The organism is Bacillus cereus group sp. TH152-1LC, from assembly GCF_027710505.1.
Lineage (GTDB): Bacteria > Bacillota > Bacilli > Bacillales > Bacillaceae_G > Bacillus_A > Bacillus_A mobilis.
The window spans coordinates 1-115,343 of the sequence record NZ_JAQFNK010000006.1 but is presented as its reverse complement, the minus strand read 5'-3'; the positions used below and the strand labels follow the sequence as shown (position 1 = coordinate 115,343).

The following is a 115,343-nucleotide window of genomic DNA, read 5'->3' as shown; positions in this document are numbered from 1 at the left end:
GGGGCCAATTATTAATCCTGTTAAATCGGTCAATAGAACAGTTGCAGGAGTTGGAGATATTCTTACCTACACAATTACAGTTCCTAATACAGGTACGGGAAGTGCAGAAAATGTCATATTACAAGACAGTATTCCGAACGGAACGACGTTTGTTACAGGTAGTGTAACAGTAGGTGGAGTAACACAGCCGAATGCGAACCCTGCTAATGGAATTAATTTAGGTACAATTCCAAATAACACGCAAAGAGTTGTTACATTTCAAGTGCGAATAACATCGTTCCCAAACCCAAATCCTATTTCAAATCGTGCAATGGTGTCATATCAATTCCGTCCTTTTGTCGGTAGTCCACCTATTACTAGTATGTCTTCTTCAAATACAGTACAAACGACAGTGAATCAAGCAACTATAAGTATGCAAAAATCTGTAGATTTACAGACAGCAACACTTAATGATGTATTAACATACACGGTTAATGTGACGAATAATGGAAATATCACTGCCAATAATGTTGTTTTTGTCGATAGTATCCCTGGTGGAACAACATTTGTTCCAAATAGTGTTACGGTGAATGGAGTAGCACGTCCAGGAGCGAATCCAGCAAGTAGTATTAATCTAGGAAGTATTAATGCTTCGCAAACGACTGTGGTGCGTTTTCAAGTTCGAGTAACATCTAATCCACTTGTCAATCCAATTCCGAACCGTGCGAGTGCAACATTTAACTTTACTCCAGTACCTGGTCAACAACCAGTTTCAGGGCAAGCGACAAGTAATACTGTAGTTACTACTATTAATATAGCTGATATAAGAACGAGAAAAATAGTGGATAAAGCTTTTGCAACGGTTAACGATATTCTTACGTACACTATTACAATTGAGAATATAGGAAATGTACTTGCGACAAATGTTATTTTTCAAGATCCAATCCCAATTGGAACGACTTTTATAGCAAATAGTGTAACTGTAGATGGGGTTTCACAGCCTGGAGCAAATCCTTCGACTGGGTTTACGGTAGCAAATATTTCTCCAGGCGGAAGTAGGACGGTTACATTTCAAGTCCGGGTGACATCTACGCCATCAGGAGGTACGATTGCGAATCGCGGAAATGTATCTGCTAATTTCGTTGTTATTCCGAATCAGCCACCGATAACGATTAATAGACAAACGAATACCGTTGTGACACAAGTGAATACAGGTGGTTTAAATGTAATAAAAGAAGTGAATACAACGCAAGCAGCGGTAGGGGACACTTTAACGTACACGATTGCCGTCCAAAATACAGGAAACGTTCCGTTAACAAATGTATTTTTTCAAGACCCTATTCCTTCTGCTGTTTCATTTGTTGCAAATTCTATAACAATTAATGGAGTACCACAAAGTGGATTGAATCCAAATACAGGATTCTCTATTCCGAATATTCCTGCGGCTCAAACAGTTGTAGTCACATTTGACGTATTAATTGTACAGGATCCAGAAAACGAAGATATTTTAAATCAAGCCAATGTAACAGCGAGTTTTCAAGTGAATCCGAGTGAACCACCAGTAACAATCAATGTTCCGAGTAATGTTGTGAATACAACAGTACAATCAGGGAACTTTGAAGTTGTGAAATCAGTGAATACGAATGTCGCAACGGTAGGGGATGTTTTAGTATATACAATCGAAATTATAAATGCAGGTAGTGTATCAGCTACAAATGTATTTTTTCAAGATTCAATTCCACAAGGGACATTATTTATTGAAAATAGTGTAGTTGTTAATGGTGTTTTACAAGAAGGGGCAGATCCAGAACTTGGATTCCAAATAAATAATTTGCCTACTGGGGCGAGTGCAATTGTTACGTTTGAAGTATTAATTGATGAAATTCCCCAAGGAAATAATGTCGTAAATAATGCGAATGTAACTGGAGATTTCCTTGTAAATCCAACAGAGCCACCGATTACTATAACAGTACCAAGTAATACTGTTATGACAGTGGTGAATTCTTCAGGGGTAAATGTAATGAAGAGTGTAAGCGCTACTGAAGCAGGAGTAGGAGATACGTTAACGTATACAGTTCGTATACAAAATAGTGGAACGGTAGCAGCGACAAATGTGTCATTCCTTGATCCAATTCCATCTGGAACAACGTTTGTAGCGAATAGTGTAACAATAAACGGGATATCTCAACCCGGTTTAAACCCAACAACTGGATTTCCACTTGCTAATATTCCAGTAGGAGGGATGGTAACAGTTACTTTTCAAGTGACGATCACGAGTGTACCACCAAATAGAGTTCTTCCGAATAATGCGAATGTAACTGCGGATTTCCAAGTAAGTCCTCTCCAGCCGCCAATTACAATTGTAACGATTAGTAATATTGTTGTGACGCGAGTGAATGTGGGATCACTTAATGTAATGAAGAGTGTAAATACAACACAAGCAGGAGTAGGAGATACGTTAACGTATACGATTCTTATTCAAAATACAGGAACTGTTCCTGCAACGAATATTATTTTTCAAGATCCAATTCCGTCGGGTACTGCGTTTGTAGCAAATAGTGTGACGATAAATGGATTTGTTCAACAAGGCGCGAATCCTATGGCTGGTTTCCCAGTACCAAATATTCCGGTCGGACAAACGGCTACGATTACGTTCCAAGTTACAGTGACAAGTGTTCCGAGCGGTGGAAATATAAGAAACCAATCGAACGTTACTGCAAGTTTTCTTATAAATCCTGCAAACCCTCCAATAACGACTGTTACGAATAGTAACTTTGTAGTGACGCAAGTAAATACAGCTCGATTAAATATACAAAAATCTTCATCTGTACAACAAGCTGCACTTGGAGAAACTTACACGTATTCCGTAGTCATTAGAAATAATGGAACGGTAACAGCGACGAATGTTTCCTTCATTGATCCAATTGCTCCAGAAACAACATTTGTAGCAAATAGTGTAACGATAAATGGAACGCCTCAACCTGGATTTGATCCAAATATAGGTTTTACGCTTCCTAATATCGCTGCTGGAACAGCATTGACTGTAACATTCCAAGTAACAGTAGTTGCACCATCCACGCGCGGAGCCGTACTAAACACGGCATCTGCTACAGCCACTTTTTTATTAAATCCTTTACAGCCCCCTGTAACAACGACAAATTCAAGTAATACGACAGTAGTTACGATACCGTTACCGCCTCCTGGTGAAGTAACAGCAACAAAAACAGTAAATGTTGCCGCTGGTGCTGTTGGAGATGTATTAACTTATACAGTGTTAATAACAAATGTAGGAATTATCCCTGTTACAGATGTGCTCTTCCAAGATGTCATTCCAGAAGGGACGACGTTTGTTGACAATAGTGTAACGATAGGTGGAATGCAGCAACTCGGTTTAAATCCAGAAATAGGCTTTACAGTTAGTCCATTATTAAATGCTGGAACGAGTATTTCTGTGACGTTCCAAGTGACGATTACGGAAATTCCAGATAATGAAGTTATATTAAATGATGCTGACGTTACATTTACTTCACAACCGAATCCGCAGGAACCACCAATTACGGAAACGATATTAACGAATTTAGTCGTTACGACAATTAATATAGCTTCGATTTTCCCATTAAAACTAGTAGATAAAGAAGTAGCGACTGTAGGAGAAATATTAACGTATGATGTATTAATCTTTAATTTCGGTACAGTGCCAGCGACGAATGTTGAATTTATAGATACAACTTCCGCCGGTGTAGCATTTGTACCGGGAAGTGTGAGCATAAACGGTGTGCCGGCACCAGGATTAGATCCTTTCATTGGTTTTACAGTTCCAGATATCCCTGTAGATGATTTTGTACTTGTCACATATCAGGAAGTGGTTACGAGCATACCTGAGGGTGGAACGATTGTTAACTTTGTAGACGTTACAGCTACATTTGCTGTAAGTGAAACAGAGCCGCCAATTACAGAAACAACGACAAGTAATACGACATTAACAGAAATTAATGAACCTGGTTTAAATGTTTTAAAATCAGTAAGTCAGCCGGTTGTTGCAGTAGGCGATACAATCACATATACAACAGTAGTTCAAAATACAGGTACAGTAGTAGCGACAAATGTTCAATATAGTGATGTATTACCGTCCTCGATCACATTTGTACCAGATAGTGTAACGATAGATGGTGTGCTACAACCTGGATTCAATCCTAATAATGGATTCTCGCTTCCAGATATAAATCCAGGGGGAAGTGTAGAAGTCACATTCCAAGTAATCGTTGTTAGTGTTCCGTCAAACGGAACAATTGCCAATACGGCAAATGTAACAGGAAGCTTTGTATTAGTACCAGGAGAACCACCAGTTATAGTGAATCAGCCAAGTAACACAACACTTACAACAGTAAATAGAGGACGATTTACAGTTATTAAACAAGTAAATAGGGCTGCTACTCTTGTTGGAGATGTATTAACGTATACGGTTCAAATAACGAATACAGGAACAGTTACAGCTAGCAATGTTCAATTTATTGATACGATTTCAGCAGGAGCGTCATTTGTACCAAGTAGTGTAACGATAAATGGAATCCTACAACCAAATTTAAATCCGATCACTGGCTTTGGAGTTGGAGATATACTCGTTGGTGAAACGGTTATCGTGACGTTTCAGGCGACAGTTACAAACATTCCGTCATCAGGAACAATTACGAACGTTGCAAATATAACAGGAAGCTTTACTTTAGTACCAGGAGAGCCACCGGTTGTAGTAACAGAACCGAGTAATACGACGATAACTAGGGTAAATAGAGGACGGTTCAGTGTTATAAAATCTGTAAATAAAGAAGCGACACGTTTAGGAGATACGTTAACGTATAGTGTGCAAGTTACAAATACAGGAACGGTAGCTGCGACAAATGTTCAGTTTATTGATATTCCATCGCCTGATTTAGAATTTGTTCCAGGAAGTGTACAAATAAATGGGATTCCGCAAGTAGGTTTAGATCCTTTTGTAGGTTTTTCATTACCGGATCTTGCAGTAGGGGATAGTATATTAATTACATTTGAAGTAAATGTAATCGCAGTTCCACCTTCTAATAGTATTATGAATACAGCGAGAGTAACGGGTGATTTCGAATTGATTCCAGGAGAACCTCCGTTTACAATTACGAATTCAAGTAATACGACAGTCACACCAGTAAATAGAGGTAGTTTAGATATGCTGAAAGAAGTAGATCATCCAATTGTTGGAGTAGGAGAAACAGTAACGTATACAGTTCGTATATTAAATACCGGTACTGCTGATGCGATGAATGTTCAATTTATAGATGTGTTATCTCAGGAAGCTGATTTCGTCCCAAATAGTGTAACGATAAATGGAGTTTCACAGCCAGGGTTAAATCCACAGGCTGGATTTACGATACCAGACATTCCAGTCGGTGAGACGGCACTCGTAACATATGAAGCTACAATTACAAGTTTTCCAGATGGTGGTACAGTAGTAAACGTTGCTGGAGCGTTAGCTGAGTATATTTTAGTACCAGGAGAGCCGCCAGTTACAGTAATGGACACGAGTAATACTGTGATTGTAACGGTAAATACTGCAATTTTATTTGTTGCAAAAGGAGCAAACTTTGAAGTAGCGATGGTAGGAGATGTTGTCACTTACGGAATTGCTGTTATTAATGATAGTACAGTTCCAGTGACGAATATTGTTTTAACAGATATCATTGATCCGAATACGTTATTTATAAATGGCACAGTAACAGTAAACGATGTACCTTTTCCATTTGCTAATCCGAATACTGGTATTCCGTTAGGTAATTTTCAGCCAAATGATGCAGCAATTATTAATTTCCAAGTTGTAATAACAGGGGGGCAAATCAATAATTTAGTTACAAATACTGCTACAGCGAATGGATTTGCAACTGTGAATCCAAATGAACCGCCTGTAGTAGTTGAGGGCGATAGTAATACAGTTGTTATCCCGTTTATTCCTCAAAATGTCTCAACGACAGTCGTAAAAACGGCGGATCATCAAACAGCAACAATTGGAGATGTTATTACATTTACGACAGTTATTACAAATACAGGGGATACAGCGATACAAAATATTCGTTTTCAAGATATGTTAGATAGTAGTGTTCGATTTATTCCTGGAAGCGTAAGAGTAGATCTTGTTCCATCGCCAAATGTGAGCCCAGTGCAAGGATTTTTGATAGGAAGTTTAAATCCAGGTGAAGCACGCACAGTCTCGTTCCAAGTAGCAGTGGAGAGTGCACCAAGTGGTTCAGGAAATTATATAAATCAAGCGAGTATTCGCTTCGAACATCAAGTAGGTACAGTATTGCCGCCTGTTACACAAATAATAGAAAGTAATATTGTGGTCATACCGTTCGTTCCAACGATTGAACAAATTTGTGAAACGAACTTTAATTGTTTAGATAAAATTCCATTTCAATGTTCTCCGTGTAATCAGTTGCACGGACATAAGAAATAAAAACAAAAAGAGCATCCTAAAAGAATAGGATGCTCTTTTTATGTGTATTGATCATATAGATTCATTTTCGGACGAGGTAAAAAACTCGTTGATTTTGTTGGAAAGTAGAAATGGAATGGCCCCTTTTATAACAGAAATATCCCAATCCCACCATGCGAGATTCTCTAGTTTTTCAATCGTTTCTTGCGGGAAACGATATCGAACAAATTTTGCAGGATTACCAGCTACAATTGCATATGGTGGTACATCTTTTGTAACAACACTCTTTGCACCAATAATGGCCCCGTTACCAATTGTAACACCAGATAAAATGCAGGATTGATAACCAATCCATACATCATTGCCGACTACGATATCACCTTTTGAAGAAGGGTGACCAGTAATATGTGCTCCTTCATCAAAAAGTGCGTTAAATGGATAAGTCGTTATCCAGTCCGCGCGATGTTCACCACCAAGTATGAAAACGACTTCTTCTCCTAATGAGCAAAACTTACCTATTTTTAATTTTGTTTCATCATTCCAAGAAAAAATAGTTGGCCCTACTTTACTATAAGTATAATCACCAATATCATATTTATTATATTCAGGTTTTTGATTTAAATATAACATAACGAATTTAGCATCCTCTCTAAAGCAAGTAATGGATATGGAACATTATATGCAATATGGAATAAGTCGAACTGTGTTGTATGAATTGGTAATGCACAAAATTAGTACGCGCAAGGAATAAAAAAGGAGTGGAATAAATGATATACGAAATGGGGTTATATAATAAACCTTTTCAGTCAATTCAATCAGGAAAAAAAGTATATGAAATACGCCTATACGATACAAAACGTCAACCCATAAAACGAGGCGATCATATTGTATTTACGAACCTTACGACGACAGCGACTCTTACTGTAAAAGTAACGGAAATAAAACGATACGAAAGCTTTAAATCAATGTACGAACAAATTGATAAAAAATTATTGGATTGTGAAAATGATAGTTTAGAGGAAATGCTAGAAAGTACATACAAAATATATACGAAAGAACAAGAAAAAAAGTGGGGAACAGTTGCGATTGGTATTGAGGTAATAAAATGATAAGAAATCGCGGCGCGGCTATCATTGTGCAGGAAGGGAAAATTGCTCTTATAAAACGTATTCGAGAAGATAAAGTGTACTATGTTTTTCCGGGCGGAGGAATTGAGGAAGATGAAACAGTTGAAGAGGCAACGAAGCGAGAGGTTTATGAAGAATTAGGAGTACATATAGAAGTGGGGCATCTTATTGCAAAGGTGGAGTATAAGGGTACGGAGTATTATTTTAATGCCCATATTATAGGTGGGATTTTCGGAAGTGGTAAAGCTGAAGAATTCAAACTGAAAGATAGAGGGATTTATATTCCTTTATGGCTGCCGATACACGAGTTGGAAAAAGTGAATATAAAACCGTATGACGTGATCGAAAGTATATTCAATCATTATAAAAAGTAAGGTCTGACAACATACAAAAAAACCATTGACATAGCCTTCTGATTTAAGTATTGTATTCGAGTATGTTTATAATCAGGAGGTTTATATGAGCAATCAAACAACTACACATCATGTGAAAATGACAACAGCGGATCCATCTGGAATTGGCCTATTTGGATTAGCGATGGTAACACTTGTAGCATCATCTCAAAAGCTAGGCTTAACAGATGGCGTTTCTCTTGTATTACCATGGGCAATCTTTTTAGGAGGATTTGCACAAATCTTTGCCTGCATTCACGATGCAAAGCATAACAATACATTCGGTACAACAGCATTCGGTGCATACGGCCTATTTTGGTTAGGTGTTGGAATGACTTGGTTAATTCAACTTGGAGTATTTGGCGAGAAATTAGCACAAGCTGCAGATTCAAAACAGCTTGGGATAGCCTTTATCGGATATTTGATTTTCACAATCTTTATGACAATTGGTGCAATGGAAACACATAAAGTATTATTTATGATTTTCGTCCTTATTGATTTCTTATTTATAGGTCTTTCATTAAGTACTTTAGGTGTTATGCCGCATGCAATGCATAATTTAGCAGCATATTCAGAACTTCTTATTTCATTATTATCTTTCTATGGTTCAGCAGCAGCAGTGTTAAATACACACTTCGGAAAAGTTGTTTTACCAGTTGGAAAGCCGTTTGGTATTTTTAAAAAGTAAAAAAAAGCACAGATGATTGTATAGTCATCTGTGCTTTTTTTTGTATGAAGTAAACGGAAATAATAAAAAATATAATTGAAATTGATTCTCATTATTAATATAATGAGAATGAGAATCATTTATTGTAAGAGGGGGATGCCGAAGTGGCGAAAATTTTAATAGCTTATGCAAGTATGTCAGGAAATACAGAGAGTATTGCTGATTTAATTAAAGTTAGTTTAGATGCTTTTGATCATGAAGTAGTATTACAAGAAATGGAAGGCATGGATGCAGAAGAATTATTAGTCTATGATGGAATTATTTTAGGATCTTATACGTGGGGCGATGGTGAGCTACCATTTGAAGCGGAAGATTTCCATGATGACTTAGATAATATAGATTTATCAGGGAAAAAAGTAGCGGTATTCGGATCAGGAGATACGGCGTATGAACTGTTTTGTGAAGCGGTAACGATATTTGAAGAGAAACTTGTAGAACGCGGTGCAGAGCTTGTACAAGAAGGGTTGAAAATTGAATTAGCTCCAGAAGATGAAGAGGATGTTGAAAAATGCAGTAATTTTGCAATTGCATTTGCTGAGAAGTTCTAAGAATGGGAGTGTCAACGTGGAGAAGATGTTAAGTGCTACCGCTATTACAAAATTAAGAGATGGAAAACTTATGTTAGCTACTACATATAATGGCTTGTTTATTGAACAAGACGGAGAATGGAAACAAATTTTAAATGGTTTTCAAAAACGAATTAGGGATTTACATAGCGAAGATAATGTAGTGTATGGTGTAGGGGACGAAGGGATTTTTATTCGTAGTATGAATGGTGGAGAGAACTGGACGGTGCAGCGTTTTCCAACAAAAGCAACGAGTTGGAATGTGTGTAGTAATGTACAAGGAACTGTCATTGCTCATGGAGATAAAACGTTGTATCATTCGAATGATTTTGGTTCGACATGGGAAACCATTCATCCATTTCTTGAGTATGGTGGCGGGGCACCATCTATTCGATCGTTATTTTTATATAAACATTACTTATTTATCGGTACGAAAATACATGCTAAATATGGTGGTGTTTGGCTCTTTAATTTGGAGACACGTAAATTAAAGAGGATTAAGATTGTGATGAATCAGATGATCTCAGCGTTGACTTTACACAATTCTTACATAGTAGCAGCCAGTGGATCGTGCAAGGGGATTAGCGGGAATATTTCTTTTTGTAAAATAGATGAAAGTATTGAGAGTGAAAAAACATATTGGCACACATGTCAAAGTGAGCAGAAAGCAAGTAGCTATTTAGCCTTAAGTGTAGATCAACATGTGCTATATACAACATCAACGCAAAATAAGGCAGGGATTAGTACGGTTTGTCGTGTGCTTCTAGAAGAAGGAATTGTTACAGTATGTGACTCAGTTAAAGGGCATGGCTGGCGCATTGTTAACCAAAAAGAGGGCTATGTTGTAGCTGGATCAGGTGAATCAAAAGCGATGCAGCGGAAGAAAAAAGTTATATAGAAAAAAACTTTGCTTTTATTATAGTGATATGATATATTATATCTAAACCATTTTACTTTTAATAATATAGAGATTTAAATGAGCTGTAACTTCCGAGGAGGATAGCAATGTTAAATCTCCTCTGGGGTTGCAGTTTTTTAATGTCTGAAGTATTATTGTAAAGTGGTTGAAAATGAATATGTACATATAGGTACATTGTAGGAGGATTTTTTAAATGCAAAACGGTAAAGTAAAATGGTTTAACTCAGAAAAAGGTTTCGGTTTCATCGAAGTTGAAGGCGGAGAAGACGTATTCGTTCATTTCTCAGCTATCCAAGGCGACGGCTTCAAAACTTTAGAAGAAGGTCAAGAAGTTACTTTCGAAGTAGAACAAGGTAACCGTGGACCTCAAGCTACAAACGTTAACAAGAAGTAATTATGGAAAAAAGAAGGGCTTGCCCTTCTTTTTTTTTGCATTTTTTATTGAATAGCCTCCCATGTACATAGCATAATGAGATTGAATTTTCGTTTTTTAGACGAAGTATTTCATGTATAAAGTGCATGAATGAATAAATAAATACTGAAAATAGAGTATGTGTGTGAAAAGGAATGTAGAAAGAGGTAAAAAAATTGGAAAACGCTACACATTTTATTGTGTTTGATATAGAGAGAAATTTTAGGCCGTATAAATCAGACGATCCGTCAGAGATAGTTGATATCGGGGCTGTAAAAATAGAAGCAAGTACAATGAAGGTAATTGGAGAATTTTCAGAGTTAGTAAAACCGAGTGCACGCCTTACTCGGCATACGACAAAATTAACGGGAATTACAAAGGAAGATTTAATTGGTGTGGAGAAATTCCCGCAAATTATAGAGAAATTTATTCAGTTTATCGGAGAAGACTCTCTATTTGTTTCATGGGGAAGAGAAGATTATCGTTTTCTATCTCATGATTGTACGTTACACGGTGTAGAATGCCCATGTATGGAAAAAGAGAGGAAATTTGATTTACAGAAATTTGTTTTCCAAGCGTATGAAGAACTATTTGAGCATACACCAAGTTTACAATTTGCAGTAGAACAGCTCGGTTTAACGTGGGAAGGGAAGCAACACCGAGCTTTAGCAGATGCTGAGAATACAGCAAAGATACTTCTTAAAGTATATAGCGAGAGAGATATTCATAAACGGTACAAAAGACACGGTGAACTTGAACTTGTAGAGAACGGAAAACTAACAGAAAAAGCGAAAAAAAAGATGCGAAAATGGGTATTTAAAGAAATGAGAAAAAATACAGAGCGTCCTTTCGTTTGGAGTGCATTTGAAAGTAGTGACACGTGGGGAAATATAACGGAAAGATACTATATAAGTGAATCTACAATAGAACTATTGAAAAAGCATTTTCCTACGGCGGTTAGAAAGGCGGAAAGGCAGATTAGGCATTTGGCTGAGATGGAGGAGAATGTAGAGGTTAAATGACATTCTCCTCTACTTCTATCTACATAAATTTTACGTCATTGTGTTGAGGGATAAATAAAGTATTCATATTAAATAGGAATGGATTTGTAGTGATTGGGCCGTTATAATTGCTTTGAAAATTAAGATGTGGTAAAAAATTTAAAAATATATTAATAAGAGCCCATAGTAATGAAAGAGGGTAGAGTTAAACGGAAGCGATCTTTAACATTTTAACTGTCTTAGTTTTTGGGCTAATATTTACTACACTATTAGCACTAATTACACTTCCTTTTATAGCAAAGAAGAAGAACTGGAAAAAGCTTAATATATCTTTAAAACGTGGTGTATTAAAGATTAAAATCGAAGAGTAAAATATGAGTTTTATACAAGGGAGGTGTGCTAGTGATAGACTTGGATATTAAAGATGTCGCCGTACAGATGGAATTAAATGGAGTCTTTTGGAATGAGGATGAAATTGCTGAAATGACAGTGACTACAAAAGAAGGGCATTCTCTTCTCCTTCATCTAGTAGTTGACTTAGAAAGTAAAACTATTAGGGCGACGAGTGCCGAAATAGTGAATGGATTCTGTCCTCTGTGCAAACAGAAAAGGGACGAATGTAGTGAACTGAATGACTTACAAAACAAAATGGATATTTTAGAAGAAGCTTACGATTGGGTAAGAGAGCATCCAGAATATCGTTTTCAATTATCTTTTTACGAGTACAATAAATTTGAGGTAGTAAAGTGAAATTTTCATTTTAACAACATACATAGTGACTACTCTAATGGAAATACCCTTGTACAACAAGGAAGGAATCTACTTAATCCTGCAACAAATGTCATCTTAAATCAAAAATAAACATATTTTGTTATCTAAAAAAACGATTCTTGGTAGAATCGTTTTTTTTAGATAACTGTCAACTATGTCCCAAATAAAAGAGCGCTTGTTAACAGCGCTCGGTAAAAGTAGTTATATGGAAGGGTTTATTCAATCCCGTTCGGATCATAAGAATACTGCTGCTTATTCTCAATCCGCTCAATCACATCTTGCAACTCGTCCGGCTTCAGAAACTCAATTGGAGAGAAGCCTTTCTCAAACGTAAGTGTATCAGCCTCAATCATTAATACGTATCGGTCATTTACCTTTGCGATATGTATTTGATCCCCGAAATCAGCAAGCAGGGCCTTTACAGAGATATGGTCTGCTTTTAGCTTTAGTTCCACTTCAGGGGCGTGCTCGACGATTTGAGCGGTAGCTTCCATTACTTCTTCGGTTGAAAATTGTTCCATAATTTCGCGTTTCGGACTAGCAGCCCATACTTCCATTGCTTGGTCGAATTGTTCGCGTTCTTCCGTACCTTCTTCAAATACATCTTCAATTTGGTCATATACCATGTCCATTACTTGTGTTTTCATAATTTCAGGCATAGAGCGTTCGTACTCGACGAATTTTAAGAAGTCTTCAAAGTAGCGGGCGTGTGATGCTTGGTGAATTTTTAATTCGCCCACTTCCACCATACCTTCTTCAGGCATGTACGGATATTGGATAGATTTCATGTTTTTTGTTGTGATGGCCATTTCAACGTTACGAATGAGTGTAGATTCATCTGAAATTGAAGCAACTTTCGGTTCAAAGTCACATTTCATAACGAAAACGAATGGATCATCAAAGTATTTGCGTAGTTTTGCTTGCGCAATTAAAAATACACCACCGCGTACAGCACTTGTGTCAAGATATGTATAAACGAGAGGTTCGCTCATATCTTTGAAGTTTTCCTTAGTTTCTGCAAAGCGAATGCGATTAAATAGGTTGTAATGAGGGTTTGAATCAAGTTCGTGTCCTTCTTCTACAATGAAGCGACCAATCTTTGTCGGAGCTTGTTCTGTTTTCGCATGACGTTCTACTTTTCGCTTTGAAATTTTTAATAATTCACCATTCAAAAATTCTTTTAAGGAGCTATCTTCATATTCTTCAGCATCTAATGTTTGAAAATGTTTGTAGCGTTTATCAACAGCTTCGCCTTTTCCTTCTACTTGTACAACATAAAAGGAAAGATAATTTATTTCAAAATCCATATTTATCACCTTGTTTCATTTCATTAACTCTTATCAGTATAGAGATGGAAAAAACTTTCGTCAATTTATATAAAGGAAGGGGGAGCCCCTTCCTTATATATTTTTTATTTTCGAAATTAAAATCCGTCTTCTAATGCTGAAAATGGAATGTTTAGTCTGTTTTCTATTGTACGTAAACGCTGGTTTAAGCGATTTAATCTACGTGTATGACGCTCAACCGTGTTTTCTAATTGACGTACTCTTTGTTCAAGTTCATTTACTCGTCTTTCTAATTGACGGTTTCCAGCACCAGGAAAAGAGATTGGAAGTTGGAATTGTCGGTTTTGATCATATGGATTAACTTGTTCTGCTGGATCTATATATTGTTGGTATTGTGCTTGTAAATCATATTGAGGCTGATAACCATTTTGGTTATATGGATCGTATGGATTGTAGGGGTACATAAAAACATCCTCCATTTCTTTAAAATAGGTTAATTCACCATAATGTATGTGCAAAAGCGGAGTGTGGCACGGCAAATACCTATTTATGTTTACAGGATGTTTCTTTATAAATAAGAATATGGAGGTTTTACATTTGTACTCTGTTTGTTTTATGGTATATACTGGATAATAGGGAGAGGTTACATAAAGGTTACAATTCTATCAAACTCAAACTTTTAAATAAATATGTATAGACATTTGGAAAAGAAAAGGGTAATTTATATAGAGTAAAAAATAACTTGTAACAATTTATAAATATATTGTAAAATGATTGTAACAAAACATACATAAAAATGAAATAATACATAAAAGTAATGTTTGGAAAAAGGGGAGAGTATATTGTTCCGTAAAGTAAAGGGTATATTAGTTGGGGTGTTATGTGTAGCTGTAGTGAGTGGTTGTGGCACAAAAGTAAGTGATGTTGCATTAGTAAGTGACATTGGTGGTCACACAGTAGAGGCTAAAGCAGAAGTACAGGATTCTATTAGTTTAGTTGATGGTCGAACTGGTACGGAAGTGAAAAAGTTAGATTTATCGAGTCTAGGCTATTTTGAAGATGAAGCGAAATTTAAAAAATCGGTAGAGAAGGTTGCTAAGGAAGTTGGTAAAAACGTTGACAAAAAGATGGTTCCTTCACGTTTAGCACCTGACGGAAGTTGGCAAGAAGGAAAGCCTTCTTTTGAATTAATGGAAAAAGAGTTAGTAAATAAATTATTAAACGTTGGTATGTGGGATTCTTCATATCAATTACCTATTGTTGAGAAAAAGCCTATCGCAACATTAAGTGATGCGCAAGGAAGTGGTACGGTAATTGGTAGATATGAAACGAATTTAGGTGGCTCAGCAGGTGGCCGTATTGAGAATATTCGTTTGTCAGCAGCGAGCATAAATGGAGTTGTGTTAGCAAAAGGAGACAGTTTCTCTTTCAATGCATTAATTGGTGATACAACGCCAGATAAAGGATATCAACTAGGAAAAGAAATTGTAGATGGTAAATTAGTAGATGGATACGGCGGTGGTGTTTGTCAAACATCATCAACATTATACAATGCAGCAGATCAAGCGGGTTTGAAAATGGTAGAAAGAACGACACATTCTAAAACGGTTGGTTACGTTCCACAAGGAAGAGATGCTACAATTGCATATCCATACTTAGACTTAGTGTTTGAAAACACGAATGATGCACCTGTGAAGCTTTATATGGGCATTCAGGGCGGAAAGTTAGTTGCTGAAGTACATAAAATGAAATAAGAATTATAAAGTCACCTTTTCTGAAAGTTAGAAGAGGTGACTTTTTTATTATGAAAATAAAAATGTGTATAAATTCTGACTTTTCTTATTTACATAGGATGATTTTAGTTGTATCCTTCAAAGTAACGGTAATATGTAATGGGAAAATATTGGGATAAGGAGATGGAGTTATTCATGGTACAAATTCATCCGAAAACACGTATTGGTCATGTTGAATTTAAAGTGCAAGATTTAGAGCGCCAAATTGCTTTTTATGAGAATGTAGTAGGCTTAGAAGTAATTAAACAAGAGGCGAATAAAGCATATTTATCAGGAAAAGGTGGAAAGAACACGTTACTTGTTCTTGAAAAGTTAGAGGACGGGGTACTGCAAGAGCCGCGTACGACTGGTATATATCATGTAGCCTTTTTAGTTCCGACTCGTGAAGCTTTTGCTTCGGCATTATTTGGGGTGATTCGTAATAAGAATGTAATTGATAGCCCAGCTGAACAAGAAGGGCGTTATACATATTCTAATGAAATTTTACCAATTTCAAGGTTTAATAGTGCAAGTGATCATACGTATAGCGAAGCGTTTTATTTACAAGATTTAGAGGGAAATGGTATTGAAATTTACGCAGACCGTCCGCGTGATCAATGGGGAGAAGGACCAGGAGGAAGTACGCCGCTAGATTTAAAAGAATTGGCAACACTCGTTGATTATGAGGCTGATGGATTACCTGCTAATACTGTTGTTGGGCACGTACATTTACGAATAGCTGATGTAGAGAAGTCACATGAGTTTTATGTAGAGACAGTAGGGTTTGAAGTGCAACAACGCGAAGATGACTGCTTATTCATTTCTGCAGGAGGATATCATCACCATATAGGTGCGAATACGTGGAACGGCGTAAATAATCCACACCCACCTGCACATGCAACTGGACTTAAAGTGTATACAATTGTATTACCGCATAAAGAAGCGTTAGATGAAGTGAAAGAAAGATTAATAGAAAAACAACATAAAGTAAACGAAAGTACAAACGGATTTACAGTAGTAGATCCTAGTGGTATTACAGTGCAGTTTGAAATAGAAACAGTATAAAAGAAGTCGGAAGGTGTATAATCACTTTCCGGCTTCTTTTTGATACGTAATCCAAGTAGCACAAGGATTGAAAGGAAAGGATTTTAATATTTCCATTGCATATATACTCGTTGAATCGAATTCACCTTGAATGAAAGAATAACCGTGTTTACTTGCATACATAGCTTGTTTGAAAACGAGAAGTTTCAGTAAGGGTAAATTTTCTGTAGTGTGGGTCCCGCCCCATCCTAGTTCTACTGTATTAGCCTTTTCTGATGTATGGAGGAAAGAGTAACCAATAATTTCATTCTCTTCATCTATCATTACAAAGCTCCCATCTAGTAATGCGTCATCAGCTAAGATCTGTTCTTTCCAAGTTTCGAGCGAGAATGAGGCAACCGGATTTGCTAAGTGAGTATCCTCATAATTCGTTTTTACTAAGTGAGCTAGTTTTTCAAAGAAGCTATTATTGGACAAGATATTTGATAAGCTTTGTACATCATAATCCGAATGAAGCATTGTATCGATAGGGATGATTTTTCGTACGTCTAATATTGGCATATAAGTTCTTCGGATTTCCGTAAAATTATGTTCTTCATAATAGGCTTTTAAATGAGCCGATGTTTCCCATATAGAGGTTTGTAATGGTAATTTGAAGTTTTCTCGTTTTAGAATCTCATTTAATAAAAATTGTTCTATGTGTAGCTCTGAATAGAAAGGGTTCGTATATATTCGAAAGTATGTGCAGTATGGATGGAAGCTACTGTTCCAGGTAAAAAAGATGCCTACTACATCTTTTTTATAGCAGGCAACATACGCACATTTTGTTTTACTATCTCGTAATAAGTTAAATAGATAAGAGTCTTCATTATATAAATCAATAAATTGTTTTACTTTTAGCTCGTTACTTCTACTATATTTCTCTATAATAAGATTACTTTCATTGGATGACTTCTTCATAGCTCAATCCAAAACCTTCTTACTACATTTCCATCTTCTTCAGTAAAATCATCATCACGAAGCCCACCGTTATGTAAAATTGTTTTTTCAGAAGCAGTATTCACTTCGTCGCAAACGACAAGTACTTTCTCGATGTTTAATTCCTTCGTTTTTTCTAGCGATAATTCTAATAACTTCGTAGCATAACCTTTTCTTCTTTCAGAAGGGCGAATGCCATAACCAATATGACCTCCAGCGTTAAACAAATGTTCGGTTAAACTATGACGTATATTAACAGCCCCTACAATTTTATTTTCATCTGTGACGAGCCAATATGTAGAGTCTGGTACCCAAGATTCAGGAAGATTTATGCCGTTATGCGCATCGTGAAGTTCTTGAATCATTGCCGTGAAATTAGATGGATCTTTTGAGATAACCCATGGAATCATCGTTTCACCGCTATCTTTCCATTCTTTATAAAAATCTAAGTATTCTTCTTGTAAATCGGTAGTAGGTGTTAGCAAAGAGACGTTCATTGTTGGTAATCCCCTTTATTTATGTAGTATTTTTTAAAAAATATGATACAAAATGAAAGCGTTTTCTAAACTTTCTCAACCTCATTTTATGCAATCCATATCTCGTTTTTAAATGGAAAGTACAGTTTATGATTTTTCGTATAAAAAGTAGGTTGAATTCAATTTATGTTAATATTAAAAATATTAACATAAATCACCTCGGATATTAAGTGTATTTTAATGAAATGCTTTTATATCGATAAATAGATGTGTGTGATAATTTTTGTTTTATCTATCTATAATGAACGAAAGGGGGAGGGACTCGTGAGTGTAGATGTTGATCTAATTATACGAATCGGTGTTGCGGGTTTGTTAGGAGCAATAATTGGTATTGAAAGGGAAATTCGATCAAAAGAGGCGGGATTAAAAACACATTTCCTAGTAGCGGTAGGAAGTGCTTTAATAATGGTCGTTTCAAAATATGCCTTTTCAGATATTATGAATGAGGAACATATGGCTCTTGATCCGAGCCGTATTGCAGCGCAAGTTGTAAGTGGTGTAGGGTTTTTAGGTGCAGGTACAATTATTATACAAAAGCAGGCGGTGAAAGGATTAACGACAGCAGCTGGTTTATGGGCTACAGCCGGAATTGGATTAGCAATTGGTGCTGGCATGTATGTAGTAGGGATTGGAGCGACGATTCTCGTTTTAATTGGTTTAGAGATTGTGAGTCGTATTTTTAAGGTGCAATTTTTATTTCCGCAAAATATAACAGTGCAGATGTGTATAAATAAACATGAAGCGGTAAAACAAATAGTAGAAACGCTACAAGTGAAAGGTATTCCAATACTTTCATATGAAGTAGAAGCTTTACAGCAAGGTACAGAAATAGTTTATAAGGTAGGGATGCAGCTGAAAAATATATCGTCAGAAGAAAAGAATGAATTTATTCAGCATATGCAAACATTACCGGAAGTTACGTTTATAAAGTTAAAATCATAGCGTTGAAAACGAAGATAGATGTAGCAGGAATTTCGCTATTATCTATCTTTTTTTGATATAAAATTCACATAAAGTCAAGTGTTAATTTTGCTAGGCATGGATACATGTGTGAACGTTCCCTTATTTTTTCTCGATATAGAATAAAAAGTAAGAATAGTAAAATAATGGTGCGGGACACTAAAAAATGTAAGGTAGGGGAGAGCATGAAAGGCTATTCAAAAAAAGTGTTAGTAGGGGTAAGTTTTGCTAGTTTAATGTTAGGGAGTTTCCAAGGGAGCACATTGGCAGAAAGTACAAAGGGAGAGCAAGTTTCTTATCGGAATGTGCTCAAAATGGAGCCAGTTGGTGTACAATTACCAGTGCAAGAATTAGCCCATTCATCAAAAGTGCTGGAAAATAAGTCTTTTGAGAAAAGGCTACAATTTGCTGATTTGTCGCAAAGACCGCCTGAAGTGAAAAAAGAAAGTAAGCAATTAGCTGCAGCGAAAACTTATACAATCGCTGAATTAAATCAATTAAGCAATCAGCAGTTAGTAGATTTACTTGTAACAATTGATTGGGAGCAAATTACGGGTCTATTTCAATTTAATAAGGATAGCCTTGCATTCTATCAAAATGATAGTAGGATGCAGGCAATTATTGATAAATTGAAGCAGCAAGGACAAGCTTATACGAAGGATGATTCAAAAGGGATTGAAACTTTAGTAGAGGTATTACGATCAGGATTTTACTTAGGATTTTATCATACAGAATTAAGTAAACTAAATGAGCGGATCTATCATGATAAATGCTTACCTGCATTAAAAACGATTGCGAATAACCCGAATTTCAAACTCGGTACGTTAGAACAAAATAGAGTTGTATCATCATACGGAAAATTAATAGGAAATGCTTCGAGTGATGTGGAAACGATAACATCAGCTGCAAAGATTTTTAAACAATATAACGATGATTTTTCTACATTGGTAGACAATCTATCAGCTGGAAATGCAATTTACGATATTATGCAAGGTGTGGATTACGACATTCAATCGTATTTATATGATACGAGAAAAGCACCGAAAGATACAGTATGGTACCAAAAAATTGATAGCTATATTAATGAATTAAGTCGTTTTGCCTTAATTGGAACGGTGACGGCGAAGAATGGTTGGTTAATTAATAATGGTATTTATTATACAGGTAGACTTGGTACGTTCCATAGTACAGGAACGAAAGGATTACAAGTTGTAACAGACGCGATGAAAATGTATCCGTATTTAGGAGAGCAATATTTCGTAGCGGCTGAGCAAATCGCGACGAATTATGGCGGGAAAGATGCAAATGGAAATATTGTTAATTTAGATCAAATACGAGAAGATGGGAAGAAAAAGTATTTGCCGAAAACGTATACGTTTGATGATGGTGCAATTGTTTTAAAAGCTGGAGATAAAGTGACAGAAGAAAAAGTAAAACGTCTATATTGGGCAGCAAAAGAAGTGAAGGCACAATTCCATCGTACGGTTGAAAGTGATCAACCTTTAGAAAAAGGAAATCCTGATGATGTATTAACGATGGTTATTTATAATAGTCCAGCTGAGTATCAATTTAATCGTCAATTATACGGATATGAAACGAATAACGGTGGTCTTTATATAGAAGGAACAGGAACGTTCTTTACTTATGAGCGTACGCCAGAAGAAAGTATTTATAGTTTAGAAGAATTGTTCCGACATGAATTCACGCATTACTTGCAAGGTAGATATGAAGTGCCAGGGCTTTGGGGACAAGGTAAGATGTATGAGAATGAGAGATTATCTTGGTTTGAAGAAGGAAATGCTGAGTTTTTTGCAGGTGCAACGAGAACAGATAATGTTGTACCGAGAAAGAGTATTATAGGAGGAATATCTTCAAATCCAGCAGAACGTTATACGGCAGAGCGAACGTTAAATGCAAAGTATGGAACGTGGGATTTCTATAATTATTCCTTCGCTTTACAATCATACATGTACAATCATACATGTACAATAAGAGATATGATATGTTTGACAAAATTCACGATCTTATTAGAAAAAATGATGTAACAGCATATGATGCATACCGTTCTGCTTTAAGTAAAGATGCGAATTTAAATAAAGAGTATCAAGATTATATGCAAATGTTAGTCGATAACCGTGAGAAATTTAATGTTCCATTAGTATCAAATGATTATTTAGCAACTCACGCACCAAAACCAGTTTCAGATATTGCGGCAGAAATTACAGCAGAAGCAAAATTAAGTAATGTATCAGTTAAGAAAAATAAATCACAGTTCTTTAATACATTTACACTACAAGGAACGTATACAGGTACTACTGCAAAAGGGGAATATGAAGACTGGAAAACAATTACACAAAACGTGAATGATACGTTAAAACGTTTAAGTGCAAAAGAATGGACAGGCTATAAAACAGTAACAGCGTATTTTGTAAATTATCGTGTAAATGCATCAGGACAATTTGAATATGATGTTGTATTCCACGGTATTAATACAGAAGAAGGTACTGTGAATAAAGCACCAGTTGCGGTTATAAATGGTCCATATAGCGGAAATATAAATGAAGCAATTTCGTTTAAAAGCGATGGATCAAAAGATGAAGATGGAAAAATTGTTGCTTATAAATGGGAGTTTGGTGATGGTACTGTAAGTAATGAACAAAATCCGACTCACGTGTATACAAAAGAAGGAACATATACGGCAAAATTAACAGTAACAGATGACAAAGGATTAACGAATACGGTTACAACGAATGTAACTGTTCAAAAGAAAGAAGATAACAGTGTAGAAAAAGAGCCAAATAACTCATTCCAGACAGCGAATAAACTGCAATTAAATCAAGTTTTACGTGCTAGTTTAGGAAATGGTGACACGAGTGATTACTTTGAAATTAATATAGAAACGGCGAAAAACCTACAAATTAATGTAACGAAGGAAAGTAATATAGGAGTAAACTGGGTTCTTTATTCAGAAGCAGATTTAAATAATTATGTTACGTATGCTCAGCAAGAAGGAAATAAGTTAGTAGGAAGTTACTACACGTATCCAGGGAAATATTATTTACATGTGTATCAGTATGGTGGGGGAACAGGGAATTATACGGTAGAAGTGAAATAGAAAAAAGGTCGCCGTGATTGGCGACCTTTTTGTTACGCATTATAGAAAAATTAAATGAAATTTATAAAAGTCTGATAGGCGATACCAAGGGAAAATGCGGTAGCTACCATATGTGCAGTCCATTTAGGCATATTTAAATTCAATACGACATTATACAAGATTCCATATACGATACAAATGATTAATATACATGCAATGAATTGAAGAACTAGAAAAAATAGTGGTTGTTCTAAAGGATTAAAATCATGTTGTTCCATTTATTCTCACTTCCTTTATTTAATATATTAATATAATTTATTTGCAAGTGGAAGTATTATTTCTATAAAGTTCCAAAAATGTGATATGTAATCTATGTTGGTAATCACAAAAATTGATACAAACTATAATGTAACTCAAAACTATTAGTATAACGCGTAAAAAAGGTCGCCATGAATGGCGACCTTTTTTACGCGTTATACCCGAACAATTTTAAATCTTCACCTGAGTCTGAAATTATCTTTTCGAACTGCAATCCTACTTTTTCTAAAAGCTTTCCTGAATTGATGTTATCAATAGTAGTAATTGCTACAATTCGTTTCATACCTAGGTTCTGTACACCGTAGTCTATTACAGCAGAAGCGGATTCAAAGCCATACCCCTTTGAACGGAATTTCTCTAAAAAGGCAAAGCCGATATCGACATCTTCTAATGAATCTCTTTTAATAAGACCGCACATACCAAGTGGAGTAAGATCTTCTTTTCGTTCAACTAAGTAAAGACCAAAGCCCATTTTATTATACATATCAACGGGTCCGTTTAAGATGTATTTTTTTGCATCGTCTAAGTTTTTAATCCTTTTATCACCAATAAACTGAATCCATGCAGGATCGTTTACTAATTCAAGAATAAATGGAGCGTCTTTTATATCAAACCAGCGAAGAATGAGTCGTTCAGTTTCAAGAACTATCAATCTATTGCACCACCTTTAATCGTTATAACAATTAGTATGGGTTGCGAAATACAAAAGTGCAACATATTTTAATTATGCTCTACTTGTTCACATAAAGTTCGTTTGTTTTGTATAGAGAGATATTTTATAATTAGGATTGATTGTAAAGAGTGAGATACTTATACAATGACTCCTAGGTAACTAGGAGTTTTTACTATATAACTATCATTATTACTAAATATGACACACTACACATTCTGCTCAAGGAGGTACATAATGAAAAAATTATATAATGCATCGTTTACGTATTTGATTATCGGCTTATTATCAGGGATTTTCGCTAGGGAGTATGGAAAGTATAAGGGGATTGTAGGATCTACTTTGTTAAATCTTTTGCATACACATACACTTGTACTCGGTTTTTTCTTCTTTTTAATTGCTTTAGGATTAGCAAAAGTATTTGCGTTTCATGAAGCGAAAAGTTTTAATAAGTGGTTTGTTTTCCATAACATTGCATTAACTTTAATGTTAGGTTCGCTAGCAGCGAGAGGGCTTCTTCAGCTCAATGGGGCGGACTTTAAAGGGTTAACGTATATTGTAGGGTTTTCCCATTCGTTGATGGCAGTTACTTTAATTTGGTTTATGTTGTTAATAAAGAAGTCATCTAAAATATAGTTTTATAGAAAAGAACTTGCAATATTTATTGCGAGTTCTTTTTATTTATTCGACAGTATGAAACGAATTACATATATGTAAAACTTGAATTATTTAATTTTTCGGATTATTATGTATAAAATGGTTAACATATTTTGTAATTCGAATTTATAGAAAGTAGGAGAGTGTACGATGGAGATAACGGTAGAGCGTTTAGTAAATGAATTAAAGGGTGTACTTCCCGAAGATCGAGTAGTTGTGAATACGACAGTAAGAGAGTTACATAGTAAAGATGAATCTTATCATACTAGTAGTTTACCTGATGTAGTAGTTTTTCCGAAAACGACTGAAGAGGTTAGTAGATTAATGAAAGTAGCGAGTGAGCATAAAAAACCTGTCGTTCCTTTTGGCGTAGGTTCTAGTTTAGAAGGACATGTCATTCCATATGAAAAAGGAATTACAATGGACTTTTCGCTCATGAATAAAATACTTGAAATAAGAGAGAAAGATTTTCTTGTGAGAGTACAGCCGGGAGTGACTCGCTCTCAGCTGAATAAAGAATTGAAAAAGTATGGATTGTTTTTTAGTGTAGATCCAGGAGCAGATGCAACGTTAGGTGGAATGGCTGCTACAAATGCGAGCGGAACGACAGCAGTTAAGTATGGGGTAATGCGTGATCAAGTTCGTGATTTAGAAGTCGTTCTTGCTGATGGGGAAGTAATACATACTGGAAATTTAGCAGCGAAGTCATCATCAGGTTACCATTTAAATGGTGTTTTCGTAGGGTCAGAAGGTACTCTTGGATGCTTTACAGAGTTAACATTAAAAGTATACGGCATACCAGAACATGTTATGGCTGCGAGAGCATCGTTTCCAACTATAAATGATGCAGTAGAAGCTGTGATTAATATACTACAAGCGGGTATTCCAATTGCGAGAATTGAACTTGTAGATGAATTATCTATGAAACAAGTAAATCATTATAATGAAACAAGTTACAGAGAAGAACCTACACTGTTTTTAGAATTTCATGGCAACGAAGCAGGGCTAAAGCAAGATATTGAATTCACGAAGGAAATTGTTTTTGATCATAAATGTAAAGAAGTTGCTTTTGAAACGGAAACTGCGGCGAGAAATAAATTATGGGATGCACGGCATAATCTAGCATATTCATACGTTCATAGCTATCCTGGTAAAAAGCTTATGAGTACAGACGTATGTGTACCAATTTCAGAATTAGCTGGTGCAATCCAACATGCGAAAGAGACGTTAGATAAAGTAGGTCTTGTTGGTGGTATTCTTGGCCATGTAGGAGACGGGAATTTCCACGTGCTCTTAATGATTGATCCGAACGATAAAGAAGAAGTGGAAAAGGGTGACGAAATAAATGAAAGTATCGTTTTATATGCGCTTAAACGAGGGGGAACGTGTACGGGAGAACATGGCGTTGGAATCGGGAAACGGAAGTATCAAGAAGAAGAACATGGGGCGGCATTACTCGTAATGGAAAAAATAAAGAAAGCTCTTGATCCGCAAAATATTTTGAATCCGAATAAAGTTTTTCAATTGAAGGATAGGGGATGATGGGGTGAAAGTACTAGAAGCGATAAGTAATATAGCTGGAAAATATTTTGCATTTTGGGTTATTTGTATTGCAGCTATTGCATATTTCATTCCTGGACCATTTCTAGGGTTAACTAGTTACATAACGATTTTACTTGGAATTGTCATGTTTGGAATGGGATTAACATTAAAGGCTGTTGATTTTAAAATCATTGCTACAAAACCATTGCCAGTTATTATCGGTGTATGTGCTCAGTTTATTATTATGCCACTTGTCGCATACGTACTAGCCTACGTTATGAATCTGCCAGCTGAATTAGCAGCTGGATTAGTGTTACTCGGTTCGGTACCGGGTGGCACTGCATCAAATGTTATGGTTTATTTGGCAAAAGGGAACTTAGCGTTGTCTATTGCAATGACTTCATTATCAACATTACTAGCACCGATTGCTACACCTCTTATTTTATTATTACTTGCGGGACAATGGATGCCAGTGAATGCTATGTCTATGTTTCTTTCTATCGTACAAGTCATTATCCTACCTATTATTTTAGGGTTAGTAGTGAAGAAGTTTTTCCCTACAACTGTTACGAAAGGAATGACTGTTATTCCTTTAATATCAGTTGTAGCAATTATCATTATAGTTTCAGCGGTGGTTTCAGCGAATGTAAGTAGCATTACTTCTTCAGGTCTTCTTATCTTTATCGCAGTTATGCTTCATAATGCATTTGGTTTTTTACTCGGATATATAACAGCGTTCGTACTTGGACTAGACGAAGGGACAAGAAGAGCTATTTCAATAGAAGTAGGAATGCAAAATTCAGGCTTAGGTGTTGCGCTGGCAACAGCACATTTTGGACCAGCCGCTGCACTCCCAAGTGTATTAGCGGCAGTATGGCATAACATTGCAGGGCCGATTTTAGCAACCATCTGGTCAAAAAATGCAAAGAATACTTTCAGTGATGAAAATTTATCGGTAAATATAGAAAAATAGGGATGGTAAAGAATGCAAAAGCGTATTTTACATTTTGAAGGGTTAGTTGTTTTCGTAGCCACGATTTATGCGTATTCGATATATGAATTTAGTTGGATTATATTTTTGATATTTCTTTTAGCTCCGGATATATCAATGTTGGCGTATGGGATAAATAATCATGTAGGTGCTAAAATTTATAATATTTTTCACACATATATTATATCGATAGTAATAGCTATAATAGGTGTATATTTTAAGGTAGATACCATTATAATGATTGGCTTAATTTGGACAGCGCATATTGGGATGGATCGAATGTGTGGATACGGATTGAAAGATGAGACGAATTTTAAGGATACTCATATTCAAAGGTTATAAATTATTTTGGGAGAGGGATACATTGAAACAAAGAATTACTATCGAAGAATATAACATCGAATGGGAAAATGAATTTTATAAATTACAATTGCTTATTAATAATGTAATAAAAGAATTTGTTTTGTCCATTGAGCATGTTGGGAGTACATCTGTTAAAGGACTGGTAGCAAAACCAATATTAGATATTGATATAGTAATAGAAGAGTACGAAATTTTTCCTGAAGTAGTAAAAAGACTTGAAACGATAGGGTATTACTATCAAGCGGACTGGAGCTTCAAAGGGAGAGAGGCGTTTGGTAGAAAGGATGCTTTCGTTCCATGGAACGGGGAAAGTACAGTTTGGATGGAACATCATTTGTATGTGTGTGACAAAAATAGCGAAGAGTTAAGAAGACATATAGCGTTTCGAGATTACCTTCGTGAACATGAAGATGTTGCTGTTGAATATGGAGGTTTAAAGGAAGCGTTAGCAAGAGAGTCGAAACATCGATCCAGTTATAGTGAAGGTAAGACGGCATTTATTACAAATATATTAGGGAAAATAAACTAAGGTCGTGTTAAGTATATGCGGCCTATTCTTTTTTATTGAAATTTGCCACTATAAAATAATGACAAACTGTCCCTGTTGATTGATGCGATTACTAAATATAATTAGGAAATAAATTTGAAAATATCGGAAAAGAGTGAGTTTATGTACATACCAAAACATTTTGCAATAGAAGATGAAGAGATGAAGTACGAAATAATAGAACAAAATAGCTTTGCGACATTATTTTCTCAACATAACGGGGAACCATATGCAACGCATTTGCCTTTGTTATTAAATAGGGAGACTCTAACTTTACATGGTCATTTCGCACGTCCGAATGAACAGTGGAAAGATAGTGGGAATCAACATGTACTTGCTATATTCCAAGGACCCCACAGCTATATATCGCCGTCGTGGTATGAAACAAACAATGCAGTACCAACATGGAATTACGTTGCAGTGCATGTATATGGTGAATTAGAAATTGTTGAGGATGAACAGGAAAGAATAGATTCTCTTCAAGAGTTAGTACATAAATATGAAGATCCAGAGAGCACCTACTCGCTAAATGAGGTAGATTCGAATTATATGGCAGGATTAAGTAAAGGGATAGTTGGTTTTAAAATTAGGATTAGTAAAATAGAAGGGAAAGCGAAGTTAAGTCAAAATCATTCTGTAGAAAGAAGAAAATTAGTTGTGGAAGAACTTGAGAAAGTTGGTAGTGAGGGGAGTAGGGGGATTGCGGAGTTGATGAGAAAATAAAGTTTACTTGAAAGGGAACCATTCTAAATAAGTGTATTTAAAAAGACCTTCTTAATTGAAGGTCTTTCATTTTTTAAAGTGTTTTTTCAGCTGTTGTTGTTGGGGTGTAGTCTTTACTTGTGTCAACGGATTGAACAAAGTCAGGTCTTTGTGGTGCCGGGAAATCTGCATGGCCTGCTTGATATGTAAATGAACTATTTAGGCCAATAGATACAATACCTAGTACAGATAATCCTAAAACGATAGAACTAATTTTCTTTATCATTTTAATGCCCCTTTCTCAAACGTTTTTTCTTTTGCTTGTAATGCTTTATGAAAATACTCACTGGCTTTTATATGGTTATTTTCATCGTAAAGTTTAATGGCTAACTTTTCTGAATATTCCTGAGTGTAGTTATATAAAGATTCTTTGTCGAAATACGTAATTCCTTCAAGAATAATTTTTTCTAAGTCTTCAGTTGATTCATTATTGTTAAGGGACTCTAAAATTTTAAAGTGAAGCATATATTCTTCATTGTTAAGTTCTGTACAAATTTTTAATCCTTTTTTAATAAATTCTGAAGCGATATTTATTTCACCAAGTTTAGAATGTTCCCTTGCTTGTAAGAAAATTGCTTTAAAATGTGTAGGCATTTTTGTTGTCACTTCAGATAGATGACGAATAGCTAATATTGATAAGTTTTGATTAGCATATAGCCAACCTAAGTTATTACGCACTCTTAACAGTAATGATTCTTCACCCTGTTTCTGTAAAATATTGATTGCTGAATTATATTTTTCCTCTGCTTGCTCGTATTGTTTTAAATATACAAATGCTGCACCTAATACGCTTTCACAAGAGGCGACATTCTTTTCATACCCTACAGCTTTTATGAAGAATTCTTTTGCTTTGGTTGCATATTCAATAGCCTCAATTGGCTGGTAAAAATGATAATAGAAAATAGCCATTCGATAATTAAATTCCCCTTTTTCTAGATCATCAGTGGCATTTACCAGTAGTCTCTCAGCTTTTTCATAATGTTCACTTGCTAAATTATAATTTGTTGTTAAAGTAGCATGAATTGCTTTAAATAAATGATAATAGTAAGAAAGTTGGTGATTAGGTGAAATCGAGTAAGAATCTATTTTATTGAAACTGTCTTTTGTGATACTTAAACCATCAGTTAAAACTTTGAAACGAAAATCTAGTAGAGAATAGTATAATGCTAAATCTTCATCTTCTTCAAAGTTTAGTTCCTTTTCCTCAATTCCATGCTTTAAGTTTGTCGCCTGGGACACATCTTGTTTAAGCATAGCTAAATACCAATCATTAAATAATTTCGTAATTTGTTCATTACCTTGTAGTTGAACGTTCATGAAATCCCCTCGCTTTTTGAATATTCTTATAAAATATAGTATCAAAAATAACAATATTTAGAAATATAATTTTTATTTCTCAATATTTGTTTAACAAGCTCATGAGTAAGTCTATTGGAATAGTTACGTTTTTGTTTTGGAGTAAAGAAAAGGAATCGGAGGAAGTGCATTTTAAAGTTCTAGTTGAGAGGGGAGAATATAAAAAAGTGTGTTCACATAATTTGTATGAACACACTTTTTTTATATTAAACAATCAAGTCCCACAAAAAGTACGATAAGGCCGATTCGTCGGGGCAGGTGGAACACAGTATTCTTCTTGCTCTGTAGCATACGCATAAGGATTTGATAGAGCTTCAAGAAGTTTCTCCATTACGCTATAGTCGTCATTTGTAACAGCTGCTTCTAGTGCCTCTTCTACGCGGTGGTTTTTTGGGATGATGGATGGATTATTATTTTTCATCATTTCGTAGGCGTTTTCTTTCGATTCTTCTTGTCTTTCTAATCGAGATTGCCACAGTTTGTACCATTCTTTAAATTCAGGACTTTCAAATAGAGCTGTATTTTCGATCGTATTAAGAGTTAATGAACGGAATGTATTTGTGTAATCTGCTTTATGTTTCTCCATCATTTTTAAAAGTTGCTCAATAAGGGAGTGATCGTGTTCCTCGTTGCTAAATAGTCCTAATTTCTTTTTCATTCCAAGGAACCACTGGTTTTCATACTGTACGCTAAATTTAGAAATTTCGTCTTGGGCAATTTTTAATGCTTCTTCTTCATCTTCGTGCAGAATCGGTATTAAAGATTCTGCTAATCGTGCCAGATCCCATGCGGCCATATATGGCTGATTCCCATATGCGTAGCGACCTTGTGTATCGATCGAGCTAAATACAGTTCCTTGGTCGTAATTGTCCATAAAAGCACAAGGGCCGTAATCAATCGTTTCTCCACTAATCGTTATATTGTCAGTGTTCATGACGCCGTGAATAAATCCAACAAGTTGCCATTTAGCGATGAGACTTGCTTGTTTCTTTATAACTTCTTGTAGTAATGCAGTATATCGGTTTTCATGAGCCTCAATTTCTGGATAATGCCTGTTTATTGTATAGTCAGCTAGTGATTGAAGATCCTCGATAGAACCACGAGCTGCAGCATATTGAAATGTGCCGACACGTATATGACTGCTAGCGACTCTAGTTAAAATTGCTCCAGGTAACTTTGTTTCACGATATGTTGGCTCGCCAGTTGTGACAACTGCTAAACTGCGAGTAGTCGGAATATCGAGTGCATACATTGCTTCACTAATAATATACTCACGTAGCATCGGACCGAGTGCCGCACGACCATCACCACGGCGTGAATACGGAGTAGGGCCAGAACCTTTTAGCTGAATATCAAAACGTTTACCTGAAGGAGTAATTTGTTCGCCAATTAAAAGAGCGCGACCGTCGCCTAACATATTAAAATGTCCGAATTGATGACCGGCATACGCTTGTGCTAATGGATGAGCTCCTTCTGGGAGTGCATTACCAGCAAAAATAGCAATTTCGGCTTCTTTCTTCAATTCTTCAGGATTAAAGCCAAGAGATATTGCTAGTGAGTGGTTTAGTTTAACTAGCTCCGGTGAACTTACGGGAGTAGGGGGGATTTCTGTATAAAATGATTGCGGCAGAGTCGTATAACTATTATCTAAATTCCAATCAGCTTCATTATTTTTAGTCATTTTATCTCCTCCTTGTTTATTTTTTATTATGTATTTGTACGTATGTATTCTTTGTAAAGTTAGCTAAAAGTATAATATGATATTTCCCCTTGCAATCTATTGTAAGGACTTCATTGCACTATGTCTATTTAACAGCAAATATAAAAACTCCATTTTTTTAAATGGAGTTTTTATTATTACTTAATTTTTACGATTATTTTTCCTTTTGCTCTTCCAGCCTCTGAATATTCCATTGCTTTTTGAGCATCTTCAAAAGGGAAAACTCGATCGATTACCGGTTTGATTTCACCAGCTTCAATATAGTTTGCGATAGTACGTAATTGATCTCCGCTTGGTTTCATAAATAAAAATGAATATTGAGCATTATGCTTTTTTTCAAGTGCAGTAAGTTTTCTACTTACTAATGAAAATAAGAGCGTTTTGAAAAATCCGGAACCAAATTCTTTACCGAAACGAGCATTTGGCATTCCTGAAACGGAAACGATGTTGCCGCCGTTTTTTATAATATTGAATGATTTTTCAAGTGTTGTACCGCCGATTGTATCAAATACTGCATCATAATCTTTTAGCATTTCTTCAAATTTTTCTGTTTTGTAATTAATAATTTCATCTGCGCCAAGAGACTTTACTAAATCAGAACCAGCTTCACTAGCAGTCGTTGTAACAGTTGCACCCATTATTTTTGCTAACTGAATTGCGAAAGTACCAACACCACCAGATCCAGCGTGAATTAAAATCTTTTGTCCTTTTTGTAAGTGCATGATGTCATGTAGTGCTTGATATGATGTTAAGCCAACGAGTGGAATCGAAGCAGCTTCCTCAAAACTTAAATTTTTAGGTTTTAAGGCTACATCATCCTCGTGAATGGCTATATATTCCGCGAAAGTGCCAATCTTATTTTTTCTTGGGCGTGCGTATATTTCATCACCGACTTTAAAGTGAGTTACTTTTGATCCAACCTTTACGATGACACCGGAAAAGTCATTCCCAAGGATTAGGGGCATTTCATATTTAAGTAACATCTTCACTTTTCCATCGCGTATTTTAAAATCAATCGGGTTAATACTAGCTGCATGAATTTCTGCGAGCACTTCATACTCATTTATTTCAGGAGTAGGTACCTCTGCCATACGCATTGGAACTTTCCCGTATTTATCAATTATCATTGCTTTCATTTCTTATACCTCCAAATCTCAATAAAAGTTGTGCAATAGCTTTTCAATATCTAATACAAGATTTTTTAATAAACCTAATTTTGTACGTATATCAATATAATAAAAGTTTTTTGTACCTTCTTTTCGCATTAAAATAATACCGGCTTCTCGTAAAATTCTAAGATGATGTGATACCGCTGGTCGAGAAAGGTGTGTTTTTTTCGTAATTTCGCCCACACGTAATCCGGTTTGACATTCCGTTTCCATGAGAACGAACAAAATAGCTTGACGTGTTTCATCGCCAATTGCTAATAATACTTTTTGAGAATCAATAAAATCTTTTTTTATAACATTTAATTGTTCTTGTTTATTCATTTCAATCACTTTACCTCCTGGTAATTAGTCGAAAGGTTTAAGATGATGAACCATTACATCGATACGGTAATGCTACATGATTGTTGTATGAGCTGCAATATTGGGAAAGAAAATCGAGACGAATGAAATTTTCTGTGTTGAAAATGGTAGGGGATAGAAAAGGATAGCATATTAAAATGGATGAAGTTTTAAAAAGAAAAAGTGATTGAATAATACGTTGTTTATAAATGATAGAGGGGAAGGATTTTTAAAAAATAAGCGGTCGTAACCCCTTATAACTTTACAGGGCTACGACCGCTTATTATGTTGGTGTTTACTAAAGTGAGTTGTTTCGTTTTACTCTTTCATACATGCATAATTCAAGCAGATTATAGATATATGAAAAAGTAAAAGTAATTTGGGGCGTAATCTATCTATATGATAATTTAAAATGAAATATAAGTCTATATCTTTGTTGTTTTTTTGATTATATTTATGTCACTGAGCTCAGAACAATGATGTGGAGGGTAAATTTATGAAATCGAATTACGTATCAGTTTTAATTGTTGGAGGAGGATTATCAGGATTAGCGTCTGCTTTATTCCTTGCAAAACATAACGTTGATTATTTACTAGTTGAAAGGCACCCGTCTACTGCAATTCATCCAAAAGCAGGTGGAATCACTTTTCGTACGATGGAGTTATTTCGAGAATTGGGTTTAGAACAAAGAATTAGATTGGCGGGTAAAGCGTTAGAAAATTGCCGAGGAAGAATAGCAGTTCATATAATAGCAGAGGCCGATAAGGAAGAATTGGCACAAATGAGGGCGACTCAGTATGGAAACGATGAAAAGTTACTTCGAAAAATAGAAGAGATTAGTCCATCAAAACAAACGGCTTGTTATCAAATTATTTTAGAAGAGATGATGTTACAAGAAGCGAGAACATTAGGCGGAGACTTATCTTTTTATCATGAATTGGTTTCTTATGAACAAAATGAGCACGGAGTAATAGCGACGATTTGGAATCGTGAAACGGAAGAAGAAAGTATTATTCATTGTGACTATGTAATTGCAGCGGACGGGGCAAAAAGTAAAATACGTGAGCAGCTAGGAATACGTACCGAGGGACGAGGTACAATCGGTGGTTATTATATGAATATTTATTTTGAAGCGGATTTAAGTGAGTTTATACAGGGAGATGCATTTGGTTTTACTATGGTACTTCATTCGGAAGTTCTTGGTGCACTTATTCCAGTTGATAACGAAAGAAGATGGATTTACCATGTATCCTACGATCCGTTAAAAGGAGAGCGACCAGAGGATTTCACTATAGAACGCTGTAAACAAATCATTCAAACCGCAATTGGAAGTACAAAAATCGAGTCAGAAATAGTAAGTGTTTTACCGTGGGAAGCGACTGAAAGTACAGCCGTGAAATTTCAAGATAATCGAATCTTTTTAGTTGGTGATTCAGCACATATTATGCCGCCAACAGGAGGATTTGGTTCAAATACAGGCATACAAGATGCACATAACTTAGCTTGGAAATTAGCGGCTGTTATAAAAGGGAAAGCAAATCCAAAATTGTTAGAAACATATTATGAAGAGAGATATCCTGTTGCAAAATTAACGACGGAGTATGCGAGTAGTTTATTGTTCCGTGCTGCGAATAGAGAAGAAGGCAGTTTGAATAATATGGATGGTTTAGCTGTAACTGTCGGGTATCAGTATTGTTCTGAAGCGATAGTAGATGACTCAGCTACTTCACATAGAATGGATATCGTAGAGTTGAATGGAAGACCTGGAACGCGAGCACCACACTTTTGTGGAACGTATGATGGAAAAGAAATTTCTATACTTGATTTATTAGGAAATGATTTTGTGTTACTTATTGGAGCAGAAAATCGCGCTTGGGCCAATTGTGCACAAGATGTTTCAGCTGAATTAGGAATAAATATAAAAGTGTATCGAGTAGGTTTAACCGGAGAGTTTATTGCTCAAGAAAATGTTTTTCGTGAATTATATGGTTTAGAGAATGAAGGAGCTGTAGTGATTAGACCAGATAGCTTCATTGCGTGGCGTTCAGCAAAAGGTACAGCAAATCTATGTACGGTGCTTAACGAGGTAATGAATCATTTATTGTGTAATTTTTAAGCAACTAGGAAGAAGTGTTTTATATAAGGCACTTCTTTTATCCTTTTTCAACTTACAAAATAAAAATATTGTAAGTTGAAAAAGGATATGTTAATCTTATAACCTAATTGAAATCGTATTTTTTTGCATTCAACTTACAAATAATAAAAAATGTAAGTTGTTATTGAAATAATAGTATTATGTAAATAAATTGGACGGTGAGAAAAATGACAGAGAAGGCGTTAACGAAGAATGTTGTTTTAGATGCAGCGGAAAAAGAGTTAATGAAATATGGATGGAGTAGGACGACACTTGTTAGTATTGCGAAGTCACTTGATGTTAGTCATGCGGCTTTATATTCTTATTTTCGGAGTAAGGCCACACTGCGCGACGCTATTTTAGAAAGATGGCTGCTTAAGTACTCAGATCAGCTTGAACAAATTGCCGGAAAAGATGGAGAGACGGAAATCATTTTACAAGAGTGGTTCTTTCGTTTATTTCAGCTTAAAAAGAAAGAGTTACTTGAAAATGAAGAGTTATTTACATTGAATAGTTCGTTAGTGCAGCAAAAGAATAAGGTGATTCAAAAGCACGAAGAAAGATTAGTTGGACAACTGGAGAACGTGATAAATCGTGGGATAGAGCGCAATGAGATTGAAAAACAAGATAGTTTGTTTTTAGCGCATACGTTATTTGGTTTGCTTTCATCGTTCTATCACCCTGCTTTTTCTGAGAAGTGGAAAGAAGAGAGGATAAACGAAGAGTTTCAAAAGTCGTGGGAGATTGTTGCTTGTGGCATTTTTCAAAAGTAAAAAGTTACGTATCATATAAGGCTTTCAAATAGTAGGAGAAGGGGAGATTATATGAGTCATTATAAAGAAGAGCAACAACGTGTAGATGTAGTTATTGAAAAAGTAGAGGAGGAACTGAAAGAGCTGGATGATCGAGTTGGCTCAGTGAAGTCTGAAATTGTAAGTATTAGAAAAAAATTTTGGGAAGATGTAAAAGTAAATATAGATAATATTAAAGAAGCGGTTGAAACGGCGGCGAGTATTAGGCAAGAGGCAGAGCTTCTTGCTGAAAGAGAACATACACATCGTCATACGAAAAATGAATATAACCTTTTAACGAAAATAAAAGAAACGCCGTATTTTGGGCGGATTGATTTTAAAGAAGATACTGAAGCGGATACTGATGAAATGTATATCGGTATCGGCTCTTTTTATGATAAAGAAAATGATGAGTTTTTAGTATACGATTGGCGGGCACCTATTTCGAGCCTTTATTATGATTACACTTTAGGGAGGGCCCAGTATAAAGCGCCCATAGGTACGATTTCAGGCGATTTGCTTTTAAAACGTCAATATATGATTCGAAACGGGACGATTCAAAGTATGTTTGATACAGGTGTGACGATAGGTGATGAATTATTACAAGAAGCACTTGGACGAAATGCAAGTGAACAAATGAAAAGTATTGTAGCGACAATACAGAGGGAACAAAATCAAATTATTCGAAACGATACAAGTGATGTGCTAATTGTGCAAGGGACTGCTGGGAGCGGGAAAACTTCAGCGGCACTGCAACGTATTGCTTATTTATTGTATCGTTACCGCGGCACGGTGCATGCAGATCAAATGTTACTGTTTTCGCCGAATGAGTTGTTCAATAGTTATATTGCGAACGTTTTGCCAGAGCTTGGGGAAGAAAATATGCAACAAACGACTTTTCAAGCGTATGTGGAACATATGATTGGAAAAAGCTTTACTGTAGAAGATTCATTTGCGCAGTTAGAATACGTTTTAACGAAAAAGCATGAAAGTACGTATGAAACTAGAGTGAAAGGTATTCAATATAAATCCTCGGTTGAATTTATGGGACTACTTGAGAAATACGCGCGAAGCTTAAGTGAAAAAGGTTTACAATTTCATGATGTTACATGTAAAGGTGAAGTGCTCATAGAGGCAAAATCAATATGTGATTATTTTTATAGCCTAGATATGTTTATTGCTATACCGAATCGAATACAACTTACAATGGAATGGATTCTTCGGAAGTTACATGAATTTGAAAAGATTGAAGCGAAAAAAGATTGGGTGGAACGAGAAGTTCAGTATTTAAATAAAGAAGATTACAATCGCATATTTGAAAAATTAGAGAAGGATAATCAATTTGATTATTATGAGAAGGAACATGAGTTATTAACGAAATATGTAGTGAAGAAATATTTTCGTTCGTTACGTAGAAGGGTAAAAAATTTCGCTTTTGTAAATCATCCTGCGATTTTTCAGCAGTTATTTGAAAGCATGCAGAAAGATATTTTCGTACCAGATTGCTGGGGAGATATATGTAAGCAGACAGTGAAGCATTTGAAGAATAAACAGCTAACAAATGAAGATGCAGCGCCGTATTTATTTTTAAAAGAGTTACTTGAAGGATTTAAGACGAATCACCTTGTGAAGTTTGTATTTATTGATGAAGTGCAAGATTATACAGCATTTCAATTAGCATTTCTAAAACGACTATTTCCGAAGGCGAAATGGACGTTACTTGGTGATCGTAATCAAAATATTTTCTCGCATGACCAAAATAGAGAAAACAATATTATTTCCACATTATTTGTAAATCGTAAAGTGGAAACAGTCCGGCTTAACCGTAGTTATCGATCGACAAAACCGATCATTGAATTTACAAAGTGTATGATTCCAAATGGAAATGAGATTGAAGCTTTTAATAGGGATGGTAAGAAGCCGGTTTATATAAAAGTAAGTAATGAGCGAAAGCGTGTAGAGAATATAGTTCTTAAGGTGAAAGAGTTAGAAGAAAAAGGCCATAAAACAGTTGCGGTAATTTGTAAAACAAATGAAGAATGCATGAAAGTGATGGAGTTAATAGGAGATATATTACATGTCCACCTTATGCAAAAAGAGAATACAACTTATGAGAACGGCGTTGTTATTATTCCTGCTTATTTGGCGAAAGGGATAGAATTTGACGCGGTAATTATATTTGAAGCTTCTAATGACAGCTATAATAGGGAGTCTGAACGCAATTTGTTTTACACAGCATGTACGAGGGCGATGCATGAATTATATGTATATTATGCCGGGGAGCTAACAGAATTTCTTACACATGTTCCAGAAGAATTATATATAAGGGAGAGATGTTAAATGGCGAATCAATATAATACTTTTCAAAATTGTAGTAAAGAAGTGTCAATGTTATTACCACTTCCGAAGTATGTAAAGTTGGTAAGGGAGCATGAAGAATTACGTGACGGTGTACAAGTTTCCATCAAACGCTATCAAGCAGAAGAGCTGTTACATTACGGTGGTGCTCATATTACAACCATTACTACTCAAAATGATAAGTGTTTATTAAGTTATACGAATATGATGCCAGTATACTCAGACAAACTGCCTCATAAAGATGATGCTGAACAAATAGCAATGGATGTAATGGAAAAGGTTGATCCACAATATGCAAGTGGTTTAACTTTACTACGTATAGAAAAACAAATGAGACAGTATAAAGATGAAGGAGAAATTGTTACTTTTCCTGTTTTATGGGTGAAAATGATGCATGATAATGGGAGTTTTAACGGGGTGACAATTGGAGGAGACAGACAAATCATCGAATTTGAGCGTGAAGTACGCTGGGATTATATGATGAGTCGTCGTCAAACGGAAATGTGGTATTATGATGACTGGGTGTTGGCACGTATGGGAAAAGGTCCGCAATTAATGCCGCCAGCTGCTTTAGCATAGAAACTATCTATTTAAAAAATATTCACAAATATTAATAGGTTTGGTATGATTAATTTCGACAAGTTAATCGAGGCCGGAGATATTTGAGATAAGCCATAAATTTATTTAGGGATACAGAAGTGTCCTCTAAATAAATTATGGCTTTTTTTATTGATGAACTGTAATCAATAAGGAGTTACATGTGAATAGGAGGGATATGGACAATAAATAGTATAGTAATAACATAGGGGAATTATATTTGTAAGATTGGAATTTTAATATAAGCTTATAAAAATAATGAAAGTATATCTTCTATTTCGTGTAAATCTCATTAACTTGTTGAAATTTGCAACGTAGGAAGGGTTAGAAGGATGAGAAAAATTATTAGCGTGTTAGTTATTTTCTTTATGACGGGAAGTATCTTTGCTGGGGGAGCCGTTCATGCGAAAGCAGAGGGGAAGCATGAATGGAATACGAATAAGTTTTTAAATATTGCACATCGCGGAGCAAGTGGACATGCACCTGAGCATACTTTTGCTTCTTATGATCTTGTGAAAAAAATGAAAGCGGATTATTTGGAGTTAGATATTCAGTTAACTAAGGATGGCCAGTTGATTGCCATGCATGATACAGCAGTTGATCGTACTACAAATGGAACAGGCGAAGTACGAGATAAAACATTAAGTGAAATAAAGAGTTTAGATGGAGGATCTTGGTTCAATAAAGCTTATCCAGAAAAGGCTAAGCAAGAGTATGTTGGGCAAAAAGTTCCGACTCTTGAAGAAATCTTCCAAAAGTACGGAAGAAGCATGAAGTATTACATTGAAACAAAATCACCAGATGTGTATCCAGGAATGGAAGAGAAATTGTTAGTGTTGTTAAATAAATATAATTTAGTAGGTCAAAACATGTCTTCTAGCCGTGTTATGATTCAATCATTTAGTAAAGATAGTTTAACAAAGATTCATAGTATGAATAAAAATATTCCGTTAGTTCAACTGCTTTGGTATTATCCAAATGAAAACAATGAAATTATTGAATGGTCTGGTATTACACATGAACCGAAAAGTGTAACGAATGATGATTTTCAAGAAATTAAAAAGTATGCAGTTGGTATCGGGCCAAACTTACGCAATGATAACGGAGAACTAATTATCGATGAGTCATATATGAAAATGGTTAGAAAAAATGGACTGTTAATTCACCCGTATACAATTAATGAGAAACCAGATATGAGATTGTTAATTAAATGGGGTGCTACAGGAATGTTTACAAATTATCCTGATCGATTACATAGTGTGTTAAAGGAAAAATAAATAAGTGGAAAGGTATACCAGTGTTTTAGGTATACCTTCTTTATTATGCCAGATGATAGAAGTAAAGTTCCTCTTTTAAGATAACTCTCCAATAAACCAAACCTCTTTTTCATCGATTGTATCCTCATCATAAATGATTTCTTGAAAGTGCAACGTTTGGGCAGTAGGCCAAATTGAAATTTCCCATGTCTTCCAAAAATCAGACTCATTTGAAAGAGGAATCCATTTTTGAAATTCACTATTTCTATTAAAGAAATTATGAAAGTAGTCCTCATTTTTAAATACAATAATTTGTGAATTCCACAAACTTTCTATAGAAATTAAAACAACAACTCGATATGTATGTGTATCGCTCGGTTTTATTTTTATTAAATGCTGTGCTTGATTTAATAAGGTTTGTATACATAATCGTTTTACTTTTCTAGGCGTTTTACACGAATCGATAAAAGTTTGGGAAACTGGTAAGGGCATATACCAATATTCATCGTAATAGAAAGCAGAAGGGAACGTTTTTGTATGTTCTTCAATTCGCTGTATCATAGTCCTTGTTTTACGCTTCATACCACGTACTTTCTTTTCATGCATTGTGAATCATCTCCATAAATTTTTGTAATGCAGCTGAGTGATATAGATCTTTTCGAGTAATAAAAGTAGTAGGAACTTTTTTGAATCTATTAGGTAAAGGATTGAATGATAAGTTATGTTCATGCCCCTTTAAAATTGATTTCATCATAATCGCTACGCCCATATTTGATTTTACACAGGCGAGTATGGCTTCAATTGTTCCGAATTCTAAAACTCGTTTAGGCGAGATGTCTTCTTCTAGAAGCCAGTCTTCTAATAAACTTCTATAATAGCAACCGTGACTAAAAGCGAGTAAATTCATATATTCTATGTCTTTAAGAGAGGATAAAGGTTTTTTACTAATGAGAACTAATTCTTCTTCACGAAATACATTTGTATGAAGTTCAGTATGCTGAGTAGATCCTGCTATAAATGCTCCGTCTAGTTTTCGTTCTAGCACTAACCTAATTAGTTGTTCGGTCGTACTTGTTTCTAAAATCAATTCGACTTCTGGGTATTTCTCATAATAGGCCGTTAATATAGATGGCAGCCTTACCGCGGTTGTAGATTCTGTACACCCGATTTTCAAAGTGCCTTTAGGATCAGTTCCATTACTTTGAACCGCTTTTATAGATTGATCCATTAAGTGGATAATTTGTTTGGCGTATGTTAATAAAATCTCACCGTTAGAAGTTAAAGTTACACCTTTTCCATTACGATAAAATAGAGGTACCCCCAATTCGTTTTCTAGTTGTTTCATACGCATTGTTACGCCTGATTGTACATAGTTCAAATTTTTCGCTGCGTGAGAAATATTACTTTCCTTAGCAACTTCGTAAAATACAGTTAAATCTTTTATGTCCATGCATCATCCCTCCGAAAAGGTATCATTTTTTTTGATGGATTATATGATATATCTTTATTTTATATGATATCAGAACTTTCATACAATGAAAGAGGGGAGGGATGATTGTGTTAATTGAAGAAAGGATGAATAGTGCTTATAAGTGGGTTATGTTAATTTTTGCGACGATTGCTCAAACAACAGCGACGCTTATAACATATGGTGTCGGAGCTTTCGCTTTATTTTGGAAAGAAGAATATGCGCTTACGAATATGGAAAGTGGATTGTTAGTAAGTGTTGTAAATATTGGACCGTTATTTTGCATGCTTTTTGTCGGTCGGTTACTGGATCAATATAATGAAAAATTATTAATTTCTATCAGTTCATTTTTGCTAGGGAGTTCGTTTTTACTAACTAATATAGTAAACGGGTTTAATGGTCTGTTATTTGTACTTTTATTAGTAGGAATGTTTTATAGTGTTTCCCAGCCAGGAGGAAGTAAAGTGATTTTAAAATGGTTCCCAAAAGAAAATCGAGGATTAGCAATGGGAATAAGGCAAGCTGGTATACCGATTGGTGGCGCATTAGCGGGAGTGCTAATCCCGTTTCTAACAATACAATATAATGTGACTTACGCGATAAATAGTATGGCATGCATTTGTATAATTGGCGGAATATTATTTTTTATGTTTTATAAAGAGTCATATGTTCAAGAGGATGCAAGGAAAGAACATATTAAAATTTCTTTTTGGACGCAGCTAAAAGTAGTGATATGTAAAAAAGAGTTGTATCCAATATATATAACGGGTATTTGCATGATTTCATTGCAAATGGTGTTAGTTGGGCACTTTATGAAATTTTTAGTGAGGGAAGAATCAATTACATTAATTGAAGCTGGAACAGTATTTTCAGTGATGTTCTTTTCTGGAATGATTGGCCGTGTTGTATTAGCAGCTAGTAGTGATGTGTTTTATAAGGGGAATCGGCATACACCTTTATTTATAGCTGTCTGTGCTTCTATCGGTTTGATTCTATTGTTAGTAATGAGCATACATACAGTAACGAGTGGAGTGTTGTATGGTGTAAGCGCATTGTTAGGCTTCTTTTCAATTGGTTGGTTTAGCCTTTTTATCGTTGAAGTTGCTGAATTGGCAAGTGAAGAATGTGTTGGAATAACAGTTAGTTTGGCACTTACATTCAATCAAATTGCGATTATTGTTGCACCCGTTTTATTTGGCTATATTGTCGATGAGAAAGGATATACGTATGCGTGGTTGTGTATAGTGATATTATTAAGTATTTCGGCAGTGAGTATATATGGTGAAAACAAAAAAATAAAAGAAAGTTAGCAATGTAAATTTATTATGAAGAAAGTCTAAAGAAATGCCGAATGAGCGACATTTCTTTTTTTATATGTTGTATAATCAAAATATAAATGAGATTCGTTTTCAATGACGTTCATTGCCTCTTTTGAAATTGCCTGTTACTTTAGCCATAATGAGTTGTTTTTCTGTATCGTTCTGAGCATGATTTATTTTGTTTAAAAATTTTTCTGCATCATTTCCTTTTAATAGCATAATTTGTTTTCCGTAATATTCAATTAAAACCATGTTATTTTTTGTTACTCTGTAATAGAACATCCTATCATCTAAACGATTGCGTTTATCAGTATTTTTCATCGTAACAACTCCATTTCTTATTATGTGTAACAAATGTTACATAAGCTGTTGAAATTATAGTAGAGTGTATCCGATTGTAAGGTGGAAATTTTGCAAGAAAGAAATACAATAGAGAGTAACCAAAAACTGAATATGAGAAAAAGGAATCTAGTTTAAATAGGTGAATAATAGATAGATAATATTATAAAATATTTGAAGATTAAAAGATATAGAATAGAATGGATGCGCGTTAAGTGAAACTAGATAAAAGAGGGTTCCTATTATGCTAAAGAAATGGATAATCGTTTTCTTTATTTTTGCTATATTTTGTGGGAGTGTCGTTGCACTAATACATGCAAATAAAGGTAAAAAATATGATATAAAGGCATTTTCTAATGTAAATAGTAAGCAAAAGGATGGTATGCAGGAAGTCGATGCTAATGAGAAAAAGCGCTATGAAGTCGCAGCTGGAAAACTAGATCAATATTTAAAAGATAAAGGATTTAATGGGAGTGTTCTTGTAGCTAGTAAAGATCATGTGATTTTACGAAAAGGTTATGGGTATGCGAATGTGCAAGATAAAGTAGTAACAACGCCAAGAACGAAATATCGCATTGGTTCAATTACGAAAACAGTCGTTGCAATATCTATTATGCAGCTAAAAGAAAAAGGGAAATTAAATATTGAAGACAATGTAAATAAGTATATTCCATCGTTTCCGGCAGATAAAAACATTACGTTGCGAAATTTGTTAACACATACGTCAGGGTTACCGGATCAGGGACAAGGTAGAGTTGATGCGGCGTCAAGATTAAAGTTAGTAACGTGGATTGGAGCGCAAAAATTGCAATTTCCTGCAGGGACAGGATGGCGATATACAGATTATAATTATATGGTGCTTGCGTATATTGTAGAAAAGGTAGCAAATAAACCGCTCGCTGAGTATGTGAAAGAAAATATTTTTACTCCTGCTGAAATGCATGAATCTGGAATGGGTGCAACTCTCCCTGAAGATATTTTTTTAGCAGAAGGTTATACGAGAAAAGATAATGAGTTAATAGCTGCACCCCGCTTAAAAATGAACTGGTTGTATGGGTGTGGTGAAATGTATACGACTGTTGAAGATATGAAAAGATTAGATGAGGCTATTATGGATGGAAAACTGCTATCTAAACAAAGTGTATTAGATATGTTTACTGCATCACCTGCAAGAAAATATGGATTTAGTTTCTATACGTATCCAGATTATTATCATAACCACGGCGTATTATCAGGCTGGAATACTTTTAATAATTTTAACTGGGATAAAAGAACGTTTGTCATATTATTCTCTAACGTTCAAAATGGTATGAATGATGCATTTAACCAAGAGTTTAGGAAAATGGCGAATGATTTAATAGAAGGAAAAGAATAATTTTAAAATCGGTATTGATATGTAATTATCAATACCGATTTTTTTATTTCGTAAAGTTCAGCGTGCTAAACAAGTAGGTAAGGAAGATAGTTGAATAAATACATATAGTTAGTTAAATGATAGGAATGTAAAGAATAATTGGTAATTTTTACATTGGAGAAAAAGCTTGAGCTTTACACTATGTGAAGCTTTACATTATTGGAGATAAGAACAGGAGGTTGAAAGAATGAAAAAAGTAGTAAAGTTTTGCTTAATAGCTACATTATCCACGGCGATTATTAGTGGTTGTTCTTTTGAAGGTGGTAATGAAAATGCAAAAGGGAAAGAGAATGGAAAAGTAGAGGTACAGAAAAAAGTTGGAAAATATACGATGCCAGATGAAAAAGATAAGCATGAAGGTACTTGGCTGCAATGGCCTCATGAATATACATATGGTGAAGAGTATAAGCAAGAAGTTGAACCGATTTGGGTTAAGATGGCAAGTGCTTTAACCGAGGGAGAAAAAGTCCATATTGTTGCATACGATGAGGAAGAGAAAGAGCGCATCAATAATCTTTTAATAGATAAAGGATTGAATATGGATAAAATTGATTTCTTTATCGCTCCTACTGATGATGTATGGGCAAGAGATAGTGGGCCGATTTTTGTTTATGACAATAATAAAAATCTCAAAATATTAGATCCGGCATTTAATGGTTGGGGAAAGAAAACTCCTTATAAAAATGATGCTCGTATACGTGAAAATGTTAGTAAACAATTAGGGATTGAAAGGATTGATTGGGGGAAATTTGTCCTGGAAGGCGGTGCAATTGAATTAGACAGTAATGGGACTGCTTTATTAACTCGAAGTGCAGTAACAAATAAAAATAGAAATCCGGATTTATCAGAAAAGGAAATTGAAAAATATATAAGTGACCTTGGAGTAACCAACTTTATTTGGTTAGACGGAGTACCTAATTTAGATATTACGGACTTTCATATTGATGGATTTGCTAAATTTCATGGTAAATCTACCATTGTAACGATGAAAGAAGATGACTTAGCCGAGTGGGGGTTGTCGAACAAAGATATGGACACATTGTTAGAGGCAAAAAATGCGTCAGGACAGAAATATAAGTATGAATACTTACCTCTTAGTAAAGAGAAAGTTATTTTAGAAAATGGAAAAGTTCTCGATTATAAGGGATCGTATATTAATTATTATATTGGGAATACAGTGGTATTGGTGCCTAATTATAATGATTCGAATGATAAAATCGCAAATGATACGATTCAGAAGTTATATCCAGATCGTAAAGTAGTTGGGATTGATGTGAGGGAGCTTTATAAAAATGGTGGCATGATTCATTGTGTGACACAGCAACAACCGATTCAATTGAAGTAATCGATTGAAATGTAGCAACCTACGGACAAAATAGGTATATTTTTTCCTTTACCTATTTTGTCATGCCTTATTATTTGTAACAATAAAGGGTTTTAATATAATGATAATCGGATTATAGTGTATAGTCGTATTTCGCTTTATCCCGCGTTAACGGACAGTAAAACTTCCACCTCAAAATTCAGTTGGAGCAAAGAAGTTAGGTGGGAGATCAACTGTCCGTTAACGTCCGATTGGTTCAACTAATAATCAGTGGGGATGAACAAAACCCCCACTGATTAAAGTTTCACTTTATATGGAAAAGGAGAAAGATGTTTGTGTCAAAGAAATTAAAAATAGTTTTTTCATTTTTTCCTATCATTCTACAGTACATTTTAAATGTAGCTTTGATTTGTTTGGGGATTGTTTTAAGTGTGTTTCTCATGAAAGAAGTCATTCAATTTATACAAGAACTGAAATTGAGTGGTAAGGAATCTAGTTATCATTTAGTTGATAGTATCGTTGTATTCTTTTTATATTTTGAATTTATCGTAATGATTATAAAGTATTTTCAAATGAATTTTCATTTCCCATTACGATATTTTATATATGTAGGTATAACAGCTATTGTGCGCCTAATTATTATAGATCATGATAGCCCAGTGGATTCATTGTTATACGCCTGTGCGATTCTTGTGTTAATTAGCGCTTTATTCATTGCAAATTCTAAAATAATGCGACGTGATTTAGTAGAGTAACATTTGCAGTTGGAATGTAAAAAGGAGTGACAGTATTGCCAGAGATAATTTTAACTAGCCTCATAATAATAGGGTTTATGATTCTATTATTTAATTGTATCCTTTCATAATTTAAAAGAATAACAGGTTAATAAGGAAAGAGGTTTTTGTAAATATGGTTCATTACAATAATCAAAATAGTTTACATCAAATATTTACATTAAAGGGAACGATTATAAGAGATATTTTCCCGCAAATTTTAGTATATACATGTATGTCAACGGTAGTAGCTGTGATTCATTATTATTATGCTGAAATACATATAAATCAAACCCCTTGGGTAATTGTTGGAGGGGCTTTAGGTCTACTGTTAGTTTTTCGTACGAATACTGCCTATGATAGATATTGGGAAGGTAGGAAGCTGTTTGGTACGATTGGTGCCTGTACTAGAAATTTAGCAGTTAGCTTTTTATGTCATTGGGAGTCTGGAGAGGGAAAGACAGATAAGGAAAAACTAAAATTTGTACAATTATTAGTTGCTTTTCCAAAGATAGCGAAAGGACATTTGAGAGATGAAAAAGATTTATCTGAAATAAAATCATTGCTTGATACTTGTTCTGAGAAGGAAAGAGAAATCTTGGCTAAATCTATTCATTTACCAATTAGTATAGTTTTTATGTTAAAAACTATACTATCAAAAGGTTTAAAAACAGGTCAAATTCATCCAAATGTGATAATTAATATGGAGACTGATTTGAATACTTTGCTTACGTCTGTGGGTGGGTGTGATCGTATTAAAACAACACCTATTCCTTTTGCGTATTTTGCTCATATAAAAATTTTATTGATTATATTTTGCGCAACTTTGCCAATTGGTCTTGTTGATAGCCTTGGATGGTCTACAGTACTTGCAACTACGTTTATAAGTTTTGCATTTATAGGTATTGAGGCAATAGGAGTTGAAATTGAGGATCCATTTGGTCAGGATCCAAACGATTTTCCGTTAGAAGAAATTTGTATAGGGGTAGAAATACATGTAGTGAATTTATATAACGAAAACGAACTATTAGAAGTAATCGATTTGAATCGTGATAAAAAAATTATTTAATTATTAATTGTGTATGACGATGAAATGTTTAATGCTGTCATGAAATACTGTATTTTAAAATCCTGTCAAGAGTCAATTTGCAGCTTAATGACAGCTTTATATTTTTTATATAAATATATAATATTTCTCCGTGCTATAATCCATTCATGAAATGTGCACGTTTCGAAAATTGTTATGAAAGAGAAATAGTTGGCATAGTGAAATTAGTTATTCAGCCATTATTAAAAAGCGAGGCAAATAATATGGAACAAAAACAAAATGGAATTATTTTTACTGCAATACCAGATAAATCAAATGAATATTATCGTCCATTTTATGAAGATCTGATTTATTTTAATGAATACTTAAATGAAAATAAATCATGTACTGATCAACTTGTTTCTTTATCTGTTGAAGAGCAAGACTTTCATACAAGCTTTTTTGAGTATGATGATATTTGGCTAAGAGATGTTGCACCAGTCGTCACAAATCATTTAGTTAAATTTAAATATCAACCCAATTATTTACCGAAAGATCAATGGCGATATTTAGATCAACAATTTAATAAATGGTTGAAAAAGAACGACTTTGAATATGTGAAATCTCCATTGATACTAGATGGTGGGAATCTTATTTGGAATAAAAAAGATACTGTTATAGTAACAGAACGTATATTTGATGATAATTATGATTGGACGGAAGAAGAAATTATAGAGCAACTGGAATGGGATTTGGATGTGAGCCGCGTTATTATTATTCCTGCTGAAGAAGGGGACGTACTTGCACATGCAGACGGAATGGTTAAATTTATTGATGAACACACGATGTTTATTAGTGATTTTTTAGGGGATCATGGATTTAGATATAATGTTCAAGAGATTATTCAAGAGCAAATGCCAGAAGCTGAATTTATAGTTGTGCCATCGTCATATACAGAGAAAGGGCAATATGATCAAGAAATAGCGTCGGCAAAAGGTTTGTATATAAATATGTTAGAAACATGTGATACGATTTACGTTCCTAAGTTTGGATTAGCTAAAGATCGGGAAGTGTTACGATATATTCAACAGCATACGGAGAAACAAGCTATTCAAATTCATGTAGGAGAAATATCAACAATGGGAGGCGCAATCAATTGTTTAACGTGGTATTGTCCTCAGCATTTGTTACCTTCAACAATGAAAAGAATGAACAATCAGAATAAAGATTTTTCAGTTAGGAAGATTTTTGATTGGTTTTAAAATAAGCGTATAAGAAAATGTATTCAAGGGGTAAGTATATGTATACAATTACTGAGTTTTCGCGGATTTGTAAAATGAGTACACGGATGTTAAGGCATTATGACAAAGAAGATATATTAAAACCAGCATATGTGAACCCGGAAAATGGGTATAGATATTATGAGCAAGGGCAGTTAGAAATAGCATTGAAAATAAAAAAGTTAAGGGAGTATAAGTTCCCTCTACCGAAAATTAAAATCATTCTTCATTCGTCAGATCAAGATTCATTTATTAAACATATGCAAGCACAAATTATAGAGTTATCTCATGAAGTAAAACAAAATTTACAGGTTATTTCAGAAATGAATGAAATGGTAAATATGAATCATGCTTTAAATACTGCTTGCCATAGAAATTACGATATATTAATTGGGATGAGAAATGAAATAACAGTAATTGCTCAAAGGTTACAAATAAATATAGATGATATGGATGATTATTTTTATGACTTATATGAAAAAGTACACAAGAATAACTTCCAAATAGTCGGCTCGCCTTCTACAGTTTTTTATGATGAAGAGTATATTCCAAATAAGAGTGATATTGAATTAAGAATTCCAGTTATGCATGAGAACGATAAAGACGTAGTACAAGAATATGAAATAAAAAAATTAAATCCGCATCAAATCGTTACTACTATGCATTATGGAAGTTACGACTATATAGGTTACGCTTATATAGCGTTAGAAAAATGGATTGAAAGAAATGGTTATGTAATAGAGGATTCACCATATGAGGTTTACATCAAGGGATCTGAATGTGATTGTTTAGTAGAGGAGTATGTGACGCAAATTTGTTTTTTAGTGATGAAAATAAACTGAGAATAAGGATTGACATTAACATTATGTCAATCCTTATTCTATTTATGTAAGTAATTCATCATAATAAAAAGGAGAAAGAATATGAAAAAAACAATCATGATTATTTGCCTGATTCTAAGTATGACATGGGTTTCAGCATGTACTCCTGGAGGAGGAGGAGAAGGTGAGAATGGTAGTTTTGTTCTACCTAAGGAGTTGCCTAAAAATGTAGTGTTTAAAAATGGTACCATCTATACTTCAAATGGAAAGCAAGACGTTGTAGAGGCTATAGCCGTTAAAGAAGGGAAAATTACATTTGTTGGTTCAAACAAAGATGTAGAAGGATTTATAAATGAAGATACAAAAGTGGTGGATTTACAAGGACGTTTTATACTCCCTGGTTTTGTGGACAATCATAATCATATATTTGAGGCGAAATCACCAGCAGCAGGGAATTGTAGTGTCTCACCGGATGCTGCGCTGCAAGAACAACGTTCGTATTTAAAGGCTTGTAAAAAAGATGTGAAAGATGGCGAATGGGTAAGTGGAACAGGATTTAGTTTGGAAGAGCTGTTAAAAGATATGGACGAAAAATCAGAACAACAAACGCCATTACAAGTTCTTGATGAGTTATTTCCTAATAACCCTGTATTAATTATGGAAAGAACTTCTCATTCTGTATGGATTAACTCAAAAGCATTGGAAGTAGCGGGAATAAATAAAGAAACGAAAGATCCGCAAGGTGGAAGAATCATCCGGGATCCAGAAACAGGAGAACCTTTCGGGCTTCTGTATGATACAGCAGGGGATATCGTAATGGAAAAAGCATGGAATTCTCAGCCTAAACTCTTTGAAAAAAATTATGAAGGCTTGTTAGACGGTTTAGATGAGGTTGCGAAGAATGGAATAACTACAGTCGGCGATGGACGTCTATATTGGAAACGAGGCTGGTTAGATGTTTGGAATAAAGTTAATGATGAGAAAAAGTTAACATCACGAGTAGTACTTCGTCCGTGGGTATATCCGAACTTAAATGAAGCGGAACAAATGGAGTATTTCAAAAAAATTAAGCGTGATGATCTATCATCTCGAATGCTTATTAATCAAGTGAAAATGTATAGTGATGGAATTAGTATTAACAGTACAGCTAAAATACTAGAAAAATATAAATTTGAGTGGTTTAAAGGAACACCGTACGGTTTGAATTATATTCCAGAAGAAAAAATGAAATGGTGGTTGACGGAACTGAATAAACTTGGTTACGGTGCACTCATTCATACGATTGGAGATGGTGGGGTAAGAGAGAGTTTAAATGCAATTGAAGCAGCGAAGAAAGAAGGGGCGAATCAGCCTTATACGCTTACGCATGTTGAAATGGTAGAAAATAGTGATATAAATCGTTTTGCAAAATTAGGAATTAGTGCTGATTTCCAAGTAGGTCATGATTTTGCAGAAGATCCTAAACAAAGTTGGGCAAGTGCGTATTTTACAAATCAACAGATGGAACGAATTATGCCGTTAGGACGCATTTGGAAAACAGGAGCAAACGTATCACTTAGTAGTGATTGGGATGTAAATGAACTAAATCCACTTGTGACAATTTCGAATGCGCTAAGTATTGGAGAGAAAGGCTTATCTGATATATATGCAGCTATTGATGCTTATACGATTAAGCCCGCCAAAGCGTTAGGTCTTGATAAGATTACCGGTTCAATTGAAGTAGGTAAATCAGCCGATATGATATTACTAAATGAAGATATTACTAAAATGAGTGTCGATAAGATTCCAGATGCGAAAGTTTTAGTGACGGTTTTACAAGGAGAAGTAGTGTATCACAAGGAGAAATAAAGAGACACCTTATAAAGTAGTTGCAAGTACATGAATATATTTCTGTTGACCTTAACACGATGTCAAAGTTTAGACTAAACTTACATTCGAAGAAGGGGTGAACACGTATGAGAAATATAGAAAATAGTTTGTTTTATATGCCAGCTGAGTGGGAAAAGCATGAGGGGACATGGCTCCAATGGCCTCATGATAAAGCTCATAGAGGTGAAGGTTACAGAACTAAGCTAGATGATATTTGGGTAACGATGGCAAAGGAGCTTCATTACGGAGAAACTGTTCATATTGTTGTATATGATGAGGAAGAAAAAGTACATGTCCAAACGAAGTTAATGGAAGCGAAAGTGGACATGGATAAAATTGATTTTTTAATTGAAGAAACGGATGATATTTGGATAAGAGATAATGGACCGATTTTTGTGAAAAATAAGGAAGGTGATCTCTGTTTAACACACTGGATTTTTAATGGGTGGGGTGAGAAATATCCGTATGAAAATGACGCTGTTATTCCGGCAAAAATAAGTGAAACGTATAGCATTCCAAAAGTTAATTCTAGTGTCTGTCTAGAGGGCGGGGGAATAGAGATAAACGGAAATGGAACCTTAATGGCAGCGAAAACTTCTATTATAAATGAAAATCGAAATCCTACACTAAGTCAGGAAGAGATTGAAATAGAGTTAACGAAGCATTTAGGGGTCACGAATTTTATATGGATAACGGGCATTCGCGGTGAGGATAATTATGATGAAGATACGGATTACCATATTGATGGGGCAGCACGTTTTGTAAATGAAAATACAATTCTTTATGAATATGATCCTTTCGGGGAGAGTGAATCTTACCTTTTGGAGGCGTATGAAAAGCATTATCAAGAATTGAGACAAGCAAGAAATATAGATGGAAAACCATTTCAGCTCATACCAGTACCGGTGACGAGAAAAATGGTAAAAGAAGCAGACTGTAAGGGCTCATATTTGAATTTCTATATTGGAAATGAAGTTGTATTAGTTCCGATATATGGCGATGAGCATGATAAGTTAGCGCTTCAAATCATTGAAGGGCAGTTTCCGGGCAGAAGAATTGTCGGTATTTATGTAAATGAATTGTTCGCGTATGGTGGCATGATTCATTGTGTAACGCAGCAACATTTGGCATAAAGTATCCGAAATGAAAAAAGCATGCAGAGTATATACTCTGCATGCTTTTTATAATGCTGAAAACTCTTCCACAAGTGAGCTGAAACGATTTAGTGCACTTTCAATCGGTTCTGGCGTAGTTAAATCAACACCAGCTTTTTTCAGTAGATTTAATGGATAGTCCGAACTTCCACCTTTAAGGAATTCAATATAATGTTTTTGAGCATTTGGATCGCCACTTAATAACTTATCGGCAATTTGGATTGCAGAAGCGAACCCAGTTGCATATTTGTACACGTAAAATGGACGATAGAAATGCGGTATTCTAGCCCAGCCGTATTTTACTTCTTCGTCGAATACGAGAGAGTCGCCATTATACTCTCTAAACAAGTTTTCATAAACTTCGCTAAAGACTTGGGCATTTAATGGTTTACCTTGCTCAGCCATTGAATGTGTGATTTTTTCAAACTCAGCGAACATGATTTGTGTAAAGAAAGTGCCTTTAAATTTCTCGATGAAATGGTTTACTAAATGATTACGTACAGCAGCATCTTTTGCTTCTTTTAATAAATGATGAATTAATAGCACTTCATTTACTGTAGAAGCGACTTCTGCGACAAAAATAGTATAGTGTGCAGAAATTCTTGGTTGGTATCCGTGTGAGTAGTGCGTATGCATACCGTGTCCACATTCATGAGTGAGAGTGAAAAGGCTATTTAAATCATCGTGATGATTTAAAAGAATGAAAGGATGAACGCCGTATACACCAAAGTTATAAGCGCCGGAACGTTTTCCTGGTGTTTCTCTTACGTCGATATAGCGTTTATCTTTAAAGCTTTTTAATGTTTCAATATATTCTTCACCTAATGGAGCTAGTGATTCGATCATCATGTCAAATGCTTTGTCATATGGAATGTCTTGTTTTACACCAGCTACTAAATCAACGCCCAAGTCGTATTGATGTAGTTCATCTACATTTAATTTTTCTTTTCGAAGTTCATTATAAGTATGTAGTGATTGAATATTTTTTTTTGTAGTCTCAATTAAATTTTCATAAACTTCTTTCGGAACCATGTCGCCAAATAATGACTTTTCTAAAGCTGATGGATATTTTCTTAGCTTTGAAACAGTAACATTATTTTTAATAGCAGCAGATAAAGTAGAAGCGATAGAATTCTTTAATTGAACGTATGGTTTGTAATAAGCTTTATAGGCTTCTTTACGTTTCTCGCGATTTTCATCTTCTATTAACTTTGCATACATTCCGCGTGTTAAAGTAACTTTTTCTCCTTCATCAGTAGTCACTTCACCAAATAGTATATCTGCATTATTTAACATGCCGTATGTATGCTGAGGAGAGGAAAGTGCTTCGCCCATTTGTGATAAAATCTCTTCTTGGTCCTTATTCAAGACGTGTTTTTTATAACGGTACAATTCAAATAAGTCGTCTTTATAATATTGTAAACCTTCTGCGTCTTCTATGTAAGAATGTAATGTGTTTTCATCTACGCTAAGTAAGAATGGGGAAAAGAAAGATTTAGCCGCACTTACTTTCACATGTAATTGTGATACTTTATCGACAAGAGATTGAGCGTCAGTATCGCGCGTATCAAGATCAGATTGTAATCGTGCATAAGCGAACATTAAAGATATTATGCTAGAAGTTTCTTCACTCTTTGTTAAATAGGCTAATAAACTATTGCCATCGTGAATGTTTCCATTAAACTCGTGTAATTCTTTCGTTAATACTTCAATTTTATGGAAGTCGCTTTCCCAATCTTCAATTGTATGGTAAATATCTGTTAAATCCCATTTTTCTTTATCATCTACTTGTAGTCGATCTTTAAGTTCAGTCATAATCATTTCCTTTCTAAATATGTAGTTATATTCCTATATAACTATGAAATACAACAAATTGCAAAAAATCCCTGCTGAAAATTAAAAAGCCTTGCTAAATGGCAAGGCTTAAAAAATTATAATGTAATTCCGAATTTTGAATGTAAAAGATTTTTATATTGCACATCTGTAACGTTTTCTTTCGTTTTTTTACCGTTTTTCGCTATTGTCAGACTATCCTTTGTTAAAGATGCATGCCCATCTTCAGTTAGTTTTACAATAAGAGGTACTTTGTTAAATGGTGAGCCCTCATGTTCAACGATAATTTTTTGTGCTGCATTTGCTTTTTCTTCATTCACTTCTTCTATATAAAATGCATAGCCTAACGTCCAATCATCAGCAGAAGATTGATCCAAAAACTCATTGTTTTTACGCATCTCTAAAATATAGTTTCCCTTTTCGGTCATTTCTTTACGAATGCGATAATCTCCTGTGACGGAGTGAATGACTTCACCTGAGAAAGGGACAGGTGCAAGAGGTAAGTATGATCCGAATCCTACTTCAATTAAATAAAGTTCATTATGGTGTGGTAAAACAGTTGCGATATGACCAGAATCAACAGCCCATATAGAATTTGCCGCATTGTACACTGTTCCTGAAACGAGATGAACATCAAATCCAACGTCTTTAAGGAAGTAATACATAGTAGGATTGAGTTCATAACAAAGACCGCCCCGGTTGTTTACTAAAATTTTTTCTTTTAGATTTTCTTTTGATATTTCTGTAAAGTTGTTTTCGAGTATATTTAAGTTTTCAAAAGGGACAGTTTGCGCCATCGCGTACATAATGTTAGATAAATCTTCAAATGAAACGTTGTGTTTTTCTTCTATATGTAATCTTGAAAAAAATTGTTTTTGAAAGTCCGTCATAGAAACCCCTCCGTTATGCTTTTATAGATAAATTGTAAACAATCTTGAATAAGATGTGAAATAAAAACTATGGTGTAGTATTTGGTGAATATGTGAAGTTAGACTAAAAAATAATGTGGGAGAGTGAGAGATTGCTACTTTACTAATTGTAGAACGAATATTATAATAATTCCGATAAACTATGCAAACGTTTTCTTGGGAGGGGATGTTGTAAATATGTTAAAAAAAATAACAGTAGTCGGCTTATCGGTTGTTTTGTTTTTACCTAGTATACATGGGGGAAGTAAAGTGTATGCAGATACGGTTAACAATGGAACGTTAATGCAATATTTTGAGTGGTATGCTCCGAATGATGGGAATCATTGGAACCGCTTGCATTCGGATGCTGGAAATTTAGCTCAGAAAGGAATTACATCTGTTTGGATACCGCCTGCATATAAAGGAACTACGCAAAATGACGTAGGATATGGAGCATATGATTTATATGACTTAGGGGAATTCAATCAAAAAGAAACGGTACGAACAAAATATGGGACGAAAGCACAATTGAAATCTGCAATCGAAGCTTTACATAAGCAAAACATCGATGTATACGGCGATGTAGTTATGAATCATAAAGGTGGAGCAGATTATACTGAAAATGTAACGGCTGTTGAGGTAGACCGTAACAATCGAAATGTTGAGGTATCAGGTGATTATGAAATTAATGCATGGACGGGGTTTAACTTTCCCGGGCGCGGAGATACTTATTCTAATTTCAAATGGAAATGGTATCATTTTGACGGAACGGATTGGGATGAAGGAAGGAAATTAAATCGAATTTATAAATTTAGGGGTATAGGTAAAGCGTGGGACTGGGAAGTGTCTAGCGAGAATGGAAATTATGATTATTTAATGTATGCAGATCTTGATTTTGATCATCCAGATGTTGCGAATGAGATGAAAAATTGGGGGACGTGGTATGCGAATGAATTAAATTTAGATGGCTTTCGTTTAGATGCTGTTAAACATATTGATCATGAATATTTACGCGATTGGGTAAATCATGTCAGACAGCAAACAGGGAAAGAAATGTTTACTGTGGCTGAATATTGGCAAAATGATATTCAAACTTTAAATAATTATTTAGCGAAGGTCAATTATAATCAATCTGTATTTGATGCACCACTGCATTACAATTTTCATTATGCTTCAAAAGGAAATGGGAATTATGATATGAGAAATATTTTAAATGGAACAGTCATGCAAAATCACCCTGCACTTGCAGTTACTCTCGTTGAGAATCATGATTCTCAGCCTGGACAGTCATTGGAATCTGTAGTAAGTCCGTGGTTTAAACCGTTGGCATATGCATTTATTTTAACTCGTGCAGAGGGCTATCCTTCAGTTTTCTATGGTGATTACTATGGGACAAACGGAAATAGTAGTTATGAAATTCCAGCGTTAAAAGATAAAATTGATCCAATTTTGACGGCACGAAAAAACTTTGCATATGGTACGCAGCGTGATTATTTAGACGATCCAGATGTAATTGGATGGACAAGAGAAGGTGATGGTGTACATGCGAATTCCGGTCTAGCAACATTAATCTCAGATGGACCAGGAGGATCAAAGTGGATGGAAGTTGGAAAGAATAACGCGGGGGAAGTATGGTACGATATGACGGGTAATCAAACAAATACTGTAACAATTAATAAGGACGGATGGGGGCAGTTCCATGTAAGTGGAGGATCAGTTTCCATATATGTTCAGCAGTGAATTGGTGATAAAAAAGAAGAGGAAGACTGAAATATAAGTCTTCCTCTTCTTTTTATATTGTTATCATTTCTAAATTTTTATTTTCATAAATGAATTAGTCGACTTTTAAAACAACGAGAGATGCGTTGGAATAAATAATATCACCTGTGGCTTCTCTTATTCGGACTCGAAGAACGTCTCCTTGGGTTAAAGGTAATAAATCAGTTCTGGCGGATGTAGCTCTTACCCCAGAACCACCAACTCGTGTAATTCTTTCGTTAATACTTCAATTGTATGGTGAATATCCGTTAAATCCCATTTCTCTTTATCACCTACTTGTAGTCAATCTTTAAGTCCAGTCATAATCATTTCCTTTCCAAATATGTAGTTATATTCCTATATAACTATGAAATACAACAAATTACAAAAAAACTGATGAAAATTAAAAAGCCTCGCCTGAAACAGCAAGGCTTTAAAAATTATAATGTACTACCGAACGTTAAATATAAAAGATTTATATATTGTTTTTCGTAATAATAAAAATTGTACTGTGAGTGCTATAGAACTGATTAGTATATTTCTAACGTGATTTAAATAGATACTATATTTGCTTTACGGTAAAATGAATATAGTGTAAAATTACACTATTGGTGTAAAATGATAGTGAATGAGTATTTTTACACTTGTGGTTATTAAAAGAAGTTCTTTATATACATCATAATTTAAAATCGATAAGGACATTTCTGTATAGGCAGTAGTAGCAAAAGGAGAGGAAATATGAAAAGAACAATAATGAAATATAGCATAATGTTTAGTTTATTACTATTAACATCATGTGATATATCGGATGAAGAAATGGAACAAAAAGCACAAAGTTATACAAAATCGGAGCATGGAATTTCTGTAAAACTAGATCGAATTGAAATAGCCGACCAAGGTAAGGATTTTTTAGGGTCAAACAGACGAATAGCTTATGTACAGCAAGTAGATGAACCATATTTGCAATTTCAAATATGGTTCGATGGACGAACCTCTCCAACGGTAGAGAATGATAATTATAAAATAAAAAAAGAAGAGAACGATTTACGAGAAAAGTTCAATACATATTATGAAGAAAAAAGGAATAATACTATACTTACTTTCGATCGAATGCAGACAGGAGATATTATTTTCGGCAAGGATGAAGAGAAAAAAATAGCGAAGAAGCATCCGAAGCATTATGTTACGGCGGTTTTCAGAAGTAATACTGTTTTAGATGTAAACAATTCTGCACATATGGAAACATTAGCGGAGCTTGCAAGAAGTATTCAGGAATTTAATAAAACGATTGAAGATAGTAAGAGTAGTGTGGATGATATAACGATTCAGTTGCCAAATGTTGATAAGGGTGTATTACAACATATTGTAGTAGATTATATAGTAACGGCTGAAGATGCGAAAAAGATCCTTGAGAAAAAGGATGGATATATGGAAATGCTACAGCAGCCAAATTAAAAAGGGAGATCATTTTGATTTCCTTTTTCAATAAATTTAAACTTGATACATTTATGTACGACTAAAGTATGACACCTTTACTTCTCACAAAACATATAGTATGATGATTTCAGTAAATTAGATTTCAATGACTATAATATAAATTAATGAGAGGTGCTTTTTTGTGAGTGCGGTAGGTACTAAATAGGAAAAATTTAATGAAATAAATCGGATAAGACCAGGGGATTTTTATGTATAGCATACCCCTAACTTTGTCATGGATTTATTTCGATACCTATGAAGATACCTACAATACTTTATAAAGCGTGTAATAGGAGGATTGCCATCCGTTTTTTTATGGCTTATTTCCTCATATGTTATTACACATGCCTTGTAAATGTAAAAGCTGCGGTATCCCCGCAGCTTTTTTGTATATATTTTTAATGTATAAAAATGGTAATTGAATCATGTAGGGCTCATTGGAATCTAATGAGTAGGTATCTTCATTGATGATAGAAATCAATCATAGTGAGGAGAAACAAAATGAATACGATGACTTTTGAAAAGTTACAATATAACGAATTAAAGGAAATAGTGAAATCATATTGTGTAAGTGGATTAGGTAAGGAATTATTAAATAAATTAGAGCCGAGTACGAGTATAAAAGTAGTGAGGAACCGCTTGAATGAAACGACAGAAGCGCGAGCTATAGTAGATGCAGAAGGGCATGTTCCTTTCTTCGGTATTTCAAATATCGCAAGTACAATTCAAAAATTAGAAAAAGGGATGATTTTAGATCCTGAAGAGTTAGTAAGTGTTTCAGACTTTTTACGCGGATGTAGAAAGATTAAAAAGTTTATGTTAGATAAAGAGTTTTTTGCGCCAGTATTAGCTTCATATGCAAATTCAATGACTGAATATAAAAGTATTGAAGAGGAAATTAACTTTTCCATTAAAGGCAATAGTATTGATGCAGCTGCGAGTAAAGAGTTAAAGCGAATTCGAAATAATATTGATTCGGTAGATGGAAAAATAAAAGAACGTTTAACGAAGTTTTTAAATAGTAGTGCAAATAAGAAGTATATTCAAGAATTCTTTATTAGTAAGAAAGATGATAGGTATACGATTCCAATTAAATCTTCTTATAAAAATCAAGTTGCGGGAAGTATAGTTGAAGCGTCTGCTAAAGGTTCTACTGTATTTATAGAACCGCATACGGTGACAAAGTTAAATGCGGAACTCGCAAGTTTGAAAGCAGAAGAAGCGATGGAAGAGTATCAGATTTTAGCGACTTTATCAGGGATGGTAGTAGAAAATATTTATCATATAAAAATTAATATGGAATTAATTAGTCAGTATGATATGGTATTTGCGAAAGCGAAGTTTAGTAAATCAATCGATGGAATAGAGCCGAAATTAAATGACCATGGCTACATTCATTTAGTAAATTGTAAGCATCCGCTTTTAAGTGGGAAAGCAGTACCGTTACACTTTGAAATCGGTCAAAACTACCGTAGTTTAATTATTACCGGACCTAATGCAGGCGGGAAGACAATTGTATTAAAGACAATTGGGCTATTAACATTAGCGACAATGTCAGGCTTGCATATTGCTGGAGATAAAGAAACGGAAATTGCTATTTTCGACAATGTATTTGTAGATATTGGTGATAATCAAAGTATCGAAAACGCACTAAGTACATTTTCATCTCATATGAAAAATTTATCTGAGATTATGAGGATGTCAAATAATAATACGCTGCTATTATTTGATGAAATAGGAAGCGGGACTGAACCGAATGAAGGAGCAGCACTTGCAATTTCTATTTTGGAGGAGTTTTATCTTGCAGGATGTATTACAGTTGCAAGTACGCATTACGGTGAAATTAAACGATTTTCAGAAATGCACGATGATTTTATGAACGCAGCAATGCAATTTAATAGTGAGACACTAGAACCACTTTATAAATTAGTAATCGGTAAATCAGGTGAAAGTAATGCACTTTGGATTGCTAATAAAATGAACGTAAGAGAGCGTGTGCTGCAAAGAGCGAAAGAGTATATGGAAAATAAAGAATATGCTTTAGAAAAACTGCATGAAAGTAAAATTAGAAAACCAAAATTTATGCAGGAAAAAAGAGAAAACCATTACGAGTACAAAATCGGCGATCGTGTAAATGTATTAGATTATAATGATTTTGGTATCATTTATAAGGAAATAGATAATTTCTATAACGTCGTTGTATATTATAACGGTGAATTCGTTGAAGTAAACGTAAAACGTATTACTTTAGAGGTAGCGGCAAAGGAATTATACCCAGAGGGATACGATTTAAATACACTATTTGTCGATTATAAAGAAAGAAAAATGCAACATGATATAGAGCGCGGATCGAAAAAAGCGCTTCGTAAAATCCAAAAAGAAATAAGAAAGAATAGAGGATAAGTTAGAATGGTAACGATTAGACAAGAGCAACAAAACGATTATAGAAAGACAGAAGAAGTGGTACAACAAGCATTTTTACATGAAGAATTTAGTGATAAAACAGAACATAAACTTGTAAAACGTATTAGAGAATGTGAAGCATTTGTTCCAGAATTATCAATCGTTGCAGTAGATGAGGAAATCGTTGGTCACATTCTGCTATCCAAAATTACGATAGAACACGATGGAACTTCTGTAGAATCATTAGCACTTGCACCGGTTTCAGTTGCTAAGGGCCATCAGAAAAAAGGAATTGGTGGAAAGCTTATTGGAGCTGCGTTAGAAAAAGCGAAAGAACTTGGATACGGATCGGTTGTAGTGTTAGGACATCCAGAGTATTATCCGAAATTTGGTTTTAAGAAAGCAAGTGAGAGGAATATAAAAGCACCATTTGAAGTGCCTGAAGAGGTGTTTATGGTAGTGGAATTAAGAGAGAATGCTCTTGAAGGTGTAGAAGGAGTTGTTCAGTATTCGAGTGCATTTGCTGAGTAGGAATATCAGATAAGGAATGTAATCATAAAAGATGCTATCTTTTTGTAGAGATATACAGAAAGATAGCTTTTTTTATTAAGAAAATTCACTTGCGTATATTTTGCTCAATGAATAATTAAGGTGGTAAAATTAATATAGAAATGTAAAGGGAGAGAAGAGAATGAAGAATCGAGAAACAGATAGCAATGAGAATGTAGTTACGTTATATGTTACAAGACACGGTAAAACAATATTAAATATGAATCATCGTGCGCAAGGTTGGGCAGACTCTCCATTAGTAGAAAAAGGTGTGGAAGTTGCCACTAATTTAGGAACAGGATTAAAAGATGTTCATTTTGCGAATGCGTATAGTAGTGATAGCGGCCGAGCGATTGAAACTGCTAATTTAGTATTAAAATATAGTGAGCAATTAAAATTGAAACTTGAGCAAAGGAAAAATTTACGAGAATTAAATTTTGGTATTTTTGAAGGTGAAAAGCTTGAAAATATGTGGGATGTGGTTGGAAAAGCTGCGGGTGTTACATCACCAGAAGAACTCATGAAGTTTTCTATTCAAGAAGTGATTAATCTGATTAGAGCAGCAGATCCTACGAAACAAGCGGAAGATTGGGAATTATTTTCTACTCGTATAAAAGTAGAAATTGATAAAATTAGTGAAGAAGCTGCTGCAAATGGAGGCGGTAACGTTTTAGTTGTCGTTCATGGGCTTTTGATTACGGCATTAATTGAAATGCTAGACAGTAGTAAAACAAAACTTGGAGTAGAGAATGCAAGTGTAACGAAAATTTTATATAAAGACGGGGAATATATCGTCGAGTCTGTTGGAGATATGAGTTATGTTGCAAAAGGGAAAGAAAGTGTGGAAATATAAAAAACATATAGAAATAAGAAAAGGAAGGTAGAGAAATCTAGCTTCCTTTTCTTATTTCTATTTATAAAATTAGGTTAGAATATTTGGTGAAAATATCCATTATGTAGGGTGTTTCTTTGTTCAACAATTGGATCATTTAATTGAATAAGGCCATTTTGTTAAAAAGGATATCTCCAATTTTTAACGAATACAGGGTTATAAATAAGAAAAAGTGGTGAGATAAATAGGAAGAGAATTTAATTTCTTTTTGGGAAATAAAACGGAAAAATGCATCATTAACAGGCTTCAGAGCGCGGGGTGTGTTTTCGCAGAAGATGAGGCCCGGTTACTTATGTCAGAGGCACAAACACCAGAGGACTTAAAGAAAATGGTGGAAATGCGAGCCGATGGTTTACCACTTGAATATGTTGTGGGATACGCGGCATTCTGTGGATTGCGGATAGAAGTGGACCGAGGTGTTTTCGTGCCTCGTCAACGTACAGAGTTTCTTGTTCACCAGGCAAAAGCTCTGTCATGTTTTGATGATATCGTCGTTGATCTATGTTGCGGGTCAGGGGCTGTGGGTGTAGCTCTGGTGGAAGCTTTAGGACGAGTTGAATTGTATTCTGTTGATATTGACCCTGTCGCAGTACGATGTGCAAGCCGCAACGTAACAAATTTCGGTGGACATGTTTTTGAAGGTGACTTGTATAACGCCTTACCTTATTCACTTAAAGGTCGTGTGAATACCTTAGTTGCAAACGTACCATATGTTCCTACCAAGGCAATAAAGCTGCTCCCACAGGAAGCTCGCCTACATGAACCAAAGATAGCGCTTGACGGGGGAGAGGATGGACTTCACATTCAGCGAAGAGTAGCAAAAGAAGCATTTCTCTGGCTAGCACCGGGAGGTCATCTTTTAATAGAGACGAGTGAAATGCAGGCAACTCAGACCTTTGAAATTTTTGCTGATGCTGGGCTTACTCCGAAATTGGCTAGAGATGAGGAACTAGACGCTACTGTCGTTATAGGAGTGAATTCTTGTTTTTAGCATAAATTAGTACGTAGTTTTATTTACAAATGAGTACAAAATTTATTTTAAATTTACACGTGCTCGTTATTTGAAGAAGAAAGGATATAACATATGTTATGTCCTTTCATTTATTAATTGTTTCAATTTAGGTCTTGATAAAATCGAATCTAGCTTCCTTTTTTAAGTGGTAACGATTAAGGGATTAATAAAATCTTCCCTGTACTTTTTCTGCTCTCTAATAATTCATGGGCGCGGGCACCGTCTTGTAAAGAGAATGTAGTAGGATTTGCGATTTTTACTTTCTCGGCCATAATCCATTCGAATAATTGAGAGGAGCGTTCTTTTCTCTCTTCATAAGATGTAAGCACGTTCCAAAGGTCTCCGCCAGTTAAAGTTTTTGAAGTATCCATAAGCATACGCGGATCAACGGGCGCAGGATTACCGCCGGCCATTCCGTAAAATACGACAGTACCACCAGTTTTAGTTGTGCTAAAACTTTCCTCTAATGTAGAACCTACTGATTCATATACAACATTTACTCCATCACCGTTTGTTATTTCAAGTACTTTCGCAGGCCATGCTTCCATATATAAAAATACATGATCAGCACCAGCTAATGTAGCTATTTGTGCTTTTTCTTTTGATGACGTGAGGCCGATTACCTTTCCGCCTAGTAGTTTAATCATTTGAATAAGAAGTTGTCCAACACCACCAGCTGCGGCATGTACTAAAGCTATATCACTTTGTTTTATTTGATAGCTATCTTGCGTTAAATAATGTGCTGTTAGACCTTGCAATAAGACAGAAGCGGCTGTTTCAAACGAGATAGCATCTGGAAGCTTAATTGCCTTCTCAGATGGAACAGCAACTAGCTCCGCATTTGCGAATGGTACGTCAGCAAATGCAATGCGATCTCCGGGACTGATTGTAGTAACGTCAGCTCCTACTTTTTCAACAATACCAGCGCCTTCATAACCTAATATATAAGGCGGGTTACCAGCGAGATGATAATCGCCGCGGCGTCTATAAACATCAGCGAAGTTTAATCCGATTGCTTTCGTACGGATAAGAATTTCATTTGGATTTATGATTGGATCATGTATTTCTTTATATTGTAGTACATCTGGACTTCCAAATTGTTTGAAACAAAGTGCCTTCATATGGAATACCTCCATTTTTATTGTTTGTCGATGCTCTTTATCATACAATACAAATATCAATAGACAAAGAGGATTATTTCGATGAAATCAATCGGAAATATCGATTGAAAAGAGGGACGATAAATGGAGATAAAACAATTAATTACATTTAAAGTAGCGGCAGATACTTTAAATTTTACGCAAACTGCGAAGAAATTAAACTTTGCTCAGTCGAGCGTAACGGCGCAAATTAAAACGTTAGAAGTTGAGTTAGGTACGCCGTTATTTGAAAGATTAGGAAAACGTCTTTTTTTAACGGAAGCAGGCAAAAAGTTTCAACTATATGCCGACAAGATGATTGCACTCAGTAACGAAGCGAAAATGGCTGTGAAAGATGATGAGGAAATAGCAGGTACGTTAATAATCGGTGCGCAAGAGAGTCAATGTACATATAGGCTGCCATCTATATTAAAGAGGTTTAAAGCACAATTTCCTCAAATAAAGCTTATATTTAAACCAGCACATTCCAATAAAGATGCGAAAGAACAATTGATGGAGGGAAAAGTCGATCTTGCCTTTATTTTGGACGAATGTAAAACAGAAGCTGCTTTACATGTGGAGCCGCTTATGAAAGAAGAGTTAAAAGTAGTAGCTGCTTCAGGGCATCATTTACTCGAGCAAACTTCCATTTCTATAAAAGATTTAGAGATGGAAACACTCTTACTAACAGAACTCGGTTGCTCATACCGAACTTTATTTGAAGAGCTATTTCGTACAGAAGATGTGTATCCAGCAAATAAAATTGAATTCGTTAGTGTCGAGGCGATTAAACAATGTGTTATTGCAGATTTAGGTATAGCTGTTTTACCAGCGATAGTAGTAGAAAAAGATATACGAGAGGGAACGATAAAAGAGTTACATGTAGAAAATGCAATTTCACCAATTTATACACAAATTGCTTGGCATAAAGATAAATGGATGACAGTGCCACTGCAACAATTTATTGATGTGACGAGGGAGTTTTTTACAACGGATTAAGTGGAGAAATATTTAATTTATGTGACAGATAAATGTTACTTTTCTATTGGGAGAACCGATGCTTGCATGTAACAAGTATCGGTTCTTTTATGTTTTAAATAAAGAATGCTATAAAATGTGTATTTCTCAACTTTTTTCCTTACAAGGATAAGTAAATTTCTTCGTATATTCCAATAATCATAAGGAAATTTACAATGTTTATTCGTTTCTGTAAGATGCCTCTAGGAAGCATGAAAGGAGGGCTTTACATAGGGATAGATTGTCTTTATTAAACGTACTTATTTTGAGGGAGGAGATTGAAAATGTTTAAAAAGTTAATGAAAGTATGTGTGTTAAGTGTAGCGAGTGTAGGTGTATTATTTAGTTTCCAAGGAAGTACATTTGCAGCTACTGATTTAAGTAGTTACTATGACGGGAAAAATCCAGCAACAACGAAAGTATACGGAGGTAGTACAACGTGTGATGCAGATGGATTTAATGCAAAGTCTACAGCGGTGTACGAAGGTAGTAAAAAAGTAGGGACAGTGTATTTACGTTACAGTAATAAATGTCATGCAGCTTGGTCTAAGTTTGTTTTAGATCAACCAGCACCAGCTGTTTCTGGAGGAGTGTATGCGTACGCTGTTGTGAATAAATACAAAAATGGTGTATTCCAAAAATCAGTCACTTCTAATCAGGGAAACGGCACAATAAAAACAGGCCAAACGAGTACTTATACAGGAATGGTATTTGATTTAACTGCTGATTTCGGATACACAGCAGATGCTGAAGCGGTTACGTTTAATAATGGTTATGGAAAAACAGGACGCTATTAAAAAGGAGTGGAATACTTTGAAACTTTTAAAAAAGCTAAGTTCATGTTTTTGTCTATCATTGCTCGTTTTAACTAGTGTGTTTAGTACGACGAATAATGATAAAGCATATGCAGAAGATCATTCGTATGATGGGAAAAGTCCGTATTACAATAGCTGTGATCAATCAGCAGTAACGAAAGAAAAGAAATGGATTGATTCCAATTCTTATGTGGAATTAAAATTTAGCACAACGTGTAAGACAGCATGGGCGAAAGTCACAGTAACTCGTGCAGCAGTATATAATAACGAAGCCGATGCAAGAATTGTAAGAAAAACAGATGGAAAGGCATATACTTGCGGCAGTGCTGGAGGTAATGGTGTTGTGAATAAAGGGCAAACATCATGCTATACACCAATGGTATATGATTTAGATCCAAGAAAGGCACAGGCGCAAGGGAAACATGCCATTCCGAATAGTGATGCCTATAATTATGCTGAGACTATTTGGTATTGATAGTATTATAAATGTACTAAGAGCTTTTATTTAATGTTGATATGAAGATGAAAGAGCCTTACTATATTTTACTGTAGTAAGGCTCGTTAAAGTTGTTTGATTTTTATTTGACTAAAGCTTTGGATAGATATTTAGAACCATTGCATTAACTAAGATCTGTATCAGGAGGAGTATAGCCAAGGTGACGAGCCATTGATACAATTTGTCCTTTATGATGAAATTCATGTGTTTCTGTATGAGTTAAAAGCCATAGCGGTGTTGTGCTCCAAGGTTCTTTTTGCCATTTCACTTCATTTGCTATATTTTCGAGCCAACGGTCATTGTATTCATCTAAAAAGTGTTGTACAGTCTCATCTACTAACTTAAATCTAGCACGGACTTTCTCCACATCTGCATGCTCAATTTCATAATCACTAGCAAATGAAAAATCTGCCCGTTTTAGCTTGAATGCGAACGATCCAAGCCAGTATCGATAGCAATCGGCTACATGAATATGCGTCTTTATGATGCTACCGCTCCCGAAATTAGGAACAGTGCTATGTAATTTTTCTAGTGGGATTTCTTCCAAAAATGTAAATAGAGTTTCTCTTGTAGAGCTAATAAGATTATATTGTTGTTTTAAAATATGTAACATGAAATTAACACTCCTCTTTTATTTACTAAACTATTTGTGTAGTAAGTAATTCTATATGTACGAGAGGTGAACCTTTTTATTATTTTTACTAGGCATATTAGATGTATTTCTTAATCGTTTCTGATAGATTAAACAAAGTGAAACTTTAATAAGTTGAACATTCTTAGTTCATAATAAATGGTACATGAAGAAGGGGAACGATAAAATGAATAGACTAGTTGGCTTAAAACAATTTGAAATAACGCGCGGGGAACTGCTTAAATTTATGGAAACGTTAGATGATAAAACTGTGGATACACAGCCAGAGGGTTTTAATAATACAATTCGCTGGCATATCGGTCATGTGTTAACGGCAGCAGAAGTTTTCATGTTTGGAAAAGAATTTAAACAATTACCAACTGAATATCCAGGTATGTTTGGATATGGATCAAGACCATCTAAATGGAAAACAGAAGGACCATCATTAGAAGTGTTAACGGCTCAATTAAAAGAACAAGCAAAACGTATTAACGAAATTCCAGCAGAAGCATTTGAAAATAAACTACCAGAGCCGTTTTTAGGATTGGAAACAGTAGGGGAGCTATACGGTATGATGCTTTATCATGAAGCTGATCATATTGGGCAAATGAAGGCGATGGAGCGTATTATTAAAGCTCTTTAGTTTGAATTGCATATAAAAAACGAAAGCATAATACAGGTGTAATGTTAAATAATATATAGACAAAAAGGGTAGATAATTTATTATCTATCCTTTTTGTTGTTGAATTTCTTGAAGGATTATGAACGCTTACCATAGTGATACTGATGAAGTAGGAATAGTTATTATTTTTTTGTTTTACATAATAGAAAAATATTGAAGATAATACAGAAGAAAGTATGAAGCTGTAAAACCTGTATGAAATAGCTTGTTCCTAAATATGGAATATACGTATAATAATAGAGACGAATTAGAAATAGGGGTGAATACTATGATTACATTAGAACAAAAGTTGGAGCAATACACACATACATATGCACAGATAAAGGGAGAACTAAAATGGAAAACGAGTGATTCTCGAACAGGAATGATGATTGCTGCTATGTATGCAGGTAGTGATAAATTGTTTGATCTCGGACGTTTTTTAGAAATTAGTAGCTATATTAAGAATCAGGTAGGGATGTTTTCATACTTAAAGTCTTATCATCGTTTTGTTGTGGCCGCAACATTAGATATTCACTTTACAGATTACAAGAAAGCTTTTCGGAAGTTTTTAGATGTATATGAACAATTGGTTGCTGGTGGTTTTAGCCGAAGTATATTTACTTATCTAGCAGCAGCTGTGCTTTTAACAGAAGAAAATGAACAACATGGCACGCACATTCAGCGTTCGATGCAAGTATATAAACGTATGAAAGAGGAACATCTTTTTCTTACAAGTGCAAATGATTATCCACTCGCGGTTTTACTAGCAGGACAATCAGAGAATATAGAAACACTTATGGACCGTGTAGAACGTCTGTATCAGAAACTAGCGAAAGCTGGTTTGCGTAAAGGGAATGATCTTCAGTTTTTAAGTCATATCCTTTCACTAAAGCAGGATGTCCGTGAAGAAATGTTAGTTGCAACATGTACAAACATTTGGAATTTGTTAAAACAAGAAAAGGTAAAAGTGAAACAGATGCATTATCCAGCAATCGGGCTACTAGCGTTACTTGAAGATGGAGAAAAAGAGATTCATGCTATTAAAGTGTTGATTGAAAAACTACAGGGGGAGAAATTATTCCGTTGGCATACAGATGCGAATATTCTTATTGCTATCCAATTGTTCGTAAGTCAGAAAGGCGAGGAAAGTAAAGCTACCAACACAGGTTTACAAACTATGATAGAAGTCCTCATACAAGCACAACAAGCAGCTATGATGGCAACGATTGCCGCTTCATCTGTAGCAACCTCTTCAGCAAGTAGTAGTTCATAATGTGTAACTCTTTTAATAAGGAAGGTAAAAAAGCCCATCACTCTCTAATGAGTGATGGGCTTTTTTAAATAATCAGCATTATTTTTTCGACGCCTTCAAATGTTTGAGTTGTGTAACAATCATAACGCTAATAACAACGAGTAAAAACCATGAGCTAATTTTGCTTAAGTGAACGAGATTCCATGCTTCCCGTTGATTTGGATATTGCCATGCTCCGAAAAATGTGGCAATGTTTTCCGCAATCCAAATGAAGAACCCGATAAGGAAAAAGGAAAGAACGAGTGGCATTTTATATGTAACGCCTCGTAATGAAAATTCTACAAATGTCCGAAAGAAAACGATGAATAATAGTAAAGTTAATACCCATCTAAAGTCATATAGAAAATGATGTGTGAAAAAATTAAAGTAAATCATTGCTCCTAGAGGTATTGCAAAAATAGCCCTCGGCCAATGATGCATTTGTAAATGCAATCTTCTCCACGCTTGGCATATGTAACTGGCAACACTTGCATACATAAAACCACTGTAAAGCGGAACTCCAAAAACTTTTGAATATGCTTCTTCTGGATAACTCCATGAACCGAAATGTACTTTATATATTTTTAGTAGAAGGCCGATGAGATGGAAGACAGTAATTACTTTTAATTCGTCTTTCGTTTCAAGTCCAGTTTTGTACATAATCCACTGCATAAGAAGACATACGATGAGTATGAAATCGTAGCGGTTTAATCCTGGGATAGAAATGATTTTTGATAGGGCTAGTGTTAAGAAAATAACAACTGGGAATAAGCAAGAGAATGCTTGCTCGTAAGTGAAGTGTAGTAGTTGTTTTATATAGAACATTGTGTCACCTTCGGTATTTTTGTTAGAAAACTCAAAATAATGATTAAGTATACTACAATTTTAAAAATAATCCAGTAGTCTATTTTGCATGTATTTGTAAGTTTTGGATAGAAATCGTAAAAAGTATTTTAATATTTAACAAAGTAAAAAAATAGTTTGCTATTTAAAAAAAGTGAGGATATAATATCTAAATGAAAATGATAATCATTATCAGTAATGATTATAAATTAAAAATAATTATAAAAAACAACTGAATATAAAGGATGAAATGAAACATGTTACATAAGTCTGCTGTACATGCTGGCAATAATAGCTGGATACATATTAAGTTCATATGTTTCATGAGCTTAACAATTTTATGTTTAATCGGATCTATATTTTTAGCTATTGCATTCGGTGCAAAGGATATCCATTTGCAAACTGTATGGGCAGCGGTTTTTGATTATAATCCGAAAGTAACGCAGCACCAAATTATTTATGAATTAAGGCTTCCAAGGGTAATTGGTGCAGCAGTGGTAGGAGCAGCTTTTGCAGTCGCAGGGGCAGTTATGCAAGGAGTAACACGAAACCCATTAGCTGATGCAGGTGTGCTTGGGATAAATGCAGGTGCGATGTTTGTAGTTGCACTTAGTTTTGCCTTTTTCCCGCATATGCCATATTCCTATTTAATGATTGTTTCCTTTATTGGAGCGGTTTTAAGTACAGTACTCATTTTTATTATCGGGTCAGCAACATCAGGCGGATTAACACCGATGAGGTTAACGATTGCAGGGGCAGTTATGCCGCACTTTTGCATTCACTAAGTTCAGGTGTCGCGATTTATTATGACTTAAGTCAAGATTTAGCGTTTTGGTACGCTGGTGGTGTTGCAGGGGTTAAGTGGGAGCACTTGAAATTTTTAGTTCCTATTATTCTCATAACCATTCTTTTTGCGACAGTGATAGGGCGGTCTATTTCACTCATATCAATGGGAGATGACGTCGCTACGAATTTAGGAGTAAAAACGAACCGAACGAGAATACTAGGGATGATTATAGTAGTCATTCTTGCAGGTGTATCTGTTTCAGCTGTTGGTTCTATCGGATTTGTAGGACTTGTTATTCCGCATATTGCTAGAAAATTAGTTGGTGTGAATTATCGACTCATTATTCCTATGTCAGCGTTATTAGGAGCTATGTTATTAGTTTTAGCTGACTTAGGGGCAAGAACAGTAAACCCTCCTAAAGAACTTGCGATAGGAATTATGGTAGCTCTTGTTGGAGTTCCGTTCTTCCTCTATATAGCACGTAAAGTTGGGAGGGAGCTATAAGTGAAGGAACTTTTGAACACTGATAAAAAGAGAGCTATTACTGTAACTGCAATTTTTAGTTGTATTAGTATCGCTGTCATTTTAATTAGTTTAAATACAGGGACACTAAGCATAGCGCCGCTTAAAGTAATTCAAACACTTTTCGGTTATGGTGATTTTGAGAGCGCAACAGTGCTATACGATTATCGTATGCCAAGAATTATAATTACAATGTTAGCTGGTATTGGCCTTGGGATTTCCGGTGCGATTTTACAAGGATTATCACGTAATGCACTTGCAGACCCTGGTATTTTAGGGTTACATTCAGGTGCATCTTTCGGATTAATTATATTCGTTACTTTCTTTCATTCTATTAATGAGAATGCATCAATTTTAATACCGTTATTTACATTTGGCGGGGGAGTACTAGCTGCATTTTTAATTATTATACTTGCGAGTGATCGGTCAAAAGGTTTACTTCCTATTAGACTTATTCTCGTTGGTATTGCTGTTTCAGCTGGCTTTAGTGCGATTTCGTTATTTTTCTCCCTCAAGTTAAATGATGAGACATATACATTCGCTTCTAGATGGTTAGTTGGTAACGTGTGGGGAAGAGATTGGATTCATGTCCTAGCATTATTACCTTGGATTTTCATACTAACCCCGTATGCATGGCTAAAATCTAAAACGTTAAATGCATTGTCACTAGGTGATAGTGTGGCAGCAGGACTTGGTGTTTCTGTTCAAAAAGAACGGTTACTTCTTTTAGCTACAGCGGTTGGATTATCTTGCGCGAGTGTATCGATGGCAGGGGGGATTGGGTTCATCGGTTTAGTTGCTCCGCATATTGCAAGAAAGTTAGTAGGTACTACCTATCAACATTTCCTTCCACTAGCTGGCATTATCGGAATGATTATTTTAGTGCTAGCAGATACGATAGGTCGTTCTATATTCGAGCCAAATTCTATTCCAGCTGGTGTAGTAGTGGCAGCTTTAGGAGCACCTTATTTTCTTTATTTACTTACAAAAACAAAATAAATACTTCAAAGAGGAGAACATATGAAAAAGAAACTTACTATTTTATTTAGCATAATGTGTATTTTAGTATTAGCAGCATGTGGTCAAACGAAATCTAATGAAGAGGCAACGAAAAAAACTGAAAAAAGTAATGATCCGAAAATCGCTTCTATGTCCATTCACTTAACGAATAATTTACTGGCATTAGGAATTACACCTGTAGGTTCTGTTATTGGAGGAGATTTAAAAGATTTCTTACCGCATGCAAAAGAGCAGTTGAAAGATACGAAGAAACTTGGTGTTGTAACGGATCCGAATATGGAAGCATTACTTCAATTGAAGCCAACTGACATTTATGTGGATGAAAAATACGCGGGCAAAGATTTAGCGAAATACGAAAAAATTGCAAAAACACATTCTTTTAATTTAGATGAAGGTACGTGGAGAGATCAGTTAAAGCAAGTTGGTAAACTTGTAAACCGTGAGAAAGAAGCGGATACATATATTCAAGATTACGAAGAGCAATCAAAACGAGTAAAAAGTTTAATAGATAAAGAATTAGGTAATAACGAAAAAGTAATGGCAATTCGTGTTACTGCAAAAGAATTACGTGTATTTAGTACGAAAAGACCGATGGGACCAATTTTGTTCCAAGACTTAGGATTACAACCTGCAAACGGTGTAGAGAAAATTGATGGAAACCGTCCTTTCGAAGTCATTTCACAAGAAGTATTACCTGACTTTGATGCAGATGCTATTTTCGTTGTTGTAAACAGAGATGATAAGGCAAAAGCTGCATTTAAACAACTTCAAGAAACACCAATTTGGAAAGACTTAAAAGCAGTTAAAGGTAAGCACGTATACATTATTAATGACCAACCATGGCTTGACTATTCTGCTTTAGGTAACAAAATGGCAATGGATGAAGCAGAGAAAATGTTTACGAAATAATATCGATTCGTAGTTAGGAAGATCCTCTAAATTTTGAGGGTCTTTTTTATTGATAGAATAAATGAAAAAATATACAATAAATGTAATTTAATGTATAGGAGATGTGCCAATGTCAGCGCTTATTGTAAGTATCCCGTGTATAAAGCAGTTTATAGAATAAAGGGATAAATAGGCTAATAATTATCCCTGTTATTAAAAAAGGGGAGTTTGAAATAACAATGAATCTTTTTCAAAATAAAACGATTAAATTATCAGCTATGAGAGAAGCAGATGCTGTAGTAATGGCTATGTGGCAAGAAGATAGTGAGTATGTAAGGAATGTCGATACAGATGTAGCATTTCCGCAATCGATACAAGAAATAGCAAGTGATGGGCTATTAAAGGGGCGAAGATCGAATAGTGTTGCTTTCATGGTAAGGACAGTTCAAGATGATCGCTTAATTGGTTTTGTTGCAATTCATGGCATAGAGTGGAATAACAGAACGGGTTTATTAGCAATTGGTATAGGAGATGAAAATGATAGAGGGAAAGGATATGGAAGAGAAGCGATCCATCTTATCTTAAAATATGCTTTCTATGAAATGAATTTACACCGCGTTGGCCTCGATGTTATTTCTTATAATAAAGCTGCTATTGAGTTGTATAAAAAAATGGATTTTCAGATAGAAGGCTGTATGAGAGAAGCAGTTCAAAGGGATGGGAAGTGTTTTGATCGTATTATTATGGGGATATTGCGGGAGGAATGGATAGAGCTACAAAAATAAAAATGGTGGTAACAAGTTAATTATTCATACTATGAATAATTGAATAAAAAGGAAAACTAGATAGGTACTAGTTTTCCTTTTTATTTTTGACACTAATTATATGTTCTTATGAATAGTTTGTATCCTGTGAATAAAAGGGTACAGCCTAAAGCGAATGTTAATATTACTCCAGTTGAAAGATTAATAGAAGGATTAAAAACTAAAGTCGCTGTTTCGCCAGTTAGAACACTGTGAATATTCACGTAAGTAAATGGATTGTAAGGAGAAGAGAAACTCTTCATTCCAATAAAAGCTATAATACCTACAAAAGACGTTGTAATACTTAGGCTTTTTAGTAAAAGTGATGAAATATAGTAAAAAGAATATAGAAAAAATGTGAGTACAACAGTTAGTAATAATACTTGTCCGAAGTAATTTTTCAAAGTGATAAAGTGAAATTGATCTTTAATGGGATTTAAACTATTATACTCACTGCCAAATGGATTAGGTTCTGATCCTTCGTATACAAGGACTGGATAATCAAAATTTCCTATTCCTTTCGTGAAATAGCTACATAACAAGGGAAGGAGTAGCATTAGTAAAACGAAAACAATTGTAGAAAGGAATCCACTAAAATACTTCGTTAGAAATAATGATTTTCGCTTAATAGGCAAAGTATAGTAAAAGTGTAAACCACGCTTCTTATTATTCATTTCAGAAGAGATATTGTTTCCGAAAATAAAGCATCCCAATAAAATGAGTATTGGTATATAGTAGTACTGGATTATTTGATATAAAAATAAAGAACCAGTTGTACCATAACGCATAGTACTCTTTTCCCATTGTTCTAAGGAACTACCTGTAAATTGATCGTAAATTGTAAATAGGAAGGGGGTATGAATGGTATTTTGAATGAATGGTTCAGCTTTAATTTTTTTCAGTAATACTAATTCTTCCAACGTTGCTCGTGGTGTAAATAAGGAAATATTTTGTTTCTCAATGACGAGAGGGAAAGAGTTAGTGCCTTTTGAGCTCTTGAATATAAATTGTAATTCACTTATATTTTCTTCATATATTTCTTGCCAATTACCTTGAGAATAGTTCGCGATCCATTTGTTCTTCTTTGAAAGAGATTGCTGAGATGCTTGAATAGCTAATTTGTTTTCTGAAATTTTTTTAACATCGCCATTCTGTTCAGCTTCAATCTTTTGCAATTCTAGTTCTTTTAAAATCTGTTGCGAAATGTTAACGCTATATTGTGCAAATGATAAATTTCCACGCTGGATATCTTTCGCGACAGAATAATTTAAGAAATATAAACTACTAACGAAAAGAATAGAGGTGAATACTGCAATCCAGGTTGTTTTTTTCTTGAAAGATTTTTTGAATTCAAATTGGAAGAGTTGTTTCATATTATACACCACGCTTTCGATTCATACATATGGCACATAGTAAGAGCAAAAATGTACTTCCAATTAAAACCGCTGCACCTAATGGATAATATTCATTATTATCTAAAATGACGCGTTCTATTTGTTGATAGGAAAGGGGAGATAGAAACGGATTAAAGCCGATTTTTGATAAAATGAAACCACTGCTCAAAATAAAAGTGAGAATTAAATATGTAACAAGAGTATTTCTTGTCCAAAATCCAATGAGCACTAATAAGGAAATAGCTACAGTGGAATAACATAGACTGTAAGTGAGAGCTGTTTTTAAGTATGTACCTGAACTAATAATAGTTTCTGTTTTTGTGAAAAGCGGGTAATTTAAAATATTACCGGTAGATTTTCCGAATATTATTGGTAGTATATAAGACAGTGAAAATACTAGTGAAACCCATAGGAGACTAACAACAAGTAAACTGAAAAATTTTATTAAAATATAGTGAGTACGAGAAATAGGTAAAGTATAGGCTAACTTAATCGTATGGTCTTCAAATTCTTTCGTAATGACTGTGCCTAGTAAGAGTAGTAAAATAAGAAATCCTGGGGCATTGAGTAGTAGTGAAATTACTTTTTTTATAAATAGAGATGGTTGAATGGAAAGGTCAAGGTCTTCTTTTGGCAAACCTTGTTGTAATAAGTTTTCATTCAGTTGAATAGCTTTTTTCATATCTTTTTCGCTGGCTGAGAAACTTCCTTCTACTTGTTGAAAGCGCATAGCTAAGTCATACACTTTCATTTCAGTCTGTAATTCATTTTTCCACTTGTTATCTTTTACTTCTTGTATAAGTTGATTTAAACGTTTTAATAGCGGAAGTCCAATCTCTAATCGAGATTCAATTTTTGCGTTAGGTCTTTTTTTTAATGTATCTTGATCTCCTGTAACTTGATTAGAAATTTCTGTTTCATATTTAGAAAATAATTCAATTTTTTTCATTTGGACTATATCTTGTTTAAGCGCATTATGCAGAAATAACCCGCAGATGATTAGCATAGTAGCAATGATTAAAGTAAAGAGAATGTTAGAGTAGAGCATTTTTTTAGCTCGAATAGAAATATTTTCATGTCGTATCACCACATACATGAAATACTTCTTCATATCTTTTTTCAGAACCGATAACTTCTTTTTGAATATCAATAATATTAATGTTATGAGAATAAAATAGATTAATAAGGTCTTGGATGGTGTGGTGTTCTAATGGGATGCGAAGGCCTGTCTTAGTTAACGCTGCTTGTATGTTTTCTTTTGATAAAATGTGTTGAGCATGTTTTAAATTTGAAAATAAGAAGTGATAATAAATCTTTTCGTACTTTGTCATATCCTCTTCTATTAATTTGCCGTCTTTTAAAAAAAGAATCTTCTTTGTAACACGGTCAATTTCTGATAAATTATGAGAAGAAAGAATGATTGTTGTACTTTCTTCTACTAAACGTAATAAAATATTCCTCATCAGTATCGCACTAGTTGGATCCAAACCATTTAGAGGTTCATCAAGGAACATAAGCTTTGGTTTGTTTAAGATTGCCATCGCTAAGAGAAGGTGCTGTTTCGTACCTAAGGAGTAATCTTTAATTTTCCTCTTCGCATAATTTTCCATTCCTACATATTTTACAACTTCATTCATGCGTTCTTTTGAAATTTTTTGCACATCACAAATGAATGCAAGATGGTCGTAGCCGTTTAAATAGTCATATAGTACAGAATTGTCCTGTAAAAAAGAAACGTCTGTAAACACAGAAACATCTTTGTTAGATTTCCCGATCAATTCAATATTTCCAGATGTAGCTGGCAAAAGGTTGGTAACTACATTTAAAAAAGTAGTTTTACCAACACCGTTAGGACCAACTAAAGCCCAAATTCCTGGGGAGTTGATGGTGAGGTTAATGCCATCTAATATTTTTTTATGTTTGTAACTTTTTGATAAATTATTGATAGATAGAATAGTCAACTTGAATTCCTCCTTTTTAATAAATTGGTATAAAATGTAATTATGTAATTAATTATAACTGAAAATTCAGTTTTATAAAGAGGTATAGATATAAATTTAAGCTTTTTGTAAATCGCATTTTTAAATCTATTATATGAATAATTTAGAAATGAGACTGTGAAGAAAAGGAAAAAGAGCACTTGTTGGAGAATTTTTACAATGTGTGGATTAGAGAAAAAGGAGTTATGCAAAATGAATTTAGAAAAAGCAAAACCAGTAAATGAAGAAGTCGCTGAATTAAAGGAACTAATTAAAGAATTGCACGGAAGTGTACATCAACTGCAAAGTGAAGTGCAGCAACTAAGGCACGAAAGACCGGTCGTTGAAGTGCGAAAAGGTGTTCAATTATCACCAACAATCGTTGGACAAATTGGCGGTATGATATTAGGTGGATTAGCAATTATCGGTATATTCTGGTGATGAAAAAAAGGTTTGCAGCATAGTGCTGCAAACCTTTTGTATTTGACGATATAATTTCATGCAATACAACTTTTACATTAAATAACGTAAATATATGTAAGCATGTGATAACAATAGCGCAATAATTGTTAACGGTAAACCAATTTTTAAGAAGTCCATATAAGAGAAAGCATGTCCTTCACGTTTTGCAATACCAGCAACGACTACGTTTGCGGATGCTCCGATTAATGTTCCGTTTCCTCCTAAGCAAGCTCCAAGTGATAACGCCCACCATAGTACTTCAATTTGCGGAGAGTCGACAGATAATCCGAGTCCTGTAGCTAAGTCTTGAATAAGCGGGATCATCGTTGCGACAAAGGGGATATTGTCAATTGTCGCAGATGCGATGCCTGATACCCATAAAATAAGTATCGCAGCGAAACCGATATCGCCATTTGTTACGTCGAGTACTTCTTTTGCGAGTGAAGAAATAAGTCCGATATCAATTAACCCGCCAACGAGAACGAATAGTCCGGCGAAGAAGAAAATGGTTACCCATTCAACGTGGGCAAATACATCTTCAATATCATGTTCTTTTACTCCAATTAGCATAAGAAGTGTAGCGCCTGTCATCGCGACAACGGCAGCATCTACATGAATAACAGAATGAAGGATAAAGCCTAAAATAGTTAGTCCCAAAATCGTGATCGATTTTAAAAGGAGGCTTTGATCTTTAATATAATCTTTTTCGTTTAATACCATAAGTTTTTCGATTTGCTCAGGTGTTGTTTTTAGTTTGTTACGATACATAAAGTAAATAATGCCAAGTGTAACGATAGAAATAATAATTACAATTGGAGCTAAGTTCAGTAAAAAGGCATTAAAATCTAAATGTTTATTTGCTGATCCAATCATAATGTTCGGTGGGTCACCAATTAATGTTGCTGTTCCGCCTATATTTGAAAATAGCACTTCTGAAATCAAATAAGGAACAGGGTTTACTTTTAAAATACGTGTAATGGATAGTGTAACAGGTACGATTAATAAAACAGTTGTTACGTTGTCCAAAAAGGCAGAACCGACAGCAGTTAATAGGGATAGTAATAATAAAATGCGGATTGGTTTTCCGCCAGCTGCTTTTGCCGCTTTAATGGCCACAAATTCAAATACGCCTGATTGACTCGTAATATGTACGAGAATCATCATCCCAATTAAAAGGGTGATCGTTTCCCATTGAATATGTGATGTGAAAGCGGTATGTAAATCTACAACTCCAAAAATAATCATAATAGCAGCGCCGAATAGTGCAATTACAGCACGATTCAATTTCTCAGAAATAATAAATCCGTACGTGATTAAAAATACGGCAATTGCAAAATAATATTGCCAATTTGCTACTTCATGTGCTGATTGTTCCAATCATGTCACCTTCTTTAAAGTATGTATTCAATTGTTGAAATGTATCTCGCTGCATAAATACGGGATAAAATATATTGTAGCAAATTCAAAAAAAGAAAGAAAACTATTTAACAAAGTGAAGGAAAAAATATGATTTTTACATATCATATAAAAAATATGAAAAACATAGTGCAAATTATTAGGAAAAGTGGGCGCTGTCCTCTAATATAGAGATAGCAATTTACATTATTTTTGCGTAAAATGGTTTAAAGAGGTGAATTCCGATGGAAATAGTAAAAGATAGTTCTCTTATTCAAAATGAAATTGAACGTTTTGTAAATAAAGATGTATATATTCATTTAGAAACAACGAACGGAGCGTATGCGTCACACTTTAATGAAAAGATGATGACAGTTGGAGCATTCATTCGAAATGCAATTATTCGCTTTGAGCGCGGGAAGATTACTGGAACGAATCCATACCGAGTTGGTTTGAAAATGGATCATGGTTGGGTATATGCAGAAGGTATTACGCACTGGGAAGTAGACGATAAAGAGCGTTTATTACTTGCAGGGCATGATAATCAAGGTCGCTTAGCAGTTGCACTTGAGTTAAGCTTAACACCATTTAAGTAAGAAGGAGGGAAACTTATGGAGAGACATGTACTTGTTGTATTTCCGCATCCAGATGACGAAGCATTTGCGGCGGGAGGAACAATTCGCTTATTAACAGATCAAGGAGTACCTGTAACGTATGCATGTGGTACTTTAGGACAAATGGGACGTAACATGGGGAAAAACGTATTTGCTAACCGTGAAACGATTCCAAATATCCGTGAAAAAGAATTAAAAGATGCATGTGAAGCGATGGGAATTCAAGATTTAAGAATGCTTGGTTTCCATGATAAAACGTTAGAATTTGAAGATGTTGATTTCGTTGCAGATAAAATTGAGGCAATCATTCAAGAAGTAAATCCATCTCGAATTATTACATTTTATCCAGAGCACGGCGTACATCCAGATCATGATGCATTTGGCCGCGCTGTAGTTCGCGCTGTATCACGTATGCAAAAAGAAGAGCGTCCAGTCATTCATGCCGTTGCGATTACGAGAAATCGCGAAGCTGTATTAGGTGAGCCGGATGTTGTAAATAATATTAGTGAAGTATTCGAGCATAAATTAGCTGCACTAGGTGCGCATCGTTCACAAACAGAAGCGATGTTAGAAGAAACACACGCAAAAATCAAAAACAAAGATGCAGCAACATTAAAATGGCTGCAACTTGAACAATTTTGGACTTATAAATGGGAGTAGGCTAGAAGGGAACCTTCTAGTAGCTCTTACATAGAAAAAGCATCGTCATTTGTGACGGTGCTTTTTTATTGAATCATTTTTATTCTTCTCTATTTACGAGCAGATTTCACTTTACCTCGTACTCCATTCTTTTACGAATTCATCATGATATGCTTCGCTCCAATGGTATGGTTGTAACTCTTTTAACGGTTTGAAAATAATATCTTGTTTAGAATTTGTAATAGCGCATAGTACTTCTGGTCCCCAATAAAATAAACGTTCTTGGCATACACCACAAGGCGATAATACTTTTAACTCAGAATGCTCATTTTCCCTTGCAAGACAAATCGAATGTGTAACTTTCTTAAGAAACTTATGTGCTTCTAAAATTGCACCTGTTTCCATACAAAGTTCTGTTGAAGCGTTTATTACGTCAGGGGCCACACTTGTATAAATGGATCCATCTTCTACACGAATTGCTGCAGCTCCGCCCCAACCATGTGGGTATCTTTGGTCAATTAACCTTTTCACTGCATCATATAATTGTTGTTCAATGCTCAATTGTAGTCCTCATTTCTGCTTAAATTTTGATTCAATGACAGTTATTTTTTTAGTTACACGGCTAAAAAAGAATAGACACTCAATTTCAAACTATAAATGCAAGAATTATTTTTCATCTGCATACTTTTCCTCTAAGGCAATTAATAGAGGAATTGATATAGTTACAAGAATGATTAAAGTGGTTATAAAAGATTTAGAAAGAGAAAAAGAACCTTCGATTAAAGGTGATAAAAACTTGAATGAAAGTATACTTGTTATTAAGGAAACTACTAAAAAGCTAAAAAGAGACACATTTTTATTTTTGATAGATGTTTCTATAAAATTTTTAAGACAGCTTATGACGACAAATATAGTTAATATAATAAGAGAAATAAAATAATGTGTTACATTTGTCATACTAATAGTAGGATCGTCTATTATGTAAGCAAGTAACTTAGATACTAACATGCCTCCAAACAATAAAATAATAAAAGCGAGTAATCCTTCAGATATATAAATACTGAAATTATCTTTCTTGTTAAAGAGTCTATAATTCAGAGTAGATTGGCTTATTTGAATTAGGAATAGGGTAATAATCCACACATAATATACAATTGGTAATTCTCCTGAGAATAGAGCAATTAGGAAATTTATTACTGTCCTTAAAATTTCAATCATTACAAAAATCCTCCTGTTTGTAAGCTTTGCGAAATTAGAAATATGCTAGTCTATCGTTTAATAATTAGAACTATAGATTCAAACTATTTCTAATTATTCCACAAAAAGGTGGTTGCTTCAAGTTATCCTTTTAACAAATTCTTCAAGGCTCCACACTAGAAAAAGAAATGTAATATGTAATATAATTGAAAAAGTATATTTAAAAAATCAATGTTAATATTACCCTCCTATAAGTATTAACATACGTAATTGAGGTGTTTTCTTTGTTGTTTTATGATCGAATTTCTATAATGGCCCCTCCTGTTCCGTAGCTTAGGAAAGTCTTTTTATTTCTGAGATTTTCAAAGTTATAGGAGGGTATGAAAAATGAAAAAAGTCTCAGTACCATCACTTTTGTTAATGATTATTCTTGTTGCATTTCCGCAAATTAGTGAAACGATTTAAACACCGTCTTTACCTGATATTTCAAAGGCGCTACACGTAAGTAATAATGAGGTACAGTTAACTCTTAGTGTGTATTTTGCTGGATTTGCTTTAGGTGTATTTTTTATTGGTTGGTTATCGGATATAATTGGCCGTCGCCCGGCGATGTTATTTGGAATTGTTGTATATGGCGCTGGAAGTTTCTTATGCTTTATTGCAAATTCCATTGAAGTTTTATTGCTAAGTCGTTTTATTCAAGCGTTTGGAGCAAGTGCTGGCTCTGTTGTGACACAAACGATTCTTCGTGAAAGTGTAGAAGGGCATAAGAGGCATGTTATGTTTGCTCAAATTTCGGCAGTCATTGCTTTTACACCAGCGATAGGACCGTTAATTGGTGGCTTTCTTGATCAAATGTTTGGATTTAAAATCGTATTTTTAAGTTTAGTAATTATGAGTTTCGGAATTTTTCTGTATACGTTTGTTTCTCTTCCGGAAACAAAAACGGACTCAGTAACGAATAAAATAAATGTGTTTTCAGTCTTGAAGAGGTTAATTACAAATCCGAAAGTAGTAACATATGGGTTATTAATTGGAGGAGCGAATGGTGTTTTATTTAGCTACTATGCAGAAGCGCCGTTTATCTTTATTGAATACTTTCAGTTATCGCCTAGTATGTATGGATTTTTAGGAATTGTTGTTGCTTCCGCTTCTATTATTGGAGCAAAAGTTTCAAAACGATTGCTTGCCACAAATAAACCAGAGAAGATTATATATATCGGTTGTCTTGTAATGACAGGAGGAGCTATCCTTTTATCAGTTATTACGTTTGTTGGAACAAATCCTAATATAATATATATGATTGTATTTTTAGTAGCGATGTTTATATTGCTATTAGGAATTGGGATAGCGTTACCTAATTGCTTAAGTTTAGCATTAGTAGATTTTCAAGATGTCATTGGTACAGCAGGAGCTTTGTTTAGCTTAGGGTACTATGTAATTGTAACGATGACAATTTGGGGAATGAGTCAGCTGCACACGGGCTCGTTACTCGTGATGCCACTTTATTTTCTAGCTATAGTAGTTATCATGATGGTGTTTACTAAAGTGTTTATTTTAGAGAAACAAACTTCAAAAATGATTTAAATATGAAATAGTAAAAGAGTCTCATTTTTTTAATGAGACTCTTTTATATTTTATGAAAATGATTAGTGGATATACGAACAAAAATTAAAGGTATTGTTGGTAGATTTAAGTGTAATTATATTTTTCTTAAAGTAGGGGATGGAGATAGAGAATTTTTAGTTGTGATAACGCGATAAATAAGAGATACAGAAGTTAGTGACTTTGTAGTTTACTAATATATTAAATTTATACGTGATGTGTTAATTGTATGTGTAAGCAATTATAGTACAAACTATAATTAGTGAAGTACATGCAGTATGAAGCCGAGGAAGAAATACTCTCCTCGGTTATTTATACTGTAATAATATTCATGCAGGAAGCATATTGAATAGATGTATTTTATTGTTAATTTAGTTAAAAATTAATCAGACTTATGTATAATAATTTATTGAAAAAATAATTGAACTTTTCAGATAAATGAATTAATATAAGGTAAGTAATTTTAAGATTTATAGAATATTGGAAGATGAAAGGTTTTGAGAATTTTGTAAGAGGCAAAAAACGATTTTAGGATAGCTTTAAAGTTAGCCTAAAATGATGTTTGCTTCATCATTTTCAGGGCCGAAAGGAATTAGGGGAAAGAATCTTGTTTTAAAATGCGGCTATGAATCATCTAAGAGGGGGAAGTGAAGTGGCAAACAAAGAATTGAAAAGAGGCTTAGAAGCACGTCATATTCAAATGATTGCTTTAGGCGGAACGATTGGTGTTGGTTTGTTTATGGGGTCAGCCAGCACGATTAAATGGACAGGTCCGTCAGTAATGCTTGCGTATGCAATTGCGGGTATTTTTATCTTCTTCATTATGCGTGCGATGGGCGAAATGTTGTATATGGAGCCGAGTACAGGTTCATTTGCGACGTTCGGCCATAAGTATATTCATCCGTTAGCTGGTTATATGACAGCGTGGAGTAACTGGTTCCAGTGGGTTATCGTTGGGATGTCAGAAATCATTGCGGTCGGAGCATATATGAAATATTGGTTCCCGGACTTACCAGCTTGGATACCAGGTGTAATCGCAATGGTTATTCTTGGAGCAGCTAATTTAATTTCTGTTAAGTCATTTGGTGAATTTGAATTTTGGTTTGCGATGATTAAAATCGTTACAATTCTATTAATGATTATTGCGGGGTTTGGACTTATTTTCTTTGGAATTGGTAACGGCGGAGAAGCGATTGGTATATCTAACCTTTGGGCAAATGGTGGGTTCTTTACAGGTGGTTTTTCAGGGTTCTTCTTTGCATTATCACTTGTAGTTGGTGCATACCAAGGGGTGGAATTAATCGGTATTACTGCTGGTGAGGCGAAGGATCCGAAGAAGACACTTACAAGAGCGATTCAAAGTACAATTTGGCGTATTTTAATATTCTATATTGGTGCTATTTTCGTTATTGTAACTGTGTATCCGTGGGATCAATTAAGTACAATTGGTAGTCCATTCGTAGCAACTTTTGCGAAGGTTGGTATTACGGCAGCAGCTGGACTTATTAACTTCGTCGTTATTACAGCGGCAATGTCTGGTTGTAATAGTGGTATTTATAGTGCGGGTCGTATGCTGTATACGTTAGGTGTAAATGGACAAGCGCCGAAATATTTCACGAAACTTTCTGGAAATGGTGTACCATTATTCGGTACAGTTGGTGTAATTATCGGTTTAGCGGTTGGTGTTGTATTAAGTTATATCGCACCGAAAAACTTATTCGTATATGTATATAGTGCGAGTGTACTTCCTGGTATGGTACCATGGTTCGTCATTTTAATAAGTCAAATTAATTTTAGAAAAGCAAAAGGGGCAGAGATGAAAGATCATCCGTTCAAAATGCCATTTGCTCCTGTTACAAACTATTTGACGATTGCCTTTTTAATTATGGTATTAATCGGAATGTGGTTTAACGATGATACGCGTATTTCACTAGTTGTAGGTATTGTTTTCTTAGCTATCGTAACAATTAGTTTCTACGCTTTCGGAATAGGGAAACGACCTCCGTTAGATATTCAAAATGATCAAGAGATTTCAAGTAAATAAAGATAAGTAAAAAGTCCGATTCCTCATTTGGAAATCGGACTTTTTGTTATTAAAACTTTTCTAAAACGATTTTCCCAATTGTACTTCCGCTTTCAAGCAGTGCATGTGCTTTCTTTACATTTTCAGCGTTAATTGGTGATAATGTTTCATTTAATGTAGTCTTTAAAATACCTTCATCTAGTAGTTCGCTTACTTTATTTAATAGTTCGTGCTGCGTAATCATATCGCCAGTTTCATACATTGCTTTTGTGAACATAAACTCCCAAACGAATGTAGCACTTTTGCTTTTTAAAACGCCCATCTCAAGAGGGTGCTCATTTTCTACGATAGAGCAGATTTTTCCTTGTGGTTTAATGAGGTCACATATTGCTTGCCAATGTTGATCTGTATTGTTTAAGCAGAAAATATAATCTACGTCTTTTAGTCCAAACTCTAATATTTGATCTTGTAAAGGTTGGTGGTGGTTAATGATATAGTCGGCACCGAATTTTTCAACCCAATGTATCGTTTCATGGCGGGATGCAGTTGTGATTACATTCAGTCCAGCCCATTTTGCAAGTTGAATGGCAATCGAGCCAACACCACCAGCACCGCCAATAATTAAAATGTTTTTGAATGTATTCTCATCTCTTTTATTATAATCAATACCTAAACGTTCAAATAAACCTTCCCAAGCCGTGATAGCCGTTAAAGGAAGTGCTGCAACTTCAGCATCATTTAACGTTTTAGGTTTCTTACCAACGATTCTTTCATCAACTAGGTGGTATTCACTATATGTACCTTGTCTCGTAATGCTTCCAGCGTAAAATACTTCGTCGCCTTCTTTAAATAACGTACAACCTTCGCCCGTTTGTACGACTACACCACTAGCATCCCAGCCGAGTATTTTCGCTACATCTTCTTTTTTATCTTTCGGAGAGCGAACTTTTGTATCAACCGGGTTAACGGAAATAGCGTTAATTTTAACGAGTATATCTCTTCCTGTAGCAACAGGTCTTTCAACTTCAATATCAATTAAACTGTTTTCTTCTTCAATAGGTAAGTATTCATGTAAACCAATTGCTTTCATTTGTATTCCCTCCATTAAAGTAAGAGTGTTTCTCTTTTATTATAGTAGGTAAAGTGTCATTATGTAAAAAAGTTGAGTCTTTTCCATTTTGAAAAATACCTGTTTCTGTCTCATTTAGAACTTTGTAACTGGAGAGGGTCAGCCATCGTTTTGATTTTATAAGCAGAAAGATATATTTATTTTTGTAGTGTACCTTGCAATGAACAATACTAAGTGTTATGTTATACCTGTAGTTACTTATTATAAAACAGTACTGAATAATAAACAGTAGTTGATGTCAATTAGAATAGGGTGAATGAATATTGAATGTACAATTTAAAAAAGGAGTTTTAGAACTTTGTGTTCTTGTCTTACTTGATAAGCAAGACCGTTATGGATATGAATTAGTTCGAAGTATATCCAATCAAATTGAAATATCAGAAGGATCTGTTTATCCTCTTCTTCGAAGGCTAACTAAGGAAGAATATTTTACAACGTATTTACAGGAGTCTTCAGAAGGGCCTTCAAGAAAGTACTATACACTGACGGATAAAGGTAGAACGTATTTGTATCAACTTTTGGAGGAATGGAATGAGTTTTCACAAGGTGTCAATCAATTAATTAAAGAAGGTGTACGTAATGACGAAAGATAAATTTTTACAACAATTAAATGTATCTCTAAAAAGGTTATCTGATAAAGAGCGTGCAGATATTTTAAAAGATTATGAAGAACATTTTACTTTCGGATTAGAGGAAGGGAAAAGCGAAGAAGAAATTGCAGCTTCATTAGGTTCTCCAGCTCAAATTGCCAAAGAGTTATTAGCAGATTATCATATTGAGAAAGTAACAACAAGTGCGACAACAGGAAATGTTTTCCGGGCAATTTGGGCAGTAATTGGATTAGGTTTTTTCAATTTGTTAATCGTGCTTGCACCTGCAATTACATTAGCGGCATTGATTTTTTCAGGATGGGTTCTAGGTATCTCATTTTTAGGTGCACCATTACTTGTTTTAGTTGATACTATCATACATCCAAATACATTCTTACTATTTAATCTTTTTATTTCTTTAGCACTTTGTGGACTTGGATATTTCATTGTTATTGCTATGTTATTTTTAACGAAGCTAGCAAAGAATGGATTTGTTCGTTATTTAAAGTTCAATATAGCATTAGTAAAAGGTGGTTTGAAGCATGATAAATAAAAAGAGTCTTTCAATCATTGCAGGTATTATTTTCATTATTGGTATTATCGGAAGTTTATTCACTTATCGTTCAATTGATGCAGTACCAATTTCAGAAGAAAAGGTCATTAATAATAATAATGTGTCAAGCGTCATTATCGATACGAATAACGTTCGTGTTAACATCAATTCTACAACAGATAGTAACGTGAAAGTAAAATTAGATGGCGAGGTCAATCCAAACGTAAAAAGAACATTAGCTACGGATGAGGAAGATTCAACGCTTCTCATTTCTTACAAAGAAAAACAACAGAGCTGGTTCAACTTTAATATTTCTGAAGTATTGGCGCCATTAACATTAAATGTGTATCTACCCGAAAAACAATATGATTCATTAAAAGTTTCCAATAATAATGGCTACGTTGCTGCTAAGAAACTAAACGTAACCCATTTTAATATCAATACAAGCAATGGACGTGTTGAATTAAGAGAGATCAATTCGCCAAAAATTATCGCAGAAACAAACAATGGAATTATGGATTTCAAAGATGTATTGGCACAAAATATTCATGTGAAATCGAACAATGGACGAATAATGCTAGACCATGTTGAAGGTGAAATAGAGGGGCAAACTAAAAATGGAAGTCTTACTCTGAAAACGAATGAATTGGATCGAAATCTCAATTTTACGACTCACAATGGAAAAATTAATATTGCAACTGAAAAAGAACCAACTAATGTTCAATTTAATGTTGGTGTTGACAATGGTAGAGCGAATATCCTTGATAAATATAATGGAAATACGGTTATTGGAAAAGGAGAAAATGTAATTAAATTAAACACACATAACGGAAATATTACAGTGGAAAAACAATAGCATATTACCTTTTATAATCTCAGTTCGCCGCACATAAAGAGCAATAATAAATAAAAAAAAGAACCGACTCCTTTCTCAACATATAGGTAGTCGGTTCTTTTATATGTAACATTCGTTTAAGTGTGTATCCTTTTCATATTTGAAAATACAAACAGTTGATTTCTTACTCTCAATTTTTAGGGAAATAACGAATAGAAATTAATAATATAAGGAGAATTTGTGAATGACTCAAAAATAATAGTTGAAACAGTGAAAGAAGAGAAGGAGTTTATTTCTAACAGGAGGAATTTTTTACTGTGGACTTTATTCAAAACTAAATGTAAAGGTGGATACATAATGACAGTAAAGAAGCTTTATTTCATCCCAGCAGGTCGTTGTATGTTAGATCATGCTCACACCGGGAAATTTATTGAACTTACCTGTATGGTGTTATCTTCTGGATACAGAAGAGGGGCTTATTTTAGTAGATACAGGTATGCCAGAAAGTGCGGTTAATAATGAAGGTCTTTTTAACGGTACATTTGTCGAAGGGCAGGTTTTACCGAAAATGACTGAAGAAGATAGAATCGTGAATATTTTAAAACGGGTTGGTTATGAGCCGGAAGACCTTCTTTATATTATTAGTTCTCACTTGCATTTTGATCATGCAGGAGGAAATGGCGCATTTATAAATACACCAATCTTTGTACAGCGTGCTGAATATGAGGCGGCACAACATAGTGAAGAATATATGAAAGAATGTAAATTGCCGAATTTAAACTACAAAATCATTGAAGGGGATTATGAAGTAGTACCAGGAGTTCAATTATTGTATACACCAGGACATACTCCGGGGCATCAGTCACTATTAATTAAGACAGAAAAATCTGGTCCTGTATTATTAACGATTGATGCATCTTATACGAAAGAGAATTTTGAAGATGAAGTGCCGTTTGCTGGATTTGATCCAGAATTAGCTTTATCTTCAATTAAACGTTTAAAAGAAGTTGTAATGAAAGAGAAGCCGATTGTTTTCTTTGGACATGATATAGAACAGGAAAAGGGATGTAAAGTGTTCCCAGAATATATATAGTGCAAAAAGTCATGAGTTTATTCGCTCATGACTTTTCGTTTAAATAATTTTTTTAAATAAGTTATAAACTTTTTTGGAACTGTCTTCATTTAATTGATAGTACGTAAGGTTTACATCATCAGGAGTATCTTGTTGAGCAATCATTACTTCGTTATTGTGATGGTCAACTACCCATATGAAATATTTTTTATAAGTTCCATCTTCGAAAGTAATCCACATATCACAATCTATTAAATCTGATCCTTCTTCATCTAATGTTAATTTTCCTTTTTTGGCGGTATCCATACTGTTAATGAAAGTTTTTAATTCATCTGTTTTCGTGAGAAAGATATCCTTTTTTGTTTTTATTGACTCGACATGTATATCTTTTATTTCCTGTTTTCCTAAAAAGACAGGGGGCTCATTCGGGTCTCTTTGCGTTGAAATGATAGTAGCTTTCTTCTTTGGTTTATTTGCTGTATAGAAATCTTGAATAGATTTCCCTGAATTTAAAAACCATACGATACCAAAAATAATCAATGCGCTACCTAGCAGTAAAATGATTTTCTTAATAGAATATTCTCCTCTCTATTACTTCGTATGAAGAGTGTTTCTATTAATATATGATAGGTAAGCACAAAGTATTATAGTTGAACTTGGTTATGCTTCACAGTTTTTATCGGACGATCCACGAGTAAATTGTAAGTGAGCCCGATTAGTACGAAAATACCACCGACAACTTTGCCCATAGAGAGTTCGTGTGACAAGATGAAATCAATGATAGTCCCCGCAAATAATTGTCCAATAAAGATGAGTAACGTTAAATAAAATGCTGATATTTTAGGAGTGATATAGTTGGATAATGAAATAACGATAACGCCTACTAATCCTCCTAAGTAAACAGCGATAGGAATAGACTGCAACGTATGAACAGGAATGTACATTGAATCTGAGCTGAAAATTAAAAATAACATAGAGAAAAATAATCCAGTAATATAATTAAAAAACGTGCCTTCCCAATTTCCAATCTTCGCTGCTAAATTTGCGTTAATAATTCTAGCCACAACGATAGAAACACCAGCTAAAATAGCGATCGTAATATATAACATTTTTCTGCCTCCATTAATAAATTGTCATGATTATAATTCCGGAAGAGATGAAACATAATCCAATTAGTTTTTTCTTTTCAAACTTTGCAACTTTCATTCCTAATAAGCCGAAATGATCAATAACGATGGAAGCAATGGATTGACCAAGTAAACTTAATGCGATCGTAATAGAGGCACCAAGGACAGAGAAACTTATATTATTAAAAAGAACAGTGAATACCCCAATTGCTCCAGCACTATATAGAAAAAGTGGAATACCTTTATCGAAACGAATTTTATTTTTGTTTATGATTAAAACGAAAATAACTGCAATTAAACCGACAAGGTGAATGACAACGCTTGCTGTATACTTGCCAATTAATTCAGATAAAATCCCATTCAATGGAAGCATAACGGCGATGAGCACACCAATAAAGACAGAAAGAAAGTTATACAATGTAATATCCCCTTTGTATTTCATATTTGTAATGAATGTATCATGCTGAAATTGTGTATTACTATGACATATGTCATAGTGGAAGAAGAAAATTTTGATTACAATGGGGATGAGTTGTAAAGGCGGGGGAACTATGAAGAAAATATGTAATTCTATTAAATTAGCAGAGTATATGAAACAAAATAATATTGACTCCTTTTTTAGTAATGATATGAAACCGTATATGGAACTCATATTTTTTAAAAAGAACGAGTTTATTTGTAGAGAAAATGAAGAGATAGATTATTTATTTTTCTTCGTTGAGGGAAAAGCGAAAGCGTTTAATACATTAAGTAACGGTAAATCTGTATTATTATGCTTTTATGATAGTTTGCAGCTGTTAGGGGATGTGGAGTTAATTCATTCCCAAAAGACTGCTTCAAACGTACAAGTGATGGCAGATTCATATTGTGTTGGTTTACCTTTAGGGAAAGTGAGAAATCAATTATTTCATGATGCGAAATTTTTACGATGTATTTGCGGATCATTAGCACATAAGTTAAATCGACTTTCAAAAAATAGTACAATTAATTTACTATATCCACTTGAAAATAGATTGGCGAGTTACATGTTAGCAGCGGGGGAACGAGCGGTGCAGCACGGAAATCGAATTGTGTTTAGTGGGAATTTAACGGAAACAGCTGAATTGTTAGGAACGAGTTATCGACATCTATTACGTACATTAAATATTTTTTGTGATAAAGAGATTATAAAGAAAAACAATGGTTGCTTTGAAGTAGTGAATGTGGATGTTTTGAGGGAACTAGCGGCAGATGTTTATAAATAGGAGGAGATTATAAATGATTACACCTATATTTAGAATTTTTGATATTGAAAAAGCAAAGCTATTTTACATAGATTTTTTAGGATTTAAAATGGATTGGGAACATCGGTATGAGGAACATATGCCATTATATATGCAAATTTCGTTACATGATGCTGTAATACATTTATCAGAACATCATGGGGATGCTTCGCCAGGCGGTGCGATTCGGGTCAAAATAGATAATGTAGAGGATTATCATTCCATATTATTGAATAAAGAATATGCGTATTCACAACCTGATATAGAGAGAACACCGTGGGATACAATGGAATTAACTGTGATTGATCCGTTTTCAAATAGAATTATATTTTATGAGGAAAAGGTTTAGAAATTGAGATATCCTAAATAATTTATCAAAGTAGGTGCTACAATGAATAGGAAAATAGCGATCATTTCAGATGTTCATGGAAATAGTCACGCGTTAAAAGCTGTATTAAAAGATATTGCACGTCGTAATGTCGAAATGATAATCAATTTAGGCGATAGCGTGTATGGGCCGTTAGATCCTTTAGAGACAATTGAAATATTAATGAATAACGAGATGATACATATTAAGGGAAACTGCGATCGCATGCTTTGGGAACCTATACAAGAGCAGTCTGCTGCACTAACTTTTGTCCAAAATCAATTAACAGAAAGTCATATAGATTGGCTAAAACAACATCCTTCGCAATGTATTGTAGACGATATTTTATTTTGTCATGGTACACCAACTTCAGATGAGGTGTATTTACTAGAAGAGATGGACGAGAATGGTGCAGTATTAAAGAGTGAAAAAAATATATTGGATCAACTCCAAAATATAGAACAAAAAATAATAGTATGTGGTCATACGCATATTCCTAGAGTTGTTTATTTGGCAAACGGTAAGATAGTTATAAATCCAGGGAGTGTAGGACTTCCTGCATACAAAGATGAATTACCTGTTATACATAAAATGGAGTCGGGAACCCCGCACGCAAAATATGTAGTGATAGAAGAGGTTTTTGGAGAATGGATAATTGAAAAAATTTCAGTTCCTTATAATTGGGAAGAAGCTGCGGGGTTAGCTGTTCAACAGGAAAGGCATGACTGGGCACAGGCACTAAAGACTGGGAAGATAGAATGAAGGGGAGTTTACTTTATAATAAACTGCTCTTTTTTATTTTGAGTAAATATTGAATGATGTAAAAATAAAGTGTTATGATTACAGAAACGTATGAATATATGAACAAGTATTCATGTATTGTGAGAGGGAGGGGATTAGAATGAAAGATATAATTATCGTTGGAGCTGGTCAAGCTGGATTAACAATGGGATATTACTTGAAGCAAGAAGGGTATAATTTTTTATTACTTGAGGCAGGAAACCGAATTGGGGATTCATGGAGAAATAGATATGATTCTTTACAGCTCTTCACACCGAGGGAATACAGTAGTTTACCAGGTATGATAGTAAAAGGAGAAGGACAGGGATTTCCATGTAAAGATGAAATGGCAACGTATTTAGAAGAATATGCAAGGCACTTTACATTACCGGTCCAATTGCAAACCGAAATTTTTAAAATAAAGAAAGAAAAAGATATATTCGAATTACATACTCCTACAGAAACTTTACAATCAAAAAAGGTTGTTATCGCAACAGGTGGTTTTCAGCAACCATACATCCCCTCATTTTCACAACATCTTTCATCGCATGTTTTTCAAGTACATTCATCACAATATAAATCACCATCACAAATTCCTAAGGGAAAAGTACTAGTAGTAGGTGGCGGGAATTCCGGAATGCAAATCGCAGTAGAACTTGCAAAAACTCATGAAGTTACAATGTCTATCAGTCATCCGCTAACATTTTTACCGTTACATCTTTTTGGAAAAAGTATTTTTAGTTGGTTAGAAAAATTGGGTTTATTGTACGCTGAGCTAAATACAAAGAGGGGAAAGTGGTTTCAGAAGAGAAAGGATCCTATTTTTGGTTTTGCAGGTAAAAAACTTATTCGTAGTGGGGCAATTAAACTAGAGGAAAAAGTGGTTCGTGCATCAGAGAATAATATTATCTTTCAAAATGGTGGCACATATAGTGCAGAAAGCATTATATGGTCAACTGGTTTTATTCAGAACTATAAATGGATTGAAATAGAAAAGGCAGTGAATGGGAATGGATTTCCTAATCATGTAAGAGGAATAAGTCCAGTAAAAGGATTATATTATATCGGTTTGCCGTGGCAATCTCAAAGGGGCTCTGCACTTATTTGTGGTGTAGGAAAGGATGCAGCGTATTTACTTTCTGAAATCAAAAAAATAGATCAGTAGCAACAACTACTGATCATCCATATGTACATGAATTAGGAGAGGTCAATCATTTATTAACTTTATTATAATAGATTTTCACGGGAATAAAAACTGAAAATTCTAATTTTATGTTGAGAAAGTTTTTTGTATCGAAATATATGAAAGAATAAGGATTTTTAGTGAAAGGAAATATGATATCTATATTTTAATAAATTGTGATATAGTTTATAAAGAATAGATTACCTAAGATGTTATTTTATTACATAGAGGTCGCGTTTTGGATTAAGGAAGGGGGAAATGGTTGTGAAGTTTGATGATCAACGCTTGCTAGGGGTACGATTAGGCTCTGTACTTGTAACAGAGGAAAATCAATATTTAGTAATTAAGAAAAAAGATCATTATGCATTATTAAATATACATAATTTAGAATGCACACATGTTGAAGTGCAGTTAGAACATGTTGAAGAAATGTTGCAGGAAGATTTCCAAGAAAGTATAACGGAGATTATCGCACCAGAACATATAAAAATTGTTGCGAAAAATATAATATAAAGAAAGAAGCTGGAAGGAACAGCTTCTTTCTTTTCATTATAAGGATAACGTTTTTAAGACGTCACCAATAATCCCTTCCATTTGATGAACACCTAAGTCAGTGTTCGTCATTATAACAGCAGCATTACCTCGGTATGGATAGCATACTAGCATACATTGAAATCCAACGCCCCATCCAAGTGAATACGTTTGTAAGTCTTCATTCGAATCATCTAGAAAAACCCCTAACCCAGTCCATTTTGAGCAACCTTGAGGAGAAATCATATCTTGTATTAATTTTTGAGAAAGTTTTAGTCTGCCCTGTCCTTGCAAGGAATGAATGATTTCAATTACTAAAGTTGATAAGTCTGTTGGTGTTGTCCAAATACCTGAAGCAGCTGCGAATGGATAAAATGGATACTTCTCATTTGTAACGGTGCCATCTTTATTATGCCCACAAGCAAAGGCCTCCATTTTTTTTATATCTTCAGTAGAAAATACTCTACTATTCTTCAGCTGCAGTGGCTGAAAGATATATTCTTCAAGTAAAAGGTTGAATGTTTTTCAGGTTATATCTTCAAGTAGTAGTTCGATAATACAAAAGTTTGCATCAGAGTAGTGAAATTCACTTTCTGGTTTATAAGTTATCTCTATCGGTACTGGGCAATAGGATGTTTTACCAACAAGGATTTCAGACATGTTTGGTCGCCCTTGTACAAGTGTATAATGTTCAAAACTATTAGGAGGATCAATAATTCCAGATTGGTGACTTAATAAATTTCGCAATGTGACTTTTTTATGGGAGGTAAATAGATTGGTAGGTATGTTCCAAGATGTGAGTTTAACATTTACGTCTTCGTCTAAATGCACGATTTCTTGATCTGATAACGTTAATACAAGCATTGTAGTGAAGAATTTACTAATTGAACAAGAATTGAATATGGAATCCGTAGTGACAGTTCTAGTTGTTCCAGATTCAAGTGTTCCGAAAGTAGCGACTTCGTCTAGTGTGCCGTCACGTATAACGGCAAGGCTTAAACCTGCAACGGAATATTGGTTCATTTTTTCGTATATATTGTTACTTTTTAAGTTCATAGTGACTCCTTTCTTCGAAAAGACAGAATGTTAGTTCTATTATACAGTAGTTAATAGAGAGAATGAGAGAAAAAGAAAAAACTTCATCTTTTATCGATGAAGTTTTTTTTAGTTAATTCGAAGTGAATGTTTTAAAAAATTTATCTCGGTACATGTACATTAGCCATGAGGTTGTTAGTAAGGAAATAATGATTTGTTTGTTTTGAATTGGCGCATTGAAAACAAGCCAGCCAATGATATCAAATAATACATGTAGTGCAAATGAAAGAACTACAAATTGTAGTAACGTCTTAAAAAATCTTTTCATAATGTGTCCCCCTAAAATAAAAGGTATTATCAATAGTGTTGTATATTACTATTATACATTAAATGTGTCTTGTGGTAAAATTTACATAAGTTAGTGAAATAAAACAAATGAAAGCTAATGAGGAGGAATAGTCATGGAATTTTGGATGATCATACCGATAGCGGTCTTTGGCTTTATTTATATTGGTGAAAAATTAAATAGAATCGAAAAGAAAACGGATGCACGTTTAAAGAGAATGGAAGATAGATTACAGCTAATTACGAAAGAAATGGGAATTATAGATAGAGAACCTGAAATTAATAAAGAGTTGCGTCAGCTTATGGAGGAAGGAAAAACAGTTACAGCAGTTAAGAGAGTCAGAGAAGCTTTTGGTTTTTCCTTATTAGAAGCGAAGCAATATGTTGATAAATTATAAAAAAGATCATCCATTTGGGTGATCTTTTTCATTTTACCATACGTGTATTTACATAAGCAGCGATTATAACGTGGCCAATTATAATGATTAGGAAATAAGATTTTGACATTAGGAGTAGTGAAGACACTACCAATTGTGGCAATAGCACCAGCAGTTAAATTATAAAGGCCAACTATTTTCGATAACTTTCCTTTATTTGGTACACTGCGTTCATTGAATCCTGATAAGAGCCAAGTGTATTGTTTAACTCCGATGAAATAGGCTAGTGCAAATGAAATGATTGCTAGTATGAATAATGATGGAGAAGCGAAGAGAGTCATTGAAAACACCTCCGTTAAAGGGCTGTAAATAAATTATAGTATGAATGTTATAATTTAACAAAATACATTTTTGATTTTAAGTGTAATAGAAAAACGGAGTATTTATCATGAAGGGAGATTAAGTATGGATATTGTGGAATTCCAGAGATATGTATCAAATTTCAGTAAAGAAAAAGGATTTCAAGATACAACAATTGAAGAGCGTACAATGTATGCGATGGCGGAATTAGGTGAATTAGCGGAAGTTATATTAAAGCGTGATAAAATACAAGATTCGAAAAGAGAGATTGGTTTAGAAATGTTTGATGTCATTTGGAATGTATGTGATTTAGCAAACAAATTAGAAATTGATTTAGGGAAGGCATTTGAAGAAAAAATGAGGATAAATAAAAAGCGTGAATGGTAGGTAGGATTTTAATTTGTAAAGATGGGGGATACGGATGAAAAAGAAGCTTATTATAGGAGGAGTCTTTACCTTAATTAGTGTAATGAGTGTTGTCGCTTACTTAGTTTTTCAAGGCATATTTATTCCGAATCAAATAAGTGCGGATAAGTATGAAATAAAAGGTGTAGATGTCGCATCGTATCAAGGTGATATAGATTGGAGGGAGTTGGAAAAGCAAAATATGAAGTTTGCGTTTATAAAGGCTACTGAAGGAAGCGCATTTGTGGATAAGTACTTTGCGAAAAATTGGACGAATGCGAATAAGACAAGTATGCGCGTCGGAGCGTATCATTTTTTTAGTTTTGATAGTAAGGGTGAAACACAAGCAGAGCAATATATACGAACTGTTTCAAAATATAAACAAGCATTGCCACCCGTAATTGATGTTGAGTTTTATGCTGACAAAAAAGATAATCCCCCTAAGCGTAAAGATGTTGTGAAAGAGTTGTCGGTCATGATTGAAATGTTAGAAAAACATTACGGTAAGAAAGTAATATTGTATGCAACTCAAGAGGCATATGATTTGTATATAAAGAATGCGTATCCCCAATGTGATATATGGATTCGTAGTGTTTTTACAGAACCGAGTTTATCTGATGAGAGAAAGTGGACGTTTTGGCAATACACGAACCGCGGGAGATTAAATGGTTATAATGGAAAAGAGAAGTATATTGATTTGAATGTATTTTATGGGAACGAGGAAGAGTTTGAAAATTATGGAATAAAAGATTAAGTTTTAAAGCGTACAAAATTTGTGTGCTTTTTATTAATGTTATGAAAAATATGTAAGAAAAGATGGAACAAACATTTGAGATGAATTGTCTAATATAGGTAATAACTATTTTGTTTGAAAGAAAGGGTGGAGAAAATGAAAAATACATTATTAAAAGTAGGGGTATGTGTAAGTTTACTAGGAGCAACTCAATTTATTAGTACGATTTCTTCTGTGAAAGCGGAACAAAAGCTAGAGCAAAAAGTAATGAAAAATGAGACAGGAACCATTTCAATTTCTCAGTTAAACAAAAATGTGTGGGTTCATACGGAGTTAGGTTATTTTAACGGAGAAGCAGTTCCTTCGAACGGTCTAGTTCTCACTACTTCTAAAGGGTTAGTACTTGTCGACTCTTCTTGGGATGATAAGTTAACGAAGGAATTAATAGAGATGGTAGAAAAGAAATTTAAGAAGCGCGTAACGGATGTCATTATTACACATGCGCACGCTGATCGAATTGGCGGATTAAAAACGTTGAAAGAAAGAGGCATTAAAGCGCATAGTACAGCATTGACTGCAGAATTAGCAAAGATAAATGGTTATGAAGAACCACTTGGAGATTTACAAACCAGTACGAATTTGAAGTTTGGAAATATGAAAGTAGAAACGTTTTATCCAGGGAAAGGACATACAGAAGATAATATCGTCGTATGGCTACCGCAATACAATATTTTAGCTGGGGGCTGTTTAGTGAAATCAGCGTCCGCTAAAGATTTAGGAAACGTGGCTGATGCTTATGTAAATGAATGGTCTACATCGATTGAGAACGTGTTGACGCGCTATAGAAATATAAATGCAGTAGTGCCTGGTCATGGAGAAGTAGGGGACAGAGGATTACTTTTACATACATTGGATTTGTTGAAATAAAAAAACGAGGAGAAATAATTTTCTCCTCGTTTTCTTCTAATTATATTTAAATGCGAAGCCTGCATATGTTACTGAGATTTTAATTCCAAGTATACAAATACCAGTACCGTCATAATTGCTATAACAACGTAAGTAGCATCAAGCATTATAAGTGTTTTTAAAGTTTCAGTCATCCTCATTCACCCCTGGTATGAAAATATAACATAATCTCTTATCAATTAAATCAGAGATTATAAAGATAACAATGTACATGAAATTTCTTAAGTATTTCTATATAAATATATCATATAAATAATGTAAGTAATGTTAAGATAGTGTAAATGTATTGTAAAGAAAGAGGGGGCTCATCATGTTTATAAATCTTTTTGTTTGTAAATACTATGTATCTCTCAAGTGCCAGGTAGAAAACAGTTATAACATGTGAAAAAACTTACTTTGACACATCAATCACAATGCTAGTTGTTACTACATTTTCTTCTATTACTTCTACCTGTACTTGTTCATCGTTTCTCCAATTGATATTGAAGTTGTCTGTCGTATACATTTCCTTAAGAGTGACCTCTTTATATTTTTCTAAAATGCCACCTCTTTTCCCATAATAGATTCTTACAGTTGAACTGGGACTTGGTCCTTTTGATTTTATTGTTTCTCTAAGCTCGATAATATTTATGAGATTTGGAGATTCACTTTTTTGAAAGGTAAAGGAACTGACCACTTTTTGTACCTTCTTAAAAACAGGACCATTGGATTTATTGGATATGTTAAATTCCACAACTTCGGGTACGGATTCTTTTTCTCGTAGCGTTATCGTTGCTTCATAATCGTTTTTCCAATCTATGGAAACGTCTGAGGAGTCGAGACGTTCCCCGTCATTTGCAATACTTGTGTCAAAATGTTCCCATAAGCCGTATTTAATTCTGACGGGAGCGGGACCAAGAGAAGAGTCTGAATCTAGTTTCACTACTTTAATCGTATTTTTATTATTTGGAGAATGACTTTTTTTAAGTGTAATGTCCTGTAAATACAAAATGTAAGACAAACAGCCTACTACTAAAATAATTGGAATTAAGATACGTAAGGCAGTAATGGGACGTCTCCGTGTCGCTTTTTTCTTAGTGCTTTTACTATTTTGTTCAAGTTCTTTTTCAATACTCGTTTGAACCGTTACTTTTGGCGGGCGAATAAGCCACCAAATGAAAGCTATAAGTAGTAAGCAAAGAGGTATTCCTTGAATAAAGAAAAAACCTTTCCAAAAATCAAGTCTCGTACTATATGGAGAATCTGTTGCCATCACCCCTATAAAAAGGGCCACTGGACTTGCAAGTATATTTACCCCTAAACCAATCAATATGAATGAAAGATTTTTATTCCTAATTTTTCGTGACCCAGCCATAATAAACAGAAATACTGCAATACCAAGTATAAGAAACAGTGTTCCGTAATAAAACATCATGTATACCATATTATCCCTCCATACCTTTAATTGTACCATCAGTAAGGAAAATTTTGTGAAATGTTAGGTGGATATGATATTTGTATTCCGTAAAAGTGCGCCGATATATGATGCGAATAAATCATGTGCAAGTATGAATATCAGGATACAGTAAAAATATTATGTCAACAATGTGAACTATCACAAATTTTTATATGTTATTGTGATTGATATCACATCCCTTTTCCTCAATGGGTATTATGCTTGATTTGTAAGGAATGATTGGGAGAGGGTGGGATGATCATGTTTTGTTATCAATGTGAACAAACGCCAACAGGCGGATGTAAAGTAATAGGTGTTTGCGGTAAAAATGAAACAATTGCAAGTTTACAAGATACGATTGTGTTTGGATTAAAAGGAATTGCTGCTTATCGTACGCATGCTGCTCAGCTAGGGTATACGGATGCATTTGTAGATGCTACGACGCAAGAAGCATTGTATATGACATTAACCAATTCTAACTTTAACGAACAAGAACATATTGATATGGCTATGAAAGTAGGGCAATCCGCTTTACGAGTGATGGAGTTGTTAGATGAGGCACATACGAATCATTTTGGTGTTCCAGAGCCTGTTCAAATTACACAAAACCATGTAGAAGGTAAAGCAATTGTAGTTACTGGCCATAATTTATTTGCATTAGAAGAGTTATTAAAACAAACAGAAGGAAAAGAAGTTAATATTTATACGCATTCTGAAATGTTACCAGCACACGGATATCCGCAGCTGAAAAAATATAAACATTTAAAAGGAAACATCGGTAAAGCATGGTATGATCAACGACGTCTTTTTGAAAAATTTACAGGTGCGATATTAGCGACAACGAACTGTGTTATGCCAATTAAAGGATCATACTCTGATCGATTCTTTTCATATGATATTGCAGGTTTAGAGGGTGTACAAAAAATTGAAAAAGATGATTTCACGCCGTTGATTCAAAAAGCGCTAGAACTTCCAGAAGTACATATGGAATCGGATGAACAGTTAGTAACAGGGTTTCATCATAATACAGTATTATCATTATAAAGGATAAAATACCTCTGTTTCAAGCGATTTATATACTTTGTCAAAACCGCTTGCCCACAATTTGCCCACATGTTTTTAAAAACTCATCGTATTGATTTACTGCAGCTGCTTCCATAGATTGTGTTACATGTAGATAAACATCCGCTGTCATGTTGATGGTGGAATGCCCCAGACGTTCAGAAACGTATTTTATATTTGCACCACTTTGTAGAAGATGAACAGCATGCGTATGTCTGAAACCATGCAATTTAATAAATTCAAATTTACCCTTTTTGCATGTTTCTTTTAAAAATACTAGTGCTGTAGCTCGCAACATACAAGAGTTATCTTCATTGGTAAATACAAAGTTATAATCCTTGTAATATTCCCCATTTCTCAAAGTATTCTTAGCTTGTTCTATTTTTACCTGCTTTAAAAGTGCTAAAGTAGAATCATCCAGAGTAAGTGTTCTGATACTACTTTTATTTTTAGGTGGTCCGAATTTAATAGGTTGATTTCTTTGAATGGTAATTAATGTTTTTTTGATATAGACATGTTTTTTATCAAATTCTATATCATCCCATTGTAAAGCCAAACACTCTCCAATTCGTAGACCAGTCCTGGACAAAAACATAAACAGGGAGTAGTATTTAAAAGAAGCTTGTTCATTCAAAACATAATTCAAAAATGACTGTAATTCATCTATGTCAAAACATTTAATTTCTAATCGCTTGTCGATTACTTGATGTTCTTTGATACTAATTTTATTTGTAGGATTTTTAGTGAGAATTTCAAGTTCATAAACTGCCATTTCTAATGCATTGTGCATTGTAGCGTTAATCTGTGCTACGGTTTTCTTACTGCGTGTCTTTAGAAGGTCATTTATGAATTTTTGATATTTAACACGAGTTAAATCTTTTAATTTTACATCACCAAATGTGGGTAATATGAACAATCGGATGTTCTTTTCGTAATTTGTATACGTTCGTTCAGAAATAGTCCCCTTTTTATAAATATTTAACCATTCATACATATAGTCATTAAATGTTATATTATGACTGTTTACGTCAACTCCGTTAGCTATTTTCTCTTCAACTTTAGCGGCAGCTAATTGAGCTTCTTTTTTTGTTTTAAATCCACCCTTAGAGGCTTCTTTATATTTTCCCATCTCTTTGTATCTAATCCGATATTCCCATCTGTCTTTACGTTTTCTAAAACTAGCTATTGTAATCACTCCATTCTATTTATAAAGAAGGTCCTTTTGTTAACGTTGTAAATTCAAATGAATCTTTCCATTTGTTTCGGTATTCTGTAATGTTGTAATAATTCTTGCTTGGTTTGTATGTAGTAATCATGGTGACTTCCATCGATAAGAAATCTTGTTGCAAAGTAATTTGCTTCGGCTTCTATACGGATTTCAGAACATAGCGATACCTTAGATAATCTAGGGGTATTTTCATTCGGATGAAAGATAGCATGTCCTAATTCGTGAAAGCAGGTGAATACTTGATTTTGATATGAAAGTCGTTCGTTAATATGAATAAAGGGGATACGAGATATTTTGTGATAGTATCCAAAAATATCCCCTAAGTCTTCTGTGATGATAATAATTCCTTTTGCTTCGGCAATTAGATATGGATCTCTGGTATTATATTGTCTAAGTAGTTCGTCTATTTTTAAATTGATTTGTTGTTTTGAGACCAACAAGATCCACTCCAATCACTCTTCGTTTCTGTATTTTTCAGGTGTAAATTTCTTTTTAGCCATTTGCTTTCCTAATCTAAGAGAATTTTCTAATGAGACAATTAACAATTGTCTAGTTTCCTCTGACATAGGTTCTGAGTCTTTAGAGAAAGCAAGAGCATCTGATTTACTCATATCTTCTATTAATTCTTCTAATTTCTTTTGTATATCTTTTTCATCCTTCTCGGTAAGTTCCCAATACTCTTTGTTTGTTCTACCTAATAAGTAGTCAACGCTTACGTTGAAATAATCTGCTACTAGTTGAAGTTTATCAATAGCAGGTTTTTGAGTTTTCCACTTATACAGTGAATTCTCTCCCATGTTTAGTTGCTTCGCTAAATCAGATAAAGATATACCTTTCTTGTTCGCAAGCTCTTTAATTATGTTGAATGTAGACATTTAAACCACCCTTAATAAAGCTATGAACACTTTTCTATCCGAACGGATATAAAAAAGATTGAATTTTATCCAATTGGATATTAAACTATGTTCATAAGCTAATTATTTAGCCGTCAAACCATTAGAAATTAAGCCTATATTGCACGTCCCTCAACGTTTAAAAGGCAATTTAATTTGGTTTATTTAGCTATGCTTTAATTTTATCTGATTGGATAGTGGTAGTCAATAGAAAGCTGAAAAATTAGCTAAATGTATAGGAGGAGGTGTCGGTATGGATAAAGCTTTTGGCAAGAAAGTGAAAATGTGGCTATTTGTTAATGAAATGAAACAAGGAGAATTAGCAAAGATGCTTAATGTTTCCGGTCCATATCTCTCTGATATTTTACACGGTAAAAGAGAAGGTAAAAAAGTGAAAGAAAAAATAAATCGAATGTTGGAAAGTGGGGAGATTTGTTAATGGCAGCAACTGTGCAAGTTGTTATTGATGAAATTTACTTGCAAAAAGAAGTTTCTCGTCAAGTTAATGAAAGGTTAGCCGATATGGGAGTTGGTACTTGGTGGGATATGAAAAGACTTCAATATGAAACTAGCCGCAGCTATGACTGGTTAATGGAATATGTAGTTTGTGATCCTCGTGTACAAGAATTTGCGAAACAAAAAAATAATCGTTGGTTGTTTAAGGCAAAAGAAATGAAAGAATTTCTTTCTAAATTTTTTGATGAGCTGTAGGAGGCGAACGAAATTGAAGAACGGTAAAAATCCAACTAAGAAGGAAAAAACTCAAATCAAATCATACAATCTTAATCCTGATAATTGGTTAATCTTCAAAAAAGTAAGTAATGAATTACATTTGGTACATCGCAATATGAACAAAACTAAGGTTATTCCGAGTTTATAAATAGGAGGGAATTAAAATGAATCAAATAGCTGTAGCTGTAGTGAATGAAATGCCAATACATAATGAACTGGTATTTGAAAGTAACGGAAAAGTTGTTACAGATAGTTTGCTGATTGCAGAAGTATTTAATAAACGTCATGACAACGTTATGTCTGATATTAAAACTCAAATGGATTATGCAGGGGTAGAATTTTCACTCCTAAATTTTAAGGAGCGAACTTATGAAAATAGAGGACGTCGTTATCCTAAAATCGACCTAACAGAAGAAGCCTTTACATTAGTTGTCATGGGATACAACACAAAAGAAGCTGTTCAAATGAAAATTAAGTTTATTGAAGAGTTCAAACGAATGAAACAACACATACAAAATCAGCAACAACTTCCTAAAGATCCAATGAGCATTCTAAAACTCACATTTGATGCTCTAAAAGGTCAAAAACAAGAAATTCAAGATATCAAATCAGATGTGAAAGATTTGCGCGAGAATGCTCCTTTATATGCTATCGAATGTGATGAAGTATCAAAGTCTGTAAGAAAGTTAGGCGTTCTTTTATTAGGTGGTAAAGAATCTAATGCTTATCAGGATGGCAGCCTTAGAAAAAAAGTATATAGCGATATTTATAGTCAATTACATAGAGAGTTCGGGATTAGTAGTTATAAAGCTATTAAACGTCATCATTTAGATAGAGCTATTCAAATTATTAATGAAGAATATTCAATTCCAATTGTTTTAGATGAAGAAATTACAGCTATAAATGCACAGATAAATATGACGGAAGTTCAATAGGAGGAAAAGAAAATGAAAGAAACTAAATATTTTGTACTTCATAACAGAGGGTATGGTTTAAATGCTTACGAGTGTGAATCAAAACCAGAAGCAACTCGTATGATTAAGAGATTAATTGAAAACGGTGAGCCAGCATCATCAATTGTACTCACACGACAAGTGCCATTAAAAACAAAGATTCATAGTGTAACAGTTGAGATTGATGAATAATCATATGTTGAATGTACTTTGAAGGGAGGTGATTTTGTGGAATCAACACTATCACTTGCGATGTTCGGTTTGGGATTTTCTACACTAGCGTGGATAGGGTATGTAACTTATGAGCCAATAAGAAAATGGGCTTGGAGTGATGTAGAACAAAATAAAAAGACCCATGGCAGTGGGTCCTTTCGAAAAAATAAGTTGCTATAAGTATACCACGGAAAGTAGGGAAATAGTACATGCATTCAATTGAATATCAGGTGCTATTACCTAAAAAGTTTTGGGACTTAGCGAAAAGTAAAGATGAATTGAAACAAATGATTGAACAGTATTTCAAAATTGGTTATCCGCAGTATGAAATTCAACGGATTATAAAAAGTGGACAAGCATATGTGGCAGTTTGTACGAGGAGGTAGTTGTAGTGTCAGAAGTTAAATGGATAAAGCTTTCAACTAGTATGTTTGAGGATGAAAAAATACGTTTAATCGAAAGCATGCCTGAAGCTGATACCTTACTAATTATATGGATTAGATTATTAGCACAAGCCGGAAAAACAAATGCGAGTGGGTATATTTTTCTTAGCAAAAACATTCCTTACTCAGATGAAATGCTCGCAACTCTGTTCAATAGACCGATTGCAACAGTGAGATTAGCACTTCAAACATTTCAACAATTTGGAATGATTGAGATAACAGATGATCAATACATTTGTATTTCGAATTGGGAGAAGCACCAGAATGTTGATGGCCTAGAACGTGTGAAACAATTAAATGCAGAACGGAATAAAAAATACCGTGAACGTAAGAAACAACAGCAATTAACACTAGAAAATAAGGGAAATGAAAGTGACGTTCGCATGACGTCACGTGACGGTACAGATATAGAAGAAGATAAAGAATTAGATAAAGATAAAGAATTAGAAATAATTAATATATCTTCTTCTGACGAATCAGATACAAAAGTATCAATCCCTTATCAAGAAATCTTAGAATGCTTAAATGAAAAAGCTGAAAAGAACTTTAACCATAAAGCGGAAGCTCATAGAAAGCTAATCAGAGCCAGATGGAATGAAGGGTATACAGTTGATAATTTTAAAACCGTTATTAATAACAAAGTATCACAATGGCTTGGGAAGTTTGATAGAGACAATAAACCACTTGATCGGTATTTGAGACCAAGTACATTATTCGCGCAGAAACACTTTGATAATTATTTAAATGAAACAGCAAAAGGAGAGAATTCAAATGCAGGCTCTAAAAAGCACAAAAACAATGAATTCATTCAAAAATACGACTTCTCAAAACGCTAGTCAAAGATATGTATTGTCGCCTAACAGATGTACGAATGTATTTTTAGTAGGGAAAGAAAACTTTAAAGATGTTTGCAGCAAACGCATGTTAATAGATACAGAAACACTTGAGGAGTTTTGTCCTCAATGTAGATCGGTAGAAAAGGAAGATCAGAAATTAGCTATAGAGACGCTTGCTATAAAAAAGAAAAATGAAATCATTCATTTATATGATTCATTTGCTGATAACAGCTTAATAAATGACAAACTCAAAAAAGCTACATTTGAAAATTATGTACCAACGAAAAAGGAATTAGCTGATGCGAAAGAAACAATTATGTATTTTGTAGCTTCTTTCAATAAAGAGGAACCAACAAGCATGATAATAACGGGGGATTATGGAGTAGGAAAAAGTCATTTGTGTGTAGCAGCTACTAAAGAACTTATGAAAAAGGGTCACAGTGCAATGTTTATTCAAATGAATAAACTATTTACCAAAATTAAATCCACTTGGAATAAAAACAGTGAAATGACAGAGGACAAGTTAATGTCTCTACTAGCAAAAGTCGATGTCTTAATTATTGATGACTTTGGAGCGGAATTTACAGAGAAAGACAAAGAGGGCGTCACATGGAAACAAACGAAGACAAATGAAATTGTAGATAGCCGTATAGGTAAAAGCACTTTATTTACTACTAATTTTACGATCGATGAATTAGCAGAAATGTATGGAGAACGTGACTTTAGTCGAATGATGGAAAACGCTGAAATGTTAGAAATGCATGGGGATAATTATAGATTACGTAATTTCAAAAAGGAGGAATAAATATGTGCTCATTATGCCGTAATACAGGAATTATTCGTAAAGAAATTTATCCAGGTGTAGGTCTAACGGAAGGGTGTAACTGTGAAGTAGCAAAGCAACAGCAAGAAGAAAACGATAAGCGTTGGCAAGCATGGTTAATCAAATTTGAATCAATGAAACAAGAGTTGCAACGGAATCAACAACAAAAAGTTAGTTAATAAGGGGGAGAAAGTTATGAAAAATACAGGTGTTGTCAGAAAAGTGGACGAGCTAGGGCGAGTAGTAATTCCAGTAGAATTGCGCAGAACCTTAGGTGTTGCTGAAGGTACAGCAGTAGACTTTCATGTTTATGGAGAAAACATCATTTTGAAAAAACAAGAAAAGTCATGCCTTGTAACTGGTGAAGTATCTGATTCCAACATCGAATTGTTAGGCGGCCGAATGTTTTTGAGTAAGGAAGGAGCACTTGAGTTACTTAATTCACTTGAAAAGAGTGTGAAGGAACATGCCTAAACAATTGAATATTTTCGATGTAGAGCCGGAAATTTGTCAGTTTGATGTAATGAAGGCCAATGTTAAGAAAGGAGCTGGACGTAATACATACGCTGATGTACGCGTTCATGTTCCTAAAAATGCAAAATGTACAGATGAGTTACCACGTAAAACGAACCCAGATGAACGTTATGAATTATTTGAACAATACGCAATCGCAATTTGGCGATATGAGCGATCAATTGATAGTTCGTGTAATTGGGAAACAGCCGAGGAATTATGCAAGGCAGCAAGAGATAAAAAGGAAGATATTCCAGTAAGGATTTATTTAGGCAGTGGATTCAAGCCAGATGTCGTTCAGTACATGGAGTGAGCAAAAGGGAGAGGGACATATGAAAAAAATAGAAATTGATGTTAGTAGCAACAAACTATTAATAGTGAAGGATGGAAATGTTACAGCAGTCAATCCACCAATGAGCGGATTCGGTGAGCAAGTTGCGGTTTGGGTAAACGGTAAGGTTGATCGTGTGGATACTAAGTTTACTGAAAAGATAAAATAATCATTTTTAGAAAGTAGGTTCGCTTATGAGTGTAGCAAAAAATCATGAAGCGATGAAGGAATCACGCTTGAAGGTATACATCGCTTTAGAAGAGGCTAACTTCATTTGGGATGAAAGAGATGTAGTACGTTTTCGTGAAATGTGGAGTCAAGGTATGAGCTTACCAAAGATGGCAAAAGCGTTAAGGAGACACCAAGCGGAAGTTGCGCTTCTTGTAATAGATCAGGCTGATAAGTATTTAATTGAAAATCGTCCGATAGGGTTAGGGATTTGCTAAATAGGAAGGGGAAATCAAAATGAATAAAAATCAAATAGTTAGTTTAGATGAATATCAGGAAGCGACTTTACGCACTTGGAATACGAGAAATGATTTTGGATTTTGTGTTTCTAATGCTACTTTAGGTCTTACTGGTGAGGCTGGGGAAGTTGCTGATCTAGTTAAGAAAGCTATCTATCATGGCCACAGTTTTGATCCATCTCATTGTCCAGGAGAAGAGGACGGAAATGTTCATAAATTAGCTTTAGAACTGGGAGACATTATGTATTACGTAGGGATTATGGCCCACGAAATGGGATATACGTTACAAGATATTGCTGAAATGAACATCGTAAAATTAGCTAAAAGATATCTGGGTGGATTTAGTCGAGAAGCTAGTCAAAAACGTGTTGATGTGAAGTAAGACAAAATTTGAATTTTATTAAAAAGAAGGAACAGGGGAATATGTAAAAGAGTTTGAAAGGTCCATAAAAAAAGAATTCAGTAAAACTCTGAATTCTCCTACACGTACTGTTATTTGTTAATCAGTTTGGAAATAAAAGGATAGTGAAAGTCTTTTTCCTGTAGTACACATAAAATTCCTTTTATAGGTCCGAAAATTAACAAAAGAAACAGTATTAGATATAAAGGAGCTATCCCGAAAATAATCAAAGCGTTATTTGAAGTTAAGTCTAAATTAGACAAAGATAACATTAAGATTCTTATTATGAATAGATTCCAAATCATTGTAATTATCCAAATGAATAGTTGATAAAAAACAGCTTCAAGGATATTTTTTCGAATGTCTTGTGATTTGCATATGAAATAAAAAATCAATGGTATATAAAAAATTGTGACGCTAAAGAAAATAAGAATAAAAAAAGATAATAGGGTAAGAAAATGCATAATTAATTTTATATTCTTTTCTTTTCTTGATTTAGGATCATTAAGGTCCTCCTATATGTATGAGATTTGTTGTGCCTATTAATATATATGCTGTAGACAATTATAACATAAAAATTAATTGTAATAGAATATTGCAGCGAAAAGAACACGTATTAAATTAAATAAAAGCGTTATCTGAAACTGTTCATGAAACAAGAGCACTACCGAAAGTGCTCATAGAAAATGCATTTTATATTTTGTTTTGAGCTACGATCTTAATATTCTCTGGTGGAATGATATCTTGAATTTTTTCTTTCAAATCTACTTGGACCATTTCTTCAAGATGTTCAAGTGAAACTTCAAAGTTTATGCATTCCGCAGTTGCAATGCTTAATAAAGAATAATTTTCATTCTTTTTAACAACAATATATTGTGATTGATCTGTTATTACTATACATCCTTGTTGAATGCCTAATTTACGATTGTCTTCAAAAGTCATAAATATTTCTCCTTTTATATGTATTGCCGATAAATAGTTTACTACATAAATACATTGGTTCATATTGAGAAACCTTACATTAGTATTACAATTTTATAAGGTTTCTCAATATCTTGTGGCCTAGTAAGCAGGAGAGTGTTAAAAGGTTTAATTGAGTATTTAATAAAATCCTTATTTGAAAACAAGAAGTCTTAGAGTTAGGGTTCTAGAGCTTTTTGTTTTGGTATTCTCACATGGTTTTTCAAAAAGAATAGAACATATTGAAGATAACATGTGAATGTTTCATAAATGTATCAAAAAAGTGAACAAAATTGCTATTGCAGCAGAAGCAGAAATGAATTTTCTAATACGCAAGCACATGAAAGGTATTATTTCCAGAGGATAAAATGCACATGGGACATCTAATCATTATTTTATCGGGGGAAAAGAATATGTTATGAACTTGGTCGAATGAAAAAATGAAAATTTTACTTTTAGAGTGAAACTAAACAAAAACGCTATTTTATTTGAGGAGAATTTGAAATGAAAGCCAATTGGAATGAGCAAGAGCGTTTAGAGAGTGAAGCGGAGCAAGAAATGATCGAACAAGTAGAAAGAGAAAACTGGATGGAAGCAAATAATATTAGCTATGAGTATTAATGTTCGGAATTTGATTCAATTTTTCAGATGTAGTTTAAGGATAATGTTCGGTTTTTAATAAAAATTTCATTTTGTAGAAAGGAGAATGGATATTCATGCTTTGAGTTTAATAAGCATGAATATTGGGCGTGAGTGGTAGCTGAAAACGTTATAAAAGCATGTGAAGTATATGTGGAAGAAGTTGCAGGTGAGTCAGTTATAGAAGTGCAAAAAGAAGGAGGAGTTGATGAAATCACAAAAGAAATCGCATTTGGAAAGTATTTAAGTACAGTTGCTCATTTAGAAGAAAATAAGAGTTTGAATTTACAAGACTATTTTAATGCTTTCAATGGGCATGAAAACACAACACTTTTGATTACATTGGAATTAGCATAAAGAACTAAAAAAAATTCTTAGTTAAATAAAGGGAATAAGGGCTAATGTAAAACCCCCTATCCAGTTCAAAAGGATAGAGGGCCATAGAAATGGAGTTTGATTTGTTTGTCAAACGCTTATATATATGAATGTTTTTGTGTGAATATTTAACAGGTGTATAATATCACAAAAAATATTTTGCACAACAAAGCAGCTAACTGAAGTAGCTGCTTTGTTGTACAAAAGAAAATTAGGCCCTACAAGTTAAGATGTGTAACTTAAAGCTACAGTTATAGTATTCGCATGACTGGAAATGTTATACGGGATTAAAGTAATAAAAATTTCATTTTTTAGAAAGACAAGAATCTTCATTTTAAAAACTTGAGCATAGTTTTATCGAGAAGCCACTTTCCTTCAATTTTTTTAGCAGGTAATTTGCCAGTGATGCACATGTTTCTTACTGTTTGAGAGGAACGTCCTAAAAATTTAGCAGCTTCCTCTACACCTATGATGTTTTTAAGCGAAGTAAAAGAATCGTATGAAGTATTGCTATTTTCCTCGAGAATTGTATTTATATAAGGTTCTAAAAAAGTTTCACCAGGTGCCATAATCCAAGCTGAAGGCCATTTATTATCAGATCCAGGAATAGACTTTAAAGCTAATGTGGCAGCTTCTAATGTTTTATGATAACTGAGTATAGAAGTATAATTTCCAACCAACATGTAAAAATCAGTATTGTTAGTGAAATTTTTTTGTTGTTTAAAGCCGTGCATTATTGATAGCTCCTTTTTCAAGGGATTGTAGTTCTTATGTTCGCTAAATAAATATAGTTTATTTCAATCAAAGTTGAGCAAGCATTAAAAATCATAAAGTGAAAGCTAATTGGATTAAATCATAGGGTAATAAAAGAACATTGGAATTATGTTTAAGAGGAATAACCTTATAAATATTCCACATAACCATTATGGGAATTGGAACTATATATTAACCATAAAAAAATAACTTGGTAGGAAATCGCAAAAATAAAACGAGCACTTGTGCCAGAGTGCCCGATTATGAAACCTTAAACCATTTATCCATGTTTATGTGTGTGAGCCATGAACATAGAATAGTTGGGCAAGTAAGGATTCAAGATAGTATATGTACGTTCAATAAAATGGTTCGTTAAACCAAAAAAGAAGCAGGTAGCAAAAGCTAACTGCTTAAACAAAAGGATGACTGAAATGACAAAAAATTCAATTTAAGGAGGTATTTACAGTATGCACATGAATCCGTTTTTTATACAAGGAAACCAGAAAAAATGGTTTTTAAAACCAAATAAAGCGAGTTGGTTTTAAAAAAGATAGATGGATAGAAATTAAGAGGTCAAAAATGAAAAACAAACCTGTTTAAGAAGGTATTGGCGAGCTGCTGAATGAGTTGGAAATTATGAATTGTTAGGTGTGACTGTATCGAATCCAGTAGAGATAGGTGGTTGTTTGAATTAATGTACGGCACAGTGATTTTATAATTTAAAATCCGAACAAAATAATCCTCTTGTAGAAAAGGAGAAATTCATATGAAGAAATTAACTTTTAAAATACTAAGCAAATTAAGGATTATTAATAAGAAGCCAGAAACTATAATAAACCTATCTCGAAAAGAAGATGAAGTGACTGTTGATTTAGGGCAGATAATTGTTACTGGAACATCTCAAAACATTACTGTTTTTATGACAGAAATGACTAAATTTAAAGTGAATGAAAATTAAATATAGTCCGGCTAGAAAACTAGAGGACACCAATTCATTAAAGCGGCAATCAAAGCTGTTTTAGGGATAGGTGTCCTTTTTATTTTTGAAAAGGGAGATGGGGAAATGAAGGCGCTAAAAGATCAGTTACGTGAATGGAAAAAGAAATCAAAACAAGCTAAGAAGAAAAATAAGAAAAAACGAAAAGAGAAATTAAGCACTCGTGAAATTGAGAATTTAATGGGGATGCATAGACCTTGTTATGAACGTAGACGTGGAGGTATAAGACAAAAGTAATTTAAAAATAAAAAGGAGTGGTCTTACATGACTATACAATTATCTTTCTTACCAAAAATTGATAGAGTAGCAACACAGAAAAAATTAGAAGGTGTTCTTGAAAATGTACGTTTATATAGACAGTTTGGAATGATGCGTGAAGAAATGAAAGTCACTCCTTCTTATGAAATTAGATATCACGGACCTACAAATGATGTTGGAAAGCCATTAGAAGATGTAGCGATGGCTAATATACAACAAAATGAGCGAGAAGAGTGGATGAAGAAAATGTCATTTCGTATCGATCAGTTTTTAAATCGTTTAGGTAATAGCAATGCCGGAAGAATTCAAAGAGATATTATTAGTAAACGTTATTTGGAAGAAGAGGATGTATGTGATTATATGATTTATAACGAAATTGGAATGACTGAACGTACATATCGCCGTTGGAAGTCCAGGGCGTTTTATAATTTAGCTTTTGCTCTTAGGTTAGAAGTTTACGAGACAGAAGAAACTGGAGGGATTGAATAATGAATTTTGTCCAGCCAATACGTGATCCAGATCAAATACAACAAATTAAAGAGTATTTAAGAGAAAAGAATGAACGGAATTATATCTTGTTTGTAATGGGAATTAATACGGGTCTACGTATTAGTGACATTCTAAAACTGAAGATTGGAGATTTAAAAGGAAGTCATATCTCAATGCGTGAAATGAAGACGGGTAAGCAGAAACGAATTCAGATTACTGCAGCATTAAGAAGAGAATTGAAATGGTACATCGAAGAGATGGAAGATCATGAATATCTAATCAAGAGCAGACAAGGAAAGAATCGACCAATAGGAAGAAGTATGGCATATAAAATACTTAGTTCCACAGCAGCAGAGTTTGGCTTAGATGAGATTGGAACACATACACTACGTAAAACATTCGGCTACCATATGTACATACAGACAAAGAATATAGCCTTGCTAATGGAGATATTTAATCATTCGAGTCAACGAGTAACATTACGATATATAGGAGTAAATCAAGATGCAATGGATAAAGCAATGACTAGATTTAAAATCTAATCATTGCTTTTTTCTTTTTAATTCTATACAGTTACTCATTTTTATTGTGTTGTGTAACTCAAAAGAGGAAGTGTTATGAAGCTATGAATATCAAGGGCTGTAGCGTTTGGCTTAGTTACACAAAATAGAAGATATGGGTAACACATTTACAGGAATCATTGTAGAGAGTAATGAATATTTATAGACATAGAATATAAGGGGAGGAAATATAATTCATGTTAAATGAAGAATTATTAGAAGCGCTAATTAAATATCGAAGGTTTAACGGGAAGAACCCTGATATCCTACAAGTACATCCAAAATATTTTAGAAATCTTCTAGAAGAATTAAATTATCCAGAGTGGCTTATTAAAAAGAAAGAAGCAGAAACAGGAACGAAAAAAAGCTTATTAGGAGTGGCAGTTGAGCTAACAGATGCAGTAGAAAAATTTAAACTATGAAAAAAGTTGGCAGAGTCGTGACCGCTTTTTGGCAGGAAATATGCCGGTTGTTTTCGAATTTTCGTGTTATATTTGTATTGTGAGAAGTGGCGGAAAACACAACTCATAAAATTTCTTTATAATATATATTGTTTAAACGGTTTCATGAAGACGGCGCATAAAATCCGAAACTAGTAGATGGTACTGATTGAGTGATACCGTTATCAAGGAGGGCTTTTGCTCTTCTTCCAGTTACTTAATAACGTCGGAGCAGATAAATGTAAATAACATTAGGTAATTGGACGAAGAATAAAACTTCATTTACTGTGTTTATATTAATAACATAGGAAATTGACGAAAGGGCAACTGGTGCACGATTGCCCTTTTGTTTATGTGTGGGTATTAAAATATCACGTACCGGATTATATAATTCATTTCAAAAGGAATGAAAAATGCAAATGCAATGTATGGCAGGTCATGTGGAGTATAAATTCGCAT

Annotated in this window: 121 protein-coding genes and 8 pseudogenes (1 of these 129 running past the window's edge); 88 read left to right on the top strand and 41 right to left on the bottom strand. The window is 34.3% G+C overall.

The genetic code is table 11. The features are described 5' to 3' along the window. A protein-coding gene (locus tag PDL00_RS16355) for a DUF7507 domain-containing protein (protein WP_270730172.1) crosses the window boundary here: on the top strand, window positions 1–6,457 show its 3' portion. It extends 1,016 nt beyond the left edge of the window; only the last 6,457 of its 7,473 coding nucleotides appear in the window; the start codon falls outside the window, past its left edge; its stop codon occupies window positions 6,455–6,457. Window positions 6,458–6,508: 51 nt separating this feature from the next. Here PDL00_RS16355 and PDL00_RS16350 read toward each other — a convergent pair whose 3' ends face one another. After that, on the bottom strand, window positions 6,509–7,066 hold the full coding sequence (locus tag PDL00_RS16350; protein WP_242255841.1) for a CatB-related O-acetyltransferase: 558 nt from the start codon (window positions 7,064–7,066) through the stop codon (window positions 6,509–6,511). A 137-nt stretch (window positions 7,067–7,203) separates the two neighbouring features. Between PDL00_RS16350 and PDL00_RS16345 the strand changes: the two genes are divergently transcribed. From PDL00_RS16345 to PDL00_RS16310, 8 genes are all read left to right on the top strand, one after another. Beyond that, entirely contained in the window at window positions 7,204–7,545 is a 342-nt protein-coding gene (locus tag PDL00_RS16345; RefSeq protein ID WP_270730169.1) for an ASCH domain-containing protein, read from the top strand. Further along, complete coding sequence (locus PDL00_RS16340; RefSeq protein ID WP_242255837.1) at window positions 7,542–7,937, top strand: NUDIX hydrolase; 396 nt, start codon at window positions 7,542–7,544, stop codon at window positions 7,935–7,937. Before PDL00_RS16345 ends, PDL00_RS16340 begins: the two co-directional genes overlap by 4 nt. 85 nt (window positions 7,938–8,022) lie before the next feature. Continuing rightward, window positions 8,023–8,643, top strand: a complete 621-nt coding sequence (locus PDL00_RS16335; RefSeq protein WP_016086882.1) for an acetate uptake transporter — start codon at window positions 8,023–8,025, stop codon at window positions 8,641–8,643. Window positions 8,644–8,786: 143 nt separating this feature from the next. Then, a complete protein-coding gene (locus PDL00_RS16330; RefSeq protein WP_001062768.1) occupies window positions 8,787–9,230 on the top strand; it encodes a flavodoxin in 444 nt (147 codons plus the stop codon). Window positions 9,231–9,246: 16 nt separating this feature from the next. Next, window positions 9,247–10,146, top strand: a complete 900-nt coding sequence (locus tag PDL00_RS16325) for a WD40/YVTN/BNR-like repeat-containing protein (RefSeq protein ID WP_270730163.1) — start codon at window positions 9,247–9,249, stop codon at window positions 10,144–10,146. 214 nt (window positions 10,147–10,360) lie between these two features. Continuing rightward, on the top strand, window positions 10,361–10,561 hold the full coding sequence (gene cspB, locus PDL00_RS16320) for a cold shock-like protein CspB (protein ID WP_001179148.1): 201 nt from the start codon (window positions 10,361–10,363) through the stop codon (window positions 10,559–10,561). Between the two features lie 194 nt (window positions 10,562–10,755). Further along, window positions 10,756–11,601, top strand: a complete 846-nt coding sequence (locus PDL00_RS16315; protein ID WP_270730160.1) for an exonuclease — start codon at window positions 10,756–10,758, stop codon at window positions 11,599–11,601. Window positions 11,602–11,982: 381 nt separating this feature from the next. Beyond that, window positions 11,983–12,330 carry a hypothetical protein gene (locus tag PDL00_RS16310; protein ID WP_242255831.1) on the top strand — a complete coding sequence of 116 codons (348 nt, stop codon included), beginning with the start codon at window positions 11,983–11,985 and terminating at the stop codon, window positions 12,328–12,330. A 236-nt stretch (window positions 12,331–12,566) separates the two neighbouring features. On the opposite strand, the gene PDL00_RS16305 is transcribed toward PDL00_RS16310, so the two are convergent. Both PDL00_RS16305 and PDL00_RS16300 read right to left on the bottom strand, forming a co-directional pair. Continuing rightward, window positions 12,567–13,658: a DUF3900 domain-containing protein gene (locus PDL00_RS16305; protein ID WP_000345047.1), complete on the bottom strand. Its 1,092-nt coding sequence runs from the start codon at window positions 13,656–13,658 to the stop codon at window positions 12,567–12,569. A gap of 116 nt (window positions 13,659–13,774) precedes the next feature. Next, window positions 13,775–14,116 carry a hypothetical protein gene (locus tag PDL00_RS16300; protein WP_002022967.1) on the bottom strand — a complete coding sequence of 114 codons (342 nt, stop codon included), beginning with the start codon at window positions 14,114–14,116 and terminating at the stop codon, window positions 13,775–13,777. A 363-nt stretch (window positions 14,117–14,479) separates the two neighbouring features. Between PDL00_RS16300 and PDL00_RS16295 the strand changes: the two genes are divergently transcribed. Both PDL00_RS16295 and PDL00_RS16290 read left to right on the top strand, forming a co-directional pair. Next, window positions 14,480–15,391: a VanW family protein gene (locus PDL00_RS16295; protein ID WP_242255829.1), complete on the top strand. Its 912-nt coding sequence runs from the start codon at window positions 14,480–14,482 to the stop codon at window positions 15,389–15,391. A gap of 174 nt (window positions 15,392–15,565) precedes the next feature. Continuing rightward, complete coding sequence (locus tag PDL00_RS16290; RefSeq protein WP_242255827.1) at window positions 15,566–16,474, top strand: VOC family protein; 909 nt, start codon at window positions 15,566–15,568, stop codon at window positions 16,472–16,474. A gap of 21 nt (window positions 16,475–16,495) precedes the next feature. Here PDL00_RS16290 and PDL00_RS16285 read toward each other — a convergent pair whose 3' ends face one another. Beyond that, entirely contained in the window at window positions 16,496–17,413 is a 918-nt protein-coding gene (locus PDL00_RS16285) for a GNAT family acetyltransferase (protein WP_270730157.1), read from the bottom strand. After that, window positions 17,410–17,928 carry a GNAT family N-acetyltransferase gene (locus PDL00_RS16280; RefSeq protein WP_097819538.1) on the bottom strand — a complete coding sequence of 173 codons (519 nt, stop codon included), beginning with the start codon at window positions 17,926–17,928 and terminating at the stop codon, window positions 17,410–17,412. Before PDL00_RS16280 ends, PDL00_RS16285 begins: the two co-directional genes overlap by 4 nt. 303 nt (window positions 17,929–18,231) lie before the next feature. Between PDL00_RS16280 and PDL00_RS16275 the strand changes: the two genes are divergently transcribed. Beyond that, on the top strand, window positions 18,232–18,909 hold the full coding sequence (locus PDL00_RS16275; protein WP_242255821.1) for an MgtC/SapB family protein: 678 nt from the start codon (window positions 18,232–18,234) through the stop codon (window positions 18,907–18,909). A 203-nt stretch (window positions 18,910–19,112) separates the two neighbouring features. Next, window positions 19,113–22,042, top strand: a pseudogene (gene colA / locus PDL00_RS16270) (collagenase ColA). 50 nt (window positions 22,043–22,092) lie between these two features. Here colA and PDL00_RS16265 read toward each other — a convergent pair. Both PDL00_RS16265 and PDL00_RS16260 read right to left on the bottom strand, forming a co-directional pair. Beyond that, complete coding sequence (locus PDL00_RS16265) at window positions 22,093–22,299, bottom strand: hypothetical protein (protein WP_270730153.1); 207 nt, start codon at window positions 22,297–22,299, stop codon at window positions 22,093–22,095. Window positions 22,300–22,487: 188 nt separating this feature from the next. Continuing rightward, entirely contained in the window at window positions 22,488–22,991 is a 504-nt protein-coding gene (locus tag PDL00_RS16260; protein ID WP_088029371.1) for a GNAT family N-acetyltransferase, read from the bottom strand. A gap of 255 nt (window positions 22,992–23,246) precedes the next feature. Between PDL00_RS16260 and PDL00_RS16255 the strand changes: the two genes are divergently transcribed. The 6 genes from PDL00_RS16255 to PDL00_RS16230 all read left to right on the top strand — a co-directional run bounded on the left by PDL00_RS16255 (window position 23,247) and on the right by PDL00_RS16230 (window position 27,832). Continuing rightward, window positions 23,247–23,645, top strand: a complete 399-nt coding sequence (locus PDL00_RS16255) for a DUF2871 family protein (protein WP_242255815.1) — start codon at window positions 23,247–23,249, stop codon at window positions 23,643–23,645. Between the two features lie 171 nt (window positions 23,646–23,816). Further along, a complete protein-coding gene (locus PDL00_RS16250) occupies window positions 23,817–25,208 on the top strand; it encodes an FAD-binding oxidoreductase (protein WP_270730151.1) in 1,392 nt (463 codons plus the stop codon). Between the two features lie 4 nt (window positions 25,209–25,212). Then, window positions 25,213–26,181: a bile acid:sodium symporter family protein gene (locus PDL00_RS16245; protein ID WP_270730146.1), complete on the top strand. Its 969-nt coding sequence runs from the start codon at window positions 25,213–25,215 to the stop codon at window positions 26,179–26,181. 12 nt (window positions 26,182–26,193) lie between these two features. After that, complete coding sequence (locus PDL00_RS16240) at window positions 26,194–26,541, top strand: DUF4260 domain-containing protein (RefSeq protein ID WP_270730144.1); 348 nt, start codon at window positions 26,194–26,196, stop codon at window positions 26,539–26,541. Between the two features lie 22 nt (window positions 26,542–26,563). Then, window positions 26,564–27,091: a GrpB family protein gene (locus tag PDL00_RS16235; RefSeq protein WP_270730142.1), complete on the top strand. Its 528-nt coding sequence runs from the start codon at window positions 26,564–26,566 to the stop codon at window positions 27,089–27,091. Window positions 27,092–27,232: 141 nt separating this feature from the next. After that, window positions 27,233–27,832 carry an FMN-binding negative transcriptional regulator gene (locus PDL00_RS16230; protein WP_270730140.1) on the top strand — a complete coding sequence of 200 codons (600 nt, stop codon included), beginning with the start codon at window positions 27,233–27,235 and terminating at the stop codon, window positions 27,830–27,832. Between the two features lie 73 nt (window positions 27,833–27,905). Here PDL00_RS16230 and PDL00_RS16225 read toward each other — a convergent pair whose 3' ends face one another. From PDL00_RS16225 to PDL00_RS16205, 5 genes are all read right to left on the bottom strand, one after another. Beyond that, the gene (locus tag PDL00_RS16225) at window positions 27,906–28,097 is read right to left on the bottom strand and encodes a Phr family secreted Rap phosphatase inhibitor (protein ID WP_242255804.1); all 192 of its coding nucleotides are present in this window, start codon (window positions 28,095–28,097) and stop codon (window positions 27,906–27,908) included. Continuing rightward, window positions 28,094–29,188 (bottom strand): response regulator aspartate phosphatase, encoded by a 1,095-nt coding sequence (locus PDL00_RS16220; protein ID WP_242255802.1) that lies wholly within the window; start codon window positions 29,186–29,188, stop codon window positions 28,094–28,096. The genes PDL00_RS16225 and PDL00_RS16220 overlap by 4 nt, the downstream gene beginning before the upstream one ends. Window positions 29,189–29,441: 253 nt before the next feature. Next, window positions 29,442–30,908 carry a protein adenylyltransferase SelO gene (locus tag PDL00_RS16215; protein WP_270730135.1) on the bottom strand — a complete coding sequence of 489 codons (1,467 nt, stop codon included), beginning with the start codon at window positions 30,906–30,908 and terminating at the stop codon, window positions 29,442–29,444. A 176-nt stretch (window positions 30,909–31,084) separates the two neighbouring features. Continuing rightward, window positions 31,085–32,083 (bottom strand): NADP-dependent oxidoreductase, encoded by a 999-nt coding sequence (locus PDL00_RS16210; protein WP_270730132.1) that lies wholly within the window; start codon window positions 32,081–32,083, stop codon window positions 31,085–31,087. 18 nt (window positions 32,084–32,101) lie between these two features. Beyond that, a complete protein-coding gene (locus PDL00_RS16205) occupies window positions 32,102–32,446 on the bottom strand; it encodes an ArsR/SmtB family transcription factor (protein ID WP_185914399.1) in 345 nt (114 codons plus the stop codon). Window positions 32,447–32,951: 505 nt separating this feature from the next. On the opposite strand from PDL00_RS16205, the gene PDL00_RS16200 reads away from it, so the two are divergent. The 5 genes from PDL00_RS16200 to PDL00_RS16180 all read left to right on the top strand — a co-directional run bounded on the left by PDL00_RS16200 (window position 32,952) and on the right by PDL00_RS16180 (window position 39,612). Further along, window positions 32,952–34,571: an FAD-dependent oxidoreductase gene (locus PDL00_RS16200; protein ID WP_270730130.1), complete on the top strand. Its 1,620-nt coding sequence runs from the start codon at window positions 32,952–32,954 to the stop codon at window positions 34,569–34,571. Window positions 34,572–34,777: 206 nt separating this feature from the next. Continuing rightward, window positions 34,778–35,362, top strand: a complete 585-nt coding sequence (locus PDL00_RS16195) for a TetR/AcrR family transcriptional regulator (RefSeq protein WP_097882456.1) — start codon at window positions 34,778–34,780, stop codon at window positions 35,360–35,362. 51 nt (window positions 35,363–35,413) lie between these two features. Further along, on the top strand, window positions 35,414–37,720 hold the full coding sequence (gene helD, locus PDL00_RS16190) for an RNA polymerase recycling motor HelD (RefSeq protein WP_270730124.1): 2,307 nt from the start codon (window positions 35,414–35,416) through the stop codon (window positions 37,718–37,720). Continuing rightward, window positions 37,721–38,317, top strand: coding sequence for a hypothetical protein (locus PDL00_RS16185; RefSeq protein ID WP_270730122.1), 597 nt, complete (start codon window positions 37,721–37,723; stop codon window positions 38,315–38,317). 350 nt (window positions 38,318–38,667) lie between these two features. Further along, complete coding sequence (locus PDL00_RS16180) at window positions 38,668–39,612, top strand: glycerophosphodiester phosphodiesterase (protein ID WP_242255790.1); 945 nt, start codon at window positions 38,668–38,670, stop codon at window positions 39,610–39,612. A 75-nt stretch (window positions 39,613–39,687) separates the two neighbouring features. Here the strand turns inward: PDL00_RS16180 and PDL00_RS16175 are convergent, their stop codons facing one another. Both PDL00_RS16175 and PDL00_RS16170 read right to left on the bottom strand, forming a co-directional pair. Continuing rightward, the gene (locus PDL00_RS16175; RefSeq protein ID WP_270730119.1) at window positions 39,688–40,197 is read right to left on the bottom strand and encodes a DUF3916 domain-containing protein; all 510 of its coding nucleotides are present in this window, start codon (window positions 40,195–40,197) and stop codon (window positions 39,688–39,690) included. Then, entirely contained in the window at window positions 40,190–41,041 is an 852-nt protein-coding gene (locus tag PDL00_RS16170; protein WP_242255787.1) for a LysR family transcriptional regulator, read from the bottom strand. Before PDL00_RS16170 ends, PDL00_RS16175 begins: the two co-directional genes overlap by 8 nt. 101 nt (window positions 41,042–41,142) lie before the next feature. Between PDL00_RS16170 and PDL00_RS16165 the strand changes: the two genes are divergently transcribed. Continuing rightward, window positions 41,143–42,369 (top strand): MFS transporter, encoded by a 1,227-nt coding sequence (locus PDL00_RS16165; protein WP_270730116.1) that lies wholly within the window; start codon window positions 41,143–41,145, stop codon window positions 42,367–42,369. A gap of 99 nt (window positions 42,370–42,468) precedes the next feature. Here PDL00_RS16165 and PDL00_RS16160 read toward each other — a convergent pair whose 3' ends face one another. Beyond that, window positions 42,469–42,699 (bottom strand): hypothetical protein, encoded by a 231-nt coding sequence (locus PDL00_RS16160; protein WP_242255784.1) that lies wholly within the window; start codon window positions 42,697–42,699, stop codon window positions 42,469–42,471. Between the two features lie 262 nt (window positions 42,700–42,961). Here PDL00_RS16160 and PDL00_RS16155 point away from each other — a divergent pair, with 262 nt between their 5' ends. From PDL00_RS16155 to PDL00_RS16120, 8 genes are all read left to right on the top strand, one after another. Then, window positions 42,962–44,092, top strand: coding sequence for a serine hydrolase domain-containing protein (locus PDL00_RS16155; protein WP_242254840.1), 1,131 nt, complete (start codon window positions 42,962–42,964; stop codon window positions 44,090–44,092). 226 nt (window positions 44,093–44,318) lie between these two features. Beyond that, window positions 44,319–45,476, top strand: coding sequence for an agmatine deiminase family protein (locus PDL00_RS16150; protein ID WP_242254837.1), 1,158 nt, complete (start codon window positions 44,319–44,321; stop codon window positions 45,474–45,476). Between the two features lie 308 nt (window positions 45,477–45,784). Then, on the top strand, window positions 45,785–46,210 hold the full coding sequence (gene psiE, locus PDL00_RS16145; RefSeq protein WP_242254835.1) for a phosphate-starvation-inducible protein PsiE: 426 nt from the start codon (window positions 45,785–45,787) through the stop codon (window positions 46,208–46,210). Window positions 46,211–46,364: 154 nt separating this feature from the next. Beyond that, the gene (locus PDL00_RS16140; protein ID WP_270730112.1) at window positions 46,365–47,297 is read left to right on the top strand and encodes a bestrophin family protein; all 933 of its coding nucleotides are present in this window, start codon (window positions 46,365–46,367) and stop codon (window positions 47,295–47,297) included. A 242-nt stretch (window positions 47,298–47,539) separates the two neighbouring features. Then, window positions 47,540–48,517 (top strand): agmatine deiminase family protein, encoded by a 978-nt coding sequence (locus PDL00_RS16135; RefSeq protein ID WP_242254830.1) that lies wholly within the window; start codon window positions 47,540–47,542, stop codon window positions 48,515–48,517. A 38-nt stretch (window positions 48,518–48,555) separates the two neighbouring features. Next, entirely contained in the window at window positions 48,556–49,377 is an 822-nt protein-coding gene (locus PDL00_RS16130; protein WP_270730108.1) for a MerR family transcriptional regulator, read from the top strand. A gap of 81 nt (window positions 49,378–49,458) precedes the next feature. Beyond that, on the top strand, window positions 49,459–51,204 hold the full coding sequence (locus PDL00_RS16125) for an amidohydrolase (RefSeq protein WP_270730105.1): 1,746 nt from the start codon (window positions 49,459–49,461) through the stop codon (window positions 51,202–51,204). 107 nt (window positions 51,205–51,311) lie between these two features. Continuing rightward, the gene (locus PDL00_RS16120; protein ID WP_242254824.1) at window positions 51,312–52,358 is read left to right on the top strand and encodes an agmatine deiminase family protein; all 1,047 of its coding nucleotides are present in this window, start codon (window positions 51,312–51,314) and stop codon (window positions 52,356–52,358) included. Between the two features lie 48 nt (window positions 52,359–52,406). On the opposite strand, the gene pepF is transcribed toward PDL00_RS16120, so the two are convergent. Then, complete coding sequence (pepF, locus tag PDL00_RS16115) at window positions 52,407–54,194, bottom strand: oligoendopeptidase F (protein WP_270730102.1); 1,788 nt, start codon at window positions 54,192–54,194, stop codon at window positions 52,407–52,409. Between the two features lie 116 nt (window positions 54,195–54,310). Next, window positions 54,311–55,102 carry an arylamine N-acetyltransferase family protein gene (locus PDL00_RS16110; RefSeq protein ID WP_270730099.1) on the bottom strand — a complete coding sequence of 264 codons (792 nt, stop codon included), beginning with the start codon at window positions 55,100–55,102 and terminating at the stop codon, window positions 54,311–54,313. Between the two features lie 216 nt (window positions 55,103–55,318). On the opposite strand from PDL00_RS16110, the gene amyS reads away from it, so the two are divergent. Further along, a complete protein-coding gene (gene amyS / locus PDL00_RS16105; RefSeq protein WP_270730097.1) occupies window positions 55,319–56,860 on the top strand; it encodes an alpha-amylase in 1,542 nt (513 codons plus the stop codon). Window positions 56,861–56,954: 94 nt separating this feature from the next. On the opposite strand, the pseudogene PDL00_RS16100 reads toward amyS, so the two are convergent. Then, window positions 56,955–57,098, bottom strand: a pseudogene (locus PDL00_RS16100) (exosporium leader peptide); the annotation flags it as partial. Between the two features lie 518 nt (window positions 57,099–57,616). On the opposite strand from PDL00_RS16100, the gene PDL00_RS16095 reads away from it, so the two are divergent. From PDL00_RS16095 to PDL00_RS16075, 5 genes are all read left to right on the top strand, one after another. After that, on the top strand, window positions 57,617–58,333 hold the full coding sequence (locus PDL00_RS16095; RefSeq protein ID WP_270730095.1) for a hypothetical protein: 717 nt from the start codon (window positions 57,617–57,619) through the stop codon (window positions 58,331–58,333). 522 nt (window positions 58,334–58,855) lie between these two features. Continuing rightward, window positions 58,856–60,757 (top strand): endonuclease MutS2, encoded by a 1,902-nt coding sequence (locus tag PDL00_RS16090; RefSeq protein ID WP_270730093.1) that lies wholly within the window; start codon window positions 58,856–58,858, stop codon window positions 60,755–60,757. A 6-nt stretch (window positions 60,758–60,763) separates the two neighbouring features. After that, entirely contained in the window at window positions 60,764–61,288 is a 525-nt protein-coding gene (locus tag PDL00_RS16085) for a GNAT family N-acetyltransferase (protein ID WP_242254818.1), read from the top strand. Between the two features lie 160 nt (window positions 61,289–61,448). After that, window positions 61,449–62,159, top strand: coding sequence for a histidine phosphatase family protein (locus tag PDL00_RS16080; protein ID WP_270730088.1), 711 nt, complete (start codon window positions 61,449–61,451; stop codon window positions 62,157–62,159). Between the two features lie 247 nt (window positions 62,160–62,406). Beyond that, window positions 62,407–63,189 (top strand): putative protein N(5)-glutamine methyltransferase, encoded by a 783-nt coding sequence (locus PDL00_RS16075; RefSeq protein ID WP_242254814.1) that lies wholly within the window; start codon window positions 62,407–62,409, stop codon window positions 63,187–63,189. Between the two features lie 176 nt (window positions 63,190–63,365). Here the strand turns inward: PDL00_RS16075 and PDL00_RS16070 are convergent, their stop codons facing one another. Further along, a complete protein-coding gene (locus tag PDL00_RS16070) occupies window positions 63,366–64,331 on the bottom strand; it encodes a quinone oxidoreductase family protein (protein WP_270730085.1) in 966 nt (321 codons plus the stop codon). Between the two features lie 123 nt (window positions 64,332–64,454). Between PDL00_RS16070 and PDL00_RS16065 the strand changes: the two genes are divergently transcribed. The 3 genes from PDL00_RS16065 to PDL00_RS16055 all read left to right on the top strand — a co-directional run bounded on the left by PDL00_RS16065 (window position 64,455) and on the right by PDL00_RS16055 (window position 66,656). Beyond that, on the top strand, window positions 64,455–65,348 hold the full coding sequence (locus tag PDL00_RS16065) for a LysR family transcriptional regulator (protein WP_242254811.1): 894 nt from the start codon (window positions 64,455–64,457) through the stop codon (window positions 65,346–65,348). A gap of 302 nt (window positions 65,349–65,650) precedes the next feature. Then, on the top strand, window positions 65,651–66,163 hold the full coding sequence (locus tag PDL00_RS16060) for a DUF2690 domain-containing protein (RefSeq protein ID WP_000473752.1): 513 nt from the start codon (window positions 65,651–65,653) through the stop codon (window positions 66,161–66,163). A gap of 16 nt (window positions 66,164–66,179) precedes the next feature. Then, complete coding sequence (locus PDL00_RS16055; protein ID WP_242254809.1) at window positions 66,180–66,656, top strand: DUF2690 domain-containing protein; 477 nt, start codon at window positions 66,180–66,182, stop codon at window positions 66,654–66,656. A 145-nt stretch (window positions 66,657–66,801) separates the two neighbouring features. Here the strand turns inward: PDL00_RS16055 and PDL00_RS16050 are convergent, their stop codons facing one another. Beyond that, the gene (locus PDL00_RS16050) at window positions 66,802–67,290 is read right to left on the bottom strand and encodes a DinB family protein (RefSeq protein WP_242254807.1); all 489 of its coding nucleotides are present in this window, start codon (window positions 67,288–67,290) and stop codon (window positions 66,802–66,804) included. A 184-nt stretch (window positions 67,291–67,474) separates the two neighbouring features. Here PDL00_RS16050 and PDL00_RS16045 point away from each other — a divergent pair, with 184 nt between their 5' ends. Further along, a complete protein-coding gene (locus PDL00_RS16045) occupies window positions 67,475–67,951 on the top strand; it encodes a DinB family protein (protein WP_141669124.1) in 477 nt (158 codons plus the stop codon). A 256-nt stretch (window positions 67,952–68,207) separates the two neighbouring features. Next, the gene (locus tag PDL00_RS16040) at window positions 68,208–69,245 is read left to right on the top strand and encodes a DUF4003 domain-containing protein (protein ID WP_270730075.1); all 1,038 of its coding nucleotides are present in this window, start codon (window positions 68,208–68,210) and stop codon (window positions 69,243–69,245) included. A 78-nt stretch (window positions 69,246–69,323) separates the two neighbouring features. Here PDL00_RS16040 and PDL00_RS16035 read toward each other — a convergent pair whose 3' ends face one another. Continuing rightward, complete coding sequence (locus PDL00_RS16035; RefSeq protein WP_270730073.1) at window positions 69,324–70,088, bottom strand: DUF817 domain-containing protein; 765 nt, start codon at window positions 70,086–70,088, stop codon at window positions 69,324–69,326. 275 nt (window positions 70,089–70,363) lie between these two features. On the opposite strand from PDL00_RS16035, the pseudogene PDL00_RS16030 reads away from it, so the two are divergent. The 4 genes and pseudogenes from PDL00_RS16030 to PDL00_RS16015 all read left to right on the top strand — a co-directional run bounded on the left by PDL00_RS16030 (window position 70,364) and on the right by PDL00_RS16015 (window position 74,108). Then, window positions 70,364–71,397, top strand: a pseudogene (locus PDL00_RS16030) (FecCD family ABC transporter permease). Continuing rightward, complete coding sequence (locus tag PDL00_RS16025; RefSeq protein ID WP_097819494.1) at window positions 71,398–72,414, top strand: FecCD family ABC transporter permease; 1,017 nt, start codon at window positions 71,398–71,400, stop codon at window positions 72,412–72,414. It abuts the pseudogene before it with no gap. Between the two features lie 21 nt (window positions 72,415–72,435). Further along, entirely contained in the window at window positions 72,436–73,344 is a 909-nt protein-coding gene (locus tag PDL00_RS16020) for an iron-hydroxamate ABC transporter substrate-binding protein (RefSeq protein WP_226545113.1), read from the top strand. Between the two features lie 212 nt (window positions 73,345–73,556). Continuing rightward, on the top strand, window positions 73,557–74,108 hold the full coding sequence (locus tag PDL00_RS16015; protein WP_270730357.1) for a GNAT family N-acetyltransferase: 552 nt from the start codon (window positions 73,557–73,559) through the stop codon (window positions 74,106–74,108). 92 nt (window positions 74,109–74,200) lie between these two features. On the opposite strand, the gene PDL00_RS16010 is transcribed toward PDL00_RS16015, so the two are convergent. From PDL00_RS16010 to PDL00_RS16000, 3 genes are all read right to left on the bottom strand, one after another. Next, a complete protein-coding gene (locus PDL00_RS16010; RefSeq protein WP_270730070.1) occupies window positions 74,201–75,499 on the bottom strand; it encodes an ABC transporter permease subunit in 1,299 nt (432 codons plus the stop codon). 1 nt (window position 75,500) lies between these two features. Next, on the bottom strand, window positions 75,501–76,469 hold the full coding sequence (locus PDL00_RS16005) for an ABC transporter permease (RefSeq protein WP_270730067.1): 969 nt from the start codon (window positions 76,467–76,469) through the stop codon (window positions 75,501–75,503). 124 nt (window positions 76,470–76,593) lie between these two features. Continuing rightward, window positions 76,594–77,481 carry an ABC transporter ATP-binding protein gene (locus PDL00_RS16000; RefSeq protein ID WP_270730065.1) on the bottom strand — a complete coding sequence of 296 codons (888 nt, stop codon included), beginning with the start codon at window positions 77,479–77,481 and terminating at the stop codon, window positions 76,594–76,596. 231 nt (window positions 77,482–77,712) lie between these two features. Here PDL00_RS16000 and PDL00_RS15995 point away from each other — a divergent pair, with 231 nt between their 5' ends. Beyond that, window positions 77,713–77,940, top strand: a complete 228-nt coding sequence (locus PDL00_RS15995; protein ID WP_001047304.1) for a hypothetical protein — start codon at window positions 77,713–77,715, stop codon at window positions 77,938–77,940. A 72-nt stretch (window positions 77,941–78,012) separates the two neighbouring features. On the opposite strand, the gene PDL00_RS15990 is transcribed toward PDL00_RS15995, so the two are convergent. Further along, window positions 78,013–79,338, bottom strand: a complete 1,326-nt coding sequence (locus PDL00_RS15990) for an ArsB/NhaD family transporter (RefSeq protein WP_088029411.1) — start codon at window positions 79,336–79,338, stop codon at window positions 78,013–78,015. Window positions 79,339–79,601: 263 nt separating this feature from the next. Here PDL00_RS15990 and PDL00_RS15985 point away from each other — a divergent pair, with 263 nt between their 5' ends. Both PDL00_RS15985 and bshB2 read left to right on the top strand, forming a co-directional pair. Further along, on the top strand, window positions 79,602–79,952 hold the full coding sequence (locus PDL00_RS15985) for a YojF family protein (protein ID WP_000407039.1): 351 nt from the start codon (window positions 79,602–79,604) through the stop codon (window positions 79,950–79,952). 15 nt (window positions 79,953–79,967) lie between these two features. Continuing rightward, the gene (gene bshB2 / locus PDL00_RS15980; RefSeq protein ID WP_000439468.1) at window positions 79,968–80,630 is read left to right on the top strand and encodes a bacillithiol biosynthesis deacetylase BshB2; all 663 of its coding nucleotides are present in this window, start codon (window positions 79,968–79,970) and stop codon (window positions 80,628–80,630) included. 111 nt (window positions 80,631–80,741) lie between these two features. Here bshB2 and PDL00_RS15975 read toward each other — a convergent pair whose 3' ends face one another. Together PDL00_RS15975 and PDL00_RS15970 are read right to left on the bottom strand one after the other, a co-directional pair. Next, complete coding sequence (locus tag PDL00_RS15975; RefSeq protein ID WP_242254790.1) at window positions 80,742–81,170, bottom strand: cytidine deaminase; 429 nt, start codon at window positions 81,168–81,170, stop codon at window positions 80,742–80,744. Window positions 81,171–81,275: 105 nt separating this feature from the next. After that, entirely contained in the window at window positions 81,276–81,827 is a 552-nt protein-coding gene (locus PDL00_RS15970) for a DUF5823 family protein (protein ID WP_270730061.1), read from the bottom strand. Window positions 81,828–82,193: 366 nt separating this feature from the next. Between PDL00_RS15970 and PDL00_RS15965 the strand changes: the two are divergent. Both PDL00_RS15965 and PDL00_RS15960 read left to right on the top strand, forming a co-directional pair. Next, window positions 82,194–83,393 (top strand): annotated as a pseudogene (locus PDL00_RS15965) (multidrug effflux MFS transporter). Between the two features lie 670 nt (window positions 83,394–84,063). Continuing rightward, on the top strand, window positions 84,064–85,455 hold the full coding sequence (locus tag PDL00_RS15960; RefSeq protein WP_242254783.1) for an amino acid permease: 1,392 nt from the start codon (window positions 84,064–84,066) through the stop codon (window positions 85,453–85,455). Between the two features lie 49 nt (window positions 85,456–85,504). On the opposite strand, the gene PDL00_RS15955 is transcribed toward PDL00_RS15960, so the two are convergent. Next, window positions 85,505–86,524, bottom strand: coding sequence for a zinc-binding alcohol dehydrogenase family protein (locus PDL00_RS15955; RefSeq protein WP_242254781.1), 1,020 nt, complete (start codon window positions 86,522–86,524; stop codon window positions 85,505–85,507). Between the two features lie 302 nt (window positions 86,525–86,826). Between PDL00_RS15955 and PDL00_RS15950 the strand changes: the two genes are divergently transcribed. The 4 genes and pseudogenes from PDL00_RS15950 to aiiA all read left to right on the top strand — a co-directional run bounded on the left by PDL00_RS15950 (window position 86,827) and on the right by aiiA (window position 89,634). Next, window positions 86,827–87,156, top strand: coding sequence for a PadR family transcriptional regulator (locus PDL00_RS15950; protein ID WP_073515771.1), 330 nt, complete (start codon window positions 86,827–86,829; stop codon window positions 87,154–87,156). After that, window positions 87,143–87,706, top strand: a complete 564-nt coding sequence (locus PDL00_RS15945; RefSeq protein ID WP_132136568.1) for an HAAS signaling domain-containing protein — start codon at window positions 87,143–87,145, stop codon at window positions 87,704–87,706. Before PDL00_RS15950 ends, PDL00_RS15945 begins: the two co-directional genes overlap by 14 nt. Then, on the top strand, window positions 87,696–88,562 hold the full coding sequence (locus PDL00_RS15940; RefSeq protein ID WP_270730055.1) for a DUF4097 family beta strand repeat-containing protein: 867 nt from the start codon (window positions 87,696–87,698) through the stop codon (window positions 88,560–88,562). Before PDL00_RS15945 ends, PDL00_RS15940 begins: the two co-directional genes overlap by 11 nt. A gap of 336 nt (window positions 88,563–88,898) precedes the next feature. Beyond that, window positions 88,899–89,634: pseudogene (gene aiiA, locus PDL00_RS15935) on the top strand (quorum-quenching N-acyl homoserine lactonase AiiA). A gap of 39 nt (window positions 89,635–89,673) precedes the next feature. On the opposite strand, the gene PDL00_RS15930 reads toward aiiA, so the two are convergent. From PDL00_RS15930 to PDL00_RS15920, 3 genes are all read right to left on the bottom strand, one after another. Next, window positions 89,674–90,168 carry a hypothetical protein gene (locus PDL00_RS15930; RefSeq protein ID WP_144535124.1) on the bottom strand — a complete coding sequence of 165 codons (495 nt, stop codon included), beginning with the start codon at window positions 90,166–90,168 and terminating at the stop codon, window positions 89,674–89,676. A gap of 89 nt (window positions 90,169–90,257) precedes the next feature. Beyond that, a complete protein-coding gene (locus tag PDL00_RS15925; RefSeq protein ID WP_242254775.1) occupies window positions 90,258–90,722 on the bottom strand; it encodes a DMT family transporter in 465 nt (154 codons plus the stop codon). A gap of 13 nt (window positions 90,723–90,735) precedes the next feature. Continuing rightward, complete coding sequence (locus PDL00_RS15920) at window positions 90,736–91,182, bottom strand: DMT family transporter (protein WP_242241939.1); 447 nt, start codon at window positions 91,180–91,182, stop codon at window positions 90,736–90,738. 109 nt (window positions 91,183–91,291) lie between these two features. Between PDL00_RS15920 and yeiL the strand changes: the two genes are divergently transcribed. The 5 genes from yeiL to PDL00_RS15895 all read left to right on the top strand — a co-directional run bounded on the left by yeiL (window position 91,292) and on the right by PDL00_RS15895 (window position 94,845). Further along, on the top strand, window positions 91,292–91,984 hold the full coding sequence (yeiL, locus tag PDL00_RS15915) for a transcriptional regulator YeiL (RefSeq protein ID WP_061677641.1): 693 nt from the start codon (window positions 91,292–91,294) through the stop codon (window positions 91,982–91,984). A gap of 13 nt (window positions 91,985–91,997) precedes the next feature. After that, window positions 91,998–92,351, top strand: coding sequence for a glyoxalase superfamily protein (locus tag PDL00_RS15910; protein ID WP_061677639.1), 354 nt, complete (start codon window positions 91,998–92,000; stop codon window positions 92,349–92,351). A gap of 42 nt (window positions 92,352–92,393) precedes the next feature. Continuing rightward, window positions 92,394–93,131: a metallophosphoesterase family protein gene (locus PDL00_RS15905; protein ID WP_270730050.1), complete on the top strand. Its 738-nt coding sequence runs from the start codon at window positions 92,394–92,396 to the stop codon at window positions 93,129–93,131. 139 nt (window positions 93,132–93,270) lie between these two features. Then, a complete protein-coding gene (locus PDL00_RS15900) occupies window positions 93,271–94,314 on the top strand; it encodes a flavin-containing monooxygenase (RefSeq protein WP_270730048.1) in 1,044 nt (347 codons plus the stop codon). A gap of 282 nt (window positions 94,315–94,596) precedes the next feature. Continuing rightward, a complete protein-coding gene (locus PDL00_RS15895) occupies window positions 94,597–94,845 on the top strand; it encodes a hypothetical protein (RefSeq protein WP_061677634.1) in 249 nt (82 codons plus the stop codon). Between the two features lie 36 nt (window positions 94,846–94,881). On the opposite strand, the pseudogene PDL00_RS15890 reads toward PDL00_RS15895, so the two are convergent. Together PDL00_RS15890 and PDL00_RS15885 are read right to left on the bottom strand one after the other, a co-directional pair. Next, window positions 94,882–95,919 (bottom strand): annotated as a pseudogene (locus PDL00_RS15890) (serine hydrolase domain-containing protein). A 112-nt stretch (window positions 95,920–96,031) separates the two neighbouring features. Further along, complete coding sequence (locus PDL00_RS15885; protein ID WP_242254768.1) at window positions 96,032–96,226, bottom strand: hypothetical protein; 195 nt, start codon at window positions 96,224–96,226, stop codon at window positions 96,032–96,034. A gap of 133 nt (window positions 96,227–96,359) precedes the next feature. On the opposite strand from PDL00_RS15885, the gene PDL00_RS15880 reads away from it, so the two are divergent. After that, window positions 96,360–96,641, top strand: a complete 282-nt coding sequence (locus PDL00_RS15880; protein WP_242254766.1) for a hypothetical protein — start codon at window positions 96,360–96,362, stop codon at window positions 96,639–96,641. Between the two features lie 28 nt (window positions 96,642–96,669). Here the strand turns inward: PDL00_RS15880 and PDL00_RS15875 are convergent. Then, a pseudogene (locus tag PDL00_RS15875) lies at window positions 96,670–96,961 on the bottom strand (DUF3784 domain-containing protein). Window positions 96,962–97,085: 124 nt separating this feature from the next. Between PDL00_RS15875 and PDL00_RS15870 the strand changes: the two are divergent. The 3 genes from PDL00_RS15870 to bla2 all read left to right on the top strand — a co-directional run bounded on the left by PDL00_RS15870 (window position 97,086) and on the right by bla2 (window position 99,045). Continuing rightward, the gene (locus PDL00_RS15870) at window positions 97,086–97,367 is read left to right on the top strand and encodes a MazG nucleotide pyrophosphohydrolase domain-containing protein (RefSeq protein WP_242254763.1); all 282 of its coding nucleotides are present in this window, start codon (window positions 97,086–97,088) and stop codon (window positions 97,365–97,367) included. A gap of 34 nt (window positions 97,368–97,401) precedes the next feature. Then, window positions 97,402–98,139, top strand: a complete 738-nt coding sequence (locus PDL00_RS15865; protein WP_270730045.1) for a glycoside hydrolase family 25 protein — start codon at window positions 97,402–97,404, stop codon at window positions 98,137–98,139. Between the two features lie 135 nt (window positions 98,140–98,274). Further along, on the top strand, window positions 98,275–99,045 hold the full coding sequence (gene bla2, locus PDL00_RS15860) for a BcII family subclass B1 metallo-beta-lactamase (RefSeq protein ID WP_270730044.1): 771 nt from the start codon (window positions 98,275–98,277) through the stop codon (window positions 99,043–99,045). A 430-nt stretch (window positions 99,046–99,475) separates the two neighbouring features. On the opposite strand, the gene PDL00_RS15855 is transcribed toward bla2, so the two are convergent. Continuing rightward, window positions 99,476–100,507, bottom strand: coding sequence for an MFS transporter (locus PDL00_RS15855; RefSeq protein ID WP_242254760.1), 1,032 nt, complete (start codon window positions 100,505–100,507; stop codon window positions 99,476–99,478). 273 nt (window positions 100,508–100,780) lie between these two features. Between PDL00_RS15855 and PDL00_RS15850 the strand changes: the two are divergent. Beyond that, window positions 100,781–101,560: pseudogene (locus PDL00_RS15850) on the top strand (hydroxylamine reductase); the annotation flags it as partial. 43 nt (window positions 101,561–101,603) lie between these two features. On the opposite strand, the gene PDL00_RS15845 reads toward PDL00_RS15850, so the two are convergent. From PDL00_RS15845 to PDL00_RS15835, 3 genes are read right to left on the bottom strand one after another with little or no spacing between them, the layout of a single operon-like run. After that, window positions 101,604–102,767 carry a site-specific integrase gene (locus tag PDL00_RS15845; protein WP_270730354.1) on the bottom strand — a complete coding sequence of 388 codons (1,164 nt, stop codon included), beginning with the start codon at window positions 102,765–102,767 and terminating at the stop codon, window positions 101,604–101,606. Window positions 102,768–102,820: 53 nt separating this feature from the next. Continuing rightward, complete coding sequence (locus PDL00_RS15840; RefSeq protein ID WP_270730040.1) at window positions 102,821–103,246, bottom strand: ImmA/IrrE family metallo-endopeptidase; 426 nt, start codon at window positions 103,244–103,246, stop codon at window positions 102,821–102,823. Window positions 103,247–103,261: 15 nt separating this feature from the next. Further along, the gene (locus PDL00_RS15835) at window positions 103,262–103,684 is read right to left on the bottom strand and encodes a helix-turn-helix domain-containing protein (RefSeq protein ID WP_270730037.1); all 423 of its coding nucleotides are present in this window, start codon (window positions 103,682–103,684) and stop codon (window positions 103,262–103,264) included. 271 nt (window positions 103,685–103,955) lie between these two features. Here PDL00_RS15835 and PDL00_RS15830 point away from each other — a divergent pair, with 271 nt between their 5' ends. From PDL00_RS15830 to PDL00_RS15760, 15 genes are read left to right on the top strand one after another with little or no spacing between them, the layout of a single operon-like run. Continuing rightward, the gene (locus tag PDL00_RS15830; protein WP_270730035.1) at window positions 103,956–104,141 is read left to right on the top strand and encodes a helix-turn-helix domain-containing protein; all 186 of its coding nucleotides are present in this window, start codon (window positions 103,956–103,958) and stop codon (window positions 104,139–104,141) included. Continuing rightward, window positions 104,141–104,413 (top strand): DUF771 domain-containing protein, encoded by a 273-nt coding sequence (locus tag PDL00_RS15825; RefSeq protein ID WP_270730034.1) that lies wholly within the window; start codon window positions 104,141–104,143, stop codon window positions 104,411–104,413. Before PDL00_RS15830 ends, PDL00_RS15825 begins: the two co-directional genes overlap by 1 nt. A gap of 13 nt (window positions 104,414–104,426) precedes the next feature. Then, a complete protein-coding gene (locus PDL00_RS15820; RefSeq protein ID WP_176522737.1) occupies window positions 104,427–104,582 on the top strand; it encodes a DUF6906 family protein in 156 nt (51 codons plus the stop codon). A gap of 16 nt (window positions 104,583–104,598) precedes the next feature. Beyond that, window positions 104,599–105,369, top strand: a complete 771-nt coding sequence (locus PDL00_RS15815) for a Rha family transcriptional regulator (RefSeq protein ID WP_270730031.1) — start codon at window positions 104,599–104,601, stop codon at window positions 105,367–105,369. A gap of 12 nt (window positions 105,370–105,381) precedes the next feature. Beyond that, a complete protein-coding gene (locus tag PDL00_RS15810) occupies window positions 105,382–105,579 on the top strand; it encodes a hypothetical protein (RefSeq protein WP_270730029.1) in 198 nt (65 codons plus the stop codon). Window positions 105,580–105,615: 36 nt separating this feature from the next. Continuing rightward, complete coding sequence (locus PDL00_RS15805; RefSeq protein WP_270730364.1) at window positions 105,616–105,780, top strand: hypothetical protein; 165 nt, start codon at window positions 105,616–105,618, stop codon at window positions 105,778–105,780. 29 nt (window positions 105,781–105,809) lie between these two features. Further along, the gene (locus PDL00_RS15800) at window positions 105,810–105,986 is read left to right on the top strand and encodes a hypothetical protein (RefSeq protein WP_000555610.1); all 177 of its coding nucleotides are present in this window, start codon (window positions 105,810–105,812) and stop codon (window positions 105,984–105,986) included. 5 nt (window positions 105,987–105,991) lie between these two features. After that, window positions 105,992–106,879, top strand: a complete 888-nt coding sequence (locus PDL00_RS15795) for a phage replisome organizer N-terminal domain-containing protein (RefSeq protein WP_270730026.1) — start codon at window positions 105,992–105,994, stop codon at window positions 106,877–106,879. Further along, entirely contained in the window at window positions 106,842–107,684 is an 843-nt protein-coding gene (locus PDL00_RS15790) for an ATP-binding protein (RefSeq protein ID WP_423118096.1), read from the top strand. The genes PDL00_RS15795 and PDL00_RS15790 overlap by 38 nt, the downstream gene beginning before the upstream one ends. Before the next feature lie 2 nt (window positions 107,685–107,686). Next, entirely contained in the window at window positions 107,687–107,881 is a 195-nt protein-coding gene (locus PDL00_RS15785) for a hypothetical protein (protein WP_098397627.1), read from the top strand. A gap of 16 nt (window positions 107,882–107,897) precedes the next feature. Further along, window positions 107,898–108,176, top strand: coding sequence for an AbrB/MazE/SpoVT family DNA-binding domain-containing protein (locus tag PDL00_RS15780; protein ID WP_270730018.1), 279 nt, complete (start codon window positions 107,898–107,900; stop codon window positions 108,174–108,176). Further along, the gene (locus PDL00_RS15775) at window positions 108,169–108,528 is read left to right on the top strand and encodes a cell division protein SepF (RefSeq protein ID WP_270730015.1); all 360 of its coding nucleotides are present in this window, start codon (window positions 108,169–108,171) and stop codon (window positions 108,526–108,528) included. The genes PDL00_RS15780 and PDL00_RS15775 overlap by 8 nt, the downstream gene beginning before the upstream one ends. 19 nt (window positions 108,529–108,547) lie before the next feature. Beyond that, the gene (locus tag PDL00_RS15770; protein WP_000717826.1) at window positions 108,548–108,715 is read left to right on the top strand and encodes a DUF3954 domain-containing protein; all 168 of its coding nucleotides are present in this window, start codon (window positions 108,548–108,550) and stop codon (window positions 108,713–108,715) included. A gap of 25 nt (window positions 108,716–108,740) precedes the next feature. Next, window positions 108,741–108,992, top strand: coding sequence for a helix-turn-helix domain containing protein (locus PDL00_RS15765; RefSeq protein ID WP_270730012.1), 252 nt, complete (start codon window positions 108,741–108,743; stop codon window positions 108,990–108,992). 19 nt (window positions 108,993–109,011) lie between these two features. Beyond that, window positions 109,012–109,395 carry a nucleoside triphosphate pyrophosphohydrolase family protein gene (locus PDL00_RS15760; RefSeq protein ID WP_333563532.1) on the top strand — a complete coding sequence of 128 codons (384 nt, stop codon included), beginning with the start codon at window positions 109,012–109,014 and terminating at the stop codon, window positions 109,393–109,395. A 110-nt stretch (window positions 109,396–109,505) separates the two neighbouring features. Here the strand turns inward: PDL00_RS15760 and PDL00_RS15755 are convergent, their stop codons facing one another. Beyond that, window positions 109,506–109,877: a DUF4870 domain-containing protein gene (locus tag PDL00_RS15755; protein ID WP_270730008.1), complete on the bottom strand. Its 372-nt coding sequence runs from the start codon at window positions 109,875–109,877 to the stop codon at window positions 109,506–109,508. 229 nt (window positions 109,878–110,106) lie between these two features. Then, window positions 110,107–110,355 carry a hypothetical protein gene (locus PDL00_RS15750; RefSeq protein ID WP_023521157.1) on the bottom strand — a complete coding sequence of 83 codons (249 nt, stop codon included), beginning with the start codon at window positions 110,353–110,355 and terminating at the stop codon, window positions 110,107–110,109. A 771-nt stretch (window positions 110,356–111,126) separates the two neighbouring features. Between PDL00_RS15750 and PDL00_RS15745 the strand changes: the two genes are divergently transcribed. Further along, window positions 111,127–111,369, top strand: a complete 243-nt coding sequence (locus tag PDL00_RS15745) for a hypothetical protein (protein WP_270730003.1) — start codon at window positions 111,127–111,129, stop codon at window positions 111,367–111,369. Between the two features lie 347 nt (window positions 111,370–111,716). Here the strand turns inward: PDL00_RS15745 and PDL00_RS15740 are convergent, their stop codons facing one another. Continuing rightward, entirely contained in the window at window positions 111,717–112,121 is a 405-nt protein-coding gene (locus PDL00_RS15740; RefSeq protein ID WP_270730001.1) for a helix-turn-helix domain-containing protein, read from the bottom strand. Window positions 112,122–112,906: 785 nt separating this feature from the next. Here PDL00_RS15740 and PDL00_RS15735 point away from each other — a divergent pair. The 5 genes from PDL00_RS15735 (at window position 112,907) to PDL00_RS15715 (ending at window position 114,866) form a co-directional block, all read left to right on the top strand. Beyond that, the gene (locus tag PDL00_RS15735; protein ID WP_078187279.1) at window positions 112,907–113,098 is read left to right on the top strand and encodes a hypothetical protein; all 192 of its coding nucleotides are present in this window, start codon (window positions 112,907–112,909) and stop codon (window positions 113,096–113,098) included. Window positions 113,099–113,203: 105 nt separating this feature from the next. Then, window positions 113,204–113,374 carry a hypothetical protein gene (locus PDL00_RS15730; RefSeq protein WP_270729998.1) on the top strand — a complete coding sequence of 57 codons (171 nt, stop codon included), beginning with the start codon at window positions 113,204–113,206 and terminating at the stop codon, window positions 113,372–113,374. 27 nt (window positions 113,375–113,401) lie between these two features. Next, entirely contained in the window at window positions 113,402–113,884 is a 483-nt protein-coding gene (locus tag PDL00_RS15725) for an ArpU family phage packaging/lysis transcriptional regulator (protein ID WP_270729996.1), read from the top strand. Further along, window positions 113,884–114,426, top strand: coding sequence for a site-specific integrase (locus PDL00_RS15720; protein ID WP_078187282.1), 543 nt, complete (start codon window positions 113,884–113,886; stop codon window positions 114,424–114,426). The genes PDL00_RS15725 and PDL00_RS15720 overlap by 1 nt, the downstream gene beginning before the upstream one ends. Window positions 114,427–114,641: 215 nt before the next feature. Next, window positions 114,642–114,866 (top strand): hypothetical protein, encoded by a 225-nt coding sequence (locus PDL00_RS15715; protein WP_078187283.1) that lies wholly within the window; start codon window positions 114,642–114,644, stop codon window positions 114,864–114,866. Window positions 114,867–115,343 lie beyond the last annotated feature (477 nt).

Excerpts from the sequence above, each read along its gene's own strand:
- PDL00_RS16350 (WP_242255841.1), bottom strand. The coding sequence starts at position 7,066 with ATGTTATATTTAAATCAAAAACCTGAATATAATAAATATGATATTGGT.
- PDL00_RS16345 (WP_270730169.1), top strand. The coding sequence starts at position 7,204 with ATGATATACGAAATGGGGTTATATAATAAACCTTTTCAGTCAATTCAA.
- PDL00_RS16340 (WP_242255837.1), top strand. The coding sequence starts at position 7,542 with ATGATAAGAAATCGCGGCGCGGCTATCATTGTGCAGGAAGGGAAAATT.
- PDL00_RS16335 (WP_016086882.1), top strand. The coding sequence starts at position 8,023 with ATGAGCAATCAAACAACTACACATCATGTGAAAATGACAACAGCGGAT.
- cspB (WP_001179148.1), top strand. The coding sequence starts at position 10,361 with ATGCAAAACGGTAAAGTAAAATGGTTTAACTCAGAAAAAGGTTTCGGT.
- PDL00_RS16305 (WP_000345047.1), bottom strand. The coding sequence starts at position 13,658 with ATGGATTTTGAAATAAATTATCTTTCCTTTTATGTTGTACAAGTAGAA.
- PDL00_RS16300 (WP_002022967.1), bottom strand. The coding sequence starts at position 14,116 with ATGGAGGATGTTTTTATGTACCCCTACAATCCATACGATCCATATAAC.
- PDL00_RS16290 (WP_242255827.1), top strand. The coding sequence starts at position 15,566 with ATGGTACAAATTCATCCGAAAACACGTATTGGTCATGTTGAATTTAAA.
- PDL00_RS16285 (WP_270730157.1), bottom strand. The coding sequence starts at position 17,413 with ATGAAGAAGTCATCCAATGAAAGTAATCTTATTATAGAGAAATATAGT.
- PDL00_RS16280 (WP_097819538.1), bottom strand. The coding sequence starts at position 17,928 with ATGAACGTCTCTTTGCTAACACCTACTACCGATTTACAAGAAGAATAC.
- PDL00_RS16265 (WP_270730153.1), bottom strand. The coding sequence starts at position 22,299 with ATGGAACAACATGATTTTAATCCTTTAGAACAACCACTATTTTTTCTA.
- PDL00_RS16255 (WP_242255815.1), top strand. The coding sequence starts at position 23,247 with ATGAAAAAATTATATAATGCATCGTTTACGTATTTGATTATCGGCTTA.
- PDL00_RS16250 (WP_270730151.1), top strand. The coding sequence starts at position 23,817 with ATGGAGATAACGGTAGAGCGTTTAGTAAATGAATTAAAGGGTGTACTT.
- PDL00_RS16240 (WP_270730144.1), top strand. The coding sequence starts at position 26,194 with ATGCAAAAGCGTATTTTACATTTTGAAGGGTTAGTTGTTTTCGTAGCC.
- PDL00_RS16230 (WP_270730140.1), top strand. The coding sequence starts at position 27,233 with ATGTACATACCAAAACATTTTGCAATAGAAGATGAAGAGATGAAGTAC.
- PDL00_RS16225 (WP_242255804.1), bottom strand. The coding sequence starts at position 28,097 with ATGATAAAGAAAATTAGTTCTATCGTTTTAGGATTATCTGTACTAGGT.
- PDL00_RS16220 (WP_242255802.1), bottom strand. The coding sequence starts at position 29,188 with ATGAACGTTCAACTACAAGGTAATGAACAAATTACGAAATTATTTAAT.
- PDL00_RS16215 (WP_270730135.1), bottom strand. The coding sequence starts at position 30,908 with ATGACTAAAAATAATGAAGCTGATTGGAATTTAGATAATAGTTATACG.
- PDL00_RS16210 (WP_270730132.1), bottom strand. The coding sequence starts at position 32,083 with ATGAAAGCAATGATAATTGATAAATACGGGAAAGTTCCAATGCGTATG.
- PDL00_RS16200 (WP_270730130.1), top strand. The coding sequence starts at position 32,952 with ATGAAATCGAATTACGTATCAGTTTTAATTGTTGGAGGAGGATTATCA.
- PDL00_RS16195 (WP_097882456.1), top strand. The coding sequence starts at position 34,778 with ATGACAGAGAAGGCGTTAACGAAGAATGTTGTTTTAGATGCAGCGGAA.
- helD (WP_270730124.1), top strand. The coding sequence starts at position 35,414 with ATGAGTCATTATAAAGAAGAGCAACAACGTGTAGATGTAGTTATTGAA.
- PDL00_RS16185 (WP_270730122.1), top strand. The coding sequence starts at position 37,721 with ATGGCGAATCAATATAATACTTTTCAAAATTGTAGTAAAGAAGTGTCA.
- PDL00_RS16180 (WP_242255790.1), top strand. The coding sequence starts at position 38,668 with ATGAGAAAAATTATTAGCGTGTTAGTTATTTTCTTTATGACGGGAAGT.
- PDL00_RS16175 (WP_270730119.1), bottom strand. The coding sequence starts at position 40,197 with ATGCATGAAAAGAAAGTACGTGGTATGAAGCGTAAAACAAGGACTATG.
- PDL00_RS16170 (WP_242255787.1), bottom strand. The coding sequence starts at position 41,041 with ATGGACATAAAAGATTTAACTGTATTTTACGAAGTTGCTAAGGAAAGT.
- PDL00_RS16165 (WP_270730116.1), top strand. The coding sequence starts at position 41,143 with ATGATTGTGTTAATTGAAGAAAGGATGAATAGTGCTTATAAGTGGGTT.
- PDL00_RS16160 (WP_242255784.1), bottom strand. The coding sequence starts at position 42,699 with ATGAAAAATACTGATAAACGCAATCGTTTAGATGATAGGATGTTCTAT.
- PDL00_RS16155 (WP_242254840.1), top strand. The coding sequence starts at position 42,962 with ATGCTAAAGAAATGGATAATCGTTTTCTTTATTTTTGCTATATTTTGT.
- PDL00_RS16150 (WP_242254837.1), top strand. The coding sequence starts at position 44,319 with ATGAAAAAAGTAGTAAAGTTTTGCTTAATAGCTACATTATCCACGGCG.
- psiE (WP_242254835.1), top strand. The coding sequence starts at position 45,785 with ATGTTTGTGTCAAAGAAATTAAAAATAGTTTTTTCATTTTTTCCTATC.
- PDL00_RS16140 (WP_270730112.1), top strand. The coding sequence starts at position 46,365 with ATGGTTCATTACAATAATCAAAATAGTTTACATCAAATATTTACATTA.
- PDL00_RS16135 (WP_242254830.1), top strand. The coding sequence starts at position 47,540 with ATGGAACAAAAACAAAATGGAATTATTTTTACTGCAATACCAGATAAA.
- PDL00_RS16130 (WP_270730108.1), top strand. The coding sequence starts at position 48,556 with ATGTATACAATTACTGAGTTTTCGCGGATTTGTAAAATGAGTACACGG.
- PDL00_RS16125 (WP_270730105.1), top strand. The coding sequence starts at position 49,459 with ATGAAAAAAACAATCATGATTATTTGCCTGATTCTAAGTATGACATGG.
- PDL00_RS16120 (WP_242254824.1), top strand. The coding sequence starts at position 51,312 with ATGAGAAATATAGAAAATAGTTTGTTTTATATGCCAGCTGAGTGGGAA.
- pepF (WP_270730102.1), bottom strand. The coding sequence starts at position 54,194 with ATGACTGAACTTAAAGATCGACTACAAGTAGATGATAAAGAAAAATGG.
- PDL00_RS16110 (WP_270730099.1), bottom strand. The coding sequence starts at position 55,102 with ATGACGGACTTTCAAAAACAATTTTTTTCAAGATTACATATAGAAGAA.
- amyS (WP_270730097.1), top strand. The coding sequence starts at position 55,319 with ATGTTAAAAAAAATAACAGTAGTCGGCTTATCGGTTGTTTTGTTTTTA.
- PDL00_RS16095 (WP_270730095.1), top strand. The coding sequence starts at position 57,617 with ATGAAAAGAACAATAATGAAATATAGCATAATGTTTAGTTTATTACTA.
- PDL00_RS16090 (WP_270730093.1), top strand. The coding sequence starts at position 58,856 with ATGAATACGATGACTTTTGAAAAGTTACAATATAACGAATTAAAGGAA.
- PDL00_RS16085 (WP_242254818.1), top strand. The coding sequence starts at position 60,764 with ATGGTAACGATTAGACAAGAGCAACAAAACGATTATAGAAAGACAGAA.
- PDL00_RS16080 (WP_270730088.1), top strand. The coding sequence starts at position 61,449 with ATGAAGAATCGAGAAACAGATAGCAATGAGAATGTAGTTACGTTATAT.
- PDL00_RS16070 (WP_270730085.1), bottom strand. The coding sequence starts at position 64,331 with ATGAAGGCACTTTGTTTCAAACAATTTGGAAGTCCAGATGTACTACAA.
- PDL00_RS16065 (WP_242254811.1), top strand. The coding sequence starts at position 64,455 with ATGGAGATAAAACAATTAATTACATTTAAAGTAGCGGCAGATACTTTA.
- PDL00_RS16060 (WP_000473752.1), top strand. The coding sequence starts at position 65,651 with ATGTTTAAAAAGTTAATGAAAGTATGTGTGTTAAGTGTAGCGAGTGTA.
- PDL00_RS16050 (WP_242254807.1), bottom strand. The coding sequence starts at position 67,290 with ATGTTACATATTTTAAAACAACAATATAATCTTATTAGCTCTACAAGA.
- PDL00_RS16045 (WP_141669124.1), top strand. The coding sequence starts at position 67,475 with ATGAAGAAGGGGAACGATAAAATGAATAGACTAGTTGGCTTAAAACAA.
- PDL00_RS16040 (WP_270730075.1), top strand. The coding sequence starts at position 68,208 with ATGGAATATACGTATAATAATAGAGACGAATTAGAAATAGGGGTGAAT.
- PDL00_RS16035 (WP_270730073.1), bottom strand. The coding sequence starts at position 70,088 with ATGTTCTATATAAAACAACTACTACACTTCACTTACGAGCAAGCATTC.
- PDL00_RS16020 (WP_226545113.1), top strand. The coding sequence starts at position 72,436 with ATGAAAAAGAAACTTACTATTTTATTTAGCATAATGTGTATTTTAGTA.
- PDL00_RS16010 (WP_270730070.1), bottom strand. The coding sequence starts at position 75,499 with ATGAAACAACTCTTCCAATTTGAATTCAAAAAATCTTTCAAGAAAAAA.
- PDL00_RS16005 (WP_270730067.1), bottom strand. The coding sequence starts at position 76,469 with ATGAAAAAAATTGAATTATTTTCTAAATATGAAACAGAAATTTCTAAT.
- PDL00_RS15995 (WP_001047304.1), top strand. The coding sequence starts at position 77,713 with ATGAATTTAGAAAAAGCAAAACCAGTAAATGAAGAAGTCGCTGAATTA.
- PDL00_RS15985 (WP_000407039.1), top strand. The coding sequence starts at position 79,602 with ATGGAAATAGTAAAAGATAGTTCTCTTATTCAAAATGAAATTGAACGT.
- bshB2 (WP_000439468.1), top strand. The coding sequence starts at position 79,968 with ATGGAGAGACATGTACTTGTTGTATTTCCGCATCCAGATGACGAAGCA.
- PDL00_RS15970 (WP_270730061.1), bottom strand. The coding sequence starts at position 81,827 with ATGATTGAAATTTTAAGGACAGTAATAAATTTCCTAATTGCTCTATTC.
- PDL00_RS15955 (WP_242254781.1), bottom strand. The coding sequence starts at position 86,524 with ATGAAAGCAATTGGTTTACATGAATACTTACCTATTGAAGAAGAAAAC.
- PDL00_RS15945 (WP_132136568.1), top strand. The coding sequence starts at position 87,143 with ATGACGAAAGATAAATTTTTACAACAATTAAATGTATCTCTAAAAAGG.
- PDL00_RS15940 (WP_270730055.1), top strand. The coding sequence starts at position 87,696 with ATGATAAATAAAAAGAGTCTTTCAATCATTGCAGGTATTATTTTCATT.
- PDL00_RS15925 (WP_242254775.1), bottom strand. The coding sequence starts at position 90,722 with ATGTTATATATTACGATCGCTATTTTAGCTGGTGTTTCTATCGTTGTG.
- PDL00_RS15920 (WP_242241939.1), bottom strand. The coding sequence starts at position 91,182 with ATGAAATACAAAGGGGATATTACATTGTATAACTTTCTTTCTGTCTTT.
- yeiL (WP_061677641.1), top strand. The coding sequence starts at position 91,292 with ATGAAGAAAATATGTAATTCTATTAAATTAGCAGAGTATATGAAACAA.
- PDL00_RS15910 (WP_061677639.1), top strand. The coding sequence starts at position 91,998 with ATGATTACACCTATATTTAGAATTTTTGATATTGAAAAAGCAAAGCTA.
- PDL00_RS15905 (WP_270730050.1), top strand. The coding sequence starts at position 92,394 with ATGAATAGGAAAATAGCGATCATTTCAGATGTTCATGGAAATAGTCAC.
- PDL00_RS15900 (WP_270730048.1), top strand. The coding sequence starts at position 93,271 with ATGAAAGATATAATTATCGTTGGAGCTGGTCAAGCTGGATTAACAATG.
- PDL00_RS15885 (WP_242254768.1), bottom strand. The coding sequence starts at position 96,226 with ATGAAAAGATTTTTTAAGACGTTACTACAATTTGTAGTTCTTTCATTT.
- PDL00_RS15880 (WP_242254766.1), top strand. The coding sequence starts at position 96,360 with ATGGAATTTTGGATGATCATACCGATAGCGGTCTTTGGCTTTATTTAT.
- PDL00_RS15870 (WP_242254763.1), top strand. The coding sequence starts at position 97,086 with ATGGATATTGTGGAATTCCAGAGATATGTATCAAATTTCAGTAAAGAA.
- PDL00_RS15865 (WP_270730045.1), top strand. The coding sequence starts at position 97,402 with ATGAAAAAGAAGCTTATTATAGGAGGAGTCTTTACCTTAATTAGTGTA.
- bla2 (WP_270730044.1), top strand. The coding sequence starts at position 98,275 with ATGAAAAATACATTATTAAAAGTAGGGGTATGTGTAAGTTTACTAGGA.
- PDL00_RS15855 (WP_242254760.1), bottom strand. The coding sequence starts at position 100,507 with ATGGTATACATGATGTTTTATTACGGAACACTGTTTCTTATACTTGGT.
- PDL00_RS15835 (WP_270730037.1), bottom strand. The coding sequence starts at position 103,684 with ATGTCTACATTCAACATAATTAAAGAGCTTGCGAACAAGAAAGGTATA.
- PDL00_RS15830 (WP_270730035.1), top strand. The coding sequence starts at position 103,956 with ATGGATAAAGCTTTTGGCAAGAAAGTGAAAATGTGGCTATTTGTTAAT.
- PDL00_RS15825 (WP_270730034.1), top strand. The coding sequence starts at position 104,141 with ATGGCAGCAACTGTGCAAGTTGTTATTGATGAAATTTACTTGCAAAAA.
- PDL00_RS15815 (WP_270730031.1), top strand. The coding sequence starts at position 104,599 with ATGAATCAAATAGCTGTAGCTGTAGTGAATGAAATGCCAATACATAAT.
- PDL00_RS15810 (WP_270730029.1), top strand. The coding sequence starts at position 105,382 with ATGAAAGAAACTAAATATTTTGTACTTCATAACAGAGGGTATGGTTTA.
- PDL00_RS15800 (WP_000555610.1), top strand. The coding sequence starts at position 105,810 with ATGCATTCAATTGAATATCAGGTGCTATTACCTAAAAAGTTTTGGGAC.
- PDL00_RS15790 (WP_423118096.1), top strand. The coding sequence starts at position 106,842 with ATGAATTCATTCAAAAATACGACTTCTCAAAACGCTAGTCAAAGATAT.
- PDL00_RS15785 (WP_098397627.1), top strand. The coding sequence starts at position 107,687 with ATGTGCTCATTATGCCGTAATACAGGAATTATTCGTAAAGAAATTTAT.
- PDL00_RS15780 (WP_270730018.1), top strand. The coding sequence starts at position 107,898 with ATGAAAAATACAGGTGTTGTCAGAAAAGTGGACGAGCTAGGGCGAGTA.
- PDL00_RS15775 (WP_270730015.1), top strand. The coding sequence starts at position 108,169 with ATGCCTAAACAATTGAATATTTTCGATGTAGAGCCGGAAATTTGTCAG.
- PDL00_RS15770 (WP_000717826.1), top strand. The coding sequence starts at position 108,548 with ATGAAAAAAATAGAAATTGATGTTAGTAGCAACAAACTATTAATAGTG.
- PDL00_RS15765 (WP_270730012.1), top strand. The coding sequence starts at position 108,741 with ATGAGTGTAGCAAAAAATCATGAAGCGATGAAGGAATCACGCTTGAAG.
- PDL00_RS15760 (WP_333563532.1), top strand. The coding sequence starts at position 109,012 with ATGAATAAAAATCAAATAGTTAGTTTAGATGAATATCAGGAAGCGACT.
- PDL00_RS15755 (WP_270730008.1), bottom strand. The coding sequence starts at position 109,877 with ATGCATTTTCTTACCCTATTATCTTTTTTTATTCTTATTTTCTTTAGC.
- PDL00_RS15750 (WP_023521157.1), bottom strand. The coding sequence starts at position 110,355 with ATGACTTTTGAAGACAATCGTAAATTAGGCATTCAACAAGGATGTATA.
- PDL00_RS15740 (WP_270730001.1), bottom strand. The coding sequence starts at position 112,121 with ATGCACGGCTTTAAACAACAAAAAAATTTCACTAACAATACTGATTTT.
- PDL00_RS15735 (WP_078187279.1), top strand. The coding sequence starts at position 112,907 with ATGAAGAAATTAACTTTTAAAATACTAAGCAAATTAAGGATTATTAAT.
- PDL00_RS15730 (WP_270729998.1), top strand. The coding sequence starts at position 113,204 with ATGAAGGCGCTAAAAGATCAGTTACGTGAATGGAAAAAGAAATCAAAA.
- PDL00_RS15725 (WP_270729996.1), top strand. The coding sequence starts at position 113,402 with ATGACTATACAATTATCTTTCTTACCAAAAATTGATAGAGTAGCAACA.
- PDL00_RS15720 (WP_078187282.1), top strand. The coding sequence starts at position 113,884 with ATGAATTTTGTCCAGCCAATACGTGATCCAGATCAAATACAACAAATT.
- PDL00_RS15715 (WP_078187283.1), top strand. The coding sequence starts at position 114,642 with ATGTTAAATGAAGAATTATTAGAAGCGCTAATTAAATATCGAAGGTTT.